The 115,343-nt window shown below is 38.8% G+C and carries 94 protein-coding genes and 1 tRNA gene (2 of these 95 cut by a window edge); 53 read left to right on the forward strand and 42 right to left on the reverse strand.

Annotation, left to right across the window (positions count from 1 at the left end; all coding sequences use genetic code 11):
- Positions 1-688 carry the 3' portion of a class I SAM-dependent methyltransferase gene (locus ACZ1GV_RS05540; RefSeq protein WP_472675595.1) on the forward strand. Its footprint begins 77 nt before the window's first position, so 688 of the gene's 765 nt are visible here — the last part of the coding sequence; the start codon falls outside the window, past its left edge; it ends in the stop codon at positions 686-688.
- 2 nt (positions 689-690) lie between these two features.
- Here ACZ1GV_RS05540 and ACZ1GV_RS05545 read toward each other — a convergent pair whose 3' ends face one another.
- Complete coding sequence (locus ACZ1GV_RS05545; RefSeq protein WP_472675596.1) at positions 691-1,161, reverse strand: acyl-CoA thioesterase; 471 nt, start codon at positions 1,159-1,161, stop codon at positions 691-693.
- A 237-nt stretch (positions 1,162-1,398) separates the two neighbouring features.
- Here ACZ1GV_RS05545 and ACZ1GV_RS05550 point away from each other — a divergent pair, with 237 nt between their 5' ends.
- Both ACZ1GV_RS05550 and ACZ1GV_RS05555 read left to right on the forward strand, forming a co-directional pair.
- Positions 1,399-2,151, forward strand: a complete 753-nt coding sequence (locus tag ACZ1GV_RS05550; protein WP_210559613.1) for an electron transfer flavoprotein subunit beta/FixA family protein — start codon at positions 1,399-1,401, stop codon at positions 2,149-2,151.
- Entirely contained in the window at positions 2,148-3,074 is a 927-nt protein-coding gene (locus ACZ1GV_RS05555; RefSeq protein ID WP_210559612.1) for an electron transfer flavoprotein subunit alpha/FixB family protein, read from the forward strand. Before ACZ1GV_RS05550 ends, ACZ1GV_RS05555 begins: the two co-directional genes overlap by 4 nt.
- 25 nt (positions 3,075-3,099) lie before the next feature.
- Here ACZ1GV_RS05555 and ACZ1GV_RS05560 read toward each other — a convergent pair whose 3' ends face one another.
- Together ACZ1GV_RS05560 and ACZ1GV_RS05565 are read right to left on the reverse strand one after the other, a co-directional pair.
- Complete coding sequence (locus tag ACZ1GV_RS05560) at positions 3,100-3,540, reverse strand: GNAT family N-acetyltransferase (protein WP_472675597.1); 441 nt, start codon at positions 3,538-3,540, stop codon at positions 3,100-3,102.
- Positions 3,534-4,295, reverse strand: a complete 762-nt coding sequence (locus ACZ1GV_RS05565; protein WP_472675598.1) for a hypothetical protein — start codon at positions 4,293-4,295, stop codon at positions 3,534-3,536. Before ACZ1GV_RS05565 ends, ACZ1GV_RS05560 begins: the two co-directional genes overlap by 7 nt.
- 209 nt (positions 4,296-4,504) lie before the next feature.
- On the opposite strand from ACZ1GV_RS05565, the gene cysB reads away from it, so the two are divergent.
- Positions 4,505-5,479, forward strand: coding sequence for an HTH-type transcriptional regulator CysB (gene cysB / locus ACZ1GV_RS05570; protein ID WP_210559609.1), 975 nt, complete (start codon positions 4,505-4,507; stop codon positions 5,477-5,479).
- Positions 5,480-5,563: 84 nt separating this feature from the next.
- Here the strand turns inward: cysB and ACZ1GV_RS05575 are convergent, their stop codons facing one another.
- The gene (locus tag ACZ1GV_RS05575; RefSeq protein ID WP_472675870.1) at positions 5,564-6,787 is read right to left on the reverse strand and encodes a NupC/NupG family nucleoside CNT transporter; all 1,224 of its coding nucleotides are present in this window, start codon (positions 6,785-6,787) and stop codon (positions 5,564-5,566) included.
- A 294-nt stretch (positions 6,788-7,081) separates the two neighbouring features.
- On the opposite strand from ACZ1GV_RS05575, the gene ACZ1GV_RS05580 reads away from it, so the two are divergent.
- Positions 7,082-9,349 (forward strand): TonB-dependent receptor, encoded by a 2,268-nt coding sequence (locus ACZ1GV_RS05580; protein ID WP_472675599.1) that lies wholly within the window; start codon positions 7,082-7,084, stop codon positions 9,347-9,349.
- 109 nt (positions 9,350-9,458) lie between these two features.
- On the opposite strand, the gene pyk is transcribed toward ACZ1GV_RS05580, so the two are convergent.
- Together pyk and ACZ1GV_RS05590 are read right to left on the reverse strand one after the other, a co-directional pair.
- Positions 9,459-10,895, reverse strand: a complete 1,437-nt coding sequence (gene pyk, locus ACZ1GV_RS05585) for a pyruvate kinase (RefSeq protein WP_472675600.1) — start codon at positions 10,893-10,895, stop codon at positions 9,459-9,461.
- A 281-nt stretch (positions 10,896-11,176) separates the two neighbouring features.
- On the reverse strand, positions 11,177-12,025 hold the full coding sequence (locus ACZ1GV_RS05590) for a MurR/RpiR family transcriptional regulator (protein WP_155693520.1): 849 nt from the start codon (positions 12,023-12,025) through the stop codon (positions 11,177-11,179).
- Between the two features lie 290 nt (positions 12,026-12,315).
- Here ACZ1GV_RS05590 and zwf point away from each other — a divergent pair, with 290 nt between their 5' ends.
- Genes zwf through ACZ1GV_RS05615 form a run of 5 tightly spaced genes read left to right on the forward strand, consistent with a single transcriptional unit; the run spans position 12,316 to position 17,966 of the window.
- The gene (zwf, locus tag ACZ1GV_RS05595; RefSeq protein ID WP_472675601.1) at positions 12,316-13,785 is read left to right on the forward strand and encodes a glucose-6-phosphate dehydrogenase; all 1,470 of its coding nucleotides are present in this window, start codon (positions 12,316-12,318) and stop codon (positions 13,783-13,785) included.
- Complete coding sequence (gene pgl / locus ACZ1GV_RS05600; protein ID WP_472675602.1) at positions 13,786-14,484, forward strand: 6-phosphogluconolactonase; 699 nt, start codon at positions 13,786-13,788, stop codon at positions 14,482-14,484. It begins immediately after the preceding gene.
- An 18-nt stretch (positions 14,485-14,502) separates the two neighbouring features.
- Entirely contained in the window at positions 14,503-16,320 is a 1,818-nt protein-coding gene (gene edd / locus ACZ1GV_RS05605) for a phosphogluconate dehydratase (RefSeq protein WP_472675603.1), read from the forward strand.
- Between the two features lie 7 nt (positions 16,321-16,327).
- Positions 16,328-17,281: a glucokinase gene (locus ACZ1GV_RS05610; RefSeq protein WP_472675604.1), complete on the forward strand. Its 954-nt coding sequence runs from the start codon at positions 16,328-16,330 to the stop codon at positions 17,279-17,281.
- A gap of 37 nt (positions 17,282-17,318) precedes the next feature.
- On the forward strand, positions 17,319-17,966 hold the full coding sequence (locus ACZ1GV_RS05615) for a bifunctional 4-hydroxy-2-oxoglutarate aldolase/2-dehydro-3-deoxy-phosphogluconate aldolase (RefSeq protein ID WP_472675605.1): 648 nt from the start codon (positions 17,319-17,321) through the stop codon (positions 17,964-17,966).
- Positions 17,967-18,035: 69 nt separating this feature from the next.
- Here the strand turns inward: ACZ1GV_RS05615 and ACZ1GV_RS05620 are convergent, their stop codons facing one another.
- Positions 18,036-18,881, reverse strand: a complete 846-nt coding sequence (locus tag ACZ1GV_RS05620) for a D-hexose-6-phosphate mutarotase (protein ID WP_472675606.1) — start codon at positions 18,879-18,881, stop codon at positions 18,036-18,038.
- A gap of 91 nt (positions 18,882-18,972) precedes the next feature.
- On the reverse strand, positions 18,973-19,986 hold the full coding sequence (gene gap / locus ACZ1GV_RS05625) for a type I glyceraldehyde-3-phosphate dehydrogenase (protein ID WP_472675607.1): 1,014 nt from the start codon (positions 19,984-19,986) through the stop codon (positions 18,973-18,975).
- 222 nt (positions 19,987-20,208) lie between these two features.
- Here gap and malQ point away from each other — a divergent pair, with 222 nt between their 5' ends.
- From malQ to gndA, 4 genes are all read left to right on the forward strand, one after another.
- A complete protein-coding gene (gene malQ / locus ACZ1GV_RS05630) occupies positions 20,209-22,416 on the forward strand; it encodes a 4-alpha-glucanotransferase (RefSeq protein ID WP_472675608.1) in 2,208 nt (735 codons plus the stop codon).
- 91 nt (positions 22,417-22,507) lie between these two features.
- On the forward strand, positions 22,508-24,736 hold the full coding sequence (gene glgB, locus ACZ1GV_RS05635) for a 1,4-alpha-glucan branching protein GlgB (protein ID WP_472675609.1): 2,229 nt from the start codon (positions 22,508-22,510) through the stop codon (positions 24,734-24,736).
- A complete protein-coding gene (glgX, locus tag ACZ1GV_RS05640) occupies positions 24,733-26,781 on the forward strand; it encodes a glycogen debranching protein GlgX (RefSeq protein ID WP_472675610.1) in 2,049 nt (682 codons plus the stop codon). Before glgB ends, glgX begins: the two co-directional genes overlap by 4 nt.
- Positions 26,782-26,880: 99 nt before the next feature.
- Positions 26,881-28,407 carry an NADP-dependent phosphogluconate dehydrogenase gene (gene gndA / locus ACZ1GV_RS05645; RefSeq protein ID WP_472675611.1) on the forward strand — a complete coding sequence of 509 codons (1,527 nt, stop codon included), beginning with the start codon at positions 26,881-26,883 and terminating at the stop codon, positions 28,405-28,407.
- A gap of 71 nt (positions 28,408-28,478) precedes the next feature.
- On the opposite strand, the gene ACZ1GV_RS05650 is transcribed toward gndA, so the two are convergent.
- Genes ACZ1GV_RS05650 through ACZ1GV_RS05660 form a run of 3 tightly spaced genes read right to left on the reverse strand, consistent with a single transcriptional unit; the run spans position 28,479 to position 33,839 of the window.
- Positions 28,479-29,507: a zinc-binding dehydrogenase gene (locus ACZ1GV_RS05650; protein ID WP_472675612.1), complete on the reverse strand. Its 1,029-nt coding sequence runs from the start codon at positions 29,505-29,507 to the stop codon at positions 28,479-28,481.
- Between the two features lie 5 nt (positions 29,508-29,512).
- Positions 29,513-32,656, reverse strand: coding sequence for an efflux RND transporter permease subunit (locus tag ACZ1GV_RS05655; RefSeq protein WP_472675613.1), 3,144 nt, complete (start codon positions 32,654-32,656; stop codon positions 29,513-29,515).
- 1 nt (position 32,657) lies between these two features.
- Complete coding sequence (locus ACZ1GV_RS05660) at positions 32,658-33,839, reverse strand: efflux RND transporter periplasmic adaptor subunit (protein WP_472675614.1); 1,182 nt, start codon at positions 33,837-33,839, stop codon at positions 32,658-32,660.
- A 102-nt stretch (positions 33,840-33,941) separates the two neighbouring features.
- On the opposite strand from ACZ1GV_RS05660, the gene ACZ1GV_RS05665 reads away from it, so the two are divergent.
- The 4 genes from ACZ1GV_RS05665 to ACZ1GV_RS05680 all read left to right on the forward strand — a co-directional run bounded on the left by ACZ1GV_RS05665 (position 33,942) and on the right by ACZ1GV_RS05680 (position 39,200).
- Positions 33,942-34,913, forward strand: coding sequence for a LysR family transcriptional regulator (locus ACZ1GV_RS05665; protein WP_472675615.1), 972 nt, complete (start codon positions 33,942-33,944; stop codon positions 34,911-34,913).
- Between the two features lie 21 nt (positions 34,914-34,934).
- Complete coding sequence (msrB, locus tag ACZ1GV_RS05670; protein WP_472675616.1) at positions 34,935-35,336, forward strand: peptide-methionine (R)-S-oxide reductase MsrB; 402 nt, start codon at positions 34,935-34,937, stop codon at positions 35,334-35,336.
- A gap of 203 nt (positions 35,337-35,539) precedes the next feature.
- Positions 35,540-36,982, forward strand: a complete 1,443-nt coding sequence (locus ACZ1GV_RS05675; RefSeq protein ID WP_472675617.1) for a glyceraldehyde-3-phosphate dehydrogenase — start codon at positions 35,540-35,542, stop codon at positions 36,980-36,982.
- 163 nt (positions 36,983-37,145) lie between these two features.
- Positions 37,146-39,200, forward strand: a complete 2,055-nt coding sequence (locus ACZ1GV_RS05680) for an EAL domain-containing protein (RefSeq protein WP_472675618.1) — start codon at positions 37,146-37,148, stop codon at positions 39,198-39,200.
- Here the strand turns inward: ACZ1GV_RS05680 and ACZ1GV_RS05685 are convergent.
- The 4 genes from ACZ1GV_RS05685 to ACZ1GV_RS05700 all read right to left on the reverse strand — a co-directional run bounded on the left by ACZ1GV_RS05685 (position 39,197) and on the right by ACZ1GV_RS05700 (position 43,173).
- Positions 39,197-39,637 (reverse strand): type 2 periplasmic-binding domain-containing protein, encoded by a 441-nt coding sequence (locus ACZ1GV_RS05685; RefSeq protein ID WP_472675619.1) that lies wholly within the window; start codon positions 39,635-39,637, stop codon positions 39,197-39,199. The two genes, ACZ1GV_RS05680 and ACZ1GV_RS05685, sit on opposite strands and share 4 nt — an antisense overlap.
- Positions 39,638-39,639: 2 nt before the next feature.
- The gene (locus ACZ1GV_RS05690) at positions 39,640-40,857 is read right to left on the reverse strand and encodes a hypothetical protein (protein ID WP_472675620.1); all 1,218 of its coding nucleotides are present in this window, start codon (positions 40,855-40,857) and stop codon (positions 39,640-39,642) included.
- Positions 40,858-40,987: 130 nt separating this feature from the next.
- Complete coding sequence (locus ACZ1GV_RS05695; RefSeq protein WP_472675621.1) at positions 40,988-42,163, reverse strand: RNA polymerase sigma factor; 1,176 nt, start codon at positions 42,161-42,163, stop codon at positions 40,988-40,990.
- A gap of 2 nt (positions 42,164-42,165) precedes the next feature.
- Positions 42,166-43,173: an alpha/beta fold hydrolase gene (locus ACZ1GV_RS05700; RefSeq protein ID WP_472675622.1), complete on the reverse strand. Its 1,008-nt coding sequence runs from the start codon at positions 43,171-43,173 to the stop codon at positions 42,166-42,168.
- Between the two features lie 148 nt (positions 43,174-43,321).
- Between ACZ1GV_RS05700 and ACZ1GV_RS05705 the strand changes: the two genes are divergently transcribed.
- The 6 genes from ACZ1GV_RS05705 (at position 43,322) to ACZ1GV_RS05730 (ending at position 50,311) form a co-directional block, all read left to right on the forward strand.
- Positions 43,322-43,813: a TlpA family protein disulfide reductase gene (locus tag ACZ1GV_RS05705; RefSeq protein WP_472675623.1), complete on the forward strand. Its 492-nt coding sequence runs from the start codon at positions 43,322-43,324 to the stop codon at positions 43,811-43,813.
- Positions 43,814-43,905: 92 nt separating this feature from the next.
- A complete protein-coding gene (locus ACZ1GV_RS05710) occupies positions 43,906-45,033 on the forward strand; it encodes a M14 family metallopeptidase (protein ID WP_472675624.1) in 1,128 nt (375 codons plus the stop codon).
- 114 nt (positions 45,034-45,147) lie between these two features.
- Complete coding sequence (locus ACZ1GV_RS05715; protein WP_472675625.1) at positions 45,148-46,821, forward strand: alanine/glycine:cation symporter family protein; 1,674 nt, start codon at positions 45,148-45,150, stop codon at positions 46,819-46,821.
- Between the two features lie 112 nt (positions 46,822-46,933).
- Positions 46,934-47,263 carry a zinc ribbon domain-containing protein gene (locus tag ACZ1GV_RS05720; RefSeq protein WP_210559583.1) on the forward strand — a complete coding sequence of 110 codons (330 nt, stop codon included), beginning with the start codon at positions 46,934-46,936 and terminating at the stop codon, positions 47,261-47,263.
- A gap of 11 nt (positions 47,264-47,274) precedes the next feature.
- Positions 47,275-47,556 carry a YeaC family protein gene (locus ACZ1GV_RS05725; protein ID WP_210559582.1) on the forward strand — a complete coding sequence of 94 codons (282 nt, stop codon included), beginning with the start codon at positions 47,275-47,277 and terminating at the stop codon, positions 47,554-47,556.
- Positions 47,546-50,311, forward strand: a complete 2,766-nt coding sequence (locus tag ACZ1GV_RS05730) for a DUF349 domain-containing protein (protein ID WP_472675626.1) — start codon at positions 47,546-47,548, stop codon at positions 50,309-50,311. The genes ACZ1GV_RS05725 and ACZ1GV_RS05730 overlap by 11 nt, the downstream gene beginning before the upstream one ends.
- Positions 50,312-50,445: 134 nt before the next feature.
- Here the strand turns inward: ACZ1GV_RS05730 and ansA are convergent, their stop codons facing one another.
- Entirely contained in the window at positions 50,446-51,459 is a 1,014-nt protein-coding gene (gene ansA, locus ACZ1GV_RS05735) for an asparaginase (protein WP_472675627.1), read from the reverse strand.
- The gene (gene sppA, locus ACZ1GV_RS05740) at positions 51,459-53,336 is read right to left on the reverse strand and encodes a signal peptide peptidase SppA (protein ID WP_472675628.1); all 1,878 of its coding nucleotides are present in this window, start codon (positions 53,334-53,336) and stop codon (positions 51,459-51,461) included. Before sppA ends, ansA begins: the two co-directional genes overlap by 1 nt.
- A gap of 155 nt (positions 53,337-53,491) precedes the next feature.
- Here sppA and ACZ1GV_RS05745 point away from each other — a divergent pair, with 155 nt between their 5' ends.
- Both ACZ1GV_RS05745 and ACZ1GV_RS05750 read left to right on the forward strand, forming a co-directional pair.
- On the forward strand, positions 53,492-55,507 hold the full coding sequence (locus tag ACZ1GV_RS05745) for an oxidoreductase (protein WP_472675629.1): 2,016 nt from the start codon (positions 53,492-53,494) through the stop codon (positions 55,505-55,507).
- A gap of 1 nt (position 55,508) precedes the next feature.
- Positions 55,509-56,015, forward strand: a complete 507-nt coding sequence (locus tag ACZ1GV_RS05750; RefSeq protein ID WP_472675630.1) for an RNA methyltransferase — start codon at positions 55,509-55,511, stop codon at positions 56,013-56,015.
- Here ACZ1GV_RS05750 and pssA read toward each other — a convergent pair whose 3' ends face one another.
- The 5 genes from pssA to asnS are packed head-to-tail and all read right to left on the reverse strand — an operon-like array spanning position 56,016 to position 60,328.
- Positions 56,016-57,353 (reverse strand): CDP-diacylglycerol--serine O-phosphatidyltransferase, encoded by a 1,338-nt coding sequence (gene pssA / locus ACZ1GV_RS05755; RefSeq protein WP_472675631.1) that lies wholly within the window; start codon positions 57,351-57,353, stop codon positions 56,016-56,018.
- The gene (gene pepE / locus ACZ1GV_RS05760; RefSeq protein WP_472675632.1) at positions 57,350-58,078 is read right to left on the reverse strand and encodes a dipeptidase PepE; all 729 of its coding nucleotides are present in this window, start codon (positions 58,076-58,078) and stop codon (positions 57,350-57,352) included. The genes pssA and pepE overlap by 4 nt, the downstream gene beginning before the upstream one ends.
- A complete protein-coding gene (locus tag ACZ1GV_RS05765; protein ID WP_472675633.1) occupies positions 58,075-58,443 on the reverse strand; it encodes a response regulator in 369 nt (122 codons plus the stop codon). The genes pepE and ACZ1GV_RS05765 overlap by 4 nt, the downstream gene beginning before the upstream one ends.
- 9 nt (positions 58,444-58,452) lie before the next feature.
- Complete coding sequence (locus tag ACZ1GV_RS05770) at positions 58,453-58,881, reverse strand: DUF3010 family protein (protein WP_210559573.1); 429 nt, start codon at positions 58,879-58,881, stop codon at positions 58,453-58,455.
- A 49-nt stretch (positions 58,882-58,930) separates the two neighbouring features.
- Positions 58,931-60,328 carry an asparagine--tRNA ligase gene (asnS, locus tag ACZ1GV_RS05775; protein WP_472675634.1) on the reverse strand — a complete coding sequence of 466 codons (1,398 nt, stop codon included), beginning with the start codon at positions 60,326-60,328 and terminating at the stop codon, positions 58,931-58,933.
- A gap of 157 nt (positions 60,329-60,485) precedes the next feature.
- On the opposite strand from asnS, the gene ACZ1GV_RS05780 reads away from it, so the two are divergent.
- Entirely contained in the window at positions 60,486-60,836 is a 351-nt protein-coding gene (locus ACZ1GV_RS05780) for a hypothetical protein (RefSeq protein ID WP_210559571.1), read from the forward strand.
- Complete coding sequence (locus ACZ1GV_RS05785) at positions 60,829-61,278, forward strand: AAA family ATPase (RefSeq protein ID WP_472675635.1); 450 nt, start codon at positions 60,829-60,831, stop codon at positions 61,276-61,278. Before ACZ1GV_RS05780 ends, ACZ1GV_RS05785 begins: the two co-directional genes overlap by 8 nt.
- Here the strand turns inward: ACZ1GV_RS05785 and bioA are convergent.
- Positions 61,243-62,541 (reverse strand): adenosylmethionine--8-amino-7-oxononanoate transaminase, encoded by a 1,299-nt coding sequence (gene bioA, locus ACZ1GV_RS05790; RefSeq protein ID WP_472675636.1) that lies wholly within the window; start codon positions 62,539-62,541, stop codon positions 61,243-61,245. The genes ACZ1GV_RS05785 and bioA overlap by 36 nt on opposite strands.
- Before the next feature lie 118 nt (positions 62,542-62,659).
- On the opposite strand from bioA, the gene bioB reads away from it, so the two are divergent.
- From bioB to bioD, 4 genes are read left to right on the forward strand one after another with little or no spacing between them, the layout of a single operon-like run.
- The gene (bioB, locus tag ACZ1GV_RS05795) at positions 62,660-63,706 is read left to right on the forward strand and encodes a biotin synthase BioB (RefSeq protein ID WP_472675637.1); all 1,047 of its coding nucleotides are present in this window, start codon (positions 62,660-62,662) and stop codon (positions 63,704-63,706) included.
- Positions 63,707-63,709: 3 nt separating this feature from the next.
- Positions 63,710-64,954, forward strand: a complete 1,245-nt coding sequence (locus ACZ1GV_RS05800) for an aminotransferase class I/II-fold pyridoxal phosphate-dependent enzyme (protein ID WP_472675638.1) — start codon at positions 63,710-63,712, stop codon at positions 64,952-64,954.
- The gene (locus ACZ1GV_RS05805) at positions 64,947-65,774 is read left to right on the forward strand and encodes a methyltransferase domain-containing protein (protein WP_472675639.1); all 828 of its coding nucleotides are present in this window, start codon (positions 64,947-64,949) and stop codon (positions 65,772-65,774) included. The genes ACZ1GV_RS05800 and ACZ1GV_RS05805 overlap by 8 nt, the downstream gene beginning before the upstream one ends.
- Before the next feature lie 24 nt (positions 65,775-65,798).
- A complete protein-coding gene (gene bioD, locus ACZ1GV_RS05810) occupies positions 65,799-66,497 on the forward strand; it encodes a dethiobiotin synthase (protein ID WP_472675640.1) in 699 nt (232 codons plus the stop codon).
- Here bioD and ACZ1GV_RS05815 read toward each other — a convergent pair.
- The 8 genes from ACZ1GV_RS05815 to ACZ1GV_RS05850 all read right to left on the reverse strand — a co-directional run bounded on the left by ACZ1GV_RS05815 (position 66,489) and on the right by ACZ1GV_RS05850 (position 73,356).
- Positions 66,489-66,665, reverse strand: a complete 177-nt coding sequence (locus ACZ1GV_RS05815) for a DUF2897 family protein (protein ID WP_472675641.1) — start codon at positions 66,663-66,665, stop codon at positions 66,489-66,491. The two genes, bioD and ACZ1GV_RS05815, sit on opposite strands and share 9 nt — an antisense overlap.
- Complete coding sequence (locus tag ACZ1GV_RS05820) at positions 66,665-67,357, reverse strand: M15 family metallopeptidase (protein WP_472675642.1); 693 nt, start codon at positions 67,355-67,357, stop codon at positions 66,665-66,667. The genes ACZ1GV_RS05815 and ACZ1GV_RS05820 overlap by 1 nt, the downstream gene beginning before the upstream one ends.
- Positions 67,354-68,490, reverse strand: coding sequence for a succinyl-diaminopimelate desuccinylase (gene dapE, locus ACZ1GV_RS05825; protein WP_472675643.1), 1,137 nt, complete (start codon positions 68,488-68,490; stop codon positions 67,354-67,356). Before dapE ends, ACZ1GV_RS05820 begins: the two co-directional genes overlap by 4 nt.
- 4 nt (positions 68,491-68,494) lie before the next feature.
- Positions 68,495-68,851 carry an ArsC family reductase gene (locus ACZ1GV_RS05830; protein ID WP_472675644.1) on the reverse strand — a complete coding sequence of 119 codons (357 nt, stop codon included), beginning with the start codon at positions 68,849-68,851 and terminating at the stop codon, positions 68,495-68,497.
- 8 nt (positions 68,852-68,859) lie between these two features.
- Complete coding sequence (locus ACZ1GV_RS05835) at positions 68,860-69,372, reverse strand: PTS glucose transporter subunit IIA (protein ID WP_472675645.1); 513 nt, start codon at positions 69,370-69,372, stop codon at positions 68,860-68,862.
- Between the two features lie 23 nt (positions 69,373-69,395).
- Entirely contained in the window at positions 69,396-69,782 is a 387-nt protein-coding gene (locus ACZ1GV_RS05840) for an ACT domain-containing protein (RefSeq protein ID WP_472675646.1), read from the reverse strand.
- 218 nt (positions 69,783-70,000) lie between these two features.
- Positions 70,001-72,139: a phosphate acetyltransferase gene (gene pta, locus ACZ1GV_RS05845; RefSeq protein WP_472675647.1), complete on the reverse strand. Its 2,139-nt coding sequence runs from the start codon at positions 72,137-72,139 to the stop codon at positions 70,001-70,003.
- A complete protein-coding gene (locus tag ACZ1GV_RS05850) occupies positions 72,139-73,356 on the reverse strand; it encodes an acetate kinase (RefSeq protein ID WP_472675648.1) in 1,218 nt (405 codons plus the stop codon). Before ACZ1GV_RS05850 ends, pta begins: the two co-directional genes overlap by 1 nt.
- Positions 73,357-73,500: 144 nt before the next feature.
- On the opposite strand from ACZ1GV_RS05850, the gene ACZ1GV_RS05855 reads away from it, so the two are divergent.
- Positions 73,501-73,959, forward strand: a complete 459-nt coding sequence (locus ACZ1GV_RS05855; protein WP_472675649.1) for a DUF412 family protein — start codon at positions 73,501-73,503, stop codon at positions 73,957-73,959.
- A 54-nt stretch (positions 73,960-74,013) separates the two neighbouring features.
- Here ACZ1GV_RS05855 and xthA read toward each other — a convergent pair whose 3' ends face one another.
- Complete coding sequence (xthA, locus tag ACZ1GV_RS05860; RefSeq protein ID WP_472675650.1) at positions 74,014-74,832, reverse strand: exodeoxyribonuclease III; 819 nt, start codon at positions 74,830-74,832, stop codon at positions 74,014-74,016.
- Positions 74,833-74,941: 109 nt separating this feature from the next.
- Here xthA and ACZ1GV_RS05865 point away from each other — a divergent pair, with 109 nt between their 5' ends.
- The 5 genes from ACZ1GV_RS05865 (at position 74,942) to recD (ending at position 84,967) form a co-directional block, all read left to right on the forward strand.
- Positions 74,942-75,322 (forward strand): DUF6122 family protein, encoded by a 381-nt coding sequence (locus tag ACZ1GV_RS05865; RefSeq protein WP_472675651.1) that lies wholly within the window; start codon positions 74,942-74,944, stop codon positions 75,320-75,322.
- Between the two features lie 131 nt (positions 75,323-75,453).
- Positions 75,454-75,780: a hypothetical protein gene (locus ACZ1GV_RS05870; protein ID WP_472675652.1), complete on the forward strand. Its 327-nt coding sequence runs from the start codon at positions 75,454-75,456 to the stop codon at positions 75,778-75,780.
- 22 nt (positions 75,781-75,802) lie between these two features.
- Complete coding sequence (gene recC / locus ACZ1GV_RS05875) at positions 75,803-79,315, forward strand: exodeoxyribonuclease V subunit gamma (RefSeq protein ID WP_472675871.1); 3,513 nt, start codon at positions 75,803-75,805, stop codon at positions 79,313-79,315.
- Positions 79,312-83,007 carry an exodeoxyribonuclease V subunit beta gene (gene recB / locus ACZ1GV_RS05880; RefSeq protein ID WP_472675653.1) on the forward strand — a complete coding sequence of 1,232 codons (3,696 nt, stop codon included), beginning with the start codon at positions 79,312-79,314 and terminating at the stop codon, positions 83,005-83,007. Before recC ends, recB begins: the two co-directional genes overlap by 4 nt.
- A complete protein-coding gene (gene recD / locus ACZ1GV_RS05885) occupies positions 83,000-84,967 on the forward strand; it encodes an exodeoxyribonuclease V subunit alpha (protein WP_472675654.1) in 1,968 nt (655 codons plus the stop codon). The genes recB and recD overlap by 8 nt, the downstream gene beginning before the upstream one ends.
- Positions 84,968-85,136: 169 nt before the next feature.
- On the opposite strand, the gene ACZ1GV_RS05890 is transcribed toward recD, so the two are convergent.
- Entirely contained in the window at positions 85,137-86,117 is a 981-nt protein-coding gene (locus ACZ1GV_RS05890) for an ion channel (protein WP_472675655.1), read from the reverse strand.
- Between the two features lie 176 nt (positions 86,118-86,293).
- Between ACZ1GV_RS05890 and ACZ1GV_RS05895 the strand changes: the two genes are divergently transcribed.
- The gene (locus ACZ1GV_RS05895) at positions 86,294-87,136 is read left to right on the forward strand and encodes a pirin family protein (protein WP_472675656.1); all 843 of its coding nucleotides are present in this window, start codon (positions 86,294-86,296) and stop codon (positions 87,134-87,136) included.
- A 104-nt stretch (positions 87,137-87,240) separates the two neighbouring features.
- Positions 87,241-89,091 carry a metallophosphoesterase family protein gene (locus tag ACZ1GV_RS05900; RefSeq protein WP_472675657.1) on the forward strand — a complete coding sequence of 617 codons (1,851 nt, stop codon included), beginning with the start codon at positions 87,241-87,243 and terminating at the stop codon, positions 89,089-89,091.
- Positions 89,092-89,261: 170 nt separating this feature from the next.
- Here ACZ1GV_RS05900 and ACZ1GV_RS05905 read toward each other — a convergent pair whose 3' ends face one another.
- Positions 89,262-90,446, reverse strand: coding sequence for a class I SAM-dependent methyltransferase (locus ACZ1GV_RS05905; RefSeq protein WP_472675658.1), 1,185 nt, complete (start codon positions 90,444-90,446; stop codon positions 89,262-89,264).
- Between the two features lie 442 nt (positions 90,447-90,888).
- On the opposite strand from ACZ1GV_RS05905, the gene ACZ1GV_RS05910 reads away from it, so the two are divergent.
- From ACZ1GV_RS05910 to putA, 4 genes are all read left to right on the forward strand, one after another.
- Positions 90,889-91,509: an HvfX family Cu-binding RiPP maturation protein gene (locus ACZ1GV_RS05910; RefSeq protein WP_472675659.1), complete on the forward strand. Its 621-nt coding sequence runs from the start codon at positions 90,889-90,891 to the stop codon at positions 91,507-91,509.
- Positions 91,510-91,587: 78 nt separating this feature from the next.
- On the forward strand, positions 91,588-92,139 hold the full coding sequence (locus tag ACZ1GV_RS05915; RefSeq protein ID WP_472675660.1) for an NAD(P)H nitroreductase: 552 nt from the start codon (positions 91,588-91,590) through the stop codon (positions 92,137-92,139).
- 62 nt (positions 92,140-92,201) lie between these two features.
- A complete protein-coding gene (locus ACZ1GV_RS05920; protein WP_472675661.1) occupies positions 92,202-93,173 on the forward strand; it encodes an aldo/keto reductase in 972 nt (323 codons plus the stop codon).
- Positions 93,174-93,359: 186 nt separating this feature from the next.
- Positions 93,360-97,160: a bifunctional proline dehydrogenase/L-glutamate gamma-semialdehyde dehydrogenase PutA gene (gene putA / locus ACZ1GV_RS05925; protein ID WP_472675662.1), complete on the forward strand. Its 3,801-nt coding sequence runs from the start codon at positions 93,360-93,362 to the stop codon at positions 97,158-97,160.
- A 71-nt stretch (positions 97,161-97,231) separates the two neighbouring features.
- On the opposite strand, the gene ACZ1GV_RS05930 is transcribed toward putA, so the two are convergent.
- Positions 97,232-98,620, reverse strand: a complete 1,389-nt coding sequence (locus ACZ1GV_RS05930; protein WP_472675663.1) for an MATE family efflux transporter — start codon at positions 98,618-98,620, stop codon at positions 97,232-97,234.
- A gap of 287 nt (positions 98,621-98,907) precedes the next feature.
- On the opposite strand from ACZ1GV_RS05930, the gene ACZ1GV_RS05935 reads away from it, so the two are divergent.
- The 3 genes from ACZ1GV_RS05935 to ACZ1GV_RS05945 are packed head-to-tail and all read left to right on the forward strand — an operon-like array spanning position 98,908 to position 101,479.
- Positions 98,908-99,384, forward strand: coding sequence for a low molecular weight protein-tyrosine-phosphatase (locus tag ACZ1GV_RS05935; protein ID WP_472675664.1), 477 nt, complete (start codon positions 98,908-98,910; stop codon positions 99,382-99,384).
- 24 nt (positions 99,385-99,408) lie between these two features.
- A complete protein-coding gene (locus tag ACZ1GV_RS05940; RefSeq protein WP_472675665.1) occupies positions 99,409-100,755 on the forward strand; it encodes a class II 3-deoxy-7-phosphoheptulonate synthase in 1,347 nt (448 codons plus the stop codon).
- Positions 100,733-101,479, forward strand: a complete 747-nt coding sequence (locus ACZ1GV_RS05945; protein WP_472675666.1) for a heparan-alpha-glucosaminide N-acetyltransferase — start codon at positions 100,733-100,735, stop codon at positions 101,477-101,479. Before ACZ1GV_RS05940 ends, ACZ1GV_RS05945 begins: the two co-directional genes overlap by 23 nt.
- Here ACZ1GV_RS05945 and ppsR read toward each other — a convergent pair.
- Positions 101,476-102,288 carry a posphoenolpyruvate synthetase regulatory kinase/phosphorylase PpsR gene (ppsR, locus tag ACZ1GV_RS05950; protein WP_472675667.1) on the reverse strand — a complete coding sequence of 271 codons (813 nt, stop codon included), beginning with the start codon at positions 102,286-102,288 and terminating at the stop codon, positions 101,476-101,478. The genes ACZ1GV_RS05945 and ppsR overlap by 4 nt on opposite strands.
- A 177-nt stretch (positions 102,289-102,465) precedes the next feature.
- On the opposite strand from ppsR, the gene ppsA reads away from it, so the two are divergent.
- Positions 102,466-104,847 (forward strand): phosphoenolpyruvate synthase, encoded by a 2,382-nt coding sequence (ppsA, locus tag ACZ1GV_RS05955; RefSeq protein WP_472675668.1) that lies wholly within the window; start codon positions 102,466-102,468, stop codon positions 104,845-104,847.
- A 54-nt stretch (positions 104,848-104,901) separates the two neighbouring features.
- On the opposite strand, the gene ACZ1GV_RS05960 is transcribed toward ppsA, so the two are convergent.
- A complete protein-coding gene (locus tag ACZ1GV_RS05960) occupies positions 104,902-105,354 on the reverse strand; it encodes a YchJ family protein (protein ID WP_472675669.1) in 453 nt (150 codons plus the stop codon).
- A gap of 19 nt (positions 105,355-105,373) precedes the next feature.
- Positions 105,374-105,775, reverse strand: a complete 402-nt coding sequence (locus tag ACZ1GV_RS05965; RefSeq protein WP_472675670.1) for a hypothetical protein — start codon at positions 105,773-105,775, stop codon at positions 105,374-105,376.
- Between the two features lie 96 nt (positions 105,776-105,871).
- Here ACZ1GV_RS05965 and ACZ1GV_RS05970 point away from each other — a divergent pair, with 96 nt between their 5' ends.
- Both ACZ1GV_RS05970 and ACZ1GV_RS05975 read left to right on the forward strand, forming a co-directional pair.
- Positions 105,872-108,397: a 7TM diverse intracellular signaling domain-containing protein gene (locus ACZ1GV_RS05970; protein ID WP_472675671.1), complete on the forward strand. Its 2,526-nt coding sequence runs from the start codon at positions 105,872-105,874 to the stop codon at positions 108,395-108,397.
- Complete coding sequence (locus ACZ1GV_RS05975; protein WP_472675672.1) at positions 108,390-110,780, forward strand: 7TM diverse intracellular signaling domain-containing protein; 2,391 nt, start codon at positions 108,390-108,392, stop codon at positions 110,778-110,780. Before ACZ1GV_RS05970 ends, ACZ1GV_RS05975 begins: the two co-directional genes overlap by 8 nt.
- 15 nt (positions 110,781-110,795) lie before the next feature.
- On the opposite strand, the gene ACZ1GV_RS05980 is transcribed toward ACZ1GV_RS05975, so the two are convergent.
- Complete coding sequence (locus tag ACZ1GV_RS05980) at positions 110,796-111,524, reverse strand: substrate-binding periplasmic protein (protein ID WP_472675673.1); 729 nt, start codon at positions 111,522-111,524, stop codon at positions 110,796-110,798.
- A gap of 93 nt (positions 111,525-111,617) precedes the next feature.
- Between ACZ1GV_RS05980 and ACZ1GV_RS05985 the strand changes: the two genes are divergently transcribed.
- Both ACZ1GV_RS05985 and ACZ1GV_RS05990 read left to right on the forward strand, forming a co-directional pair.
- Positions 111,618-112,505, forward strand: a complete 888-nt coding sequence (locus tag ACZ1GV_RS05985; protein WP_472675674.1) for a DMT family transporter — start codon at positions 111,618-111,620, stop codon at positions 112,503-112,505.
- Between the two features lie 168 nt (positions 112,506-112,673).
- The gene (locus tag ACZ1GV_RS05990) at positions 112,674-113,447 is read left to right on the forward strand and encodes a PEP-CTERM sorting domain-containing protein (RefSeq protein ID WP_472675675.1); all 774 of its coding nucleotides are present in this window, start codon (positions 112,674-112,676) and stop codon (positions 113,445-113,447) included.
- A 166-nt stretch (positions 113,448-113,613) separates the two neighbouring features.
- Here ACZ1GV_RS05990 and ACZ1GV_RS05995 read toward each other — a convergent pair.
- A tRNA-Val gene (locus tag ACZ1GV_RS05995) sits at positions 113,614-113,690 on the reverse strand.
- 204 nt (positions 113,691-113,894) lie between these two features.
- On the opposite strand from ACZ1GV_RS05995, the gene ACZ1GV_RS06000 reads away from it, so the two are divergent.
- Complete coding sequence (locus ACZ1GV_RS06000) at positions 113,895-114,533, forward strand: riboflavin synthase subunit alpha (protein ID WP_472675676.1); 639 nt, start codon at positions 113,895-113,897, stop codon at positions 114,531-114,533.
- Between the two features lie 31 nt (positions 114,534-114,564).
- Here ACZ1GV_RS06000 and ACZ1GV_RS06005 read toward each other — a convergent pair whose 3' ends face one another.
- Entirely contained in the window at positions 114,565-114,765 is a 201-nt protein-coding gene (locus ACZ1GV_RS06005) for a CPXCG motif-containing cysteine-rich protein (RefSeq protein WP_210559530.1), read from the reverse strand.
- A gap of 13 nt (positions 114,766-114,778) precedes the next feature.
- Positions 114,779-115,343, reverse strand: the 3' portion of a protein-coding gene (locus ACZ1GV_RS06010; RefSeq protein ID WP_472675677.1) for a pteridine reductase. It continues 185 nt past the right edge of the window; only the last 565 of its 750 coding nucleotides appear in the window; its start codon lies beyond the right edge, outside the window; the stop codon is at positions 114,779-114,781.

Consider the following 115,343-nt stretch of genomic DNA (forward strand, 5'->3'; position numbering starts at 1 on the left):
CGAAGCGGAACAAGCCATCATATCTGAACAGTTAAAATATTGTTTTGGTCAATATTTATTGAAAATTGGTCAGTTAAGTAATGTTTTAGAGAGTCACGAAAGTACCATATCTACGCAAGTTAATTTAACGACGTTGAATAATAAAACACCTCTTACTGGCGTAGTTGCAGAGTTTGATGAGTTACCATTTCTGGAGAATTCAATTGACGCTATTGTAATGAATCATGTTTTAGAGTTTGGTTCTGATCCGCATCAAATACTGCGCGAAGCTCATCGAGTTCTATTACCAAATGGTAATCTTATTCTAGCTGTTTTTAACCCTTGGTCGTCATTAGCGCTGCAAAAACTTGTTCCAAGCCAGAAGTTTCAACTTTTTAAAAAAGGTCGATTTTTTAGTGTCGCAAGAGTTAAGGATTGGCTTCATTTATTGGGCTTTGAAGTTACAAAAGAAGACTACCTTTGTTACTCAGTTTTGGCACAAAATGAGCAAGAGCTGGATAGCAGTTTTGTCCCCAGTTTACTCAAACGCTTTTGTCCGTCGCTTGGCGGGGTTTGTATTTTAGTTGCGAAAAAACGAGAATGGCCGTTAACACCCGTGCGACCAAGAGTTCGTTATCGGACTATGTTCAATCCAGCGGTGCGCAGTAGCTCACTTAATAGAACAACTAGGCGTGCTACAAAACAATAAGCTTAGCTTTCACGTAATTTGTTTTCGGCTTGAATACTCAAGTCTTTCATATTTATTGCATATTGCTGTAATTTTTTATCTAGTTTAGTTTTAGGTTTCCAAGGTTCTACAAGGACTTTGTCGCCGTCGGCGTCCACTGCAATAAATGTAATAATACAATGGTTTGTTTCAAGTGGATTACTTAATTTAGGGTCCGTTGCTTTGACGCTGACATATATATGCATGCTTGAATTACCTGTATGGACGACGGTAGCCTCAACAGTAACTAGGTTACCAACTAGAACAGGGCGAACAAATCTTATCGCGCCCACAGAAACCGTTATACAATACTTGCCGCTCCAACCAACTGCACAGGCGTACGCAGCCTGATCAATCCATTTCATTACAATGCCACCATGTACTTTTCCACCAAAATTTACATCGGTAGGCTCTGCTAGGAAACGAAACTCAACACTTCGACTTGGATTATGCATTTAAAGACCTCTTAAGTTATCCGTTAAGTGTGGTACCAATTTAGAATATTGCTACATTTTTATACAAAATGATCACTTATAACGAAAGATAACACTTATCTTTACAAATATTTGCGGGTTGCATCGTGTATAAAGTTGACGTTTACGTAAACTGATATTAAATTGTCTGCCATAAATTTGATAATCAAACCTATACTGAATAGCAAAGCTAGTTTGGTGTAAATTTTGGGAGAGAATATGAAAATCCTAGTACCTATTAAAAGGGTTATCGACTACAACGTGAAGGCACGTGTTAAGCCGGATAATTCAGACGTAGATTTAGCCAATGTAAAAATGGCGATGAATCCATTCTGTGAAATCGCAGTTGAAGAAGCCGTTCGTTTAAAAGAGCAGGGTAAAGCAGAAGAAGTTATTGTGGTTTCTATTGGCGATAAAGCTTGCCAAGAACAACTTCGTACGGCTTTAGCGTTAGGCGCAGATCGTGCTATTCAAGTTGAAGCTGATGTTAAGCTAGGCTCATTGCAAGTGGCAAAACTACTCACTAAGCTAGTTGAAAAAGAACAGCCTAATTTAGTGATTTTAGGCAAGCAGTCCATTGATTCTGATAATAATCAGACAGGTCAAATGTTAGCGGCGCTAACAAATATGCCACAAGGTACATTTGCATCTAAAGTTGAACTTGAGTCTGACAAAGTGTCTGTTACTCGTGAAGTTGATGGTGGCTTACAAACTGTTGCTCTATCACTTCCTGCGATAGTTACAACAGACCTTCGCTTGAATGAACCTCGTTATGCTTCATTACCGAATATTATGAAAGCAAAACGCAAACCACTAGAAGTTATTTCAGCGGCAGACTTAGGTGTTGAACTAACAAGCAAAATGACAGTTTTAAAGGTAGAAGAGCCTTCTCAACGAGCTGGTGGTGTTATCGTTGAATCTGTTGCAGAGCTTGTAGAAAAGTTAAAAAATGAAGCAAAGGTGATCGCATGAGTATTTTATTAGTCGCAGAGCACGACAATAGCGAATTAAAAGTAGACACATTAAAAGCTGTTAATGCAGCTTCTAAAATTGGTAGTGACATCACTCTTTTAGTTGCCGGTTCAAACTGCCAAGCAGTGGCTGATGAAGCTTGTAAGATTGACGGTGTTGCTAAAGTACTACTTGCTGATAATGCCATTTATGAACATGCTCTAGCTGAAAACTTATCGGCTCTAGTTGTTGAGCTAGCTGATAATTACACACATATTCTAGCAGCAGCGACAACAACAGGTAAAAACTTTATGCCTCGTGTTGCTGCTCTACTAGATGTAGAGCAAATATCAGACATTATTTCGGTTGAAGGCTCGGATACATTTACGCGCCCAATCTATGCTGGTAATGCTATAGCAACTGTACAATCAGAATATTCGAAAAAAGTTATTACTATTCGTACGGCGGCGTTTGATAAAGCGGGCTTGGGTGGCAGTGCTGAATTAGTCTCAATTGATTCATTGAGTGACTCTGGTTTGTCATCATTTGTTTCACAAGAGCTTACTGAGTCTGAACGACCAGAATTAACAGCGGCAAGTGTTGTGATCTCTGGTGGTCGTGGTATGCAAAATGGTGATAACTTCAAATTACTAGACGGTATCGCCGATAAGCTTGGCGCAGCTGTTGGTGCGTCTCGTGCCGCTGTTGATGCTGGTTTTGTTCCAAATGACATGCAAGTAGGTCAAACGGGTAAAATAGTGGCTCCAGATCTTTATATTGCGGTTGGCATTTCTGGCGCAATTCAACACTTAGCAGGCATGAAAGACTCTAAGGTGATTGTTGCAATCAACAAAGATGCTGAAGCGCCGATTTTCCAAGTTGCAGACTACGGTCTAGTTGCAGACTTATTCGAAGCACTTCCAGAACTGGAATCTTCAATCTAACTAAACAGACTGACTGTTTTGGAAACTATGAAAGCCTAACCATAACGGTTGGGCTTTTTTTTGTCTTTAAATTAGCAATGGAGTCTGGTGGCGTATTACAAACAGTAAAGCCAAATTGAGAGTAAAAATCAATCAAGCTTTTATCAGTTACTGTGTAAATGGCTTTGCTAGGGAAGTGCTGAAGCGTTAGATGAATAATTTTTGATGCAATACCGTTATTGCGGTGTGATGGTGCGACAAACAGACTTCTAAACAATAATTCGGGCGGTTGTAGCCCTGGTATTCTTCTAATAAAAGCCACACCACGAATTTTATTTTCTCTATCATTTTTACTTTGCTCAACGGCGACGACAACAAAGTCTTCACGGTTAACACTAACATTTCGCTTGTATTGTTTATAAAAGACGTTAACGAGTCGTTGATTATTTCTGTTAAAGACTTCTATTTTAATAGAAGCTGTTACCATTTTTTCTTCGGTGCAAATAAGGCGTCTAAATCGTCTTTTTCTTCAGCTTGCTTTTTCTTAACGTCATCAAGATTGGCTGACTTGAGATCTTGAGTAATTTGCTCAAGTAGTTGTTCAATCTCAGCTTTTCGCGAAATAATATATTCGTCTGCGTAGTTTTGCTTATCAAGTGTGATAATTGCTTTTTCAAAATATTGGCGAGCTGACCCAGTCATATTTTTACTCATAGCCATTTTGCCGCGCTTTAATTGAGTTTCGATATTTATACGAAGTTGTAACTTTTCAAATTTTTTATCCTCACGAACGAAGGCCTCACTAGAAATTCTACCTTTGCCATGCTCTGAACGAAGAATGAGTCTAAACTTTTTAATACCTTGCACTATGCCGATTAACTGTTTTTCATTTTCTGGTAATGTCATCAATTCAGCATCGCCAGTTATAAAGTCATTATTTTCTAGTTTAGTTTGAACTTGTTGAATGCGGTTTTTGACGTCTTTGTTGCCTGGCGTTAATTCAAGCATGCTCTTTAACGCATACAATTCACGATTTAGAAGTATGCCAAAACCTTCTTGCGATAATGGAATACCAGCCGTATTCTGAATAGCTTCTTCTGTCTCGTCTAAAATTGCTCGAAACTTAATAATCTCTCGACGACGTTCGTCTTCTTGTTTTTTCTTTTGTTGTTGCATTGTGTTAGTTACAACTACAATTACTACTAAACCAAGAATCAAGCCAACGATAATGGCGAAAAGCATAAAAAATCCTTAAAAGTAGGCTAGTCACAGACTTAAAAATAATTAACAGTTACAAGTAACTAGCTTAGACTAAATGTCTCTATCTTTGCATAGTAAACAAATTTTAAACATTAGGGTAGTGATAACACTTTTATAACATATAAAAAATTATGGAATAAATGTTGGATTATGTATATATTTTTAGAATAAGCAAATTGGGAAATATTTACATGAAGCTACAGCAACTCCGTTATATTGTAGAAGTCGAAAACCATAATTTGAATGTATCTGCAACCGCTGAGAGTTTATTTACGTCACAGCCTGGTATAAGTAAGCAAGTTCGAATGTTAGAAGATGAGCTAGGCGTGCAAGTATTTGGTCGCAGCGGTAAACATCTTACTCACGTTACACCGTCGGGGCGTGACATTATAGAATTATCACGCGACATACTGAGCAAAGTTGACAGCATTAAACAGGTCGCAAAAGAGCATACTCTTCCTGATCAAGGTAAGCTAAATATTGCAACCACGCATACACAAGCACGATATGCATTGCCGAGTGTTATCCAAGGTTTCATGTCAAAATATTCAAAGGTTTCTTTGCATATGCATCAAGGAACGCCTTCGCAAATTAGTGAAGCAGCAGCAAAAGGTGATGCAGATTTTGCAATAGCAACAGAAGCATTACATCTTTATAACGACTTAGTTATGCTTCCTTGCTATCACTGGAACAGGTCTATCGTTGTTCAAAAAGATCATCCGTTAGCTAAGCTCAAGACTAAGATCCAGCTCGATGACATAGCAAAGTATTCGTTGGTAACTTATGTATTTGGTTTTACAGGTAGATCCGAATTAGATAAAGCGTTTGCAGAGCAGGGGCTACAGCCTAAAATAGTGTTTACCGCCACTGATGCTGACGTTATTAAAACTTACGTAAGGTTAGGTGTCGGCGTTGGTGTTATTGCGACGATGGCCATGGATGACTCCGATACTGATCTCGTTACTATTGATGCGTCTCATATATTCGAGGCGTCAACTACAAAAATTGGGTTTAGAAAAGGCAGCTTCTTAAGGGGTTATATGTATGACTTTATTGAACGTTTTGCGCCGCACTTAACCAAAGACAGAGTAGAGAAAGCTTGTTTACTGAAGAATCAAGAAGAGGTTGATAAAATGTTTGAAACAATAACCTTGCCAAATAAATAACATATAAAAAAACCGGAGAATCTACTCCGGTTTTTTTTGGCTAAATACGCATCCTATAAGATACATACTTTAGTTATATGAACGTTAGGCGAGTGAGACAAACAGGCCAGCAATTGCAGCACTCATAAGGTTCGCTAGGGTAGCTGCCATAACGGCCTTTAAACCAAGCTCAGCCAACTCATGTCTTCGAGTTGGAGCCATGCTACCAACACCACCAATTAGTATTGCAATTGATGACAAGTTTGCAAATCCACAGAGTCCAAAAGTAACTATGACTTGAGTCATTTCACTTAGCTCACCTTTATAATTTAGGAAATCTAAGTAAGCAACAAATTCATTCAGGATTAACTTTTGGCCTAAGAATGAACCAGCAAGCTGTGCCTCTGACCAAGGTACGCCAACTATAAATGCCACCGGGCTAAATAAATAACCAAGAATTAATTGTAAAGTTAGCTCAGGGTAGCCAATCCAGGCACCGATACCGCCTAAAATACCATTTACTAAACCAATCAAAGCAATAAAGGCAATAAGCATAGCTGCGATTGATATTGCGAATTTCACACCTTCACCCGCACCGTCTGCAGCTGCATCAATGACGTTCACGTGACCAGAACTTTCTAATTTTAATTCTGACAGTTCATTTTTTGGCTCTTCTGTTTCTGGTAAAATCATTTTAGCCATTAAAAGGCCACCAGGGGCTGCCATAAAGCTCGCCGCGATTAAGTATTTTAGCTCAATACCTATACTCGCTAGACCCGCGATAATAGCACCTGCTACCGTCGCCATACCACCAACCATAACCGCAAATAATTCAGAGCGTGTCATTGTTTTAAGAAAAGGCTTAACTACAAGTGGCGCTTCTGCTTGACCAACAACAATGTTCGCCGCAGCACACATTGACTCAGGTTTACTTGTTCCAGTTATCTTTCTAAGTGCACCACCAAAAATGCTAACCAATTTACCCATAACACCAAGGTAATATAAAACAGCAATTAAAGAGGAGAAAAATACGATAACAGGTAAAATATGAACCGCGAAAATAAAGCCAAGTTCTTTGCCGCCTATCTTGTCACCAAACATAAATACAATGCCATCGGTTGCATAATCAAACACAGTGGATAGTGTTTGAGATACATTAAGCAAGATATCTTTACCAGGTTCCCAGTATAAAACCATCGCCCCTAAGAAAAACTGCAATAAAAATGCGCTAATTACCGTTCGTTTATTTATTGCACGACGATTTGTGGATAAAGCAAACGCTAATATCAACAGAACAGTGATCCCTAATAAACTTCTTATCCAATCAATATCCACAAACACTTGCTCCTAACAATTTAGATATTATTTTTTTCACGGTGACGGATCATAGGGAGATTATGAAATGATTCAAGCGTTTTATTAAATTTTAGCTAAAATTATCACTATCTATGTGCCAGATATGAAATTAATGTGACAAAAAGTCTGAATTAAAACTAAACAAAAATTTCTATTTCGCATACAATGCACATGCTTAAGTTTCTCTGTCAATCTTCTCATCCGATGAGTTGTGTAAGTAATTGATTGATATAAAAAGACTTCTAACTAAATCTTCAGGATAAATTTATGAAAAAGGCTGCATTAGCACTTAGCATCCAAGCTGCATTACTAGCTTCACTATCTTTAAACGTGAACGCTCAAGAAAATGCCCAAGAGCAAGACGATGCAAAACTTGAAAAAATTACTGTTACCGCATTAAAACGTACACAGTCTATTCAAGAAGTTCCCGTTTCAATTGCAACGATGTCGGGAGAGCGTTTTGAAAACACGTTTTCTTCAGGCGACGATATTTTGTCTTTAGCGGCTCGCGTACCAGGTTTATACGCTGAGTCTTCGAACGGACGAGTAGCACCAAGATTCTACATGCGTGGTCTAGGTAACTCAGATTTCGATTTAGCAGCATCACAACCTGTTTCTATTATTATGGATGACGTAGTAATGGAAAACGTTGTATTAAAGAGTTTCCCGCTTTTTGATATAGACCAAGTTGAAGTTATTCGTGGTCCACAAGGCTCACTGTTTGGCCGAAACACGACCGCAGGTATCATTAAGTTTACAAGTCGTAAACCAACCTCAGACTTTGACGCTTATGTTAAAGCTGGTGCTGGCAGTTTTGGACTGGTTAACCTTGAGGGTGCTGTTGGTGGCGCGTTAGCAAGCGACTTAAATGCTCGCTTATCTATGTTGAATCAGTCTAAAGATGATTGGATTGATAATGGCTTCACAGGTGAAAATGACGCATTAGGCGGCCATGATGAAAAAGCTGTGCGATTACAACTGGCTTACAATCCTTCTGAAGATTTAGATATTCTCTTTAACTTCCACAAGCGCTCATTAGAAGGTACATCTTCTGTGATGCGTGCAAATATCCTTACTACTGGAAGTAATGAACTAAATGAAAATTATGATCGTGATACGGTTTGGTATGACGATGGCGACAACAACCCTCAAGAGTATGACCAAGACGGTTTGAGCTTAAATATTAATTACGATTTAGGCGCTTTCACTTTAACCTCGATCACTGCGTTAGAAAATGCAGATGGGCGCTCAAAAGGTGATATCGACGGTGGTTATGTTTGTCAAGATGGCGTTATAAACGAATACTGTACTACTGAAAATCGTAACGGCCCTGGGTTTATTCCTTTTGGTGCAGTTACAGAAGATCGTCTTAATGACTTAAAACAGTTTACTCAAGAGCTTCGCATTTCTAGTAACGGAAATGACCAGTTAACATGGCAAACAGGTTTATTCTATTTTGATTCATCTTTTGGTGTTGAAAGTATAGATGGCTTCTTCGGCGCAACAGAGGTATTTCATGATAACTCTACGTGGGCTATTTTCGGTCAGTCAACCTACGCGGTTAATGATGACTTAACTATCATCGGTGGTCTTCGTTACACGTACGACGAAAAGTCAATTAGCGTGGGTAAGCAGAATGAAGACGGATTTGCAGTTGTTATCGGTGCTGCTTCGATTCAAGAGTACACGCCATTTACTGTTGACGACGGGCAGTGGTCTTGGGAAGCAATGGCTAACTATACTATTGACAATAATATGAGTGTTTATGCTCGTTTATCTAATGGTTTCCGTGCTCAATCAATACAAGGCCGTGATGTCGCTTTTGAAGGTTTTCCGTCAGTTGCTGACGCTGAAACGATTATGTCATATGAAGCAGGTTTTAAAACTGACTTATTTGACAATACACTTCGATTAAACGGTGCTGTTTTCCATTATGTAATCGATGATATTCAATTAACTGCAGTTGGTGGTAATGGTAACAACATTGGACTTACCAATGCAGGTAAAGGTGTAGGCACAGGCTTTGAAATTGATTCAGAAATTCGAGTTAACGAAAACCTAACGTTAACAGCTGGTTTCTCATACAACGACACTGAACTTCAAGATGAAAATTTACTAATTGCAACTTGTGGTTCGGGTGCTTGTACTCCTACAGATCGTTTAAACGAAGATGGGTTTGCGTACGTTGATGGCAATCCTTTCCCTAACGCACCAAAAACGATTTTCACAGCAACTGCTCGTTATGCGATGCCAATTGCTGATGAAGGTGAATTATTTATTTACACAGATTATTCGCATCAAGGTGATACAAACTTATTCATCTATGAAACGAAAGAATACAAAACAGACGGTCAGTTTGAGTTAGGTTTACGTATCGGATACGTTCACTATGATTTAGACCTAGAAGTTGCTGTATTTGGTCGTAACATCACTGATGAAGATAACCTTAAAGCTGGTATCGACTTTAACAACAATACAGGTATTGTTAATGAGCCGATGAGCTGGGGTATCGAAGTTAAGAAGAACTTTTTCTAAACGTTATTCTTAATAAAAAAAAGCCCAAACATTGTTTGGGCTTTTTTGTTTTAATATTGGCGCTTTCTATAAGTTGTTCAACGTTTAAAACTCTTTTAAGATAACTGAATTAAACCGTCATTATTTTCATCGTATTTGTAGCACCAATAGTTTCCATTTTATCGCCATGAGTTAATAAGATTAAATCACCTTTTTTAAGGCGACCCTCTGCTAATAATTCTTTTAGTGCTTCTCTTGCGTCGTCTTCAAATTTTGTTGAGTCAAACATACAAGGGTAAACACCACGGAATAGAGCACAACGATTTAGCGTTTTTTCGTGGCGCGACATTGCATAAATTGGTAATCCCGAACTAATACGAGAGAGTAGGCGAGCCATGCCTCCCGACTCCGTTAGTGCAACAATCGCTTTGATACCTTTCATATGATTAGCTGCATACATAGTTGCCATTGCAACCGTTTCAGATATGTTATCAAACTGAACATCCATACGATGTTTTGAACTTAATACGCTTGGGTGTTTTTCAGCACCAAGACAAACATTCGCCATTGCTTTCACTGTTTCAACAGGAAAATCACCCGCCGCTGTTTCGGCTGATAACATGACGGCGTCAGTACCATCTAATACAGCGTTTGATACATCCATTACCTCTGCACGAGTTGGCATTGGACTAGAAATCATCGACTCCATCATTTGCGTTGCTGTTATCACCGCTTTATTAAGCTGTCTGGAACGTGCAATTAGTTTCTTTTGGACGCCAACAAGCTCTGCATCACCAATCTCCACGCCTAAGTCACCACGAGCAACCATGATTACATCTGAAGCGGATATGATATCGTCAATAGCTTCGTCGGTTGCTACCGTCTCTGCGCGTTCTACTTTTGCAACTATTTTAGGAGAGAAACCGGCTTCTTTAGCAAGCTTACGGGCATATTCCAAATCGGCGCCGTTACGAGGAAACGATACAGCAAGGTACTCAACTCCGATTTTTGCGGCTGTAACTATGTCAGCTTTGTCTTTTTCAGTTAACGCTGGAGCCGTTAGGCCGCCACCTTTTCGGTTAATACCTTTGTTATTCGACAATGGTCCAGCAACGGTTACTTCGGTAAATACCTTTGAGCCTTCTACTGATTCAACTAAAAGTTGCACTCTACCATCGTCTAGCAACAACAAATCTCCCTTCGATACGTCTTTAGGTAAATCTTTGTAATCGATACATACCTGACGTTCGTCACCGGCGTCTTTGTCCATTTCAGCGTCTAAAACAAATTTGTCACCTACGTTGAGGTAAATTTTTGAGTTTTTAAAACGCGAAACTCGAATTTTTGGTCCTTGTAAATCACCTAAAATAGCCACATATGTATTAAGTTTTTTGGCTACTTCCCTTACTCGTAATGCTCTGTCTATATGGTCTTGAGCGCTACCGTGAGAAAAGTTAAGGCGAACTGTATTTACGCCGCTAGCAATAATTTGCTCTAAAACATTATCTCTGTCAGTAGCAGGACCCAAAGTTGAAACGATTTTCGTTCTTCTCAGTACGTTGGACATGTAAGGGAAACTCCATAGGTTGAAATACAATCAAACTGTAATTTAATTACATTTTGAAAGAATAAAATAAAATTACAAGGCTTTATACAGAACTTTGTGAATAAATATTACAGAATGAACTACTAAGAAGTATAGAACAGTAAACAAAAATTAACGGTTTATATCATAAACATGCTAAGTGAAATCGGCATTAAGCAATTGTTAAGGTGAAAAAAAACAGGCATATCAAATATCAATGCCTGCTTTTATAAGTAGTCCTAATGTAACAGTAACTTAGGCTATTAATCTCGCTTGTCAAAACGAGAAGGGCGCAGTGAGTCTTTTACTTTTTTCAGGTTGTCTCTGAATTTTGGCCCGCGTCTCAAGGTAAATCCAGTTGCGAGTACATCAATAATCACCAATTGTGCAATTCTTGATGCCATCGGCATGTAAAGATCTGTGTCTTCAGGAACATCTGGACTTAAACAAATATTACATTCTTTTGCTAATGGAGAGTCTTTAGAAGTTACGCCTATAACCGTTGCATCGTTTTGACGAGCAATCTCAGCTATTTCAACTAATTGTTTAGTTCTACCTGTATGAGAAAAAAGCATTACGACATCGCCTTCGCTACTATTCATGCAATTCATACGTTGCATTACAATATCTTCGAAACAGTTCACTGGTACGTTAAATCTAAAGAACTTATTTAATGCGTCTTGGGCGACAGATGCTGATGCCCCAAGACCAAAAAAAGAAATCTTTTTAGCTTGAGTTAAAATATCAACAGCTCGGTTTACTTGTGAAATATCAATGCTTTTCCGAGCGCTGTTTAAAGAGGCCATTGTTGATTCAAAAATTTTCGCTGTATATTCTTCAGGGCCATCACTTTCATCAACATGACGGTTAACATAGGGCGTACCATTTGCTAACCCTTGTGCAAGGTGCAGTTTAAAATCTGGAAAGCCTTTAGTGTCTAACCGACGACAAAACCTGTTTACGGTTGGTTCACTAACGTCAGCTATTTTTGCCAACGTTGCTATACTAGAGTGTATTGCCTGCTCTGGGTTGTCTATAATAACTTCTGCAACTTTACGCTCAGATTTACTGAATGTTGTAATTTGTAAGTTTATTTTCTCAAGAATATTCATTCTAATTCCTTAAATCCTAACAAGCCTTAATTTACGCTATTATTAGAAACTAATTAAATCCTGCCACTATTTGTGAATTACAGGTTAAAATTAGACTGATATTTATAACAATTCGACTTTATGTAATGCATTAGAAATTAATTACTAATGAAAAACAACAAAATTAGTTAAAAGTTTACTTTTATGTAAAAAAATTACATAAATCGGGTTTACATTGCCTACATTTGTTCGATAGCATTAGAGCTATGTAGTTTAATTACAATAAACTGACCATCTTAGTGGAGTCATCAATGGCCAAAAAATTAAGCCATAAACCTTGCGATTTAGTTCTGTTCGGTACCAAGGGCGACCTTGCGCGCCGCAAATTAATCCCGGCGCTTTATCAACTTGAAAGGTCGCAGCTACTTGCAGAGGATACTAAAATAGTAGGCGTTGCTCGTGACGAACATGACTTGGAAGGTTATAAAAATATTGTATCTGAGAGCCTAGAGCGATTTTTAAAAGAACCGGTTGATAATGATATTAAATCTCGGTTTTTAGCTAGATTAGAGTATTGCCAAGTAGATATGACTCAAGCTGAAGATTATAAACGTATATCTAGCGTTGTTGATCAATCTACAAGAACAATGGTGAATTACTTTTCAACGCCACCTTCTGTATTTGGTGCAATTTGTGACGGTTTAAAATTTGCTGGTTTAGTAAATGAAGAAACTCGAGTTGTCGTAGAAAAACCAATTGGACATTGTTTAGCTTCCTCTAAAGTAATTAACGACAAAATAGCCGAACATTTTACCGAAGAACAAATTTACCGAATCGATCATTATCTTGGCAAAGAGACCGTGTTAAATCTACTTGTTCTTCGTTTTGCAAATGCGATATTTACTAACAATTGGGACCACGAATGTATAGATCACGTTCAAATCTCAGTTGCAGAGTCAGTAGGCGTAGAAGGGCGTTGGGGATATTATGATGACGCAGGTCAAATGCGTGACATGGTCCAAAACCATTTATTACAAATACTATCTTTATTAGCCATGGAACCGCCCGTTGACGTAAGCGCTGACAGTATCCGAAACGAAAAATTAAAAGTATTAAAAGCGCTTAGGCCAATTACAGTCGACAACGCATCTGATAAAACCGTACGCGGTCAATACACGTCTGGATTTGTTAACGGCCAAGCTGTACCTGGTTACCTAGAGGAAGAAGGAGCCAATACAGAAAGCTCCACAGAAACCTTTGTTTCATTGCGAGTTGATATCGATAACTGGCGATGGGCGGGTGTACCGTTTTATCTAAGGACAGGAAAGCGACTGCCAATTAAGGGCACTGAAATCGTTATTCATTTTAAAGAGTTACCGCACAACATATTTAAAGAAACATACAAAACACTGCCAGCAAATAAATTGACAATTCGACTGCAACCTGACGAGGGCGTTGAAATTCATTTAATGAATAAGGTTCCTGGGCTTGGTGAAAAAATGGAACTTCAACAAACAAAACTAGATTTAAGCTTTTCAGATACTTTTAAAAATGACCGTATCGCGGATGCTTATGAACGTTTGATGTTAGAAGCTATGTTGGGTAACCAATCGCTATTTGTTCGTAGGGATGAGGTTGAAGCCGCGTGGACTTGGGTTGACGGTATTTTAGATGCTTGGGATAAATCCAATGAGTCTCCTAAATCATACTCAGCGGGATCTTGGGGGCCTGTAGCGTCAATTGCTATGTTGGCAAAAGACGACAGAGAGTGGGACGAATAAATGAACGCGACAATTAAAAAGTTTTCGACATCTTCAGAATTGAATAATCAATTTGTTAAAGAAATCGTCGAAAAATTATCAGTAGGTATCGCACAAGATGGCCGAGCAAGTTTATTAGTGTCAGGTGGCAATACGCCAAAACCTTTATTTGAAGCACTAAAAGACGCTGAGCTGGACTGGTCAAAAGTAGATATTGCTTTAGTTGATGACCGCTGGGTTCCTCTTACCGATCCTGCATCTAATGAAAGCATGGTTAAAGAGCACTTATTAATCAATAAGGCAGCTGACGCTAATTTTGTTGGTATGAAAACAACGCACACCGATGCGTTTGATGCAGTTGAAGATGTTACCGCTAATTTATCAAAAATTAAAACCCCCTTTGATATTGTGATTTTAGGTATGGGAGAAGATGGTCACACAGCCTCTATTTTTCCATGCTGTTTACAACTAGACGATGGTTTAACGACAGAAAAGCCAATATTAGCAACTCAGCCTACAACAGCACCACACCAACGAATGACATTTAGTCGAACGGCGTTAATGAATTCAAAGCAGCTATATTTACATCTTGTTGGCGAGAGCAAAGAAGCAGTATTAAATCGAGTTGGATCGGAGACTGATGTTCGCAAAGCACCCATCAGTGCATTTTTAAACCAATCTGACGTTCCGATGACAGTTATGTTAGCAACGACTAAATAGTCATTGTTAGGAGATAAAATGAATAAAATTATACAAGAAGTTACTGATCGAATTATTGAGCGTAGTAAAGCGACACGTAAAGCCTATCTTGAAAAAATAGAGCGAGCACGCGAAAAGGGGCCTCATCGTGGCGTTTTATCTTGTGGCAATTTAGCGCATGGATTTGCAGCTTGTAGCACGCAGCAAAAACAAGACTTAACAGCCTTAACTAAAGCCAATGTAGGTATGATATCTGCCTATAATGATATGTTGTCAGCACATCAACCTTACGAAGTGTATCCAGACAAAATTCGTGCAGCAGTTGAAAAAGTAGGATCAGTCGCTCAATTTGCCGGCGGCGTTCCGGCTATGTGTGACGGGGTTACTCAAGGCCAGCCAGGTATGGATCTCAGCTTAATGAGTCGAGATGTAATTGCAATGAGTGCAGCGGTAGGTCTATCACACAATATGTTTGATAGTGCGGTGATGATGGGGATTTGTGACAAGATTGTACCAGGTCTGGTTATGTCGGCGTTGTCCTTTGGCCATTTGCCATTCGTATTTATTCCAGCTGGTCCGATGGAATCCGGTATTCCAAATAAAGAAAAAGCGCGAGTACGTCAGCTTTATGCTCAGGGTAAAGTAGGCCGCGACGAATTATTAGAATCTGAGTCTAAGTCTTATCACTCAGCCGGCACGTGTACGTTTTACGGCACTGCAAACTCAAATCAATTAGTTGTTGAAGTTATGGGTCTGCATTTGCCAGGGTCATCTTTTGTAAATCCAGGTACAGAATTACGTGAAGCGCTTACAGAAGCTGCCGCGATTCAAGCAACACGTATTACTGATTTAGGCACGGATTATATGCCAATTGGTCATATCGTTGATGAAAAGTCAGTAGTAAACGGCATAGTTGCATTGCTTGCAACTGGCGGTTCAACAAACCATACAATGCATTTAGTTGCCATGGCAAAGTCTGCTGGCATTATCGTTAACTGGGATGACTTTGATGCATTGTCATCAGCGACGCCATTACTTACAAAAATATACCCAAATGGTCAGGCTGACATTAATCACTTCCAAGCGGCAGGCGGTATGGCATTGCTAATAAAAGAATTGTTGCGCGGTGGCCTAGTTCATAACGATGTTAATACTATATGCGGTAAAGGGTTAGATAAATATACCAAAGAGCCTGTTATTCGTGACGGTAAGTTAGAGTGGGTAGAGGCGCCAGAGAAATCTCTTGATCCTGAAGTTTTGGCAACTATTGAAACGCCATTTAAAGCGGACGGCGGTTTAAGCGTATTAGACGGCAACTTAGGTCGCGCCGTAATTAAGACATCATCTTTACGTGAAGGTCGAACGCATGTAAAAGCGCCAGCGGTTGTTTTTGAAAGCCAACATGATTTAGATGGTGCTTTCCAAGCGGGTGATTTAGATAAAGACTGTGTTGTTGTAGTGCGTTATCAAGGTCCGCGAGCTGTTGGCATGCCAGAGCTTCACAAACTGACACCACCGTTAGGAGTATTACAAGATAAAGGTTTTAAAGTTGCTCTAGTTACTGATGGCCGAATGTCCGGAGCCTCCGGCAAGGTACCAGCCGCTATTCATTTATATCCGGAGGCGTTAGATGGCGGTTTAATTGCTAAGGTACAAAATGGTGATCTGATTGAAATTGATGCAGAGAACAATTTAGTAAAACTTCATGTTTCTGATGAAGAGTTAGCAAAACGAACGGTGACTCCAAAAGACCTTAGCGCAGAACGTGAAGGTATGGGCCGTGAGATGTTTAATGGCTTGAGGCAGATGTTAACAACATCTGAAGAAGGTGCTAGTTGTGTTTTTCACGAGGCGTAAGGAAAAAATGTCATTACAAGCTTTAGTCGCAGATGTAGGCGGCACTAATATTCGACTGGCAATTGCAAATCTTACTGATTTATCAATGGAGCATGTGCAAACTTATAGGTGTGCAGACTTCGCGAAAATCGATGATGCAATTGAACAATACTTATCTTTTATCGATGCTGACATTCATTACGCATGTATCGATGTTGCATGTCCAGTTACTGGCGATAAAGTCGATTTGACCAATAACCATTGGTGCTTTTCACAAAGCAAAATTGCTCAGAAATTTGGTTTTGATAAGTTGTATGTTATCAATGATTTCACAGCAATTGCAATGGCGATACCTTCACTAAAAGACGAACAAAAGACCCAAGTTGGTGGCGGAGAAGCTCAAGAGCACAAGCCCATTGCGATATACGGTGCAGGTACTGGTTTAGGTGTAGCTCATTTAGTTCATAGTGGACAAAAGTGGATAGCTTTAGGTGGCGAGGGCGGACATGCTGATTTTGCTCCTACCGATGCTGAACAAGTCGCTATTTTGGAGCATTTGCAGCATAAATATACGACCGTGTCTGCGGAACAGTTACTATCTGGCCTGGGCTTAGTTCAAATTTATCAAGCATTATGCGCTATTAATAAACAACCTGAGCAAAACTTTCAACCAGCAGATATTACTACTCATGGTATTAATAATACTGATGAAATGGCTGCAAGTGCGATGCGGGTGTTTTGTAGGATTTTAGGCAGTTTTGGCGGTAATTTAGCGTTAACAATGGCGACTTTTGGTGGTGTATATATTGCTGGCGGCATAGTTCCTCGTTTTATTGACTATCTAAAAACAAGTGAGTTTAGAGCTGGTTTTGAGGCTAAAGGCCGATTTAAACCATACGTTTCTGGTATTCCTGTTTATGTTGTAACCGAACCTCAACCAGGTTTACTGGGTTGCGCAGCTTATATAAAACAAGAATTATAACTACAGCAAACTACAGAGATTTATTTAAGGATTCAAAATGACAGATCGTAAATGGTTAATTGACTCAGCGGAAGTATTTGCTGCTGGACCTGTAGTGCCTGTTTTGGTCATCGACAACGTTGAAGATGCGGTGCCTATTGCAAACGCGTTAGTAGCTGGCGGTATACGTGTACTTGAAGTTACACTTCGAACTCCTGCAGCCATTGATGTAATTAAAGAAATAGCGACACATTGCCCGCAAGCAATTATTGGCGCAGGAACGGTAACTAATGCTAAGCAACTTCAACAAGTTACCGAAGCGGGTGCTAAATTTGCTATAAGTCCCGGCTTAACACCAGAGTTGCTAGATGCCGGCAATGGTGGTTCTATTGCGTTAATCCCTGGCGTATCGTCTATTTCAGAGTTGATGGTAGGACTAGATAAGGGCTATACCCATTTTAAGTTCTTTCCTGCAGAGGCATCTGGTGGCGTACAATCACTAAAATCTATTGGTGGTCCGTTCCCAAATGTTAAGTTTTGTCCAACAGGAGGAATTAACCCCTCTAATTATCAAGATTACTTAGCATTAGACAACGTATTGTGTTGTGGTGGTTCTTGGTTGTGTCCAGATGTAGTGGTTAAAGAGAAACGCTGGGAAGAAATAACTCGTTTGGCTCGCGCAGCTGTCGAGGGACAAATTAAATAGTTATTGATAGCAATAATTGTTTATAAAAGGTAAGCGTCGTGCTTACCTTTTTAATATTGCACTACCTAATTAGCTTTTCGGTATACTTATAATTTGAGTTAGTGTGTGCGATTGTCGCGGTGCTAACGTTTTTGTGGCTGTGTTAGCCATCTCAATACATATCATGTTTTGATAACCCAAATCGTCAAAGTCAGATAGTAGCCGAGCGCCATCTTGCCACGGGTTCCATATCACGACCGAGTCGTGGCCGTTGCCATCGATGATCTTAGAAGTTTTACCATTATGGGCTAAGGTAAGAGGGTTTTGTACGTTTGAATATATGGAGTCAGTCCATTGGCTGAGCACTAAGTCATTTTCCTGATGACTGATTTTATTTTTTAGCTGATCTAAATACACACAGCCATTTAGGCCGCTTATACTGCATTCTTTTATATCATCTACCGCCAAATAGGTATGGATAGCTTGGCTGAAGCTGACTGAAAAATTGGAGATATTTTCGGTATGAAGCTGAATCGATAACGACGTTCCCAGATCTATTTTCATAAACAACGAAAGGTTGTAGATTTCGTATTTGGAATTTACAAAGTCTGGCTGAAGTGTTAGTCGTACGCCAAATTCATCCTCTTCTACTGAAACAAGTGCCCAATTTACTAATCGAGCGTAACCATGTTGCGGAAGAGTTTTATCATCATTAGGTCCAAACCAAGGCCAGCAAATAGGTACTCCACCACGAATAGCTTTGCTGCCGTCTTTTATAGCAGACTTAGATAACCACAACCACTCTTGCCCTTGGTGGTCTTGAAAAGATAAAAGCTGACCGCCAAATTCACTTATTGTTGCAGTGCAACAAGGGTGATCTACCTGATAAATCTTTTGTCCGTTTGATAACTTGGTGGTTACGTACTTTGTTCTCATTATATTCCATCGTTTAAGCACAAAAAAAGCGGTTAAATAACCGCTTTTTATTATAGCTAACTAAAAGCTATTTAGCTTACTTAGAACTTGTTTATTTTGCGTTCATAAATAAAACAGCGTTATCTAACATGCGGTTAGAAAAGCCCCATTCGTTATCATACCAACTCATTACTTTTACGAGGCGACCTGTAACGCGGGTTTCAGTTGCGTCAAAGTTTGATGAGTAAGGGATATGATTAAAATCAACAGAAACTAAAGGCTCTTCGTTAACAGCAAGCACCTCAGCTAAAGATCCGCCTTTGGCGACAGCGTCCTTTATAACTTGATTGATCTCTTCTACTGTCGTGTCACGCTTGGCAATAAACGTTAAGTCTACCAATGATACATTAATAGTAGGGACGCGCACGGCTAAGCCATCAACTTTACCAGCCAACTCTGGAACTACTAGGCCAACGGCCGCCGCAGCGCCGGTTTTTGTCGGAATCATTGACATTGCTGCAGCACGAGCTCGACGCAAATCAGTGTGATAAACATCACTTAAACGCTGATCGTTTGTGTAAGCGTGAATAGTGTTCATTAAACCAGACTCAATGCCTACTGTATCATTTAGAACTTTAGCCATTGGCGCTAAACAGTTGGTTGTACATGACGCATTAGATATTACAGTCATATCGCTAGTTAATATGTCTTCGTTAACGCCGTAAACAATGGTTGCGTCCACGTTCTTACCAGGAGCAGAAATAATCACTTTTTTAGCACCAGCTTCTATGTGAGCACTGGCTTCTTCTTTTGATGCAAAAATACCGGTACATTCAAAAACAACATCTATATCTAACTGTTTCCAAGGTAAATTAGCTGGATTACGTTCTGATGTTACTGCAATTGTGTCTCCGTTAACGGTAATACTATCTTCAGTATTTTGTACTTTAGCGTTAAATCGGCCATGTGCAGTGTCATACTTTAAAAGGTGCGCATTAATACTAGCATCACCTAAGTCATTAATAGCGACAATTTTAAGGTCATAGTCTTTTTCTGATTCATACAAAGCTCTAAGAATATTACGGCCGATGCGGCCAAAACCATTAATTGCAACACGAATTGTCATATGTAACCCTGTAAAAGTGAACTGTAATTTCAAAAGTGTAATAAAATTACATCCAATTGCGTTAAAAGTAAAGCCATGTGCAGTAGTATTTCGAAGCGACTAATACTAAAATACTGTTTTGCAAACGTATGTAGTAGTCAAACTTACGTAAACGACATTATAGTAAGCGCCCATAATTCTGATTGCTTATCTAATCAAAGCTTTTCCCAGCAAGGAATAACAATGAACCAATCGTTGATCGAACAACTGGCGGACGCCCGCGGTATCGAATCTGAGTATACGGATGCTTGGGGAAACCAAGCCATCATTGAGCACACTTCTAAAACAAAAATTCTCGCGGCTATGGGTTATCCAGTTGATGATGAAATTGCGCTATTAAACGTGATTGAAGAGGAAACGAAACAACAATGGTTAACCGTACTAGAGCCAGTAACCGTCTCTCGAGTTGATCAGCCTGTTCCTGTATTTATAAAGCTACCAATTGACTTTGTGAATGACGAGTTAACGTTAAAAGTGTACCAGCAAGGTGCTTTAATTAAAGAAATTAAAGTCGTACCAATCGATAATCAATTAATTGCTAACGTGGAAATCAATGATATTGAAATACAGCAATATTTAATCGAAATAGATTTTCAATTAGATATGGGGTATTTCGACCTTACACTATTAGAGGATGGAAACGATGAACCGCTAGGGGAAGGTCGTTTAATCGTCGCTCCGCAACAATGTTATAAGCAACCAGATATTGTAGATGGCAAAAAGCTATGGGGCCCGAGTGTTCAATTATATTGTGTAAAAAGCGAAAAAAACTGGGGCGTAGGTGACTTTTCTGACTTAGCATATTTAATTGAAAAAGTTGCTGATAGAGGTGCCGATTTTGTTGGTTTAAATCCTATTCATGCCTTATATCCAAACAACGGAAACGCCTGTAGCCCATACAGCCCATCATCTCGTCGTTGGTTAAATGTGATATACATTGATGTGGAACAGGTAGTCGGATTTAGCAACGATCAAAATACTCAAGCGTTAGTTAATAGCGACGCCTTTAAGCAACAACTTCTTCGTGCGAAACAAAGTGAACTGGTTGATTATGAGTCAGTGATGGATTTAAAAATTCGAGCACTCAAACCACTTTATAATTATTTTTTAGAAAATGAACTAAAACAAAAAACCTCTTACGCTGAAGCATTTGCAGCTTTCAAAAAAGACGGTGGCGATAGTCTTTTGCAATTAGCAACGTTTGATGCGATTCAAGACCACTTCAAATCTGAAGGCCGTTATATTGGTGACAACTGGGGTTGGCCTGTGTGGCCAGAAGAGTTTAAAGATTATAATTCAGCTGCGGTAAAGAATTTTGTGACGGAACATGCTGAATTAGTTGATTTTTATGCCTATATTCAATTTGTTGCTTTAACGCAACTGGAAAAAGCTAATGCCGTAAGTGCTGAAAAAGGCATGGCAATGGGAACGTATCGTGATTTAGCGGTTGGTGTAAGTGAGGGTAGTACTGAAATCTGGGCAAATAAAGATTTGTATTGTACTGACGCTTCTGTAGGCGCTCCGCCTGACGTGCTAGGTCCGCTTGGACAAAATTGGGGTCTTCCGCCGATGGATCCAGTTAAACTTTATCAGCAGGCATATCAGCCGATTATTGATTTGTTTCGGTCAAACATGCATGCGTGTGGCGCGTTGCGCATCGATCATGTTATGGCATTACTTCGTCTTTGGTGGGTACCTAAAGGTGAGTCATCTAAGGCGGGTACGTATGTGTATTACCCGGTTGATGATTTGTTAGCTATTTTAGCGTTAGAAAGCCATTTAAATGAGTGTGCCATTATTGGTGAAGACTTAGGTACAGTGCCTGATGATATCGTTGGTAAATTGCAAGAAAATGGCATTCATTCTTATAAAGTGTTTTTCTTCGAACAGGCTGAAGACGGTGGGTTTTTCTCACCTTCACATTATCCAGAACAAGCTATGGCGACTTTAACGACTCATGATATGCCGACGTTAATTGGATATTGGCATTGTAAAGATTTAGAGCTTGGCCAACAAATAGGGTTGTATACCGGTGATGAATTAATGAAATCGTTATATGACGATCGAATTAAGGCCAAACAAGCAATACTAGACAGTCTGCATGGGCATAACAGCGTTTCTGATAATGTAGGACGTGACGCCAACTATGTCGGCATGTCTCAAGAGTTAAACTATGGGCTGCAGTTACACATGGCTAAAGGAGCTACGGCGTTACTTAGTTTGCAGTTAGAAGATTGGTTGCAAATGGATATGCCAGTTAATATTCCGGGCACTAGTGAGGAATATCCAAATTGGCGCCGTAAGTTAAGCGTTAATTTAGAGGATATTTTTAATAAACCTGAAATTAATCAACTAACACATGATTTAACAAAAGCACGATCGCAAGCTTAACTCGTTATAAAACAGCACCATGAGGTGCTGTTTTTGATTAAAACCCGTTTCAATTTATATTAAAACACTAGCTTTATAATGGGTGGTAAAAGTGAATTTAGAAAATAAGCCTAACAATAGCTCAGTACTAGCAAATAGCCTCAATAGTGCAGTTGTTAACCATCCGTTTGACGAATTAGGTTTATTCAAAAATGAGCAAAAGCCAGGCTATGTAATTAAATCGTGGTTTCCTGGAGCGGTTAAAGTTGAACTACTTGAAGCTAAGCGTAATCGCAGGTTAGCGACCTTCGACATTGCAGATGATTTGGGTTTATTCATCTGTGAGTTACCAAAACGACGTAAGGCGTTTCGATATCGCTTAAGAGTCACTAAAAGCCATGCCGGCGGCGTAAAACAAACAATTGTTGATGATCCCTACCAATATAAACAAGAAGCCTATTACGCAGTACATCATGTAAGAGAACGCGCATCGAATATTTACAATCAGTTAGGTGCACAGCTTATTACGCTAGAAAATAGTATGTCAGCGACACGATTTGCTGTTTACGCGCCTCACGCTCAAAGTTGCAGTGTTATAGGTGATTTTAATCACTGGGACGGCCGTGAATTACCAATGGAAAAAACGGATTGCGGTCATTTTGTATTAGTAGTGCCTGGCGTAACGGCTGGTTCAAAGTATAAATTTGAACTTAAAGATCAACATTTACAGCAATTACCTCATAAAGCGGATCCTATTGGCTTTTATCACGACCAATATCCTTCATTTGCCAGCGTTGTTTACGATCATAATCAATACCAATGGCAAGATACAAAATGGCAGAACCGACCAGAACTGAATCATTACCAAGCGCCTATGTCTATTTATGAAGTCCATTTAGGATCTTGGAAAAACAAAACAGCCAGTAATAATAACAACCAGGTACTAAGTTATAATGAGTTAATTGAGGAACTCATACCTTATGTTGTAGAAATGGGCTTTACGCATATAGAAGTATTACCAATAGCGGAACATCCGTTTACCGGTTCTTGGGGATATCAACCAACAGGTATGTTTGCTGCAACATCTAGATTTGGTGATCCTGATGGTTTTAAAGCCTTCGTAGATGCTTGTCATCAAGCTAATATTGGAGTTATCGTTGATTGGGTTCCTGCTCATTTCCCTGAAGACGCGCATGGATTAGCGAACTTTGATGGCACACATTTATACGATTATGAAGATCCTAAAAAGGGTTGGCATCCAGATTGGCAGTCTTGTATTTACGATTTTGGTAAAGATGAGGTTCGTCAGTTTTTAGTAGCAAGTGCCGTTTATTGGTGCGATAAATTTCACGTCGATGGCATTAGAGTTGATGCGGTAGCATCTATGTTATATCTAGATTACTCTAGAAATGAGGGTGAATGGTTACCTAATGTCGATGGTGGAAATCATAACTACGAAGCGATTAGTCTTTTAAAGTGGATGAATCATGAGGTTAAATCATGTTTTCCAAAGTCCATAACAATTGCAGAAGAGTCAACGTCTTATCAAGGTGTTTCTCATTCAATTGAGAAAGGCGGTTTAGGTTTTGATTATAAATGGAATATGGGTTGGATGCATGACAGCTTAGTCTTTATGAACAAAGATCCTATGTACCGTCGCTATCACCACAGAGACATCACTTTTTCAACTGTGTACCAATATGATGAAAATTTTGTGCTACCTCTTTCTCACGATGAAGTCGTTCATGGCAAAGGATCGTTAATCAGAAAAATGCCTGGTGATGAGTGGCAACAGGCCGCAAACCAGAGAGTTTATGCGGGGTATATGTTTGCGCACCCCGGTAAAAAACTTAACTTCATGGGTAATGAATTTGCTCAATTTGAAGAGTGGAACCACAACACCGGCTTATCTTGGGATGCGTTACAAAATGAAAAGAACCTAGGAATGCAAACCCTATATCGTGACTTAAATAATTTATATAAAACGAACAAGGCTTTACATCAGCTTGACTATGATACAAACGGATTTGAGTGGCTTGACCACCAAGATGAGGAAAGGAGCATTTTAGCGTTTATTCGTCGAGACGAGAATGGTAATGAAATTATTGTTATCTGTAATTTTACGCCTATTCCGAGAGACGATTATCGAGTCGGTGTGAGTAACACTGGCACGTATCAGGTGCTGTTAAATACGGACAGTAAGTATTATTGGGGTAGCAATTACAATGTCGGTTATCAACTTGATACAAATTCAATTCCTTGGCAAGGAAAGCAAAATAGTATTGTTATTAACTTGCCTCCACTTAGTGCGCTCTACCTTAGCAAATCGAACATTTCATGAATACTTCTGAAGCAAATAAGCAGTTAACAATTGTTGGTCCCGGAAGTGCCACCGAACTTGGACTGAAGTTTAACAACAGGACAATTAATGTTGCGGTTTATGGCCCTGATGCGGCTCAAATATTTGTACACTTTTTCAAACCAGATACCGAAGAGTTCATTGCTAAAGTTGAACTAACAAGTCGAACGGGAAAAGTATTTCACAGTGAAATACTAGGAGTTGATGACAGTTGGCTGTACGCATTACAGGCAATTCAAAAAGTACCTCAAAAAGGGCATGATATTGATCAACGTTTATTAATCGACCCTTACGCCAAATCCTTGAATAAGGCCTTGGTATGGCAACACACTCAATACGTTCAGAAAAATCCATTTATGTTGCCGAAAGCTAAGATTAAATTAGATGAATTTGACTGGCAAGGCGTGACTAAGCCAAATATACGTCGTCATGAAACGATACTTTACGAACTGCACGTGAAAGGCTTTTCAATTAACAACATGGAAGTAGCGGAAGCTAATAGAGGTAGATACTTAGGTCTTATCGACCCTGCGAGTATTGAGTATATTAAATCGCTTGGCATCACAAGTATTCAATTAATGCCAATTTTCAGTTTTATGTCGGAGCCTAGGCTCCAAACCCTAGGGTTGACAAATTTTTGGGGCTATAACCCGATAAGCTTTTTTGCGCCAGATCATCGATATGCAAATGAGGATGCGGTTGTAGAAATCAAAACCATGATTCGTGAGTTACACCGCAACGGTATCGAAGTTATTCTTGATGTGGTTTACAACCATACAGCCGAGAGTGGTACTGAAGGCCCTGTGTTAAGTTTTAAAGGTTTAGTTGAAGCAGAATTATATTTACGTGATGAAGGCGACTACAACTTTAACTATGTTAATTATTCCGGATGTGGAAATTCCATTAACGCTGATAGTGACTTTGGTATAAAAATTATCATGGACTCATTGCGTTATTGGTTAACGGAAATGCAAGTGGACGGTTTTCGGTTTGATCTTGCCGCAACGCTAGGGCGCAACGGCGACCGCTATAACCGAAAAGCCGCTTTATTTAGAGCCATGGCACAAGATCCTGTAATTAGTGCTGCTAAATTAATTGCTGAACCTTGGGATATTGGGCCAGAAGGCTATCAATTGGGCAATTTTCCTTCGCAATGGTTCGAATGTAATGACCGGTATAGAGATACCGCCAGGCGATTTTGGAAAGGAGACCTTGGTTTAGTGCCAGAGCTAGCAAGTCGTTTGTTAGGATCTCGTGATATTTTTAAAAAAGGTCGACGAAGCCATACCTCTAGCGTTAACTATATTACTTATCATGATGGCTTTACATTGCATGATTTGGTGACCTATCAACACCGAAGAAATGAAGCGAACCTAGAACAAAATAGAGACGGCCATAACGGTAACTTTTCTGAAAACTATGGTGTCGAAGGGGAGACAGATGACATATCGATCAACTCACTGCGACAACAACAAAAACGAAACTTATTAGCTACGTTACTGTTTTCCCAAGGTGTTCCGCACCTTCTTGCCGGGGATGAAGTAAGTCGCACACAAAAAGGAAATAACAACGCGTATTGCCAAGATAATGAAATTAGTTGGTTAAATTGGAATTTAGATATAAGTCAGCAATCGCTTTTGAGTTTTACGCAGTATGTGATCCAAATAAGAAAACGTTTTCCATTGCTTCAACGTTGTTTTTTACATGATGACGACTTTGAACATAGCGATTATCACCACCATGTAAACTGGTTAAAACCTAATGGTGAAAGTAAGCAGATAGACGATTGGCAAAATAATGAAAATCAGTGTTTAGGTTTAGTCGTTGCCGATGACGATCTTGGCTATCAGTTATTGTTAATCCTTAACGCGTCAGAACATCATGTAGACTATAATTTGTGTGATTTTATGTCAGCGCAGAGAATATTGGATACAAGTCTAGTCAACGAATTAAAGGAAGTTACAGTTACTCAGGCTCATTATAACCAATCACCTCGTTCATTGAGCTTATGGCGATTGCCTTTATGACGTTGATATTTAATTTCCAAGCCTTATATAAACTTAGCCATGACTTCTGTATAATTCGGCAAATTTTGAAAGTAACGCTCACTCTAAAGAGAAGTTTATATGACAGATAAATCATCGTTATGTGATATTGGGTTTATTGGATTAGGTGTCATGGGTAAGAATTTAGCCCTGAACTTAGCCGATAATGGTTATAAAATTGCCGCGTTCGACTTAGATACCGAAAAAGTAGAATCCGCTATTCGTCAGGATGAACTTGAACGTAAAAACGGCGACCAACGAATATTCCCTTGCACTTCTTATACTGAACTTCTCTCCAAACTTTCTTCCCCTCATTTAATTATAATTTCTGTCCCTGCTGGAAACCCTGTTGATGATGTGTGTCATAAATTAATTGATGCCGGTATTCAGGCCGACGATATTATTGTTGATACGGGTAATAGTTTATGGACTGATACTGTAGAACGTGAAAAGCGTTACGAAGGTAAGTTTTTATTCTTTACAACTGCAGTCTCCGGTGGCGAAGTAGGTGCTAGGTTTGGAGCATCACTAATGCCAAGCGGCGATCGATATGCTTGGACTCGTATAGAGCCAATGTTTAAAGCGATTGCAGCAAAAGTAGATCCAGCAACAGGAAAACCAATCGAGCGTCACGAGCCTGGTAATCCGGTGCTAGAGGGTGAGCCTTGTGCCACTTATATTGGAGAAGCGGGCTCGGGCCATTATGTAAAAATGGTTCATAACGGTATTGAATACGCCGATATGCAGCTGATTTGTGAAGCTTATAACATCATGCGCACTGGCTTATCGATGGCGCCATTAGAAATCGCGAAAGTATTTCGTGAGTGGAATGAAGGTGAATTAAACAGTTACCTGATTGAAATTAGCGCTGAAGTACTAGAACAAGTTGACCCAGAAACAAATAAGCCATTAGTCGATGTGATTTTAGATAAAGCCGGTCAAAAAGGAACTGGTTTGTGGACCGCAGTAAGTAGTTTACAAGTAGGGGCTCCTTCACCAACTATTACGTCTGCGGTATATGCGAGAGCGTTATCGACGCTAAAAGACGATAGGGTAGCTGCATCTTCCATATTAAAAGGTCCAGAGATTAGTGAATTAGGGCTAAAAAAAGACGAGGTGATAGCGCAACTGCATGATGCCTTATATTGTTCTAAAATTTGTGCTTATGCTCAAGGTTTTCAATTGATGAGCATGGCGGCTAAAGAGCAAGGTTGGAATTTAGATTTTGCCGGGATAGCAAAAATTTGGCGAGCGGGTTGCATCATTCGTGCGGTATTTTTACAGTCGATTACAGAAGCGTACGAGCGAGATGAAGAGTTAGCAAACTTGTTAATTGATCCATTTTTTGCAGACCAAATCGCCAAATATCAAGCAAATTGGCGTCGTACCGTTGCCAACTCATCTATGATGGGTATTCCAATTGGCGCGTTTTCATCAGCGCTAGCTTATTACGACTCTTATCGAAGTGCCGTGTTACCAGCTAATTTACTTCAGGGACAAAGAGACTATTTTGGCGCTCATACATTTGCTCGTGTTGATCAACCTAGCGGTAAGATGTATCACGTTGAATGGAGTGTTGCTGGTAGACCTATCGTTAAGGTTAAATAATAACTTAACGTCTGATCAAAAGGTCACAGGTAATAAAAAGCCGCTTAATTATTTAAAGCGGCTTTTTGCGTTTATGAGCATAACATTACAACTTGTTTGCCCTTAACTTTTCTCTGCAATTGCTGCTTTAATGCATATTCAATAGCACTCGCTTCAAACTTTACATCGATGACTTCGGGCGTTTTTAGCTTGCCTTTACCAACACATTCAAACAACTTTTTACCAATGAAAGCGAGTTTCAATTGAGCACACATATCATCAGATAACCAGGCTCCATTTAATGAAATCGCAATTAAAGTAGGTGCTTTAGTAAACAACTGTTCTTTTTCTATGGGCTCAAAAGGAGTCAAGCAGGCAATAGAACCTGTAAACTTAAGTGCTCCTAGATCTTGTGATGTTGTCTCTCCGCCAATAGTATCAACGATAGCGTCGACACCTCGTTGGCAAGTGATTTCTAAAATACTACTTTGTATGTCTTTATTCGAATAATCAATGACATGCTCAGCACCAAGCTGGCGCAGAAACGGCGCATTTTCAGCTCTTGCTGTGGTTATAACTCTATAGCCAATATTGTGTGCTAACTGAATTGCAAATTGACCGACAGAGCCTGCACCACCCTTTATCAAGACGGTTTGCTCTTCGTGCAAACCTAACCTTTCTAAAGCCATGTAAGCTGTAATACCAGAACTAGGAATAGTTGCCGCTATTTGTGTGGGCACTGATTCGGGGACCTCAATCAACGCATGACTTGGTACAATTACGTATTCAGATAGAACACCTTGCACCTTAACATTATGGTGCCATGCAACACGAGTTCCAATAGCTGGAGCTGCGCCATTACTATTTTGGACAACTGTGCCTACTGCATCTAAACCTATTACATGGGGATAACTCCAACGAGAAAATCCACACTCTGCCAATTTACCGTCAACAGGGTTTAATCCCACCGCGTTAACTTTGATTAAGTGATGACCGTCTTGAAGCGACGGGATTGGTAACGAAATATCAACAACTTTAAAATCGTCACTGGCCTCGTTTATCGCAATCGCTTTCATCATCGGCAAATTTTTATGTTGCTTAGTAGGTTTAGATGCATTCATTAAAATTACTGCTCAGTCGCTTTTTTATCAGTTTTACTTACCAACATGTAAAACACCGGTGTAAACAATAAGCCAAATACTGTTACACCTATCATGCCGGAAAATACTGCAATACCCATAGTTTCTCGCATTTCAGCGCCGGCACCAGTTGCTAGTACAAGTGGGACTACACCTGCTGTAAACGCAATTGAGGTCATCAAAATAGGGCGCAAACGTAAACGACATGCATCAACAATGGCATTAAACGTAGTTGCTCCGGCATCTGCTTTTTCTTTGGCAAACTCCACCATTAAAATTGCATTTTTACAGGCTAATGCCACCAAAACAATAAGTGCAATTTGGGTAAAGATGTTGTTATCACCGGATACAAACCAAACTCCAATTAATGCTGACAATATGGTCATTGGTACAATTAATATTATTGCCAAAGGTAACCTTAAGCTTTCGTATTGTGAAGCAAGAACCATAAATACCAGTAAAACAACGAGCGGAAATACATAAACCATTGTATTGCCTGCCAATATTTGTTGAAAGGTAACTTCAGTCCACTCAAACGCCATACCATCATCCAAGGTCGCTGCAAGAACTCGTTCAATAGCTTGTTGGGCTTGAGCCGATGAGTACCCAGGTGCAGGTGAACCATTAAGTTCTGCTGAAGGGTAACCATTATAATGCATAACTCGGTCTGGTCCCGTTGTAGGTGTAACCTTTAGGATACTTCCTAGAGGGATCATATGACCTTGAGCGTTACGAACTTTATATTGCAAAATTTGCTCTGGATCGGCACGAAACTCAGCTTCCGCCTGCGCGTTTACTTGGTATGTTCTGCCAAACAAATTAAAGTCGTTAACATATACCGAACCCAAGTAGATTTGCAGCGCATCAAAAACATCATTAAGCGGTATGCCTTGCAGTAACGCCTGCTCTCGATCTATTTCAATATCCATCTGTGGAACCTGAATACGGAAGGTTGAGTAGATCCCTGTTAGAGCCGGCTCTTTATACGCTGCTTGGATTACCGTTTGAAGATTATTAAATAAGGCTTCATAACCCAAGTTTGCTCTATCTTCTATTTGTAACTTAAAGCCACCTGTTGTACCTAAACCTAATATTGGTGGAGGAGGGAACACAGCGACAAAAGCTTCATCAATGCCGTAAAACGCGCCGTTTAACCGACCGGCAACAGCCATCGCTGACAAGTCCGGAGTTGTTCGGTTTTCAAAGTTATCTAGTGTAACGAATACAATACCGCTGTTTGAGCTGTTAGAAAATCCATTTACTGATAAACCAGGAAATGAAACCGTATGAATTACGCCTGGTGTTGCTAAAGCAATTTTTTCCATTTCTTTCACAACAGCTTCTGTTCTATCTAAACTAGCTGCATCTGGAAGTTGCGCAATAGCCACTAAATACTGCTTGTCTTGAGCAGGTATAAACCCTCCTGGAATAGAGGTGAACACCTTGCCAGTTAAGCCTAACAAGCCGACATAAAGGACTAATACGATTGTTGAATAGCGAATTAGTTTTTTGACAAGTGCAACGTATCCGTCAGAAGCTTTATCAAACATCCTATTAAACGGAGCGAATAACCACTTACCAAACGCTTTATCTAGAACACGAGTCAACCAATCAGGTTTAGCACCGTGAGGCTTCAATAGAATAGCCGATAATGCTGGTGATAAAGTAAGTGAATTAAACGCGGAAATTAACGTCGAAATAGTAATAGTTAAGGCAAACTGCTTATAAAATTGACCAGTTAAACCAGTAATAAACGCAGTTGGAATAAATACAGCACATAATACTAACGCTATAGCAATTATTGGCCCCGTTACTTCCGTCATTGCTTTTTTGGTCGCTTCGAATGGGGAAAGTCCATCACCAATATTACGCTCAACGTTCTCTACCACCACGATAGCGTCGTCAACAACAATACCAATGGCTAATACTAAGCCAAATAATGACAAGGTATTAATCGAAACACCAAGCCACTGCATAGCAGCAAAGGTTCCGACTAACGAAACTGGCACAGCAATAAGTGGGATGATAGATGCACGCCATGTTTGCAGGAATAGTATTACAACAATAACAACCAATAAAACAGCTTCAAATAACGTTGTTATCACGGCATCAATTGAACCACGAACAAAAATAGTTGGGTCATAAACAATGTCGTACTCTACGCCTTGCGGGAACCTTGTAGAAAGTTCTTTCATAACTTCACGAACACTGTCAGACAGGTCAATAGCGTTAGAGCCTGGACGTTGAAAAATAGGTAACGCAACTGCTGGCTGACTGTCTAACATTGCACGAAGCGTGTAATTATTTTGACCAAGCTCAATACGAGCAATGTCGCTCAATCGAGTTACAGCACCGTTATCGCCAACTTTTATAACTATGTCGTTAAATTCATCAACGCTACCCATTCGGCCTTTAACGTTTAATAAAATTTGGAACTGCGTGTCTGACGAAGTTGGTTGTGCTCCCAGTGTACCAGCCGCTACTTGTCTGTTCTGTGCGCGCACGGCATTCACAACATCAGAGGCGGTGAGTTTGCGCTCAGCAAGTTGTTCTGGGTTTAACCAAATTCTTAAGGCGTACTGACCGCCACCAAAGACTCGAACGTCACCAACCGATTCTAGTCGGGTGATCTGGTCTTTGACGTAAATATCCGCGTAGTTTGATAAATAACTTATATCGTGGCTACGTTCAGGGGAGTATAAATGGACAACCATAGCCAAGTCAGGTGATGACTTTTCGGCAATAACGCCAAGTCTTTGAACTTCTTCTGGTAAACGAGGTACCGCACTGTTAACACGGCTTTGAACTTGTTGCTGAGCTTTATCTAAGTCCGTTCCAAGCGCAAAAGTAATAGTTAACGATAAACGTCCATCGCTGGTTGCTTGTGAAAACATGTATAACATGTTCTCAACACCGTTAATTTGTTGCTCAAGAGGCGTAGCAACTGTTTCAGCAATGACCTTTGGATTTGCGCCAGGGTAACTTGCGTTTACAACAACCGTTGGAGGAACAACCTCTGGGTATTCACTAACCGGTAACTGCATTAGTGAAATAGCACCAGCAATAAAAATTATCAGCGATAACATGACCGCAAAGATGGGCCGGCTTATAAAAAAGTGTGAAAATTTCATATTACTTGGCACCCATTACACTAGTAGTGGACTTTAAATGTGTTAAGAAATCACTCACTAATAAGCTTTTTGGTAATTCAAGCTCAACCTGTTTAGGGTTAATTGGCATACCAGGTCCTACTTTCGCAGGGCCATTTGCCGCAATTTTTTCACCTGCTTTTAAGCCACTAGTAACAATTCTAAAATCACCTAAACGTTTACCTACTTGAATTGGGCGATAGGTAAGGGTGTTTTCATCGTTAACAACAAGAATAAATTTATTTTTTAAGTCGGTACCGATAGCACGTTCAGGAACAATAATTTGTTGTGAAAAGTCTGTAGGAGCGATACTAACACGAGCAAAAGCACCTGGTAGTAATGCACCAGACTCATTATCGAAAACAGCGCGCACTTTAATAGTACCTGTGCTTGAATTAATCATATTATCGATAAAATCTAGGTTACCAAAGATGGCTTTTTTAGAACCGGTCAATTCCATACGCACAGGCAGACCAATTAAGTTGTTCAGCGAGGCAAACTTATTGTTCCAAGTACGCTCGTCAATTTCAAAATAGGTCTCAATAGTATCGCTAGCGACAATATTAGTAAGAACGGTTTCTGTCGCGCGTACTGTGTTTCCTTTAGTATGGTAAGCCAAAGATATCTTTCCAGATATAGGCGCTTTTATATCACTAAAGTCTAAATTCAAGCGGGCTATATTTAACGAAGACTCAATTGAATCAACGTCAGCACTACGTTGATCAAAAAGAGCGCGGCGTGCATCAACTTGTTCTACAGAAATTGCTTTAGATTCAGCCAGCGACATTCCTCGCTCATATTCGCTCTTCGCTTGACGAAGTGCAGCTTTACTTCGTTTTAGTTGCGCTTCTAAGTTTTTAAGCTCTGCTTGATACGCTCGTTTATCAAGTGAAAATAAAATATCACCTTCTTTAACATAGGATCCTTCTGTAAAGCGGACGGATTCAATAATGCCAGTAACGCGCGGTCGAAGTTGCACTTCTTCTGGAGCAACGGTGCGAGTTGTAAAAGTATGCCAATCAGTAATTTCAATGGATGAGACTGTAGCAACGTCGATCATCGGTGGTGGTGGTGCACCATTTCCTTGTTGTGTTTTAACCTCAGCGCAACCAATTACGCTGGCAAGTGCTAAACTAAGCATTCCAAATTTTAAAGTTCTTGTCATAGTATTCTCCTAAGTTGCCAAGAATTATAAACTTGTATTTCTTTGATAATAATGCTCGAATTAGCACTTTATTAATGCTTGCAAAGCACCAATGGTGAAATTATGGATTTGGCGAGTAAGTTGCTTCTATTATTAGAAGTAACCGAATTAGGCACTTTTGCCAAGGCATCGGAGCACAGACATGTCGACCGATCAGTTATCTCTAAACAAATAGCAAAACTAGAGCAAGAATTAGGAGTTCGAGTTTTAAATCGAACAACACGCTCTCTTTCGCTAACCGCAGCAGGCACAGAGATCGTAGAACAAGCAAAGTTACTTCGAGAGTTATTAAACGAAACCAAAAGACGCGCTCAAAATTATCATTCAGAACCACAAGGTCGACTAAAAATTACAAGTTCGACACATTTTGGACGTAGGTACGTGCAGCAAGCAATTATAGAGTTTCAACGACGTTTTCCGCAGATAGATGTAGAACTTAGGCTTGAAGATCGGTTAGTTGACTTAGTGGGTGAGGGTTACGATATTGGCTTTCGTTTTGGAGAGCCAAAAGACTCAACTCTTATCGCGAGAAAATTAGCACGAAACCGGCTGGCTATTGTTGCTTCTGATGAGTTTTTCAAACGATTTAAAAAACCAGAAACACTAGATGATCTAAAAACCTTACCTTGCGCTATATACTCTTCATCGGGTATGGAAGTTGATCGGCTAAACTTTATAAACGAAAAAGGACTTGAAGACTCGATAAAATTGAACGCAGCTTATCGAGTAAATGACGTGGAAATGTTAGTCAGAACGGCAGAGTCAGGCAACATGTTTGCAGTGGTATCTGCGCAAATGTTAAACCAAGAGGTTATAACTGGAAAATTAATGCCAATTATGACTCATTTAAAATTAATAGACTTTGGTTCACTTTATGCTGTATATCCACATCGTGATTCACCAGTAAAGACACGGTTATTTATTGATACTATTAGAGAATTAATTGGTGATAAAGTCCCAAACTGGGAGTCAAACATTCCTAATTTTGAGTCTATGTATGGAAATGAGCCGCAAGATGGCTTGTTAAATATTTAATTACCATAAGGCGAGTACATTATGAGTAAAGTTGAAAAGAGCGACGCACAGTGGCGCGCGGAGCTAACGCCGGAACAATATGAGGTGACACGGAACCATGGTACTGAGCGACCGTACTCTGGTGCGCTGTTAAATGAAGCCCGAAAAGGGGTATACCACTGTGTTTGCTGCGAACAGCCTCTCTTTTATTCGGATCAAAAGTTTGAGTCACACTGTGGTTGGCCTTCATTTGACGCCTGTTCGGATGATGCAATTAAGTATGTGAAAGACAGTAGTCATGGCATGATTAGAACGGAAATATTATGTTCACAATGTGATGCGCATCTAGGACACATATTTGATGATGGACCAACTAACACCGGTAAGCGTTACTGTGTTAATTCATTATCACTTACATTTCGTAGTATGGAAAATACAGATTAAACCTTTTGGATTGGTGTTTTTACCCCGATAACGCCCATTTAAGGCGCTTATTGTACAGGATAGTTAACGACCCTTTATTTAAAATGAAAGTGTTTTTGTAATATTACATTTAAACTTTCACAATATTAATTTACAATGCCGGCAGTTTTGATTGAAGGGCCTTCAATCGCGTTTTAATTTGATTAAGTTAAAGGGTAGATGTAATGACACTAACTCCAGAACAGCAATACCAACAAAGTTGGTTAGAAAGACAAGATTACGCCGATCGTATGCAGCCAATTATTGGTAGCCTATATCGTAACCACGGTATCGAAATTTGCATATACGGTCGTCCGCTAGTGTCGGCATCTGCGATTGATATTATCAAAGCTCACAAAACAGTAACTAAATATGAAGGTCAAAAACTTCGTCTTCGTGAAAGCTTTGAATTCCTTGAAATTATTTCAAAAATGGATCTTAAGCCTGCAAAAATTGACCTAGGCAAATTAGCGTTCAGAAATCTTTATAAGTTTGCAGGTGAAGGTGCAACTAAAGAAGATTACCTTAAAGAAGAGCTTGCGAGCATTTTAGGTGGCGAAGGCCAAGAACCACAAGACGTTGTATTATACGGTTTTGGTCGAATTGGTCGTTTACTTGCTCGTTTGCTAATTGAACGTAATGGTCCTAACGCTAACTTACGTTTACGAGCAATTGTTGTTCGTGGTGGTAAAGACGGCGACTTAGAAAAGCGTGCAAGCTTATTACGTCGTGATTCAGTTCATGGTCCTTTTAATGGCAGCATTACTGTAGACAATGAAACAAACGTAATAAAAGCAAATGGTACTTATATTCAAGTTATCTATGCAAACTCTCCAGATAGCATTGATTACACAGATTACGGTATTAAAGATGCGTTAATCGTTGATAATACAGGCATCTGGAAAGATGAAGACGGCTTAGGTTTGCACCTTAAATCTAAAGGTACTTCTAAAGTCCTTCTTACCGCTCCAGCGGGTGGTCAAATCAAAAACATCGTTTACGGTGTAAACGAAAAAGATATTAAACCGGAAGATACTATTGTGTGTGCGGCTAGCTGTACAACTAACGCAATAACGCCGGTTCTTAAGGCGATGAACGATAAGTTTGGTATTAAGAATGGTCATGTTGAAACTGTTCATTCTTATACAAACGATCAAAACCTAATTGATAACTTCCATAAAGCCGAGCGTCGTGGCCGTTCAGCCGCATTAAACATGGTATTAACGTCTACAGGTGCTGCTAAAGCTGTATCTAAAGCATTACCTGAATTACACGGTAAGTTAACCGGTAACGCGATTCGTGTACCAACACCAAACGTGTCTATGGCCATCATGAACCTGAATCTTGAAAAGAGCACGTCTCGTGAAGAGTTGAATGATTACTTGCTAGATGTAGCACTGCATTCTGATTTAAAAGATCAAGTAGACTTTACAAGTTCAACTGAAATTGTATCTACTGACTTAGTTGGTAGCCGTTACGCCGGTGTTGTAGATTCTCAAGCAACAATCGTTGATGGTGACAGAGCTGTTCTTTACGTATGGTACGACAACGAGTTTGGTTATAGCTGTCAGGTTGTTCGTGTTATGCAGGAAATGGCAGGCATCGAATACCCTACATTACCTAAGTAAATTATAGAATAGAGCACCGCTTCTATTAAAAGCTGGTGTTATATTTAATCAACCGAGCATTAGCTCGGTTTTTTTTTGCGTAAAATAAGGTTCTCGCTCAAGGTTTAAATGAATATAAGCTATTATGTTATCTAAAATAATGGTTTAAACAGGGTTGTGTTTTTTGCGAAGTATTAAAGGTACATTAACCTCAATCACAGTGCTCGCCTTTATAGCTTTGACAGTTACAATATTACTAATGTCAATGTTAGAGCACGAAAGGCTATATAAAAAATCGGTTATTAATGATTTAGATTCGTTGTCAGAAAACATGTCTAATGATTTGATCCCGATTATAGCGCTCGAGTCTAACGAAATTGAATTAACAACTATGTTGCTGAGGTTAGACGCCTATAAAAATATAAAAGTAGCCGCTATATATGACAGCGAATGGAATTCAAAGCAGGTGTACATAGGCCAGTCGTTATCGCAGCAAAATTCAGATATTACATCCTACTTACCCAGTGACATACAAAGCTTATCTCTTGGTGTATACAGCAATAAAGACAACTTAATTGCCCTGAAACAAGTCGGCGATCCGAGCTTTCCGCAAGGCTATCTATTAATTGTAAAAGATGCACGTAAACCACTAAATGATAGTAACTTATCTCTGATTGTTAATGTCACGCCGATAGTTATTGTGTTGTTAATCATTGTTTTATATTTTGTTTTAAAAATCCAAGGTGACTTATTGTTGCCACTCAATAAACTTTCTAAGTTAGCTAACCTAGTTACAAAAACCCAAGACTACAGCGTACGATTTGACTTCACTGGAAAGTCAGAAGTAAAAAGTCTTGGTGATAATTTTAACAATATGATGGCAACAATAGAGACTGAAACCGATAAAAATGAAAAATATACGCGCCGTCTAAAAGAACAGCAAAAAACCATGCAACGTTTGGCTAATTTTGACTCATTAACGGGCCTGCCGAACCGTTCATTTTTTATGGAAACACTTCGTTTAGAGCTCGCTAAAGCTGAGCGCGAAGGAATAAACGTTACCTTAATGTATTTAGATTTAGATGGTTTTAAGGAGATCAACGACAACTATGGTCATGATGTAGGCGATGGTTTGTTGATTGAAATAGCAAAATTATTACCAAGCTTCTTAAGAACGAGTGATGTTATTGCAAGGTTGGGCGGCGATGAATTTTTAATTCTAATGCACAAAGAGCCAAACGATTATGAACTCGAAGAAATTGCCAATAGAATCGTAAATGGACTCAATAAGCCGATATTAGTATCTGGCTGGGAATTAAATATTTCAGTGAGCATAGGGGTAGCTAAAGCTCAAGACTCGCACTTTAACTTAAGCGACTTCATAACCAATGCTGACATTGCCATGTATCGCTCAAAAATGGCGGGGAAAAATACTCATACTGAGTTTTTACCTGAAATGATGGAAGATAAAAAACGTAAATTACAAATTGCTAATTCTTTTATACCTGCAATTAAAAATAACGAATTTAACGTTTACTACCAGCCAAAGGTTAATACGGACAAAGTAATAGTTGGATATGAGGCGTTAATTCGTTGGACAAGTGAGGAGTTAGGCTTTGTATCGCCGGCTGAATTCATTCCAATATCAGAAAAATCTGGAAAAATAAAACAATTAACTGAGTGGGTAATTCAACAAGTTTGCAAAGACACTCCAACTTTGATCTCACTTCATGAATCAGGGTTAAAGATCGCCATTAATTTATCAGCGCATGATATTAAACGGTCTTCGTTACTAGACTTCATCAAACACCATGTTAGTAGTAACAGTATTTTACCAGAAGCGATTGAATTTGAAGTCACAGAGTCGGCCTATCTTGAAAACTTCGAAGAAGCTGACTCTTTTCTTACTAGCTTAAAAAACTTCGGCTGTAGCATTGCGTTAGATGACTTTGGAACTGGTTATTCATCCCTAGGCTACCTGACAAAAATGCCAATTGACACATTGAAAATCGATAAACAATTTGTTGATGAGTTAGAGGTCTCGGTGCAAAGCACATTAATTACAACAACGATAATTAAATTAGCGAAACAACTAAATCTAACTATATGTGCTGAAGGTGTAGAGACGAATAATCAAATGGACTTTTTAATAAAGCACGACTGCCAGCAACTACAAGGTTACTTATTTGGAAAACCAGAGCCTTTGAGCGCTATTCTTAGCAAACGCCAAAATAACTAACGTGTACTATTTTTTTCCGTCGAAAATAGAACTTTAAGTTTATCCGGTAACGCTTGCTCAGCTGATATGTAGCCAATGCTATTAGGTGAGCTCGTTAGTTGTTTTATGATATCCATCTCGGATGCAAGAGTTTGTGGAGGTTTTTTACGGCCCGTAAATCTCATTTGTGCCCAATATGATTGAATTCTAGACTCAGTCAAACCCAGAACTTTCGTATTAAAAACTACCCTTGCAGAATTATTTGGTGCTAACGCTAATGGTGTTACTTCATAAGTTAATGCTGCACCCATATAAAGGTTTTTTACTTCTCGTTGAGTAAGAGACTCTATTTTTGTATCAACATGTGTAACCAATAAAATGTCATTTGCATAGAGTAGGGTCGAACTAAATAACGCACAGATGCCAAAAACGGTTTTAGTTATGCTTAAGTGACTCATAATTAAAACACCCAAGTAATTGCAACTTGAAAAAGGGTAGATTTTCGATCAAACGATTCATCTTTTATCGTGTAAAAGCTTCTATTATTAGGCTGTCCTTTTAACCAAGTGACGTCTGTTTTTATCGCGATATTTGTTTGCCAATCCCAACGTAATCCAAGACTAGTACTATCTAAAGTGTCCTTAGGCAAGCTGTCATACGTAAAGTTATAGATATTGCTCAACGCATCTAGTTCTTGCGATACACCAAGCGGAATATCAGACGCGCGCCCTGAGTAACTAATATTTGAAGCGCTACGAGTAAGTGAGACGGTAAATGGAAAATGATTGTATCCAATTGTAAGATATGATGATTCTACAATAGGTATCGCTATTTTATTAGGTGATATTTTTGACCACTCGGAACGAATAAAATAGTCTAAAGTGTCATAGTTTATACTGGCTTGATAAAAGCTAACGTCGCCTTTTAACGATAAAGATTCTGCACTTTCGCTAAAACCTATTTGACGAAGTTGATTTGAAAATTCAAGAATTCTGCGGTCACCTGAATTATTGTGGGCTTGGTGAACAGAGGCTCTGAGGCTTAGGTTGTTTGCACTTATATTTGCGATTAAACCTTTCAGATCATCAACATCTACTTCAATTAAATCATCCCCGATGTAATAGGTTCCTTTTTTTGAACCCCAATAGCCTTCAAGGTTAAACGCAAATATACTCACCGGTACGTCGTATCTAAAAAAGATACCATCTACTTCGTCGAACATGTAGTCGTTATAAACTTGTTCTGGCAAGGTTATCCAAGGGTACGAAAACCCGACATTAGAAATATCACTGTAATTAAAAAAAGGGACTTTAAGTTTTCCAATCTTGACCAAAACGTTTTTGTTTGGTTGATAATTGAGTGTTAACCAGCTAATGCCACTGTTACTTTTTGAATTGCTATAAGCGATTACTTGCGAAGATAATGACAGTTGTTCAGTAAATTTATAATCAAATTGTAAACCAAGAAGCGACTCTGATTTGAAACTGAAAGAGTCATCATAGTCGTTATAATTTGCTTTATCAGTATTTAGCTTTCCAATAACAAGCTGACCAAATCCAGAAAAAGAAAATTTATCTTTAGGCGTATTGTCACTGTAAGCATCATCAAATTTGGCGTCTGACGAATACGAAACAAACAGTGTTAGCAAAATCAGCCAAAAAAAAGCAAAAAAGCGCATGGATATAAATACTTAATTAGGGTTTGTATTAAAAGTATAAACCAATTATGTGCGTATGCGAGTTTAACTATTAAGAATCAATGTTGGGCGGTTAATAAACACCCAACATGCTTATGTTTTGATGGAGTAGCTACAAAAGTGAGCTTAGGCGACCTGAGTTAAGAAGGCCCAGAACCAGTCCAGCTCCACCACCAAACAATCCAAGGTAAAGTCCAAGGTAACAACCAATTGCATTTACATTAAACTCTAGGCTTCTAATTTTGATGATAGTTGGGGTTACGTTTAGCTTTGTAAGCTGGTTAATCGTTAATGTGGAACGATATAAACCAAGCCAAAAAAGAACGAATCCCAAGGATGGAATCAACCAACCGTTGGTGAAGCCATAGCCAAAAGCCATAATAATTGCAGTGACAATCATCCATATTGAAGTTTGAAATCTGAGTTTTCGAAGTGCACGTTGCACGCCTAAATCATCAACTCGCTTTATGACCTGTTCCATGGACAGATGGTTTGCGCCTAATGCCAATAATAAAGGCAACAGTATACTTGTAAAAGCCGCCAGAACCTTGGTTCCTAACGAAGTCACTACGCCACTGTTTGTTGATACACTGGCTTTTAAAGATGCCAAACCAAACCCTGATGAAATACCTAAAGACGTTGGGCTTATTGCGGTTAAAATAACCGTGGCTATACCTGCTGGAGCCGAACTATAAACAACATTACCGTATTTATTTAAAATTTGTGGTTTGAGTTGGGTTCTTGCTCTTTCTAGTTTTTTACGGACAAGGCTAGGGCTAATATTGAGCAACTGTGCAACTGCGGTACTGTTTTGTTGCTCTCGATAATACAAAAGAACAATTTCACGAACATCAGGATCCAGTATGTCCAATAGATGCCATATAAGTTGTGATTGCTGTTGTTTTATTAATGCTACATCTTGTTCATCACTACTGTCACAAACTAAGCTAAGTAGATCGTCGTAATTTGGGTGTTGGTTATTCTTTTCGATTTTATTTGAACGAATATAATTTAACGCAGCATATCGTGTTATTTGTCTAATCCAAGGTAAAAAGCTTTGTGGATTTTTAAGTTGGCCAATATCTTGCCAAGCTTTTATGTAGGTCTGTTGAGTGACATCTTCACTTGCCTGAATATCTTTTGTAATAGCAAGGGCGATACTGCTAATTGCATTTTGAGAGTAGTGGATTAATTTTTCAAAAGCCGCCGTTTGACCTTGTTGCGCTTTTTCAACATAAGAGCTCAATTCAAAAGAAGTAGCAATAACGCTATGATCGATATTTTCCATTGCTAGTCTCCTTTTTTGCTAGTGATTGAATGACTCGACTTATTAAAATTAATATTACTATTTTTTACAGAAATGAAGTCAATTATTCTGTCTGTCAGCCAATTGCTATCGTCATACATCACAAAATGTTTGGCGTTGGTATTCATGACTAACTGCGCATCAACTTTATCAAATAACTGCGCCTGGTATAACGCTTTTATATATTGATGTTCGGCTTCAGATGAGAAACCGCCAGATGCGCCAATCACCAATAATCTTGATGTGATTTTATGTAAATCTGGTCTAAGGTCAGTACTCATAACGTCAAAAATACTGTCTCCTAGTGTGGCTGAATCAGACGTTTTTGCCATGTCTAAAATCTCTTTTTGTCCGGTAAGACTATTTGTTTGAACAGTCATACCTTGTTGAGTCATGAATTCAATTTGACTCGGGGAAGCTTGTTTATACATTGTTTTTATTTGCTTCGCTTGATATGCGATGTCATTTATCTCAGTATTATTGTCGCGGGTAAAGATTGGTCCTATAAATGGCAGACCATCAACAGATATTATGTGCGAAAATAAATTAGGTTTCTCAATTGCGGTTTTCATTGACAGTAAACCACCAAGGCTATGTCCCACTACGGCGACTTGTTGAAGCTTGTTGTCTTCTATATATTCAATTAATTGCTCAGAGACGGTTGATAAAAATCCATCTTTATATAGACATGGCGTTTTTCCCGCATTGCCGGCAAGTGAAATTGAGTGAACTTGATGTGTTTTAGATAGTGCTTTTGTTTGAGCCTTCCATACTCTTTGATCGTTGGAAAAGCCTGGAATTAATATGATGGGTTTACCTTGTCCTGTTACTTCACTGTTAATGCAAGATACGGCAAGACCTTCTTTTGTATGCAGTGACTGTTGAGTTGTGTTGTTTTTATTATCTGCTGGTTTCTGGGTTAAGCTCGGCTCTGCATTCGCACAGAGTGGTTTTATAAGTAATGCGGCCATTAATAGCGTCATTTTTTTCATGATGGTTTCCTAGTAAGTAGTCTGTTCACTTACAAAGGCACGACTAAACGGAAAAGTGTGACAATGTTTTGTAATGTTTTGTAATTTTTTTCACAAGACCTTGGTCTTTTAAGCACCACAACGCTCAAACTGTTTTTAAAGGAGTATCATGTTAAAGAACATTACTGTACAAGCTCTTGCGTTTTTTTTGTTATTTCAACTTATCAGCTGGATAAGAGAGTTACCTTTATTATCGTCTGACGACATTGCACCAAATTACACATTAACTTCGTTAGAGGGACCTCAATTTAACAGTCAAGTATTTAATGGAAAACCGACGATCGTATTTTTTTGGGCGCCATGGTGTTCTGTTTGTAAAGTCAGTATGCCTAATTTACAGAGTTTTTATGAAGAGAACGGCAACGAAATCAATGTAGTGAGCATAGCGCTGAGTTATACAAGTAAACAGGAGGTTGTGGATATTGTCGAAAAACAATCACTTACTTTTACTACGTTATTGGGAAATGAGAAAACCGCAACGGACTATAAAATAAAGGGCTTTCCTACTTACTATATCCTTGATGCTAAAGGCAAGGTACATGCAAAGTCGATGGGGTATTCTTCCGAGCTTGGAATAAAAGCCAGAACGCTTACTTTGTGAACATAGATCATTGATCCTAACTATAAATAGTGGCTACAGCTACTTTTTATGTGTTAACCTTTGAAGGATTTTAAAGTTAACGGATCTAAATAATGAGAATAACCAGTAACTTCGATAGCGGTAACATCAAGGTTCTTGATATTACTGATGCAAATAACATTCAATTGTCGATTAACAATGATCACAATTCAGACTTTTATCAATGGTTTCACTTTAAGTTAGAAACAACGGCCGGTGAAGAACATACGCTACGAATTACCAACGCTAAAGATGCCGCGTATCCAGAAGGGTGGCAGAACTATCAAGCAATGGCCTCTTATGACCGTGAAACCTGGTTTCGAGTAAACACTGATTACAATAATGGCGAACTTGTTATCAATCACATTCCCGATTTTGATAATGTTTTTTACGCCTATTTTGTTCCTTATTCTTATGAACGTCATTTAGATTTAATTCACCAATCTCAATTAAATCCTGATACCCAATTAATTACACTCGGCGAGACAATTGACGGGCGAGACATGTCGTTGCTACAAATTGGGGTTCCTGAAGAAGGCAAAAAATCAATCTGGATAACGGCTCGACAGCACCCAGGTGAGTCTATGGCAGAATGGTATGTTGAAGGGTTACTTGACCGATTATTCGATGGAGACGATGCAACTTCACGTTTGTTATTAGATAAAGCGGTTTTTTATGTAGTACCAAACATGAATCCAGACGGCTCAGCGCGAGGTCACCTCAGAACAAATGCGGTTGGTACAAACTTGAACCGCGAATGGTTAGAGCCGAGCATGGACAAAAGTCCTGAAGTCTTTTTAGTTACACAAAAAATGAAAGAAACAGGTGTCGATTTATTTTTAGATATTCATGGCGACGAAGCAATTCCATATAACTTTGTTGCGGGCTGCGAAGGTATTAAGAGCTATGATGATCGTCATAAAGACTTAGAAGAGCGCTTCAAAGCTGCTTACGCTGCAGCCACACCTGAATTCCAGGATGTACATGGTTATGATAAAGATAAGCCAGGCCAAGCGAATCCTACCGTTGGTGCAGCGTGGGTTGGGGAACAATTCAAATGCTTGTCTTACACGGTAGAAATGCCATTCAAAGACCATAATGATGCACCTGACGCAATTTATGGCTGGAACGATGTTCGATCTGCTAAATTTGGTGCAGATGCTTTGACAGCGATTTTTGCAGTCATCGATCAATTACGATAAATAAAATCAGGGCTTTAACGCCCTGTTTTGATATAAAGCAGTAATAACGTAAAACGATAAAAACATAAAAATAACAACTATAAAAATTTATATAACTTTAAAAAGGAATAACCAGTGAACGCATTTAACGATTTACTCTTGTTTCTTGATGGCATTTTAGGGAGCTCACCATGGTTTCCTTACGTGCTGTTAGGCGTGGGTATATTTTTCACCATCTATCTTAAGTTTCCACAAATTCGTTACTTCAAACATGCTTGGAAAGTAGTGACCGGAAAATACGACAAAAAAGGTGCGGAAGGTGATACTAACCATTTCCAAGCATTGTCTACAGCACTATCTGGTACGGTAGGTACAGGTAACATCGGTGGTGTTGCACTAGCATTATCAATCGGTGGCCCAGCTGCTTTATTCTGGATGTGGATGACGGCGTTCTTCGGTATGACAACAAAGTTTGTTGAAGTTACCTTGTCACATAAATACCGAGTAAAAACAGAAGATGGCACTATGGCTGGTGGTCCAATGTACTACATGGATCGTCGCTTAAACATGAAGTGGTTAGCGGTTTTATTCGCTATCGCGACGGTTGTAAGCTCATTTGGTACAGGTAGTTTACCTCAAATCAACAACATCGCTCAGTCAATGAATGATTCATTTGGTTTTGACCACATGTTAACTGGTGGTGTGTTAGCTATTTTGTTAGCGCTGGTTATTTTAGGTGGTATTAAACGTATTGCTTATATTACGTCTCGTGTCGTGCCAATCATGGCAACACTTTACGTAATTGGCGCGCTTAGCGTTATTTTATATAACCTTGAAAATGTAGGTCCTTCGTTTATTTCGGTATTTCAAGATGCCTTTACTGGATCTGCTGCTACCGGTGGTTTTGTTGGCGCTGCATTTGCGTATGCGTTTACAAAAGGTGTTAACCGTGGTTTGTTTTCTAACGAAGCGGGTCAAGGTTCTGCGCCGATTGCGCATGCTGCAGCTAAAGCTGACGAGCCAGTATCTGAAGGTATGGTTTCAATTTTAGAACCGTTTATCGATACGATTATCATTTGTACATTAACTGGCATGGTAATTCTATCTTCAGGCGCTTGGCACGAAAAGCATGAAAATGACTTCCAACGTTCAGATATGCTTATTTTGGCAGGTGAATATAGCCAAAAGAATGACACTGACTTAACGTCGATATCTGCATACTTAAATGAACTTGGTTCAGATGTTAAGCCGTATCAAGGCGAAATTATCGTTAAAGAAGGTAAAGCCGTTAGTGATGGTTTCACTATTTTGAATTCACGTTCATTTGCCGAAAACGTTGTGTTCTTGTTACCTGGAGAACATGTTTATAACGGTAAATTAAACGTGATAGATGGTTTGTTAAAGAATAAAGAAATTATCGTCAGAGGCGACTCGTTGATACATTCTGCGTCTTTAACTACCGAAGCCTTTACTAGAGGTTTTTTTGGAGAGTCTGGTAAATATATAGTAACCATTGGTCTATTACTATTTGCGTTCTCAACGGCAATTGCTTGGTCTTACTACGGTGACCGTGCAATGACTTACTTGTTGGGTGCCCGTTCAGTAATGCCATATCGTGTTATTTATGTTGCTGGCTTCTTCTGGGCTTCATTTGCAGATACGTCATTAATCTGGAACTTGGCCGCAGTAGCTATCGTTGTAATGACGCTACCTAACTTATTAGGTATTTTCTTACTACGTAAAGAAATGAAAGAAACAGTAGATGACTATTGGGTTAAGTTTAACGACGAGCATAAGAAAGATAATTAATGCCTTTGGTTGTTAAACTTAACACGTAAAAATCGAGTAAAAGCATCTTAGGTAACTAAGGTGCTTTTGTTTGTTTAATACACCTAAGTTTTATTATTTACAGGATTTAAAAATGGCAATTATTAAATGTCCACAGTGTGGTAAGTCAATTTCAGATAAACAGAAGGTATGTCCGCATTGTGAATTGGATATGACCAATTTGACTGAGGAAAAAATCCATAGCCTCAGTAAAATTCGTTCGATTAAGTACAATCAGTCATTACAAACTCATCAGTTTATTGCAATGTTATTGTTCTTAGCTGGATGTTTTTCGTATTACAACATTGAAGATAATACCTCGCCGCAATTTGTAGCGGCACAAGCAAGTATTTTAATTGGCTTTATTTGGTATATTGTAAATAGATTTAGAATAATTTGGGCTAAGCGAAGCCGCAAAAAGTAGTAGAGCAGAATATGAACCTTGATCAAATGTTAGCGGCGGTTACGCCAGAAGTTTATGAAAACCTTAAGTATGCGGTAGAAACAGGTAAATGGCAGAATGGCCAAAAACTCACGGATAAACAGCGCGAAGATTCACTGCAGTTAGTCTTGGCGTATCAAAGTAAAGTGGCTAAATCAAAAGAACATTTTACCGTTGGTGAGAACGGTGAAATGGTTATGAAATCAAAACGCGAACTTAAAAAAGAGTTTCTTTCTGAAATGGATATAGCAAGGTTTGATCAAGATGATATTTAAGCGTTTATTTGCAAAAAAGAAATGGCAAAGCACTAAAATTAGTGATCGTATTAGTGCTGTCAGTGAGTTGGACCGCCTGAATGGCGAACAAAAAAGTATTCTTCATGAGTTAGCATTTAACGACGCTGAAAAATCCGTTCGACGAGCCGCACTTGAAAAACTCAATGACTTTTCTTTATTTTGGCAAGCCGCCAAAAAAGATCCTAATGAAGACGTAAGCCGATTTGCCCTTAAACACATTCGAGATGCACTCGTTGCACCGCAGTCGGAGATCATTGAACAAAAAGAAAAAGTCACCTTCATCAAAGAGTGTAGTAATGCAAAGTTCATAGACGAAATAAAGTTTTTATTGCCGAGTGAAGACTTAGTGGAAGTTGCGTTACAGCGTTTAGATAAACAAGACTTATACATTGAGGCTCTGTTGCAAGGGCGCTTGTCTGCTGAGACTGCAACAGCTGTTGTCGAGTCAGTTAACGATTTGCAAACGTTAAAAAAGCTTCAGAAGAAATTATCTGGTCAATCGCAGATAAAAATAACCAATAAAATTAGTGAAGTAGAGCAACACACAATTGCACTGTCTCAAGCAGAGAAAAAATCTCGATTAGTACTTGCGCAACTTAATGCTTTGAAAGATAAACAAGACTTTGAAGACATATCTCTACAATATCAAAAGTTAAACCAGGATTGGCAAGCGCAGTTACCTTTAGTAAACGAACTAGATAAACATGTAAGTAATGAGCTTAACGCTAAATATGATGCCATTAATAGCAGCCTTAAAGATAAGCTTAGTTTTTTAGAGGTTGCGCATTTAGAGCAAAAAGAGCAACTCGAACAGTTAGAGCAGCAAAAGCAATTAACAGCTGAAATTGAGTCTGAATTAACTCAATTTGAAAATGAACTGAATGACCTAGTTAGTGAAGGCGGAGAGATTAAGCTTGGAATGACTGAAACGTTAGCAGTGCTAGCGGATAAGATAGATAGTGCCAATCTAACCGATAACGAAAATAACAAATTAAGTCAACGTATTGATAAATTACAGCGTGGCTTTATCGATTTGCCTAAAATTAAGTTATTACAAAAAGAGGCAATAGATACAATCGAAAAGATTGAAAGCATTGATCTACCATCGTCACTAGAAACGTTAAATACTATAAAGCCAACCTTTAAAGAGCTAAAAAAGAGCTGGTCCGAATTAGAGCAGTCAATTTCAATAAGTCATGCCGTTACCGAACGATATAACATTGCATCAGCGGCACTCGATAAATCGATAAAAAAACTTGAAGCTGAGCAGAATAAACGTTTTTCTAGTTTTAAACGCAAGCAGTCGGAGTTAATGCAGCTTATTACTGATGGACGTTTTAGAGAGGCTTTTGGATTATTTAATAAATTACAAAAGTGGCATGGTGAGCTCAACGTATATCAACAGACTCAAATTGAAAAACAATGGACTGACAGCAACGTTCAAATAGAACAGTTACGCGACTTAGAGCAGTCAATTGCTGAGCCTAAACGTCAAGAATTACTAGAGCAAATTGAAAAATTAGCGAAACAACCGTTAGTTGACGCTTCAGAACAAGCTCATCGAGTAAAAGTATTGCGAAGTGATTGGTTATCTCTTGGGCGAATAGACCGAGAAGACCCATTAAATCTTCAATTTAACGAATTTTCTGAACAAGCCTTTGCAGTTTGCCGTGCATTTTACTCTGAGTTAGAACAAGAACGTGAACAAGCGTATCAAGCAAAGTTACTTGTTTTGGAGCAATTGGAAACGTTAGCGAACAACCTTGCAAATGAAGAGGTGAGTAGCTGGAAAGAGGTAGAGCTATTAAATGGTAAATTGACAAAGCACTGGTTTGACATAGGGCTTGTTGATAAGTCAAAAGTATCTGAGATAAACGAGCGCTTCACAGTCGCAAGTAAATCCATAAAAGCGAAAATAATCGAACAGCAAAAAATCAATCAAGCTGATAAACAGGCGCTGTTAGATAAGGCAAAACAAATTTCAGATTCTGACACGCCACTTCCAGATAAAGCAAACAAATTGAAACAGTTGCAGTCGGACTGGAAAAAGATTGGTTTTTGTGGCCGTAAAGTTGATGATAAATTGTGGGGTGAGTTTCGTTTAGTTAACAATGCCGTGTTTGACGCACTAGGGGAGCTTCGTAATGCAAACCGAACTCGTTCTACAGAGATTAAAAATGATTTGATAACACAGCTGAATGCCTTCACTGAACAGCTCAAATCATTATCCCAAAATAATGAAGCTAAAGCGCTTGGGCAACAAGTTAAAGAATTGGTTATATCCAAGTTTGAACTTGAAAAAAGTGATTATGAGCGTGTTTTAAAGGTTAAAAACACATTACTAGAAAAGATTGAAGAGACAGAGCAGTCTTTAAGAAAGAACATGCGTTTAAATCAATACGTCATGCTTTTTAATGCATTGGAAGATTTAGCAAGCGGTAAAACGATAGATACTAGTGTATTAAAGCCTTCATGGTCTAATGCGTTAAACGCGAATAGCAAGGTTGACCGCTTAGAAGCAACACTAAAAATGGAAATCATTGCTGAATTAGAAAGCCCTGAATCTGAACTACCTCAACGCCAAGCTGTACAAATGTCTATGATGACAGAAAAGTTAGAGTCAGGAACATCTTATAGTAAAGATGAATTACTTGAAGATTGGTTATCTGCCGGCGCAATATCGAGTGATGATGTAGCCCTGATATCAAGAGTACGTCAAGTATTCTCTATCTAACCCAATCGCTATCAGCGACGAATTGCTTTAAATAACAAGTAGAACAAAGCCGACATAAATGTCGGCTTTTTATTTTGATCTTAAGTTAATAACAACTAGGGTTTGCACGTTACGACAGTCTATTTTGAAGGGGGCTAATTACTACGCTCACCTTTTAAATTAGAGACAAATAACTCCCGCCTTTGCTTGTAACTAAGGTCTTGGCTTAAAAGGTAGTGTAACTTAGTTAAACATGCCTCTAACGTCATATCACCGGCAGAAAGCGCTCCTGCATCTTTTAAAACATGACCAGTTGCATAACCATCCATATTAACTTGTCCTCTAAAACATTGAGTTCTATTAACAATTAATATTTCTCGTTGATGAGCTTGCTTTAATTCATTTATTAAGGCGTTGTCTTGTGGCGCGTTACCTACGCCGTAACTTTGAACAATAAGCGCATTAACAGGTTGTGCTAATACATTTGCAATGACAGTGTGACTTATTCCGGGGTAAAGAGTGACAACACCAATAGGTTGGCCACTAATATTAATCACCTTTAATTGATCTGTTTTATGATGTTCTAATACTTTGCCAGCGCCTAATTGAATTTGAATACCAGCGGTAGCAAGGGCATCAAAATTTGGGCTGTCAAAGGCATTAAAACCGGTAGAGTTTGCTTTAGTTGAGCGGTTACCGCGAAATAACTTATTGTTAAAAAATAAACTTACTTCTGGAATAGGAAAGTGTGCGGCTAGGTACAGAGCATTAAGTAAATTGGTTTGCCCATCGGAGCGAATTTCCGAAAGTGGAATTTGGCTACCTGTAACAATAACGGGCTTACTCAAGTTATCTAACATAAAAGACAAGGCTGACGCGGTATACGCCATGGTGTCAGTACCATGCAAAACAACAAAACCATCGAACTCAGCATAGTGCTCTGCAATATCCTCAGCAATGACTTGCCAATCACTAGGAGACATATTGCTCGAGTCTATAACAGGGCAGTATTCGTTGATCACAAACTCTGGCATCTCGTCGCGAAATAATTCAGGTAATGAATTAACGACATCAGTGATATAGCCTTCTACAGGGATATAACCCTGAGAAGACTTTTTCATACCAATGGTGCCACCAGTGTAGGCAATATAGATTTTCTTTTTCTGCATTATTTTGTTAACGCTTCACACTCTATGCAATAGATATACATATGTTTAGGATCATTAAATTTAAGCCATCCTGTGGCTTCATTCCACATTTGATTTACCAGTGACGAGAATGGATTAGGGCGATTATCATTAACTTGCAGCGTTGGAGTTGGAAGAACGACTTTAGCCATCCCTAAAAACTCCTGAATGATCTTATCAAAGCCAACCACAGGCTCTTGAATTGTGATTACAGAATAGTCTTCGATTCCCGCTAGTTCTGCTGCACCCTTAATAGCATCGTCAAAATAACCAAGCTCATCAACTAAACCTAATTCTTTTGCGGTTTGACCAGACCAAACACGACCTTGGGCAATTTTGTCTACTTCTTTAACTGTCATATCACGCTCTTGCGAAACCAAGTTAAGAAATTGACGATAGCCATTTTCAATGGACAATTGAATGATGTTTTTCATTTCAGACGGTAACTTACGGGCAGAGGAAAGCCCGGCTAACTCAGTGGTACCTACACCGTCGGTGTAGACGCCCAATTTAGCGAGTGTTTCTTCATAGGTAAGAAACATACCAAATATGCCAATAGAGCCTGTGATAGTGCTAGGAGACGCCCATATCTTATCGGTAGACGCTGCAATCCAATAACCACCAGATGCCGCTAGCGTGCTCATTGACGTAACAATAGGTTTACCGGAAGCTTTTATTGCTTCAATTTCATTTCGTATTATTTCAGAAGCAAATGCGCTACCACCAGGGCTGTCAACACGCAACACAATGGCTTTGACAGAGTCATCTAAACGCGCATCTTTTAATAACTTTGCGGTAGAGTGACCACCAATTTCGCCAGGTTTTGCGTTGCCATCGTAAATAGTGCCGCTCGCGACAACAATAGCGACTTTATCTGCGTTAAGGACAGGGAATGTTTGATCTACAAAGTCTAAGTATTTATTTAACGTAATAACATTTACTTTACTCGCATTCAGTTCCTGCTTCATATAAGCATCAAACTCTTGATGCGTCATCACCATATCAATCCATTTATTGGTGAGTGCTAAATCAGAAAAGTCTCCGTCGACAGATTTGAACTTATCGTAAAAAATAGAAAGTTTCTCATCAAAGTGACTTTCATTTAAGTCTCGTTGACTAGCAACGTCTGCTTTATACATGTCCCAAAGTTCATTTAGCCACTGTGAGTTTGCTTCTTTAGCCGCCTCAGACATATCGTCACGAATATAAGGTTCGATGGCTGACTTAAATGTACCGACTCTAAAAATATGAGAATTAACGTTTAGCTTTTCTAACGCTGATTTGTAATAAGTATTGTAACGGCCAAATCCGTCCAAAATAATTGAGCCCATTGGGTGAAGTATTACGGTATCTGCGTGTGAGGCCAAATAATATTGACTTTGAGTAAAGAAGTCCCCGTAAGCAACAACCGGTTTTCCGCTTGTTTCTTTAAAACGTTTAATGGCATTTGCCACTTCTTGTAGCTTGCTTAGACCAGCGTTTTGTAAACCGTGCAAGTCAAGTTTAAGCATAGTTATTTTTTTATCGTTTGCTGCAAAGTCAATGGCGTTTAATATATCTGTTAACAACAGCTCTTTACGTGTGTTTGTCGCACCTAAAGCATCATTCATAAGCTCGGCGTAGGGATCTACTACTGCTTTTTCTTCTACAATATCGCCAACAAGTTTTAACTCTAATACTGAATTATCGGAAAATATAATGGGTTGATCTTTTTTTGAGGAAATGGCGCCAAAGATAATTACGGCTAAAATTATAAATATAATATTAAGAATAGCTTTGCGGGTAAAATTCAAAACGCCCCAGCATGCGCGTATCAAATCGAAAAACCAATTTTTATTGGTAGTAATTTCACTAGACATAAAGTGTCCCAAAGAGAGTTAAAATTCATCTGTTATTGTTGATTAATTATCAAACCTTTACCAGAATTCGAATGTAACAAAATTAAACTATTGATGTCAGACCAGTAGTCAGTTAAAGTTTTGCTTAGTTTAAACAGCTTACGTTGGTTTGCAACATGTCATATCCTCATTTATTTCAACCATTAGACTTAGGTTTCACGCAGTTAAAGAACAGAGTTTTAATGGGCTCAATGCATATTGGTCTTGAAGAAGAAAAAAACGGCTTCAATCGTTTAGCGCAATTTTATAAAGAACGTGCTGAAGGTGGTGTTGGTCTAATCGTTACAGGCGGTATTGCGCCTAACTTTGCGGGCAGAGTAGAGCCAAGAGGTGCTCAGTTAAGTCATTTTTGGCATGTTGGTAAACACAAAAAAATAACCAACGCAGTTCATGAAGCCGACGGCAAAATATGTTTACAAATATTGCACACTGGTCGATATGCATACCATCCGTTTAGCGTCTCTGCTTCTGCTATTAAAGCGCCAATTTCGCCATTTAAGCCAAAAGCACTCAGTGCGCGTGGTATTCGTAAAACAATTAACGATTTTGCTAATTGTGCAAAGTTAGCCCGAAAAGCCGGGTATGACGGCGTCGAGGTGATGGGTTCAGAAGGTTATTTAATTAATCAGTTTATCGCGCCAAAAACTAATAAAAGAACAGACCAATACGGTGGTAGCTTTGAGAACAGAACTCGTATTGCAATTGATATTGTTCGTGCGATAAGAGAACAAGTAGGTGACGACTTTATTATCATTTTCCGTTTATCTATGCTTGATTTGGTTGATAACGGATCGACATTTGAAGAAGTCGTTGCGCTTGCAAAAATGCTAGAAAAAGCAGGTGTTACGTTATTAAACACTGGTATTGGTTGGCATGAGGCTCGAATACCTACCATCGTTACGTCAGTACCTCGTAAAGCTTTTACTTGGATTAGTGAAAAAATCAAAAAAGAAGTATCGATACCGGTAATTACAACAAACCGTATTAACACGCCAGAAATCGCTGAGTCTATTCTAGCAGACGGGCAGGCCGACATGGTGTCAATGGCACGACCTTTATTGGCTGATGAAAACTTTGTTAATAAAGCAAAAGCCGGCCAAGCAGATCGAATAAACACTTGCATAGCCTGTAACCAGGCTTGTTTAGATCATGTATTTAAACGTCAACAAGCAAGTTGTTTAGTTAACCCAAGAGCTGGTTACGAAACCGAGTTGGTTTTCAAAACCGTAGTAAATAAGAAAAAGCTAGCGGTTGTCGGTGCAGGTCCAGCGGGTATGGCATTTTCTTGTTATGCCGCCGAACGAGGCCACGAAGTCCATTTATTTGACCAGGCTAACGAAATTGGTGGCCAGTTCAATATCGCCAAAACGATCCCAGGTAAAGAAGAGTTTTACGAGACGATTCGCTATTTTGAAAATAGAGTAAAAGATACTGGAGTTCATTTACATTTAGGTGAACGTCAATCAGCAGAAGCGTTAGCAAGTCAAGGTTTCGACCAAGTGATTGTTGCGACAGGTATTATTCCTCGTGAATTAGATTTACCGGGTTTTGATGACGAACGTGTTATGAGTTACCTTGACGTACTTCGTGACAAAAAAGAAGTAGGCCATAAAGTTGCGGTAATTGGTGCCGGTGGTATAGGTTTTGATGTTTCGGCCGCATTAACACAGCCTAAATCTCATTCATTAGACTTAGAAGCTTGGTTAGCGTACTGGGGCGTCGACACTGATTATAAAAACCGTGGCGCAATAAAACCAATGAAGGACGATCCACCTGCACGTGAAGTGACTTTAATGCAGCGTAAAACGACAAAGGTTGGTGCAGGACTTGGTAAAACCTCTGGTTGGGTTCATCGTGCCGAATTAAAACGTGCGGGCGTAACTATGTTAAACGGCGTTGAATACCGTTCGTTTTCAGAAAAAGGATTGGAAATAGCCATCGATGGTCAAGTTCAATACCTAGACGTTGATAATGTTATAGTCTGTGCAGGACAATTATCAAACAGTAAGCTAGCGGATGAGTTAAAAGCGTTAGGCCAAAAAGTTGAAATTATTGGTGGTGCATATATAGCTGCAGAACTTGATGCTAAGCGTGCTATACGTCAAGGTGCAGAGCTGGCTTCAAAAATTTAATATGAATAATCAAGATGTTACTATTTGTTTAACAAACCCGAAAAGCCCCAGTAATGTTGGGGCGATTCTTAGAGCAGCAGGCTGTTATAATATTCCTGCTTTGCTTTACACGGGAAATCGTTATAACAAAGCAAAAAAACACGCGACAGATACTCAAAATGTTGGCAATGAAATTTCTGTCACTCATGTCGAGTCATTTTTAGAATCAAAACCCGATGATGTAAAGTTAGTTTGTATTGATTTTGTAGAAGGTGCAGTACCGCTGCCAGTTTTTGAGCATCCAGAAAAAGCGTTCTACGTCTTTGGGCCAGAAGATGGGTCATTAAAACAGGACATTGTCGATCAGGCTGATTTTGTTGTTTACATGCCTACTAACGGAAGCTTAAATCTGGCTGCAGCTGCAAATGTTGTGCTTTATGATAGGGCCGCAAAAGCGTTTTCAGGGCATGATGATGACTTGATCAGAAAAAGTCGTGATGTGAATAACCGCTTAAAAGTGCCTGCTTAATTAAAGCAGGCGTTTTAATATCCGGTCTATTTGCGTCATACGTATTTTATTGAGTAATTTTTGTGGCTTTATTGGATAGTCTTTTATGCTATCTAACTGTTTATAATTTTCAACAACGTTAGTATGTTGATAAATCATATCTATCTCTTTTTGAACCATAGGCATTAGCTTTTTGTTCGGATCATCAATTAATAAGCCGTTTTCCAAGTCTAACGTCCATGCTCTTGGGTTTATATTGCTGCCTGTAATGAGATGATAACGAGAGTCGATTATCATGCCTTTTAAGTGGTAGCTATTTTGTTCATGTTTCCATAGCCGAACAACAAGTTGGCCATTATCAATATACTTTTTCCAACGTTTCGCAAACCGCACTAATAAAATTTCATAGACGTAAGGCACGATACCAATAGTCGTAAACTTTTCTGGGTCATGAATAAAAAAGTCGTTTGCAGTTTTGTCACCTACGGTAATCTCTATTTTAACGCCTCGTTTTAGGGCTTTTGCTACATCACGAGTTAAAACTTTAGGTAAGTTAAAGTAGGGCGTAAACATCACAACGGTTTGTTCACTTTTTTGAATTAACTTTCGAATTTTGTTGTTAAGATTATTATGCTTTTTACCAAAGCCAACAAGTGGCTCAACGAGCAGTTCACTCGCGTTTGTTGTCGGTGAAGATATTTTATATTCACTATTTGTAAGATAATGTCTTAACTGCAGAATAAGTTTTTTTAAATCCGGCAGTATTGGGAATTCACCTTTATTTAAGCGAGGTGCTAAGTCTGAATGAACAAAAACTTGATTTAAATACTTAACAAAACTATCGGCTAATACTGTGCTATTAAATAAGTAATATCGGTCTAAGCGATACTTATCCTTTTGGTGCAAGTAAATATCATTGATACTTGCACCGGTAAAAAATAAACAGTCGTCAAAGACCATGCCTTTGAGGTGCAAAACGCCAAATAGCTCTTTATTTTTAACTGCAACACCAAAGATCTTAACTTCACAACCAAATTCTTTTGCTTTATTTAAATAAAAAGCTCTATTGCCTTCTTGATCTTTTGCACCAATTAACCCTCGACGAGCTCGGTGTGCATCAACAAAAATTTTAATATCAAGTTCAGGAGAAATTTGTTTGGCATGATAAAGCGCATCAAGTATTTCTCTTCCAGCCTCATCGTCCTGTAAATATAAAGCCGTAATATATATACGGTTTTTAGCTAACTTAATATATTCAACTAAGCGCGTTTTATATTCTTTTGCTGAGTATAATATCTCCAACTCATTGGCATTCATTGCCACGGAGTTATTCAAATCAATCAGTTCTGAGTATGTCATATAGAAGTACCGAGCAAATAACTAAAGTCGTGATTTGACTCAACAGTTACTTTATTACCTGCTTTAAATTCATAAGCTTGTTTGTCACCAAGTAAGGTTAATTTGCCATTTGCTAACAGCAAAGCGCTACCTTCTTGAATACCAACAACCGTAGTTTTAGGGTTGAGCACCATAAATTCTTGTAAACGCATTTCGCGGGTTTCGCCATTGTGGCCTGGAGCTTGATAATCGGTGTAGTGCGGATTTATTTGAAACGGTAAAATATTAAGCGCATCAAAAGATTTAGGCTCAACAATTGGCATATCGTTAGTTGTTCTGATACTTGCACCGGCAATATTCGAGCCTGCACTCCAACCGATATAGGCAGTGCCGCTATCTATTTGTTGTTGTAGCTCCAAGATCAAATCGCGCTGGTATAAACGGTCAAGTAACGCAAAAGTATTGCCTCCACCAACTAGAACAATGTCGCTATTTCTAATTGCAGCTTTCTCGTCGTTATATTGATGTATCGAAGTCAATTCAATGGATAAGCTAGTTAACGCTCTCTTTACCATTTCAAAGTAGTCATCATAAGAAACAGATACGCCGGCATAAGGAATAAATAGAATTTTTGGCGTTGAAGAGCACGGCAAGTGAGATAAAAACTGTTCAATTAACGGGATAGCATGTTCGAGGTAACCCGTATTACCTTCTCGAGAGGCACTTAAGAGCAGGGCGTTTGTCATTGTAAAATTCCAATTCGCTGCAGCAGATTTTTTAACTTTGTGGGATCGATAGGTTTCGACAAAAAGCCTTTGGCCCCCATTTCCCAGGTAACTTGTACATTATCTACTGAGTTATAAGATGAACACATAACGACAGGAACGTCGATGTTTTCTACATTAATTCTGTCTAATACTTTTTTGCCATTAATATCGGGCAGTTCAATATCTAAAATAACTAGGTCGAATGTTTGTTCTTTAAGTACGTCAATGGCTGCGCCACCGGTTGAAACGCAAATAACAGAGCTAAAGCCTAAATCGGACAATAGCTCTTTAAACAAGACCAAAATATCATCGGCATCATCAATGACTAAGATACTTTTCGACATAGGTTTCTATTAATCGTTCGCCAGTGCGAAAGTATATGCGGTGTGAAAAGCGCTTTCTTGAAATTGACGAAGCTCTAAGTCTTTCATTGTATATTCAAGAGGATTACGCTTTAACGTTTCTTTAATATCTTTGTTGTTAACCATTGCAACTTTTACGTCATCAATTAACTGGATTGCAGCTTCCATTTTGAAGCTATTCGCACTGCCAGAAAATTTACCACGCATAGGACGCTGTTTAATAGCAATAGTGTCGACTTTGTAATCTTCTACCATCTTTTTAAAAATGGAATAAAACGCACGAATGCCGTCAGCGTTTTCGGCATCACGCAGTTCAATACCTCTAGTACGAGTTTCTTTTACGTTAAACATGCCGCCTTCACTGTTCATTAATACAAAAACAGCTTCTTTATTATTAAGTTCTACGCCTAATAAGTTCATTTTTACCCTTTATAAATCTTAAATTCGCATCAAAAGATGCGAATATGGATTAGTAATTTGCGGTGCCTGGTGCACGTGGGAAAGCAATAACGTCACGAACGTTTTGCATACCAGTTACATAAGCGACTAAACGCTCGAATCCTAGACCAAATCCAGCATGAGGAACGGTGCCGTAACGACGTAAATCGCGATACCAGCTATAGTCTTCTTTGCTTAAGCCCATTTCTTCTAATCGAGCATCAAATACATCTAAACGCTCTTCACGTTGAGAACCACCAATAATTTCGCCAATTCCTGGTGCCAATACGTCCATTGCCGCTACTGTTTTACCGTCGTCATTTTGACGCATATAAAACGCTTTAATATCGCGCGGATAGTTTTGCATAATAATTGGTGCACCTACATGCTCTTCAGCTAAGTAGCGCTCATGTTCAGAAGATAAGTCGATACCCCATTTAACTGGGAATTCAAACTTCTTACCAGAGTTAAGTAGAATATCGATTGCATCTGTGTAATCCATGCGTACAAAGCTAGAATCAACCACTTGCTGAAGTCGAGTAATTGCTGTTTTTTCAACGCGCTGCTCAAAAAACTTCATGTCGTCTGGTAATTCTTTTAATACCGCGTTAAATACGTATTTTAGTAGATCTTCTGATAATTGTGCGATGTCATTTAAATCGGCAAACGCGACTTCTGGTTCAATCATCCAAAATTCAGCCAAATGGCGGCTAGTATTTGAATTTTCAGCACGGAAGGTTGGGCCAAACGTATATATTTTGCTTAGCGCACAAGCGTAAGTTTCACCGTTTAGCTGACCAGATACAGTTAAGTATGCTTCTTTACCAAAAAAGTCTTGGCTGTAGTCTACTTTTCCTTCATCCGTCATTGGCGTATTAACCATGTCTAGCGTCGAAACGCGGAACATTTCTCCTGCGCCTTCGCAGTCTGATGCCGTTATAATTGGAGTACTAACCCAGTAATAACCTTGTTCGTGGAAAAAGCGATGAATTGCCTGTGATAAACAGTTACGAACACGGGCTACAGCACCAATAATGTTAGTACGAGGGCGAAGGTGAGCATGCTCTCTAAGATATTCAATTGAATGACGTTTAGCAGCCATTGGGTATGTATCTGGATTTTCTACCCAGCCAATTATCTCTACTGAGTCTGCTTGAATTTCAACAGCTTGGCCTTGACCTTCAGACTGAACCAACTTGCCCGTTACAGAAACAGAGCAACTAGTTGTTAATTTAGTGATATCATCGTAATTCGCTAAATCACTTGGCACTACAGCTTGAATCGGATCAAAACAAGAACCGTCGTGAACGGCTAAAAATGAAATGCCAGCTTTAGAGTCACGTTTCGTGCGTATCCAGCCTTTTACTGTTACGATTTCACCAGCGCTTAGTTCGCCAGCTAATAAAGATTTTACTGAGTTATGTGCCATGTTTATTCGGTCTTTTCTTTAAATCGGGTTAAAAATAAATAGGGTGTAATCTTACTTAGTTGTCATTCAGATACAAGTGATATTAGAGTATGGTTTACAGTTAATTAGTTAATTGTTTTATAATGGTTGTTATTTCGTCAATTTGGAGCAGTACGAAATGTGGAATGGGATCGAAAGGCGAAAAGGACCAGACCTTTTTAGTCAAATTATAAATGCGCTAAATGTGTTGTCTTGGCTCGTATTTGTCATCGCATTAGCGTTATTTCATTATGCGCGCCCAGAACTAAATAATATAATTTTAGAGTTCCACAAAATTCCAATTCGAGAGTATTGGTTGGGAACGTTAAAAGACTATTTATATTTGAGTCTATATATTAGTGTGACATTCAGTGCCGTATCTTTAATCGGCAATCAAATTCGCAACAAACGTAAAACCGATTATCAAAAGTATAACCTAATGTTTCTAATGGTCGTTCTATTGGCGTTTATCGGAGTGATTAGTGTCTAATAAAGTATTTATTATTAGGGGGTTACCAGGCGCCGGGAAGTCTAATTACGTGACACTGTTGACGGCTAATTTATCACCAAGTGACTACGCAATTCATAGTACCGATCATTATTTTTACAGCGAAGGTACCTATGTGTTTAATCCTCGCCAATTAGATCAGTTTCACCAACAAAACCAAGCTGCGTTTGGTAAGTCCTTACAAAAAAAGGTACCACTGGTGATTTGTGACAATACCAACATTGAGGCTTGGCAAATCGACAATTACGTAACATTAGCTAAAAAATATAACTACGAAATAGAAGTTGTATCGATTGGCTTTTTTAAAAGCCCGCAACATCAAACATTATACGCTAGTCGAAATAATCATAATGTAGAGTTAGGTGTCATTCAATCAATGGCGAAGAAGTCACAGCGATTTCACTATCAACAGCATCTTTTGTAGCAATTCGGTTAGCTCTAGTTCAGATATGATATACGGCGGCATTACATAAATTAGTTTGCCAAACGGTCTTACCCAAATACCTTTATCTACAAACTGTTTCTGTATGCTTGCAACATCAACCGCTTCCTTCATTTCAATAACTCCAATGGCTCCAAAAACACGAACCTCAGTAACGCGTTCCAGTTTATTTGCCGAGTTAAGTTCCTGATTTAATATTCTATTTATGTTTTTTACTTGGTTTTCCCATGATCCAGCTTTTAATAATTCCATACTGGCATTTGCCGCTGCACAAGCTAGTGGATTACCCATAAAAGTAGGGCCATGCATTAGCACACCAGCACGACTATTACTGAGTGTGATGGCAACTTCATCAGTACAAATTGCGGCCGCCAATGTCATATACCCACCTGTGATGGCCTTGCCGACACATAATATATCTGGCGTAATGTTAGCATGCTCACATGCAAACATTTTTCCCGTCCTTCCAAAACCAGTGGCAATTTCATCTGCGATAAGTAATACGCCGTACTTCTCACATAGCTTTTTTGCGCCGCTTAAATAGTCAGGGTGGTAAAATCGCATTCCGCCTGCACCTTGCACGATGGGCTCTAGAATTAGCGCTGCAACCGTGTCGCTACGACACTCTAAGACGTCAGCCAATTCAGCAAGTTCATTATGCTGAAATGGATCGGTAGGCTTACTTGTAGGAGAGTCAATAAAGTAGTTTTGTGGCATCATGCCAGAATATAAGCTGTGCATTGAATTAAGTGGATCGCAGACTGACATAGCGCCAAAAGTATCGCCATGATAGCCATGTTTTAAAGCAATAAATCGATTTCTGCCAATATGACCTTTGCCCAACTGATATTGAATGGCCATTTTTAATGCCACTTCGATAGATACTGAGCCACTATCCGCTAAAAAAACTTTATTTAGACCATCCGGTGTAAGCTCAACCAAATGCTTTGCTAAATTCACAGCAGGTTCATGCGTCAACCCACCGAACATAACATGGCTCATTTGATTTAGTTGACTCGATATCGCTTCATTTATGTGTTGATTATTATAACCATGAATTACAGACCACCATGAAGACATGCCATCAATAAGCCTAGTGCCATCCTCTAACTCAATATAAACACCATCTGCAGATTTTACTGGATAGCAGGGTAACGGGTTTGTCATCGATGTATATGGATGCCAAATGTGTTTTTTATCGAAATCAATATCTATAGTGGTATGAGTAGTTGTCTTTTTGTTCATAAAGTGTTCACTAGTAAACTTTTGGTGAAGGGCTAAATTGACAAGGTGTGGCGGCAGGATAGACTATCGAGCATATTAAAAACAATAAAAATATTACTTACCTTAGTAAAGGCGCACTATGACTACGCAAATTCGACACGATTGGACCCATCAAGAAGTAAAAGCACTTTTTGATATGCCATTTAACGACCTAATGTTCAAAGCTCAACTGGTCCATCGCGAGCACTTCGATCCTAATTACGTGCAAGTAAGTACCTTGTTATCGATAAAAACAGGTGCTTGTCCTGAAGATTGTAAGTACTGCCCGCAAAGCGCTAGATACTCTACAGGCCTTGAAAAAGAACGCTTGATGGAAGTCGAAAAAGTACTTCAACGAGCCAAGGAAGCAAAAGAAATTGGCTCTACGCGTTTCTGTATGGGCGCAGCATGGCGTAATCCTAAAGATAGAGATATGCCTTACGTTATAGAAATGATCAAGGGTGTAAAAGAGCTTGGTTTAGAAACCTGTATGACGTTGGGAATGTTAAGCAAAGAGCAGGCATTAGCATTAAAAGAAGCTGGTTTAGATTACTACAACCATAACTTAGATACGTCTCCAGAATACTACGGGGACATTATTACTACACGAACTTATGAGGACAGACTTAGTACGTTAGATAACGTACGTTCAGCGGGCATGAATGTTTGTTCTGGTGGCATAGTAGGGTTAGGTGAAAGTGCGAAAGACAGGCATGGCTTGTTAATTGCCTTAGCAAACTTACCGCATCATCCTGAAAGTGTGCCTATTAATATGTTAGTTAAAGTAAAAGGGACTCCGCTTGATAATGTGGACGACTTGGATTCCTTTGAATTTATAAGAACTATCGCGGTTGCGCGAATATTGATGCCGAAGTCATTTGTACGTCTATCGGCTGGACGCGAAGGCATGAATGAGCAGATGCAGGCTATGTGTTTTATGGCGGGTGCTAATTCAATCTTTTATGGATGTAAGCTACTAACTACTTCAAATCCAGATGAACACTTTGATAAAAAACTGTTCGCTAAATTAGGTGTGAACTCTGAACAGACTAAAGATTACTCTGATGACACAAAAGAAGCAGCATTACTTGAGCAACTAAAAGAACAAAATGCACCCGAAAAAGAGCTGTTTTTTGAAGCGCAGTAAGTCATGACTGCGTTTAGTAATTTTATAGCTGAAGAGTTAAAGAAGCGCGATGAACATAGTTTGTTGCGTTCTCGTCGTGCGTTTGAATATGTATCGTCAACAGAGTTAGTTTACAACGGAAATCATTACCGCAATTACTCAAGCAATGATTATCTAGGTTTAGCTTCATCGTTTTGCTTAACTGAATTTAATAAGTGGCAAGACACTAGACTTGGGATAACCGGCAACAATTGCAGTAGCGGTTCAATGGCAAGTCCACTTGTAACCGGTTTTTCTTATCAACATAAAGCGTTGATTGACGACTTACTGAACTATGTTGACGCACCGGATGACTATAGTGCGGTTTTATTTAGCTCTGGTTATGCAGCAAATAATGGTGTTATTAATGCGCTATTTAAAGATAAAGATAACTCAAGCCAATTGTTTCAAGACAAGTTAAATCATGCCTCGTTGATCGATGCAGGCACTAAACTTCAAGCGGCCGGGCATTTAACGCAAAAACGTTTTAATCATAATAATGTTGAACATCTAACAAAATTATTAAACACAAAAAGTGGTCCACTACAAAAGCGACTGTTAGCAACGGAAGGCGTATTTAGTATGGATGGCGATAGGTCGCCACTTATTGAAATTTCAAAAATTGCTCGTCAAACCAATACGCTACTAATGGTCGATGATGCACATGGCTTTGGTATTAGTAGACATTCATTACATACGTCCGGTATTACCTTGTCTGACGTTGACATTTATGTTGTCACTTTTGGTAAAAGTTTGGGGGCACAAGGGGCTGCGGTTATTGCTAAAAATGATATTTGCCAATATCTAGAGAACTTTTGTAAGGACTATATTTATTCCACGCATTTGTCACCTCTGCAATGTGCCGCAGTACAGTTTAATCTCCATAAGTTAAATGATGCAGACCGGCAACAAAAGCTACAACAAAATATTAAACTATTTAAAAACCTAGCGGCAAAATATGGCTTGCCAGTGCTCGATTCTGACACCGCAATTCAACCTATAGTTGTTGGTGATGAAGAGCATGCACTGAAAATGACTGAGCAACTGAAACAGCATGGTATTTGGTTAACGGCGATACGAACACCAACGGTTGCTAAAGGAAAATCAAGGTTACGCGTGACCATAACGTCTGATCATAAGTCTAATGATATTAGTGGTTTAGTTGATTGTTTGGTTAAGGTGTTTAGTTTACCAAAAACAAGCACTGGTGAGGTTGGGCATAGTGATTAGTACAAATATCGAAAGTAAATTTTCTACAATATCAACACAAAAAGTTGCATTTCACTTTGGCAATTCAGCGTTAACATATAGAAACAAAGCGCAGCTGCAACTTGAAACAGGTAAGCTATTAATTAACGCATTGCAGGAAAAATTGTGCGCAAATATTGACACTAAAAGCGATGCTGACGGAATGAAATGGGGACTTGATCTTGGTTGCGGTCCAGGGTTATTTCAGCCCCAATTAGATGTTTTACCTGGTGAGTTAATTAGCCTAGATTTGAGTAACTCTATGTTAAATACTAACCCAGCGGTAAATAATAAGGTTTGTGGCGACAGCCACTCTTTACCGCTTCAAACAAGCAGTATTGACTGGGTATTCTCGAATTTGATGGTGCAATGGTGTGATTTTAATACGGTAATTACTGAAGTTGATAGAGTATTGAAGCCTGGTGGTACCGCCGTCATTAGTACTTTATTGCCGGGTAGTCTTTATGAGCTAGAAGCAGCATGGGCGCTTGTGGATAGTGACAGGCATATTCACCAATATCAGAATTCGAACGCTATTGAACAATCCCTATCAGATTTGGATTCTTCTAGTATTCAATGTAGCCAACATAAATTGGTTTATTGGTATTCAGATGCTTTGTCTTTAGCAAAGGAATTAAAGTCTTTGGGCGCGAACCTAGTAAATAATCGCAACCAGAAAGGTCTAATTGGTAAAAGAAAATGGCAGCTAATGGAACATCATTACAGAGACCTATTTGCCAATAAAGATACAAATTTGGTGCCAGCCACATACCGCGTAAAGACGGTTGTTATAAATAAGTGATCAACTTATTGCGAGAGGGTTTAGATGAGTCAATTAGATAAGAAAGTCCAAAACTTAACAGAATATCCGGCAATTTTTATAACGGGTACCGATACAGAAATAGGTAAAACGTATTGCACCTCTTTACTACTTAGACACATGAATTCGCTTGGTATTGATGTAAATCCATTTAAACCGATATCTGCAGGCGTTGAGAGTCATTTGTTAGATGGAGATGGAACTGAGTTAAATGAAGATGCCTATAGATTATGGCAGGCGAGCAATAAGCGATATTCGTTAAATGAAATTAATCCTATTGTATTTAAACAGCCAATAGCACCGCATATTGCAGCCGAGATCGAACAACGACCATTATCGTTTCAACAATTAGATGAACTGTTACCTAAAGCATTATCTTTGGCTGAATTAACCTTAATTGAAGGTGCGGGCGGGTGGCATTTACCGTTAAATAATCAACAACTATTGTCCGATTGGGTAGCGGCCAAACGACTCCCTGTAATTTTAGTCGTGGGAATTCGATTAGGGTGCCTTAATCACGCACTTTTAACCGCACAAGCTATTAAAGCATCGGGATGCCAGTTAGTTGGTTGGATTGCTAATTTTGTAGAAGGGAAAGGTGATGTGCATCTTAAAAATACACAATACCTGACCCAAAAACTTAATGACGTGTATGGCATAGAATGCTTGTTCGAGGTAGATAAAAACCAAACAAAGCTAATCTGAATCATTTGGTTTGTGTTCTTCGCGTTCTTTGAGCTTAGCCTTTGCTTGATCAATTGGATCTTGATTAATATTTTTCATCGACATTTTAGCAGAGTATTTTAGTAGCATAATATTACTAACAATGACGCCAAGCACAACGATGATAATAAAGAAGGCTGTCCAGTTCATTAACTTGGCTCCACTATGTTAAATACGTATTGTTGTAATATGGTGTCAAAGTGTTCAGAGATAATATCAGTGCCTTGGACCTTGTGATCATTCAAAATTTTGAAAAACTCATCTTTTGTAAGATTTTTGATTGTTGATTCGTACTGTGAAGCAATTTTAATGTGAGATAAATGCCAAGGCTCTGATGCAACTCCGCCTTGGTATACGGCATAAGGTTTAAAAAAACCAAATCTCTTTGCGTTGTTATCAAGCCAATCAGATAACCCTGAAAACGGTCCACCCGATTGATACTCATGTGATTCAAGTTGCAACTGGTACTCTGGTGCTATTGTTGACGCATCATAATAGTCAAAATCACTGCCCCAATGATGTCGACTAAGCCCAGGTAATGCCGAGAATGTAAGTATAGACGCAAGTTTATCAAAGCCGAACTTACTTTCTATATCAATGACCTTTCCATTTAAAGCTTGGACAGGGCGCTGACCGGTAAATTTATTATTCCATATCATAGACTGGCGGTTAAAATCGCGATAACCAGATGCGACTTGTAAATTATAACCGGCCTCATTAGCACTAGCGATTAATGCTCGGTAATCGGCCTCAATCGCTTTGTGAAGACGCTGATTGTTGTCCAAATTGTTTTTTAAAACAAATAGGTGGCTATCATCTAAGCCAAGCGCCTGCTTAATCACAACAAACAGCCAACCAAGGTGTTGTAATACATATCAGTAAGTAACTCTAAGTCAGTGATCTTAACGCATTCATTTACTTTATGGATGGTAGCGTTGCATGGCCCAAGTTCAATCACTTGCGCACCCGTTGGTGCAATAAAGCGACCATCTGATGTTCCACCTGAAGTTGATAACACAGCGGGCTTTCCGACAACTTTAGTTATAGCGGTATTAACACTATCTAAAAGTGTACCTTCATCAGTTAAAAATGGTTGGCCATTGTGAATCCAATCCAACTGATATTCAAAGTTATGCTTTGAAAGTATTTGTTCTACTTGTTCAATTAACTGGTGGTCAGTAACTTCCGTTGAATATCTGAAGTTAAACTGTAATGTCATTTCGCCTGGAATAACATTACCGGCGCCAGTGCCGCCATTAATGTTAGATATTTGCATCGATGTTGGAGGGAAAAACTCGTTTCCGGCGTCCCAAGTTGCTGCACTCAACTCAGCGACAAACGCTGCTGAGGTATGAATAGGATTTTCAGCCAAGTGTGGATAGGCCACATGACCTTGTGTTCCTTTAACGGTTAACGTACCTGTTAATGAGCCACGACGGCCATTTTTCACAATATCGCCAACTTCATTGGTACTCGATGGCTCACCAACAATGCAATAATTTATTTTTTCATTACGCGCTTCAAGTACGTCAATAACCCGAGTTGTACCGTTGATAAAAGGGCCTTCTTCATCACTAGTAATTAAAAATGCAATACTGCCTTTGTGGTTTGGGTAATCATTAATAAAGCGCTTAGTGGCAATGACCATAGCAGCCAAACTGCCTTTCATGTCAGCAGCGCCTCGACCATGCAGATAGCCATTTAATTCTGTTGGTTCGAACGGTGGAGTTTGCCAGTGCTTTACATCTCCAGTTGGCACCACATCTGTGTGTCCAGCAAAACAAAATACGGGTGACTCTGAGCCTTTACGTGCCCACATATTTTCTGTATCAACGAAAAACATCGATTCAATATCAAATCCTAATGGCGCTAAATAACTAGCCATAAGTGCCTGACAACCTTCATCATGCGGGGTTACTGACGGTCGTGAAATTAATTCCTTTGCCAATGTAATAGTTTCATGTTCATGACTCATTAGTCTACTTCCCAAACACTTTTTGGTATTGCTGTTCTTTAAAGCCGATATGATATGAACCGTCGCTAGCAATTAGAATAGGGCGTTTGATCATCGCTGGTTGCAATAACATTTGTTCAACAGCCACTTCCTTTGACAAGTTGTTTTTTAAAGCATCATCCAATTGGCGATAGGTAGTGCCTCGTTTGTTTAAGACGACTTCCCAATCTAAATGCTCCACCACCTCTTTTAACCAAGCTTCGTCAATGCCATCAACCCGATAATCATGAAAAACATAGTCAATATCGTTTGTGTCTAACCATTTCTTGGCTTTTTTTATCGTGTCGCAGTTTTTTATACCGTATAACGTAATTGAATTCATATTTTTGACTACTTAATATGTTTTGGAAGTGCAACCAAACTAAAAATGGTGTCTTGATTCACTTCGACCGTTTTATGAGGAACTTGAATGCGTCCAAAAGGCGCGCTATCAAGGATTAGAAATTGCAATGTAATTGGTTTTAGGTGTTGCTGTATTTTGTATAAATCCAAATTTAAAATCGGCTGACCTGACGCTACACTGTCGCCTTTTTTAACGATACAACCAATGCCTAATCCCATTTGTGCTGTATAGCTTGATGGTAACTGTATTAAAAATTTCAATTTATTTTTGGCTTGAATGATGACTCTCGCATGGCTAGGTTGAATATCAACTACAGTTCCATTTACCGGAGACACAACATGATGGCTAGTTAAATAAATATCCACTCCTTCACCCAAGGCTAATAGCGCTGGATCGGAGATTATCTCTACTTTGCCAGAGGCCGGTGCAAGGATTTTTATGCCTTTTACCTTTTCAGGACTGGCGTTGCGCGTAATTGAGTTGAACCTACTATGTGACATAAGTATTCCGTGTAATGACGATATTAGTCGGTTAATACTTTATAACCATTTTTACGCAGAGCGGTAACGGCATCGCCCATATGTAACGCCTTTACTAGAATATAGTCAGTTTCAAAGGTAGAGACTGCAAAAATACTAATATTGGCGCTAGCTAATACACCGGAAATGTTGGATAAAATTCCCGTTAATGAAAATCCCAGTGGACCTAACACTTCTAATGCTTGCCAGCCGGGCTCAGTTTCTTCGCTTTCTAATTCAATATCTGAAAGGCATACAATAGAAACTTCATCGGTTGTTTTGCCAATAAAAAACAATTCTGATTGCAATACTTCCGATGGTATAGCCTGCTCTGGGGGGAGGCTATGAATGGAGAGTTGCGAGTCGAGTAGTTGAAGCGTTTGTTTTGGCATGGTAAGTCAAATCTCTTTATACAAATTAGCTAACAAGTTTTCAATTATGATACTACTACGAAATTTTCTAAAGATCAGTTACTTAAACATATGTTACTCACAATATCTGTGGATAAGTATGTTGGTTACTCGGTGTAACTCTCTTTAGCCCTTGAATTATAAGCACTTCATCAAATGGTTTAAAAAAGAATCAGTGCTTAATAATTAGTAAAGTGATCCTAAACTTGCGACGCCTGGATCGCAGTTAAAGCAATTGTATAGACGATATCATCAACTAAAGCGCCCCTTGAAAGATCATTAACGGGTTTTCTCATCCCTTGTAACATAGGCCCAATACTGACTACATCGGCACTTCGCTGGACAGCTTTATAAGTCGTATTACCGGTATTTAAATCTGGAAATATAAATACCGTCGCTTGACCTGCTACAGGACTGTTGGGGGCTTTTTTCCGAGCAACATTTTCCATAACCGCGGCGTCGTATTGCAAAGGACCATCAATGATCAAATCTGGACGTTTTTGCTTAGCTATTTGAGTAGCCTGTCTAACTTTATCAACATCTGCACCAGTGCCAGACGTGCCAGTGGAATAACTGATCATCGCCACTTTAGGCTCAATGCCAAACGCTTGTGCTGAGTCAGCAGATTGAATTGCAATATCCGCTAATTGCTCGGCGTTTGGATCTGGATTAATTGCGCAATCACCGTAAACCAAAACTTGGTCAGGCAAAAGCATAAAAAACACTGAAGAAACCAAGCTAGCGCCTTCTGCAGTTTTGATTAATTGCAGTGGTGGCCGGATTGTATTAGCTGTGGTATTTACCGCTCCAGAAACAAGGCCATCTACTTCATCTTGTGCCAACATTATGGTGCCAAGAACGACATTATCTTCAAGTTGCTCTTCAGCAACAACTTCAGTAAGTCCCTTGTGTTTTCTAAGCTCAACCATAGGAGCTATATAACGATGACGAATTTTTTCAGGATTCTTTATGATGACATTATCGTTTAGCTCAACCCCTTGTTGTTCTGCCACCAGCATTATTTCTTCTGGGTCGCCAAGCAATACACATTTTGCTATTCCGCGTTTACCGCAAATGGCTGCAGCTTTAATAGTTCGCGGCTCATTGCCTTCAGGCAGTACAATAGTCTTGTTTGCTTTTCTCGCTTTATCGGTAAGGTTATAACGAAAAGCAGCGGGGGATAGTTTTCTTACCTTTGCGACGTTTTTCGTTAAACTTGTTATCCATTCATCGCTAATGTGACTTGCGGTGTGGTCTTTAACTCGTTCTATGCGTTGCTCGTCATCAACAGGAACCTCCATGTTGAATCGTTGTAGCAATAATGCCGTATCCCACGTATCACTCTTAGTTGATAACACAGGCAAACCTTTCTCGAAGGCCTGTTTACACAACTCTAATATAGAAGGTTCTGGTTGAAACCCACCAGTGAGCAGGATGGCGCCTAGTTTTGTACCATTCATTGCGGAGAGGGAAGCGGCAACAAGTACATCAGATCGGTCACCTGGAGTAACTAGCAGCACACCAGGTCGAACTCGACCAAGAATGTTTCCTACTGTTCTTGCACACACAGTAATTGATCTAAGGCGGCGGAACTCTAGGTCACCTTCATTAATTACTTTAGCTTCTAAATATTCGGCTAGGTCTTTAACTCTAGGTGCTATTAAGTCTGAATTCCAAGGTACGCAACCAAGTAGGCTAAAATTTTTATTGAAAATAGATAGCTTTCGGTAACTGGTAGACTCATCAATAAACTCACTTTCAACTAATACTTCAGAAAAGTCGTTTGCTAAGTTTCCTTTCAGGTCGCGAGGTGCATTTATCTTGTTAAAAATGGCGCCAATGACATGTTCGTTTTTAAATCCACCATAATTATTGGCTGCAATTTCGAGTTGATCTTCGAGTGCGGTAATTGATGTATTGCCCGGTGCAATAACAAACACAACATCAGCACCGAGTGCAGTAGCAATTTGTCGATTTATTTTATTGACATAGGCTTGATCTTTAGTCGGTACCAAACCTTCTATAATTACTGCTTCATCTTCTTTTATATGAGACTCAAAACGTTCGACAATTTCTTCTAGTAAGATATCGACATTATCGTCGCCAATGAGCGTTTCAGCGTAGTGCAGTGAAAAAGGCTCTGGGGGATCAATGTGGCTTAAGTTTCGAAGTATTTGCGTTGTTTTTTCAGGACCTTTATCGCCACTTATTGGCTGTGATATTGGCTTGAAAAAATTCATTTTTACCGCTTTGTTCTCAAGAGCTCTAAATAAACCTAAAGTTACTGAAGTAAGTCCAACCCCGGAGCCGACCGGCACTAACATAATTCTATGAGCCATTATTTTTCCTCCTTTGTTAAGCGCGCAGCGTCCTGTGCAATTACCCATTCTTCATTCGTTGGTATAACAATAATAGGAGTTCTGGATGTAGAGTCGTGGATAGCACCAGCCTGTCCAAATCGAGCTTGTTGGTTTTTACTTTCATCGATAGTTAAACCTAGTAGAGATAGATGCTTAACGATTCTATTTCGAATGTAACTTGAGTTTTCACCGATACCACCTGTGAAAACAACGGCATCTAAATGAGTGAGAGCACAAGTGTAGCTTGCAATATACTTGGCAACACGATAACTAAAAACCTCAAGAGTTAACTGTGCCGCTTGTCGTTTGTCGTTGTCAGCATCGTTTAACGCGTCTTCAAGAGTTCGACAGTCGTTGGACAACTGGCTTAAACCTAACATACCACTTTGCTTATTTAATAAATCATCAATTTGAGAAGCGTCGTAATTGTATTGCTTCATAAGGTGAATAATCACACCGGGATCGATATCACCACTTCGGGTACCCATCATTAAACCTTCTAATGGTGTCATTCCCAGCGATGTGTCCATGCTTTTACCGTCGTTAACTGCGCAGACTGAACAACCATTGCCTAGGTGTACGGTAATTACAGACGTATCTTTTGTTGATTTATCTAACCATTCTGCCGCTTTTTGACTAACAAAATAGTGGCTAGTGCCATGAAAGCCATAACGGCGAATACCTTTGTCTTTGTAGAGGTTTTTGTCTATACCGTACATGAATGCCTTAGCTGGCATAGTTTGGTGAAATGCAGTGTCAAACACAGCTACTTGCGGTACACCTGGAAACGCCACTTGGGCAGCCTTAATACCAATTAAATTGGCGGGATTATGTAATGGTGCAAGGGCAGATACGGCTTCTATAGCGAAAATAACGTCATCATCGATAATAGCAGACTCGGTAAATGCTTCACCACCATGCACAACACGGTGTCCAATCGCACTAATACCATCGTCTAGTCCTAATTGTTTTAAAGTGCCAACCAGGACCTTAATAGCATCAACATGTTGATTATGTTCGCCAAGCGCTAAACTATTTTTTTCACCATTACGTTTAATCGTTATAATGGCATCAGTATGGCCAAGTTTTTCGGCTAAGCCCGAAAGCAGTTGGTTTCCAGATTGGCTGTCGATTAAGGCAAACTTAAACGAAGAACTACCACAATTGAGAACAAGAACATGGGTATTAGAGCTCATATTATCCTTACGCTACATAGCAAGTTGGTTTGGATTTCTAAAGCATATGACCTTTTGGTGCTGCCGATAGATGCCTTAGAAAGTTTTCAAAATTCGTTGTTTAGGTTATCTTTATCAGTATAACGTTTAATTAGATTTGGGGGCATGACTATTTTAAAAAATACCTTTTACTTAGGTTACAAATTCAGTCAAACATGGCCAAAAAAAGAGCCTTATTTACTGATGTTTGAACAAACCAAGGCGATTCGTTTAACAGATCTATCTATGACTGCTGCCCCGGCGATTGCGTTAGTCACGGTGTGGTTACAAATATACTATTTGGGGATTGAATCATTGCAAACGGCTTTGTCGATGTCATTATTGATCTTGTCAATTCCAGCCCATGGTTATTATCAATTAGGACAACAAGCAAATAGGCGTTTGCCCATTAGTTTACAAAACTGGTACAGAGAGATTGAACATAAAATAATTGCTCAACAACAAGTTCAGGCAAGTTTTGAAGAATCGAAACCGGTAAATAGTTATGTAATAAGCAGGAAACCGAATAGTCGATTAACCTTTATGGACTTAGCTTTATTATTAAACCAGCTGTTTAAGCAATAACCCAACGTGACTCAAGTTATTGCTTAACAATTTAAACAATTATGAAATGTTTATTTATATGTCAAAAGTGGACCAAATAGGCGCATGATCAGATGGTTTTTCAATTCCACGAAGTTCATAATCTATACCAGCGTCAATTACCTTATCATTCAGTAACGGCGTCGCTAATATTACATCAATGCGTAAGCCTCTATTGTCATCAAAACCACGAGAGCGATAATCGAACCAAGAGTATTGTTCACCTTTAGTAGGGTGTAAGCTTCTAAATGTGTCGTGTAACCCCCAGTTTAATAGTCGAGACAACCATTCACGCTCTTCTGGTTGAAACGAGCATTTACCGGTTTTAAGCCAACGTTTTCTATTCGGCTCACCAATACCAATGTCTAGGTCTGTCGGAGAGATATTAATATCACCCATCACAATAACCGCCTCATCAGCGTTTCTATATTCGTTTAAATAAGTCATTAAATCGTTATAAAAAGCACGTTTGTAGGGAAATTTTACTTCGTGATCTATGCTTTCGCCTTGAGGGAAGTAACCGTTTAAAACGGTAACCGGCTTACCGTTATAGTCAAAAGTAACCATGACCATGCGCTTTTGATGGTCTTCGTTATCCGTTGGAAATCCTTTTTGAACATTAGATATGTGCTCTGCGATATCATTTCTGACTAACATGGCGACACCGTAGTGTGCTTTTTGACCGTGATAAAATACTTTGTAACCCATCGCAGTGACGGCTTCCTCTGGAAATGCCTCATCATGTACTTTTGTTTCTTGAAGACCAATGACATCTGGATTGTGCTTAGTTATAAGCGCTTCTAGTTGGTGTAGGCGTGCTCTTAGTCCATTAATATTAAAAGAAATAATTTTCATAAAATTCGCTTATTGAAGGTTCGTTATCATACTTATTTTGAGATCATGCCTCAGCACTTGAAATTAGGCAACGTTTTGCAACAGCGAATATTTATGTGAAATATTAAATATGACTAGCGAAACAGCGGAAGGATTCGTAATATTCCGAGATAGCTTATATTCGAGGAAACGTATTATTTTTCACATATTTCTACACTTTTTAGTGCCGTTATTGGTAGCATTTATTTTCTTTCGTAAAAGTTGGCAAAAAGCATTCATAATAATGATGATGACTATGGTCATTGACATCGATCATCTGCTCGCAACACCAATTTACGATCCGATGCGTTGTAGTATGGGGTTTCATCCTTTACATACTTGGCCATTTGTTTGTCTTTATAGTGCGTTATTGCTATGGCCAAAAACACGTATCATAGGTGCCGGTCTTATCATACATATGGTGTTAGATAGTATTGATTGCAAAATAAATTTGGGCGTATGGATGATGTAGCAACTACAATCCTATCTAAGTATTTTTACATTGCCATTTCTTTTTTTACTCAGTAGTATTTTTAAATATCTTTTGTAAGTGTATTAAAAAAAAGAAATTATTAGCAGTGTTACGACTGAAGAGGCCTGCGTATGCCAAGCGATACAAAATTATGTGTACTGTTAAGAGTGGAACCAGGGTCGTTAGGGCCACAAGGCCTTGATCATGTAGAAGACTATTGTGTTGTAGCCAACCGATATTTTCAAAAAATTCATAATCATCTGATAACCTGGAATGTTGTGCCAAGATACGACAAAACACTGCCTGAAATTGACTTTTTCATAAATGGCAAACACCTCAGTTCAGAACAAGCAAATAAAATGCTGCTGTTAATTAATAAAGATGAAGAATCTATAGAGACAGAAGCCATGGAGCATGTTTCAAACTTAATTGATAAATATTTAGGACATCAATATTAACAATCAACAATTATCCCCAAATATTACTGTTTATCAGTCCAACCGTTTAGAAGCTCTTGTTACCTTGTTGTCAGAGCAAATAAAATTAAATCCAGAGAGTCATGTATTTAGTGGAGATACCATTTGGGTGCAGAGCCCTGGGATGTCGGAATGGCTGAAAATACAAATAGCACAACAACTTGGTATTGCCGCAAATTTAAAGTTCCCGCTACCTAGCAGTTTTATATGGTCGTTGTATCAATCTTTGATCCCTGATGTCCCTAAGACAAGCGCATTTAACAAAGATCGATTACGTTGGAAAATCTATCAGTTATTACCAAATTATTCAGACAATCCAGAATTTTTAGCAATCACAGAATATCTTGCGCAAAACAATACCCAGCTGTCATCGTTCGCTAACTTAAGAAGGTTCCAGTTAAGTGAAAAAATTGCTGACGCCTACGACAATTATTTAGTCTATCGACCAGAGTGGTTAAGCTATTGGCAACAAGGCAATGACGACTTGCCAGGCACCGATGATATTGGTTTACAAAAATGGCAGGCCATTCTATGGCGTGGTGTTTGTGGTGACATTGAACAGTCAGGCCAAAATGCGCACCATCGAGCATCATTGCACTTAGACCTATTGGACAAGATTAACAACAGTGATCCAGCCAAAATAAAAGATGCATTACCAAGTCGTTTGTTTGTGTTTGGTATCTCAAGCCTACCTTCTCATCAGGTTGAAGTGCTTAGTGCGCTTAGCCAACATATTGAAGTTAATATATTGTGGTTTAACCCCTGTAGCATATATTGGGGTGACATTATAAGTGAAAAAACGTTAGCAAGACTTAGCCAGGCGCAAAGCAAAGTGGTTACTACAAACAACCAACATAAACTGGATTATTTCGTAACTGGGAATCCGCTATTAGCTAGTTGGGGCAAAGTAGGGCGAGATTATCTAGATAGCCTAGCTCAGCAAGATATAGGTTTCGAGGATATTTTTGTTGGTCATCAGGCAAATACCATATTGACTAAAGTTCAAAATGATATTTTAAATTTAGAGTACCGAAACAGTAACGCACCATTAAGCATAGAGGCGTTAAATGCTGACACTGGTAAAGAACAGCTGCCAGTAGGTGACGATAGTATTCAAATACATAACTGTCATAGTCGATATCGTGAATTGGAAGTACTAAAAGATAAGCTCTTACATTGGCTAGATAACGAAGAATTAATGCCAAAAGACATCATAGTTATGGTGCCTGATATTAATGACTACGCGCCTTTTATCGACGCTGTTTTTGCTAAAAACCTAAAGTCGCCAGAACAAACAATTCCTTATAGTATTTCAGATAGAAGCTCGCTTATTGAAAATCCGCTGTTAAATACGTTTATTTCATTATTAGGTTTACCGACATCGCGCTTTACCGTTAGTGAAGTCCTGGACTGGTTGGAAGTGCCACTTGTAATGGATGCATTTAATGTTGAGGCAAGCGAACTTGAACTAATAAAGACTTGGGTGGTTGAATGTGAAATAAAGTGGGCTGTTGATGGTCAGCATAAAAGTCAATGGTCAATGCCAGCAGAAGACATCAATACCTGGCTATATGGCTTAAAAAGAATGGTATTAGGTTTTGCCCTCGACCAAGAATCGGTTTGGCACGGTACTGCCAGTTATACCAGCATAGAAGGGCTCAATGTAAACATTCTTGGCAAACTCATATCGTTTATGAGTTATCTGGCGCAACTAAAAGCACGATTTAGTGACGATGCCAGTGTCATCCAATGGCACCAACGCATTGACGAACTAATAACAGACTTGTTTGCCACGGATGACGCCAATGACAAAGACTTTATTTCAACTAAAAAACTACGCGAAGCCAACCAGCAACTGATTGAATATGAGCATAATAATGACATTAGTGGCACGATTAATAACTTAATCGTCCAACACTTTTTCAAACAAGGCTTAAATGAATCGGGCGTATCCCAGCGATTTCTAGCGGGGCGAGTTAACTTTTGTACATTAATGCCTATGCGTTCGGTTCCGTTCAACATTGTTTGTGTTTTAGGCTTAAATGATGGTGAATTTCCTCGTCACGTTGAACCACTGAGTTTTGACTTAGTTGGCCTGAATAAACCACGAAAAGGGGATAGGGCGAGAAAGTTAGACGAGCGTTATCTATTTTTAGAAGCCTTATGCTCTGCGCGACAAAAATTGCATTTAAGTTACCTTGGCCAGTCGAATAAAAATAATCAAGAACTAATGCCATCGGTATTACTAAGTGAGCTGATTGACTATTTAGAGGAAAGTTATATTGTCGACAATCCATTTGGTGGCAAGAGGTCTAAAAAGGTGAAGGATCACGTTATGATCCGTCATGCATTGCAACCTTTTAACTCCTCATATTTTGTCGACAATAGTGGCTCAGGGTGGAGTTTAAGTTATAATAATCAATGGTTTGAGTCTTCACGATTGTTGAGTGGAAAGGCTGGTGATGTTCAGATTGATAACGTTAAAAGCACTTGGGATAGCACAAATAATCCTTTTTTAACATCAACGAAAAGTACTGATTTAACACCCGTCGACAATGCGATAAATGTAAATTTGGATGAGTTAATTACGTTTGCGAAAAACCCGTTAAAGCATTTTTACCGACAACAGCTCGGGCTATCGCTTAATTTAAATGATCACAGTTTTAGCGATGTTGAATCTTTTGAGCATGATGGACTTCAGCGTTACAAGCATGTGGCGAATTTAATAGATTTAAATGCGGATATTGAATCGCAAACGGAACAGGCTTGGTTAACTTCAGGCGCGTTTCCTCCACGAAAATGGGGCGAAGATTTACTCAATGATTATCAAAATACCGTAAGCTTAATGGACGAGAACCTAAAACAGTTGCGAAGTGAGTATATGGCGCACGCTAAATCAAGCTCGTCTCGCAATATTAAATTATCGATGGAATTAGAAGTTGACTCTTTGTCGGTACTATTAAACGCGGACTTTAAAATTGATCACGGCTTAACCTTAGTAAAAAGGCTATCAAAAGACGTGCGAGCAGACGATCGAATTGAAGCTTGGTTAATCCATTTATGTCGAAGTTTATCAGACAAGCCTGGCCCGACCTTTTTGGTGTCGCACAATACTGGAGATTTCATTTCATTTAATAATATTGAACCAGAGCAAGCTTCTACATTTTTGAAAGACTGGCTAAGGGCATATTTAACGAGTAGCGAATATGCAAAGCCTATCCAATGGTATGGTCGCTTTGCTTACAATTCGGCGATATCTATGCTTAAAGGTGTGCCTCAGCACAAAATAATAGAATCGGTTAGACAAAAAATTAACAATGATATTGATGATCATCGAACATTAGTGGATGAGCACATTATCCGTCATTTTGGTCCTAAACATATTTTGCAAGATGCCTTTTTTACTATTACCGAAAGGTTACTTTGTCCACTTGTTGAGCATCAAGTTGAAGGTAAAATGAAAAAGCTAGAGAGCTTTATGGAAGAGTATGTAACTCAAGGAGGGTTGTCACAGTGAATGAACTAAATCCATTAACCCTGCCATTAACAAGTAACGCGCTGATTGAAGCCAGTGCCGGTACGGGTAAAACCTATACAATTACCACGTTGTATCTTAGGGCTATTCTAGGTTTGCGCGATAGTCAGCTTGAACAGTTACAGCCCTTATCTATAGATCAAATATTGGTGGTGACCTTCACTGAAGCGGCAACACAAGAGCTAAGAGATCGTATAAGAAGTAAACTTAAAGACGCTCAAAACGCGCTGCTTGAGTTTATGGCAGACGATTCGACAACGAATATAGATTTTTCATTAAAGTTGATTATAGAGCAGTACAGTTCGTTATATATGCGTTTATATGCCGATTCGAGCAGAGAGATCGCTGTATTGTCTGCATATCATAAAATTCAAGATGCCATTACGTTAATTGACGAGGCATCCATTTTTACGATTCATGGGTTTTGCCAACGATGCCTAAATCAGTTTGCTTTTGAAACAAAGATGGCGTTTGAGCAAAGCTTCGAAATGGATAATCGGCCTTATGTAAAACAAGCGTTATATGACTTTTGGCGACAACACGCAGTGCCACTATCAGGCATAGAATATCAACTTTTTCGAGCGCGCTGGCCAAATCCAAGTAAACTCTTGTCTGATATTGCTGAGTTACTAAATAAACAAGTCATTATCGAGCCATCGCTGGCGCCTATTGACTATCAAAATACCTTATCTAAATTCATAGAGTTAACCACGGCTTTGCATAATGAACTGCAAACGTCTGATTTTTTTGCTGTGCTTAAAGATGCAGGAGTGAATGGTAGAAAACAACTGATCACAAAATTACCCGTACTTGAAGATTTTGCGCAAAGACCAGTAGGTAGTGTTGCGCTGAGTCTTGATTTGTTAACTATCTGGTGTAGTGAAAATGTCGCGGATGCTAGCAATTATAAAAAGGGACATTCGCCTATTGGCCATTCGGTTACTGGATTATTTGACCAACTTGCAATGGTAGGTAATAAGTTATTAGATAGCCAATTTGATGGTTATTGGTTAACGCAGGCAAAACAATTTATTGAAGTTAGTGCGTTAGGCATCAAGGCTGAACAACAGCTACTCACGCCGGACGACTTACTGTTGCAATTGCAACAAGCCTTTTCGGACGATAAAAACTCTGAAGCGCTCATTAGAAGCATTAAGTTAAGATACCCGTTGGCATTCATTGACGAATTTCAAGACACAGATCCTGTGCAATACGATATTTTTAATTGTCTTTATCAACCGTCTGAAGACCAAGATGTTACTGGCAATATGATAATGATTGGCGATCCTAAACAAGCTATATATCGTTTTCGCGGCGCCGATATTTTTACTTATATTAAGGCCAAGAACAATTTATCAGACCAACAACATTTCACGTTATCGACCAACTGGCGTTCGCACCGTGACTTGATTAAAGCGATTAATCATTTTTTTGAAACGAGTCCAAATAAGTTTGAAGATGACTCGATACCCTTTATCCCGGTAGGTTCAGGGAAGGATGACAGCGTTCAATTAATAGAAGATGGCGCCGTATCGCCAAAATTAGAGATCATGCACTTTTCTGCTTTAGATGCAGAGAAGGAAACCGACACAGATGCTATTGGATATTCACTTAGCGAAATTCAGAGTTCAATAGCACAACAATGTGCGCTTGATATTGCGACTTTGTTAAAAACCTCTGAACTTAACACCTCTTATTTTGAGGCACCTAGTGGCAACAAAACAGCGGTCCAGGCTAATGACATCGCCGTTTTAGTGCGTAACAGGCGTCAAGCAAAGTTAATTAAAAACACGCTTAATGAACTAGGTGTGCGTTCGGTTTATATAAGTCGAGATAGTGTTTTTGACAATCCGTTAGCAAAAGACTTACTCCGTCTTTTAGAGGCAATACATACTCCAATCAATGAAAGAAAAGTCAAAGCCGCCGTAGCTACTGATTTCTTTTGTTATTCGCTAGAGCAATTGTATTCATTACAACACGATAGTAAAAGTTGGCATCAGCACTTAGTGTGTTTTCATCAAGCACACGAGTTCTGGTCTCAAGGTAAAATATCAACGGCGTTAAATTATATAATAGATTTTGCAGACACCTACGCATGTTGGCAAAGAGACAATTATGATTTTGAAAGGCAGGTTACGGACTACAGACATTTGCTAGAGCTTGTTCAACAAGAATCAATAGTTCAAAACGGGCCCGAAAAGTTGATGGCGTGGTTACGTCAAACCGTGATTGAAAATGCTAAAGAAGCCAATGAAGAAGTATCAATGCGATTAGAATCTGATAACAACTTGGTTCAAATCATTACGATGCATGGTTCAAAAGGGCTTGAATATCCAATTGTATATATTCCTTTTGCGACTGAGTTTAAAGCGCAATTAACGGCGCTTCATCACTCTAAGCGTCTAGGTGGGTTAAGTTTAAGAGTTGATAAGCGTAAAATAGAGATGCAACTCGCAGAACAAGAACGGTTATCTGAGGATATTCGATTATTGTATGTTGCAATGACCCGCGCTAAACAACGTTTAGTATTAGGCTGTTTTAATCTAAAGGCCAAGTCAAATAGTAAAACGAGTAGCGTTGAGAAGTCAGCATTTGGACGATTAATTTTAGGCCGAGATACAAATAAACCCTCGGAGCTTAACTGGCAGCAAGCACTAAAAAATCACTTTGTATCCTTGGATTCCAAGGTGGCAAAATTACGCTTTATTGAACCCAATCATGTAAAAACTGCATTTGATGATGTTGGTAAACATAGCGAAAATGCGCAATCGGTATCGGACGTTGAGCTTAGTTGCAATCAATTCCACGGTGAAATAGATCAGAACTGGAGAATACTGAGTTATTCGGCTTTAGTGGGCAGTGGTGAGCATTTTATTGCCGGCGCTACTGATGAGCAGTCGTCGCAATCTGATAATGAGCCAAACTCGACGTTTGATATCAATAATCAGACACGATTTACTTTCCCAAAAGGTGCTAATCCGGGTTCGTGTTTGCATCACATGTTTGAGCATTTGGATTTTACGGTACCCGTAATTGAGCAAACTAAGGTTATTGAAGACGCACTGCAGCTTTTTGGCTTAGATGACGAGCTAGTTAATGGCACATCACAATGGCTTCAATCCGTACTTGAGACTAATATTGATGATTGGTCGCTATCGCACCTGAATAAACAAGCTCGATTAGACGAAATGGAGTTTTATTTTGATGTTCAATCACTTAATGGTGATATCATTGGTAACGCGTTGCGAATGTGTGGTTTCGATAGCAACAATATCAATACCAATGTACTGAGGCAGAGTAACCTTAAAGGCCTGATAAAAGGCTTTATAGATTTAACAGCGGTAGTGGATAACCAGTATTATGTTATCGATTACAAATCAAACTTTTTAGGCGATAACTTTGATGCTTATGATCAAGGCAATTTGAAATTAGCGATGACCGATCACAACTATCATTTGCAGTTAATAATTTATAGCTATGCATTACATAAATGGCTTTCGTTAAAAATAGTAGATTATGACTACGATAAGCATGTAGCTGGTGGTATCTATTTATTTGTTCGAGGAATGTCAGATATGTCAATAAATACAGGTGTTTATAGGTATAAGGTGCCTTTTGAAGTAATCCAATTTTTAGGTAACGCGTTACAAGGCGGAGCTAATAAACATGGATGAGACTAAGCTAAATACGCAAGTCATTTCTAGTTTAAACCATGCAAACTCATTATTTATTGATGATGAACGCGCAGCATTGCCAGTTATGCATTTATTGAAAAAGCTCAGGTTAGATGGCGTAATTTCTGACGCTGATTACCATGTTGGTTGTTATTTTAGTAGAGAATTGTGCTTATCTAAAATCGAAGTGTTTAATTTAATCGTTCTAGTCGCTACTAGGCTGAGTGTTGAAATAAACAGGCAAAATACTTGTTTTGCCCTTAACCAATTAATGTCATTAGATTGGATTATGAATGCAAATCTACCTTTGCCACCTCAAGAGTCGTGGTTAGCGCACTTAACCGAATCCGATGTTTGTGGTGAGCATTGTCCATTGGTAGTAGCTAACGGTTTTGTGTACTTCAATCGTTATTATCAAAAAGAGTTGCTGGTGGCCGCGTTTATTATTGCAGGTCAGTCTTGTCAACCTGCCCATCATTGGTTACCAAAGTCAGTATTAACGGGCAACTCTAGCTTAGTTGATAACTTGTTTAAGGATAACAATGACGAATCGTCGCAAAGCATTGATTGGCAACACCGCGCCGTATATAACAGCCTTTGTCACCGCTTTTCTGTTATTACTGGTGGGCCAGGAACCGGTAAGACCACAACGGTAATCAAGTTATTAACCGCGTTAATCGAGATGTATTTACCACAACCTGAACTTATAAAACGCCAAATCGGTTCATTTACTATTAAATTAGCAGCGCCAACTGGTAAAGCAGCACTTAGATTGACGGAATCGATAGCTAAAGGAATCGAAAAATTAAATATTAGCGATGAGGTCAAAAACCTGATCCCTCTACAAGCCTCAACAATTCATCGATTATTAAAGCCATTAGGACAAAACGAGTTTTACTACAACGCAAATAATAAACTGCCGATTGATGTTTTAGTTTTAGATGAAGCGTCTATGGTTGATTTAAGTCTTATGGCTAAGTTGATGGCTGCGTTACCTAATCATTGTCAACTGGTTATGATTGGTGATAAACAACAGTTAGCCTCAGTAGAAGCGGGTAACTTATTAGCTGAGGTGTGCTCACCGTTGACCACTATGTCTGACGAACAGCAAAATCAGCTCTTTTATGTCACTGAACTAAAAAGGTCGTATCGCTTTGATGCATTAGGTGGAATAGGTCTTTTAGCCAAAGCTGTTAATGAAGGGCGAACAACCGCCGTTGATCATTTGTTGGTGGAAAACTCAATAAATACAGATAAGCAAAGTGTGCAAGCATTTCTAGAAAATTCTGCTGTTCTTAGTTGGTTAAACCAGCAAATCCATTCTGTAGGAATTGTTGTTAATTTAATGGTTAACCATCATTTAACTATGTTTGAGCAGATAATGTGTTTAACACCGGAAAGTGAGGAGTCGCAAGTCAAATCGCTATTTGAACATTTGTTTAAGTTACAAATATTATGTTGTGTAAAACAAAGTCAATTTGGTGTGGAAGCAATTAATAAGTTAGTAAAACAGCGACTATCGCAATTGGGACATGTTGATTGGCATCATGAGCATTATGTAGGTAAACCGATATTAGTAACAGAGAATGCTTATCACCTGGGGTTATTTAATGGCGATATAGGCTTGCAGTTACCTGATCCTGTTTCCGGAATATTGATGACCTACTTTGTTGACGGCAGTGGTAAGTTAGTTAAGTTGTTTAACCAACGTTTACCAGCTCATGAAATGGTTTACGCGATGACAGTCCATAAGAGTCAAGGCTCTGAATTTGATCACACTGTTTTATTAATGCCAGGCGAAGAAACTGGCAATAAGTTATTGAGTCGAGAGCTAGTTTATACCGCAATCACTAGAGCTAAAAAAAGGTTTACCATTTTTGGTGATAAGCGCCAAATACTTAATTCTGTAGGGCAGCACACACAACGGCAGTCGGGGTTGAGTAAATTATTGTTTGATTAATGTTTGATTAAAAAAAGGCCAGCGGGAGCTGGCCTTGTCCAACAGGATTGGAACTTAATAATGAAGAAATAGCACAAACACGGTCTCAAGATGCCTGGGCTATTCATTAAATAAGACCAGACTTATTTGAATAAGTTTCACCAAAATAGAAAAAAAATACTCGTTATTATTATCTGCTTGTTTTCTTTACAAATACCACAACGTATAAGGCGAGGGCGAAACTACCTATAAAGGCCTCGAAAGTCGCCACTGCTCTGGCAAATCCAATTGGATGAATATCGCCATAACCAAGGGTTGTAAAGGTAACGACACTAAAATAAATAGCTGAACCAAAATGATTTAAATTTTCAGCAAAGCTATAGTTTGAGTTATATCCTATTGGGCCATAATTCGACTCTACCCCTAGCGTAAAGTACATGCTTGCGCATAACAGAATAAACCACAGTGAGAAGGCAATGACATTGCGCGGCTTTTCACCATAACCACAAAACAAATCAACCATTTTTGAACCTATACGTTCTGCGGAGTATTTGGGCTTTTGTTTTCTGTTCATTGTTAATTCTTTGTATGCAAACTCTCCAACTAAATTCATTAAACCATTATCTTGTGCCGCTTTTCTAAAGGAACGGTAAATCTCCTCAGATTGCTCATAAAAGTCGATCGCCTTTCCATTTTTGCCTTCCTTATCTGCTGACTTTGCAATTCCTTCTTGGTAGACGTGAGAGCCAAGACTGATGTTATCTAATCGAGCACCTTTGAGCTTTACACCAAGTAAATTACAGTTATGAAGTTTGGCACAGTGCAAGTCTGCATCGTGCAGTTGCGCCTTCATCAATGAAGAGCTTTCTAAGTTAGCGTTAAAAAGGTGAGCGTTACGTAAATTAGCACGATAAAAATCTGAATTTCTAAAGTCGTATCCCGTTTCGGACCCATAATTAACTAACCTTACGTTTTCTAGATTTGCTTTCTTTAATCGCAGTCCTTGTGTTACGCCACCAGCCGCAATAAACTCCTCTAACTTCATTGCAAGCTTCATGTTCGTCTTATCTAAATGCGCGTCATGCCAAAAGCAGAAACCATTTCCTATATCCAATTCATTACAGCAGGCCCCATCTGTCGATACAAAGGTACAAGTCGTTACTTTCTGCATAGTCTCTCAACGCGTCTTATTAGTCCTATGTTATTAACCATAGACAAGTTTTTAATATAGGGGCAAGGTTTCAAAAACGTTCTAAAAAATAGAAAGGATGGGTCAATTAAACGCGATATACATTTTTTAATATCTAACTATCATGATGAGTATATTGAATTAATGAGAAACGCATTATGAAAAAACAAATAACAAGAGTATTAAACGGTATGCCGACGCAAGACGGCGCCGGCGTAAATTTAACTCGCGCAATTGGTCAGCCGGCATTACGGAACTTAGACCCATTTTTAATGTTAGACGAAATAAGGTCGGACAATCCCGATGATTATATTGCTGGTTTTCCAGCTCACCCACACAAAGGTTTTGAGACGTTATCCTATATGATCCAGGGTAGTATGGAACACAATGACTCCACTGGTGGACACGGGCTTATAACATCCGGCGGTGTGCAATACATGACGGCAGGCAAAGGCATTATTCATTCAGAAACGCCTAAGCAGGATTCAGGCATGTTGTTTGGCTTTCAACTTTGGCTAAACTTGCCAGCAAAAGACAAGCTACAGCAACCCAAATACATTGATATACCAAAAAAAGACATACCGGTTTTAAACGGAACTGAAGATATAGGCGCAGACGCGACGATAAAAGTGATTGCAGGTAAATTTAATGGTATGGGTGCCGAAGGTCCCGTTGTTCGCTCTGATATCGAAGCAGAAATTTACGACGTTACGCTTAATAAAGGTTCATTAAGTACCAATATACATAACGACAAACGAGGCTTTATCTATGTTTACCATGGCAAGCTTGAAATAAACGGTCAGGTTGTTACGGCGAAACAAATAGCAACGTTAGGCGAGGGTGAAGCCATTGATTTAGTTGCATTAGAAGAGTCTGGGTTTTTATTGTTAGCCGGATTGCCTATTAACGAGCCTATTATTCAGTACGGCCCATTTGTCATGAACTCAATGAGTGAGATAGATACAGCGCTACGTGATTATCAGTCGGGTAACTTTGTATAACATTTTGTTACTTAGAGTTTATGGTTAAACAGTTGAATATTTGATGAAAGCTAGCCATAGTAGCTAGCTTTATCTTTTAACATGTTTAAAAAGAAGACTTATTTGTGTCGATAACTTCTCCGTCAATTTTATGTGGGCCTTTTTTACGACTCGTTGATAAAGAGCAGGCTAATATTTGGTTTGTCACGAATCAGCAACAGGATTACCAAATAAAAGTCAGTACTGCCGCGGGTGAATTATCTGTTCAGCAAGCTCTTGATACAGTGCAAATCGGTGAGCGTTGTTTTGTTAATATGGTTAACGTTCGACCAATGGATGAAGTTTGGTCTTATGCGATAGAGCACAATTACGTTGTCACCGATAACACCCAAACGATAATTTCACCATCGGGTAATGACGTATTTTCATTTAAGGTAAACGAACAAATATCTTCGGTTATTCAGGGTTCTTGCCGCAAACCTGATCATCCTTCAGTAGATGCGTTTAACGGCATAGCAGAGCAAGTAAAAAGCAATTTCACTACCCGCGCTGATTACCTCCTAATGACAGGCGATCAAATTTACGCTGATGACGTATCTGCCCCCATGCTGGTGGCCGCACAAACACTATCGAAAAAATTAGGGCTTTACTCCGCTGAACATGAATTAGGTAATGTATCAAAACAGCAGTTAGATTGGCGTTATTCGCTTAATACCCGTAGTCAGCTTTTTCCAAAAAAAGAAAAGCAGAGTCGTTGGTCGAACTTTTGGCATGGTGACGAAATTATATCGTCACGTTTTCATGACAATCATTTAATAGGGCTTGACGAGTTTTTTGCCGTGTACTTATTAACTTGGTCTTCCACTGTATGGGCGATGGTAAAAGAAGAAGTGACGTTAGCGGAGAAAAAAGTTCACGGCGAATTAAAGTCTGCTTATCGGAAGGATTGGATTGCCTTACAGGGTTTTATTGAGACACTTCCTGATTTTGAATACACGCTAGGAAATGTCCCAACCTTAATGATATTTGATGATCATGACGTAACGGATGATTGGAACTTAAGTGTTGATTGGGAAGAGCATGTTTACGGACATTTAATTACTCGTCAAATGATTCGAGATGCGTTGCTGTCTTACGCTGTTTTTCAAGGTTGGGGAAATAACCCTGATAATCACCAACCTTTGATTAGTCAAATTAAACTGCTATCAATGACAGAAGATTTTGCAGACAATAATTTTACCGAAACACTTTACGATTTTAATGAGTGGCATTATCAAGTAAATAGCACCCCTAAAATCGTTGTGCTCGATACACGAACACATAGGTGGCGTTCAGAAACGTCCGCTAAAAACCCGAGTGGCTTAATGGACTTTAAACACTTGGAAGAGCTCGAACGACAACTTTTTGAACCTCAAGTTGCCATGTTGATCGTTTCTCCCGCGCCTGTTTTTGGCGTTAAAGCTATAGAGGTGGTTCAAAAGATATGTGCACTATTAGGAAAAGAGTTGCTGGTGGATGTAGAAAACTGGATGGCGCATCAAGGGTCAGCTAAAAAGCTAATGAATATGCTTCGCCATGACAGCGCACCGGATGAAGTAATCATAATGTCTGGCGACGTTCACTACTCTTTTTGTTTTTCAGCCCAACGACGTTTTAGCTCCGACACTGATCGTATATGGCAATTAACCTGCAGTGGTTTTAAGAATCAATTTCCACCAGGTTTGTTAAAGTTTTTTGACTATATAGACAGGTTCTTATATTCGCCACATAGTTTGTTAAATGTATTCACTAAAAGGCGTAAGTTAGAAATTGAACATCATCCGTTAAAAGCTGAAGCAACGAGATTTAAACAACGCAATTTACATACGCAGTCAGCTGCGGGCTTAGTGGAACTTGACAGCGAAGGGAAACTTAAAGGCTATAGTTTGATCACTTCGGACAACCATCAGTTATTTTTTGACTTAGAAGAAAGTTAATTTTGAAGAAGTTGGCTTTAAAAAAGTTAATTTGAACAAAGTTAATTTGAACAAAGTTGATTAGGTCGAATAAGCAATCAGTAATTCCCGCCAAAAAATTAGTTCGGTAGGGCTAAAGCGCTACGTCATTAAGACGCAGCGCGTGTTTATCAGAAAGCCTGGTAAACAGATCAGAATACTTGGCAAACAAAACCTTTTAGATAGAAACCTTCTGGGTAAGCGCTAGAGATAATATGGTCATGCGCTTGGCTTAATTTTTCTTTAAAGAATACATCCCGATTGGCATCTAGTGCCGCATCAGCAACGACTTTTTGGAATAAGTTTGTTTCCATTAAGCCAGAACAGGAGAAGGTTAATAGGTGACCACCTGGGTTCAATAGCTCCATCGCAATACGGTTAATGTCTTTATAGCCACGACATGCACCGTTTAATTGTGCTTTTGATTCAGCAAATTTTGGTGGATCCATAACGATAACGTCAAACTTCTTACCGTCTTCTTTATATTTACGAAGTAACTTAAATACATCATGCTTTACGTATTCAACTTTCTGATTATCAAAACCATTTAACTCGACGTTGCGCTCAGCAATAGCAAGTGCGTCTGCAGATAGATCGACCTGAGTTACGCTTGTTGCACCACCACGCAGCGCGTATAAGCCAAAGGTACCTGTGTAACTAAAACAATTAAGTACAGACTTGTCTTTTACATATGTTTCTAAAGTAGCTCGGTTATCGCGTTGGTCTAAATAAAATCCTGTCTTATGACCTTGCTCTACATCAACGTAGGCCTTGATGCCATTTTCTGAAATAACTATTTCGTCCGCTAATTCGCCATGCACTAAACCACGCGCTTTTTTAATGCCTTCTTTACCTCGTACGTCTGCGTCTGAGCGTTCGTATATAGTAAAACCTGGAAATATTTCTTTTAATGCTGAAATGATATTCTCACGTTGAAACTCTGCTCCTGCGCTGACTAGTTGTATTACAATCGTCGTATCAAAAACGTCTACAGTAACGCCCGGTAATCCATCGTTTTCAGCTGCTAACAAGCGATAGCCTGTCAGCTGTCCTTTAGCAATAATGTCTTGGCGAATGGCTTGCGCGCGTTGTATACGACGAACGAAGAACCCCTGGTCGATGGCTTCACCTTGTTCAAAGCTCCATATTCTTGCTCTTATTTGAGAATGAGGAGAGTAAGAGCCTGTTGCTAACCAGTTGCCATCTTCATCTTTAATTTCTATCGTTTCACCTAATGCAGGGTTATCGATAATTTTTTTGATGGCTTTGGAGAAGATCCAAGGATGCTTTCGGGTGATGGCTTTGACTCGTTCATTTCTAATAATAATTGCAGGCATAGAAGGCTCAGTTTTGTTGTTGCGATAAATAGGTCGCGGATTTTAGTCTAAATGGCAATTATAGCAACAAAAGCACTATTATTAATTTGTTAACAGTGATTGTTAAAGGTCTATTCTTGTAGGAAAAGTGCGTTATTTTAATGATGAATTAAGCCATGCTTTAATTATTTTGGTAGTAATCTCTGGCCGTTGACTAACATAAACTTGAACTAAGTTTTTTAATTTCAACTGGCGTTGCTCGGCCTCGCTAATTTTGCGCCGCATCAACTTAATTTTATTCCTCGCTCGTTCCATCCTTTCTTGTTTTGTTAATTCACTAATAGACCACCCACCTAAAAACTATGTATATAAACCAATAATTATTAAAGGCTATTGCAATTTTAAAACTAAAAACACTGTCCTATACATTATGTTTATATCAAAGCTGCAAATAGGGCAACGAATGAAGAAAATATTTAATTATTACGAACGGATATTGGCAAAATTAACGCATCTAGATGGCGTTCCCAGTTTATTGATTCGATTGTATTTATCGCCAATTTTTATTCAAGCTGGCTGGAATAAATTGATTAACTTTGATAGCACGGTTGCTTGGTTTGCAAACCCGGACTGGGGTTTGGGATTACCGTTTCCAGAGTTACTTGCCGGAATGGCCGCTGGAACAGAATTTATAGGAGGTTGGTTAATACTTATAGGTCTAGCGACACGCATTATTGCAATTCCGTTAGCTTTCACAATGGCCGTTGCCGCATTTACAGTGCATTGGGACAATGGCTGGTTAGCAATAGCCGACGCATCTAGCTGGATGGCCGATGGTACCATCATTCTAAACGAAAGTGTGTTAGCCGCGACAGCTAAAAAAGAAGCTGCGATCGCTATTTTGCAAGAGCACGGAAACTACGAATGGCTTACTAGTTCTGGTTCTTTTACTATTTTGAACAATGGTATCGAGTTCGCAGCAACTTACTTTGTAATGGTTTTGGTATTGTTATTTTCAGGCGCTGGCAGATATGCAAGTATTGATTATTATATTCACAAGTCGGTGGCTCAACAAATTAGCTAGACCATTGTTATAAAAGGGGATGGGAACGAGTTTATAAAAGCGTTAAACTGTTTGCATTGTATTAAGTAGGAAAACATTATGCAGGCGCTAGATTTATTATTAACTCGATCATCCTTTTCAAAACTAATAGCTCCAGCACCAAGTGGGGAACAGCTAGATAAAATTCTTCAAGCTGGGCTTCGCGCGCCTGATCATGCTCACCTTTCACCTTATGAAATTATAGTTTGCGAGGGTGAGGGTTTAACTAAGTTAACTAACATTTTGGTAGAAGCAGCAATCCGGTCAAATTATCCAGAAGCAAAAATTGAAAAAGCAAAAACCATGGTATATCGCGCACCTATGGTTATTGTCACAATTATGCGCTTTAAAGAGCATGAAAAAGTACCACGTGTTGAGCAAGTTGCAACAGTAGGCTGTGCGACGCAAAATATGCAGATGGCGGCTCAGGCTATGGGCTTTAACGGTATTTGGCGTACCGGCTCATTTGCAACGGATAGCAATGTTAGAAAGTCATTTGGTCTTGATGAACAGGATGAAATCATTGGTTTCTTATATTTAGGAACACCTGAGTCTGAGCCACCAATAAAACGCGATCGAGATCCTGAGAAGCTCGTTACTTATTGGCGATAATACAAGCTGGCAACAGCTTTAAATCCTCTTTGTTTAACGTACCATTTAAAATCTGGACACATATGAAAATTACCAAAACGTTACAAAATTTAGGTGTATCTAACCGACTAGTATATGGGTGTATGGGCCTGGGTGGTGGCTGGAATGAGCAAGCCATCTCTGCTCAAGATATAAAACAAGCCCATGACGTAGTTGATGTGGCGTTAGAAGCCGGGATACAGTTATTTGATCATGCCGATATTTATACTTTTACTAAAGCAGAGCAGGTTTTTGGTAGAGTCATTCAGCAACGCCCGGAGTTGTTAGAACAAATTGTGTTGCAGTCAAAGTGTGGCATTCGTTTTGAAGATGAGGCTGGCCCGAAAAGATATGATTTTTCTAAACAATGGATAGAGTCAAGCGTAACAGGCATTCTAAAGCGTTTGAATATAGAGCATTTACCGATATTGCTTTTACACCGTCCTGACCCTTTGATGGATTCAATAGAATTGGCGGATACGTTAAACACGTTGCAACAAAAAGGTTTGGTTGGTCATTTTGGTGTATCTAATATGTCGTCTCATCAAATGAAGTCTTTACAACGAAATTTGAATTCACCGTTAGTTATAAATCAGCTAGAGCTAAGTTTAAGTAAACTAGACTGGTTGGAACAATGTGTAACCAGTAATGTCGGTAGTAAGGCGGAACATTCATTTCCCAATGGTACACTCGAATATTGTCAAGACAACGAAGTACAGTTGCAGTCTTGGGGAAGTTTAAGCCAAGGTATGTTTACTGGAAACTCAGTGGCAAATGATAATGAAGATATACAGAATACTGCTAACCTTGTAACACAGATGGCGAGCGAACAGGGTGTATCGGCTGAAGCAATAATATTAGCGTGGGTAATGAAACATTCTGCTAATGTAATGCCAATTATAGGTACAACTAATTTGCAACGAATAAAAGCCTGTCAACAATCGTTACAAGTAGAGCTTAGCCGTGAGCAGTGGTACCAGCTTTATGTCAGTTCGCGCGGTCAAGAGTTGCCATAATAGGGACTAAGGTTGCACTTGCTGACTATTTATTGCACGGTGTACTTAATGATTGATTGATAAGTAAAACTAGGTGTAGATATATAATAAATTTTATTAGTCACTTAGTGAATGTTTCTATTAGAATGCGCGCCATTCTTAGCTGCTATTTAAAGTGGCTCACTTTTGTTTATGAGGATTTTGCCTATGTTGTTTAACGACAACCTAATTACAGATTGCCCAATTCGTCAAAAGATTCGAGACTTCTATCGCATTGATGAAGAAGAAGCAATGAAGTTTATCCTTCCTGAGGCAGAGATCAGTCTTGCGGCTCGCAGCCGTGCATGGGAAAGAGCTCGTAAAATGGTTGTTCGTATTCGTAAAGAAAATACGGAAAACAGCGGTATTGACGCACTTTTGAATGAATATTCATTATCTTCTGAAGAAGGCGTAGTTCTAATGTGTTTGGCAGAAGCTTTGCTTCGCGTTCCAGATAAAGCAACACAAGATAAATTGATTCAAGACAAAATAGGCCAAGGTGCTTGGAGTCGTCATATTGGTGGTAGCGAATCCATGTTCGTTAATGCATCAAGTTGGGGATTATTACTGACCGGCAGTATGGTGAAGTATTCAAGTGATAGCACCAAAGCTCAATACGGTATTTTAAAACGCACTGTGGGCAAATTTGGCGAACCGGTTATCCGAAAAGCAATGAAAATTGCAATGAAGATAATGGGTCAACAATTTGTCATGGGCGAAGACATCGAAGATGCCACCGAACGCGCCATGAAAAAAGAGACTAAAGGTTACGTATACTCCTACGACATGTTAGGTGAAGGTGCGCGTAACATGGAAGATGCTGATAAGTATTACAAAGCATACGTTGATGCCATAAAAGTGATTGGCAAAAAAGCCAAAGGTCGCGGACCGAGAACAAGCCCGGGAATTTCAGTAAAGTTGTCAGCTATTCACCCAAGATATGAGTTTGGTAATCGACATCGTGTTTTAGAGGAGATTGTTCCTAAGCTAAAAGCGTTAGCGTTAATGGCCAAAGATTGGGATATCGGACTTACTGTAGATGCAGAAGAGTCTGAGCGATTAGACATTTCTTTAGACATAATCGAAGCGGTTTTCCTAGATGATGACTTAGGTGATTGGAACGGGTTCGGGTTGGCCGTGCAGGCTTATCAAAAACGAGCTATTTTTGTTATTGATTGGTTACGTAGCCTCACATTAAAAACTCACCGAAAGCTAATGGTACGTTTGGTCAAAGGGGCGTATTGGGATTCTGAAATTAAAAACGCGCAACGAGATGGAGAACCACATTTTCCAGTATTTACTCGTAAATCCTCTACAGACGTTTCATACCATGCCTGTGCTAATAAATTATTAGAGTATCGCGATACTATTTATCCGCAGTTTGCGACACATAATGGCTATACAGCTTCGACAATATTAGAACTTGCTGGCGATGATAAAGAAGGTTTTGAGTTTCAATGTTTGCATGGCATGGGCGATAGCTTATATGACCAAATTGTTAGTGAGCAGAAAATTCAATGTCGCATTTATGCGCCTGTAGGTGTTCATGAAGACCTGTTAGCTTACTTGGTTCGTCGTTTACTAGAAAATGGCGCTAACTCCTCGTTTGTGAACGCGATTGTAGATGTTGAAAAACCAGTTGAAGATTTGTTGTTTGATCCAATGGAAAGAACTCAACGACTTGCGTCTGTTTACAACGATCAAATTAACTTGCCGCATCAAATATTTGGCAAAGAACGAGATAATTCAAAAGGTTTAGATTTAACCGATATTAATGAGCTAGTACCTCTTAAAAAGTCTTTAGAATCTTGGTTTGAAACGAATCAAGCTTCGGTTAAAGAGTTTGAAAAAGAATTGCCAGATAATGCACATGCCGTTCGAAATCCAGCAAATCATTCAGAAGTGGTAGGCTATCATAAGTTTACTAGTACCGATGAAATGACAGAAATGCTTGAGCGCGCGGATAACGCTTTTGCAGAATGGTCCACTACGCCTATTTCAGTTCGAGCCGAATTACTGCGCAAAACAGCCGATATTCTTGAAGCTAACACTGAAGAGCTAATTGGCTTATGTATTAAAGAAGCCGGCAAAATAGCCAAAGATGGTGTAGACGAAATTCGTGAAGCAGTCGACTTCTGTCGTTACTATGCGGCTAGAGCAGAAGAACTAGCAAATGATGACAGGCTAGAACCTCGAGGCGTAATTTTATGTATTAGTCCGTGGAACTTCCCATTAGCGATATTTTTAGGCCAAGTTGTTGCTGCCGTAGTTACTGGTAATACTGTGCTAGCAAAGCCAGCGGAGCAAACCAGCTTAATTGCAATTCGAGCGGTAGAGTTGATGAAGCAAGTTGGTCTACCAGAAAATATTGTTCAACTTGTTATTGCCAGAGGACCTGATGTAGGTAACACCTTATTACCAGATGAAAGGGTAAAGGCAGTAATGTTTACCGGCTCTACTCAAACCGGTACCTTAATATCGCAGATATTAGCAGAGCGAGGTGGTGAGCAGGTACCACTTATTGCAGAAACGGGTGGTCAAAATTGCATGATTGTTGACTCAACGGCGTTACCTGAGCAAGTGGTTGATGACGTAATTGCATCTGGTTTCCAAAGTGCCGGTCAACGTTGTTCGGCATTAAGGGTGCTATATATCCAAGAGGATATTGCTGATAACGTAATCCGTATGATTAAAGGTGCGTTAGAGGAATTATCTATTGGTGATCCGGCCTTGTTATCTACAGATGTTGGTCCTGTGATTGATGATAAAGCATTGTCTGCACTAAATGCGCACGCTGAATTCATGCAGTCAAAAGGGAAGTTGCTATTTGAAGGCACGCTTTCAAGCGACTGTGAAAACGGGACTTACTTTGCTCCTCGACTTTATGAAATAGAGAATATTAATCAGCTTGAAAAAGAAGTTTTCGGACCATGTGTTCACGTAATTCGTTTTAAAGCAGATCAAATAATTGAAGTTGTTGACCAAGTTAATTCAACAGGCTTTGGTTTAACCATGGGTATTCACTCTCGTATTGAAGAACGTGCAGTTCAACTCGCTAAGTTGTCTAGAGCAGGTAATGTGTACGTTAATAGAAACATGATTGGTGCTGTGGTTGGTGTACAACCATTTGGTGGTCGTGGCTTATCAGGAACGGGTCCTAAAGCGGGTGGTCCAAACTACTTGCCTCGTTTGATGATTGAAAAAGCAACGCCAGATGAATTTGATTATCCTGAAGAAGATCCGGCATTAGAAACAGATGACCTGTCGATTGACGCTGCTAAAGAGATGATGGAAACCGCTAAGTTTACCCGCGAGTCTTGGCGTTTAACTGATTTGGTAAGCCGCTTATCTTATGTACGACAGTTATTAGCAAGTATTGCGACGGTTGATATTGTTGATGATTTAGCGGACAACTTAGAGAAGACACTAAAAGCATCTCGTAATCAGTTGATTAATATTGAACGTAAAATGAAAAAGCCGGTTCAATTGCCTGGACCAACAGGCGAATCAAATACTCTATTTTATGAGCCACGTGGCACATTAGTATGTTTTGCTGATAAAAATGTATCGTTTCACTATTGGACATTATCTGTTGTAACGGCATTGGCAACAGGTAACGTTGTAATAGCTGTTGTTTCTGACTTGTTTTATGAGGAAGCTCAGGCATTCCGTGAGAAGCTACTTGCGACGGGCGTAGAAAAAGGCGTACTACAAGTCGCAAGACTTCGTCATTTAGAACCATTATTAGGTCATGAAGACTTAGCAGGGGTTGTAATCGAGTCTCGATCTAAACGAACAGCCTATGTTGCTGAGCAATTGGCACGCAGAAATGGTGCAATACTTCCAGTTATAGAAGCTGAGTACGATGATAATCTTATTTCACGTATGTTAACGGAAAAGACAGTAAGTATTGATACTACCGCATCAGGTGGCAATACATCGTTAATGACGTTAACAGAAGAAGATTAACGGTCGGCATTAGGTAAATCGTGTAAATATATAAAAAAGCCAGCTTAATAAAGCTGGCTTTTTGATTTCAATTAATTGGGCAGAAAAGTGTCTGGATTTTTCAGCGTTCTTCTCAGCCAATAAAAGAACATGATAGACGCTGCGGTTAAACCCAAAACAATTCCCCACCAAAAACCGGCAGGCCCCATTGCTGGAACTATAACGTCGGTTCGCCCGAGCAAATAGCCTAAACCAAAACCAAGCGGCCAATATGCAATAAATGTGATGTATAGAAGAGGTTTAGTGATTTTCAAACCTTTAAATATACCCGCACACATGACCTGTACAGCATCTGGAAGCTGATAAATAGCAGTAATAATCAAGATACTAGAGGCGAGGGCAACAACTTCTGGTTGCTCTGTATACATGGCAATAATAACGTCTCTGAATAAAAACGTAATTGCCATTACAAACGTGCCAAAGGCGGCTGCTAATACAAAACAAGTTTTAATAGCTTGTTTTAACATTGCGATATCGCCAAATCCCTTTAAATAGCCGATGCGAATTGTAGCAGCCATAGATAAACTTAGCGGCATCATAAAGACAACACTACTGTAACTAAACGCCACTTGATGACCTGCTACGGCAATAGACCCAAGTGGTGCGATCGCCAACGCTGAAAACGCAAATAAAGTGGTTTCAAAAAGTAACGATATAAAGATCGGCAATCCGATCTTAGACAAGCTCTTAATTTTTATAGTATCGGGCTTTTCAAAGCGGCTGAATACTTTCATTGGCTTTAGACGTTTACCTTTATGTAAATAAATCAATAGTACGAAAAAGCTTATCCATTGGATAATTGCGGTCGCTAATCCACAACCAGCACCACCTAATTGCGGCATACCGAATTCACCGAATACAAAAATGTAGTTCAACGGAATGTTTAACACTAAGCCAATAATACCGGTTATCAGCGCAGGGGTGGTTAAACCAACACCTTCAAAAAAGCTTCTAAATACAAAAAACAAACAGGTTGGCAAAATGCCCCAAATTGCAAATTGTAAATAACCTAACGACTTGTCATGTAGCTCTTGCTCTAGATCTAAATTATCTAGCGGTATGTTTACAAATTGATAAAACAAAATAACAAACGCACAAACAATGAGCGCTAGATAAATGCCTTGATACAAAGTAGAAACAATCGGACGGGTATCGCTATTGTCGCCACCGCGACCTAATAGTTGCGCGACCACAGGCGTGACGGCAATAAGCAAACCTTGAATTGAGAATACAACTGGTCCCCATAAACTAGTGGCAACGGATACCGATGCCATATCCACATGGCTTAGTTGGGATGCTATTACTGTATCGGTAAACAGCATGAGTGCCGTTATTACCTGAGTGATAAGTAAAGGGATCGCGAGCTTTAATAAGTGCCTAGTCTCATTGAGGTCGAACAATTTTGCTTTTACTTGTGTCATTTATGCGCTTTGTTGTTATTTGTGGAGCGGTATTATCTATATATTTAAGTGTGATGGCTATAAATAATCAAATGGGATCCGCCCAATGACCGGTTTATTGATAAAAAGAGCAATATATTAGTATATAGACTCTATTTTAGTGTTGGTAATGGTTTAAAAATCACGAACAGTGTGGCTTAATGTAGTCATCGGTTTAGTGCATATGACATTTTCTGACACAATGTTTTTGTCCCCAAGTTATAGAGCACCACCACTTAGTTTAATTTTCAAACAAGGTTACCAAAAAAGTGACATTATCATCTATTAATTCAGTACTTTTTGTATGCTTGGGCAACATTTGTCGCTCACCTTCAGCTCATGCCGTATTTCGTCATAAGTCTGAAGTAGCTGGACTCGACCTAAAAATCGATAGTGCAGGTACAGCAGCATACCATCAAGGCGCAAAGCCTGATGGGCGTTCACAAAAAGTTGGCGAGAGTAGAGGATATAGCTTTTCTGGAATATCTGCCCGAAAGGTAGTAGAGAGTGATTTTGAAAACTTCGATATTATTCTAGCAATGGATGATTCGAATTTTTCAGACTTAATTTCTGCGTGCCCAGAACATCATCATCATAAAATAAGATTAATGACAGAATTCTCACAAGCTTATGCTGACCAAAGTGAAGTTCCTGATCCTTATTATGGTGGTGCGGCTGGATTTGAGTTTGTTTTGGACCTCATCGAAGACGCTAGTGATGGTCTTCTAAATCAAATAAAAAAGTGACTATATTTAAACTAAGGGTATTACGTGACAAATTGGACTCCTGAAAGTTGGAGAGCGTTGCCAATTCAGCAACAGCCAACATATAAAGATAAAGAATTATTAAAGAGTGTAGAGGCTCAAATACACTCATTCCCACCATTGGTTTTCGCAGAAGAAACGCGTGAACTACATCGCCAATTAGGTGAAGTCGCAAATGGTCGAGGTTTCTTGCTTCAAGGTGGCGACTGTGCTGAATCTTTTAATGATTTCAGTGCGACAAATATTCGCGATACGTTTAAGGTAATGCTGCAAATGGCAGTGGTACTAACGTTTGGTGGCAAAGTGCCAGTTACTAAAATTGCTCGAGTTGCGGGTCAATATGCGAAGCCACGATCTTCTGACTTTGAAGAAGTTAATGGTGTGCAGCTTCCTAGTTATCGTGGCGATATTGTAAATAGTTTTGAGTTTAATGAGTTAGCTAGAGAGCCAGACCCACAACGTTTGATTACGGCATATCATCATTCTGCTTCAACTCTTAATTTACTACGTGCATTTGCGCAAGGTGGCTTAGCTGATTTGCATCAGGTAAACCGTTGGAATATGAGTTTTGTAGAGTCGAATCCAAATAGAGAACGTTATCAACATCTAGCTGACCAGTTAAAGGAAACGTTAGACTTTATGCAGGTCATTGGACTAACGTCAGAAACAACGCCGATGATTAAAGAAACGCAATTGTTTACATCGCACGAAGCGCTTTTGTTGAACTATGAGCAAGCCTTAACCCGCAAAGATCATTTAACAGATAAATGGTACGATTGCTCTGCACATATGGTTTGGATTGGTGAGCGTACTCGTCAATTAGACCATGCTCACATTGAGTTTTTTAAAGGCATCCACAACCCAATTGGCGTTAAAGTTGGTCCAGGTATGACTCCGGATGAGCTTATTCAACTAATAGATGCGTTAAACCCGAATAACGTACCTGGGCGATTAACCTTGATTACTCGCATGGGTGCTGATGTTATCGGTAAAAAACTACCAGCTTTAGTTCAAAGAGTGAAACAAGAGGGACGCCATGTCGTTTGGAGTTCTGATCCAATGCATGGAAATACAATTAAAGCGAGCAACGGCTATAAAACTCGTAATTTTGATGCCGTGTTAAGAGAAATTCAAGACTTCTTTAGTGTGCATAAAGCGGAAGGCACTTGGGCTGGCGGTGTTCACTTTGAAATGACAGGTCAACACGTTACCGAGTGTACCGGTGGTGCTTATGGACTAAGTGAAGCTGATTTGAGTCAACGTTATGAAACACAATGCGATCCTCGCTTAAATGCTGATCAGGTATTGGAGCTTGCATTCTTGATTACTGATGCACTCAAAGACGCTCGATAGCAAATTATCTCAAGTTCGCTATCCCATAATCGATTGGTTTAGGGGTAGCGCAATTTTATTGATGGTGATTTATCACCTTTGTTACGATCTAGATGTATTTGGCTATATTGATACTCAATTTGGCGTTGGATATTGGATCCCGTTTCGGTATTTGATTGTCATAAGCTTTTTATTACTGGTTGGTATTAGTCTTCAATTTGTTCATGCAAATGGAATTAATTGGCTAAGTATTAAACGGCGAACAATACAGCTACTAGCTGCTGCACTAGCGGTTTCTATTTCTTCTTTTATTATTGCACCAGAAAAAACCACTTTATTTGGCATTCTTCATCTTATTTTATTCTCTAGTTGGTTAGCCTTGTTATTCATTAATAAACCTTGGGCGAGTCTAGCAATAGGTACAATTATTTTTTTAGCGGGCCATTTGATTACAAGCACAACACTAGAAATACCATGGTTACACTGGATAGGAATGGTAGTGAGTCAACGGCCTGCATTAGATTACGCTCCGGTATTTCCTTGGTTTGGCGTTGTTTTATGGGGCTGTGCAATTGGCTATGCCATTCAATACAGTAACAAGATAAAAATGTGCCTGCTTAATATTGAGGTAAAGAATAACGTGTTTAACCGTGGGTTAAACTGGGCTGGAAAACATAGTCTTATTATTTACTTGTTACATCAGCCCTTACTTTATGGTGTGTTTTTGTTTATTTCCCGTGCCTAGTGATTATGACGAACTAGTTTCATTGTAGAGGTAATTTTTGCTGATATTTCCTCTACTGAGAAATGCGTTGTATTAATAAAAGGGATTTTATTTGCTTTGTACATACGTTCAACTTCACGTAGCTCCATACGGCACTGGCGCAGTGAAGCATATTTGCTATTAGCGTAGCGTTCGTGTCGAATTGCGGCTAGTCTGTTTGGTTCTATGGTTAAGCCAAAGATCTTTCGTTTATTCGCTTTTAAAACGTCTGATAACTTAAAATCTTCCATATCGTCTTCGGTAAATGGATAGTTAGCGGCTTTGATTCCATACTGAAGTGCCAGATATATACTTGTAGGGGTTTTTCCACTTCGAGAAACGCCAACTAAAATCACATCCGCATCATCATAATTTTCTGTTGTTTGACCGTCATCATTGGCAAGCGCAAAGTTCATTGCCTCAATTCTGGCGTCATATTTATGTTCTTTGATCGAGTGTGTTCTGTGTTTAACTGGATTAGCCTGGATATTAAGTTTTTCACTGATGACATTTGAGAAGGGCTCAAGCACGTCAAAACAAATTGAATTTGAGTCGCAGACTTCACTAGCTAGTGATTTATCAACAAAGGTGTGAAACACAAAAGGGCGATGACCTGTAGTTTTAAAACGTCTATTTATTTGGTCTTTTAGCTGTTTTGCTTTTTCATCACTCTCTATAAAAGGCACCGTAATGTGTTCAATAATAAAGTCGTATTGCGATAATGTCGCGTGACCAATGGTTTCTGCTGTAATTGCAGTTCCATCAGATACATAAAATGCGCTGCGCGTCATAAATATCCTTTGTAGTAATAAATTTTCAAACGCATTTATATTTTACCAATAGCGGCAGGTTGTGTAGAATGCGCTCGCGTTTGTAAGTGTTTTTGTAATAATACAAATCATATAACAAAACCTATATCAAACTCTATTTTATCTCAAAACTTATTAATATTAGTGGAGAATGTCATCGTGCAGGAATATGTACTCTGGTATCAAGAATTAGGAATGAACGACGTCAATCAAGTTGGCGGTAAAAATGCGTCATTAGGCGAAATGATCAGTAATCTCGCCAATGCTGGAGTGAAAGTACCCGGTGGTTTCGCCACAACGTCTTTCGCCTTTAACGAATTTTTAGAGCAAAGTGGCTTAGAAGCACGAATCCATGAATCTCTGGATAAACTAGATGTTGATGATATAGCTGAATTAACTAAAACTGGGGAACAAATCCGTAATTGGATTATAGAAACTCCGTTTACTCCAGCATTAGAAGCCGCATTAGCAGAGTCTTATCAAAAATTAGCGGGTGAACTAGGTGAGCAAGCATCATTTGCAGTTCGCTCTTCTGCAACGGCCGAAGATATGCCTGATGCGTCTTTTGCAGGTCAACAAGAAACGTTCCTTAATGTAAAAGGTTTAGACGCCGTAAAGGTTGCAGTTAAACACGTATTTGCATCATTGTTTAATGACCGTGCCATCTCTTATCGTGTTCACCAAGGTTATGACCACAAGGGTGTCGCTTTATCTGCAGGTATTCAACGCATGGTGCGTTCTGACAAGTCATCGTCAGGTGTTATGTTCTCCATCGATACTGAGTCTGGCTTTGAAGACGTGGTATTTGTAACGTCTGCTTTTGGTTTAGGTGAAATGGTTGTTCAAGGCGCCGTAAACCCCGATGAATTTTATGTGCACAAGCCAACTTTAGCAGCAGGCCGTCCAGCTGTTGTTCGTAAAACAATGGGCAGTAAAGCAATTCAAATGATTTATGCCGATACACAAGAGCATGGCAAACAAGTTACTATTGAAGATGTTGATCCAGCTCGTGCGAATGAGTTCTCTCTTACTGATGATGAAGTCATGGAATTGGCAAAACAAGCCGTTACGATTGAAAAACATTACGGCCGTCCAATGGATATTGAGTGGGCTAAAGATGGTTTAGACAATCAACTTTATATTGTTCAAGCAAGACCTGAAACTGTTCGCAGTAATGAAGAAGCTAATGTTATTGAGACGTTCCAACTAGAACGCCGTGGTACGGTTAAATGTACAGGTCGTGCTATTGGTCATAAAGTAGGGTCAGGCACAGCAAAAGTATTAAAGTCAATTGCCGATATGGACCAGATCCAGCCTGGTGATGTATTAGTTACAGACATGACTGACCCTGATTGGGAACCAATCATGAAGCGTGCATCCGCGATTGTTACGAACCGCGGAGGTCGTACTTGTCATGCAGCGATTATTGCTCGTGAATTAGGTATACCAGCAGTTGTTGGTTGTGGTGATGCAACATCATTAATTGAAACAGGTGATGAAGTAACAGTGTCATGTGCTGAAGGTGATACTGGCTTTATCTATGGCGAAGTACTCCCATTTGAAGTAGTAACATCAAAAGTTGATGAAATGCCAGATTTACCGGTTAAGGTAATGATGAATGTTGGTAACCCCGACCGTGCTTTTGACTTTGCTCGTCTGCCACATGCAGGTATCGGTCTTGCGCGTTTAGAGTTTATTATTAACCGCATGATTGGTGTGCATCCAAAAGCATTATTAAATTATGATGCGCAATCAACAGATATTAAAGATGAAATCGATGAGCTGATCGCCGGTTACGAATCACCAGTTGAGTTTTACATCAACAAGCTTAAAGAGGGTATTGCAACTCTAGCCGCGGCGTTTTATCCGCAAAAAGTTATTGTTCGTATGTCTGATTTTAAATCAAATGAGTATGCAAACTTAGTGGGTGGTGAGCAATACGAGCCAGACGAAGAAAACCCGATGATAGGCTATCGCGGAGCATCTCGTTATATTTCTGATTCATTCCGTGACTGTTTTGCACTTGAATGTGAAGCGCTAAAACGTGTTAGAAATGATATGGGCTTAACAAATGTAGAAGTTATGATCCCGTTTGTAAGAACTGTATGTGAGGCTAAACAAGTATCGGAACTACTTGTAGAACACGGTTTAAAACGAGGGGAAAACGGACTGCGCGTAATTATGATGTGTGAATTACCATCAAACGCATTATTAGCCGATCAGTTTTTGGAGTATTTTGACGGGTTTTCGATAGGTTCAAATGACTTAACGCAACTTACTTTAGGGCTTGATAGAGACTCTGGTTTAATTGCACATTTATTTGATGAGCGAAATGAAGCGGTAAAAGCGCTATTGTCAATGGCAATAAAAGCTGCGAAGAAAGCTGGTAAATACGTTGGTATTTGTGGTCAAGGGCCTTCGGATCATGAAGACTTTGCAAATTGGTTAGTAGAAGAGGGTATTGACTCAGTTTCTTTAAACCCGGATACGGTATTAGAAACTTGGTTATATCTTGCAGAGCAAGAGCAGAAACGCTCTTAGTATTAACCTTTCGGTAACTTACACTCATTTAAAGCCAGCTTAATTGCTGGCTTTTTACTTTCCGTGACATTTTTTAAATTTTTGGTTTGATCCACATGGGCACTTGTCATTACGCTCTATCTTGATAATAGGAACATCAAACAACTCACCTGAATCATACTTCCATTCATCGTTTTCTTTTATGAATATCGACTTTTCATAAATCTGTTGTAAGTAACCATCGGCAATAAAGTCCGCTTTAAATTCCACCGTATCATTTTCAGCGTTAATAATTTCTAAGTTTGTAAAGTCACAATTTTGACAAGCAGTACGTAATTCTTTAACACTAAGTTCGGCTTTCAGTTTTTGTGAGCTTGTTTCGAATAGATACTCACACTCACCAGTAGCAAAAGCGACATAACGAGAACGCATTAAGTCTAAAGGTGTTTCTGCGACTAGAGACCCAGTTATAAGATCGTTACAAACACAATGTGCAGACTTTAAATTGCAGGGACAAGAAAAAGACATTTATTTTCTCTTATAAAATTTAATGAGCGTGAAGTATGCCATCAATGTTATCGACATTTAAAGAGTGAATTGCGATGGCTGCATCGGTTCCTTTTTCGAAAATTACTCTTTGCTGCGCTTCACTCATCGCATTATCCCAAAATATGACTGCTGAGCATGTATGGTGCTTAATAGCTTCGTTTGCAGTGTAGAATACATCTTGGCAATGCTTCTTTTGAAAAACAATAACTTTATTAACATCTATACTATTTTCAATTAGGTAGTCTTTTGTTGGACAGCCTTCCGGAGCGATTAATAATATCCAACCGGGTAAAGTGCTGTAAGCTTTTAAAAGACCAATTAGATCTAAGTCCCCTTTTTTAATACTATTCAAAGGGTTAAGTTGGTATTCTGTGTTTGCTGAAATTATATTGTTTAACATATTTATTAACTACTGGATAAATGAACAGTAGTTGTAATTTAGTCTGTTTTTTGTACCGCTGCAAGTGTTTTTTACAAATATATTACTGGAATTAAATTGAGAAATATTTATCAATACGGCCTTATAGCAATCGTTTTAATATTTGTGATGTCACTTGTTTATAGCAGTGTTTCTACGTTTTATGCGTTAGATGGGTTGAGAATAAGTGATAGTGAATTAACAACCCATATCGATAAGTCGTGGGCTGCCAGTGAAACAGACACTGATAAAACTCTAATTATTGAAAACTTGAATTTTGAAAGCTTCGGTAAAACAATAAACTGGGGCTTTGATGATAGAACATTCTATTATCGTTACATAATTTCTAATTTATCGTCGGTAGACCAACGTTATTCTGTTTATTTTGACAATCCTACAATCGATAGTATTTATATTTACAGTAAGGATAATGGTTCGGTTAATTTTGTGTCGCGGTTTGGTGATGCTTACGAAGAACAAGCAAGGTTAAATAATAGAAACACAAGTAGAGAGTTTTTAGTTCCTGCCAATAGTAGTAAAACAATATATTTTAAAACGCAAACCACGGGTTCTGCATTTTTGCCATTACTTGTTTTTAAGACTGAAGATTTTGCACGATATAAAACTGCTATTTTCATGGTTTGGGGAGCGTTTATTGGCTCAGCTATTGTAATGACGCTCTACAACATTATTTTGTATGCTGGGACAAGAGAGAGTATCTATTTATATTACATTGGATACGTTTGTGTGTTTTTGTTGCAACTTGGCACTTTACATGGATTTAATGTCTATCTAGTCCACGACTCCATATATTACTTTCTATCAAATAATATTAACGTCTTGAACTGTATTCTTTGTTTTTTTACCTTGTCTTTAGCTTTACATTTTTTGAAATTAAACAACTCAACTTATTCCGTTGTTCGATTTACACATACCTTCAAATACGTGTTACTTATTGCGTCGGTTATTTTCCTATTTTTAAAAGAGTCGACTGCTGCAATACCCTTTTTCTTTTTACAAGCGGTTACCTATGTGCTTGTACTTGCGTTATTGGCAAAAGGCTTCCGTGAGCATATACATTGGACAAAATTTTATATTATCTCGTGGTTTCCATTGTTCCTAGGAGCGGCTATTGGATCTCTTATGTTTGCAGGGCAATTAGATTACTCGTTTTGGAATAGACATGCGGCGTTACTTGGTGTTCTAGCAGAGATGTCATTAATTTCTATGGCGCTCGTACAACGATTAAGAGCAACTGAGCAGGTTCGATTATACGAGGCTACACATGATCAACTACTTGGAATTGCCAATAGAAGCCTTTTTCAAAAGCGTATAGACGAATTGAGACTAGACAAAACAGTTTATGACTTTTCAGTTTTAACCTTTTCGGTCCATAGATACTCTTTCATTAAAGCCTATTTACAAGACAACCTGCTGAAAGCAGTGGCGTTAGTGTTTTTAAAAAATATAGAAGAGCTTTTGAGCTTAGATCTGATGTTGATTGAGATAGATGCATCGTCTGAAATTAAATCTGCAGGGAATATACAGGAAGGGGTGTTTGCGTTCTTAGTCATAAGCAATGATGTTGTGTTATTGGATGCAGCATTAAAAAAACTCGTGGAGCAGCAACCAGTAACAGTTAAGTTAGATGAACTTGATATTGAAGTTAATATTAATTTTAATATCGTTGTTACCTCATATCTAAATAGCTCATGCAAAACGATTGACCTTATTGATGATACGCTCAAAGCGATAGAAATAGCTCACGCTAAAAATTTACCAATATGTATACTCGATGAGTCACTTAGAAAAGACATCGCAAAAGTCAAAAGCCAAAATCTTTATGTACAAGACACAGCATCTGTTTCAAAAATCGAATATTTATTTCAACCCCAAATTGATATCAACAAAAAAAAGTGTATAGGCGCAGAAATTATACCGTTTATTTGTAATAAACGGACCGGCGAGTCAGAGCCCGTTAGGACTACAGATTTTACAAATAGCCTAAGCTTATCAACCACAATAATTGAAAGTTTATTAGAACAAGCCTGTGAGCACTTAAAATCTACCCGGCGACACACAAATGGCTCAGAGTATACCTTAACGATTAAGCTGTGTTTAAACGAACTAGATTTAGATAGGTTTGTTAAAGTCATAAAACGGAAAATAAGTACTCATAAAGTCGATGCGAACCAATTTGTTTTGGAATTGACTTGCAATGATATAGACGTTAACGACGCTTTTCTTTTGCCTAACATCAAACAATTAGAGACGCATGGCTTTTTATTAAGCACAAATTTCAGCACGGTGTCTAGGATGATAAGTTATAAATTATTTCCAATGATGTATATTCGTTTCGGGGCTGGTTCTATAATGGAGACGAAAGAGGGTGAAATTAATCATAATAGAATTCTAGCTGTCACCGCGTTTATCAAAACACTCGCAAATAAAGCATTGCTTGAGTTATCAAAAGAAGACTTTTACTCGATAGACTTTATTGATAATGAAAACTTAGTGGTACAAAGTAGCGCGCTAGCTCAGCCAATGAAGCAGGAACATTTCCTGCTTTTTCTAGATAAATATAACAGGAAAGAAAGTGAATAAGAAAAGTAGTATAAAGCAATGGCTAATGGTGATATTGGTGCTGTTTCCTATTTTATTGATTTTGGTCAATTTGAGCTTGGTAATAAATGAGGTGACAGACTCTAAAATTAGCCGCGATAATTTTTTCTTAGATATTCAATTTAAACGCTATTTATCAAATAACGATAAGCCAATCGATGTTGTTACACATGAACTGCAACAGGCTCCGAATGAGACGCTTAATGCTAATAGCGGAGGTTTTGGATTAGACTATAGATGGCATTCATTATCTTTAAAAAATGTTGCTAAAGAAAACCTTGAATTAGTTCTTTTATTTGATAATCCAACGTTGGATGTCTTAGAGATTTATACTGAAAGTGAATACGAACAACCGTTATTTAGACTCAATAAATACTCCGAAAAAAGGTCAGCCTCGTTGGCTGCAATGCCCCGAATTGATTTAAATATAAATAGCGATGTTGTTAAAAGGCTAATAATAAAAACACAGACAGATGGTAGCCCTAATTTACCAATACTAATTTTTCATAAAAAAGATTTCGATCAGTATACAGAAGCGGTGTACCTCCTCTGGGGAGGCTTTATTGGTATAGTGTTATTGATGAGTATATATAATCTGATTTTGTACGTCGGAAATCGGGAAACTTTATACTTGATTTATATCGCATACATTACACTTTTTCTTGTTGTTCTTTCTGTTTTACACGGATTCGGAGTTTTCATATTTACACCGCCAATATATAAATTTATTAGCCAATATTTGATGTTTTTTTATTTTTGGCTTGGCATAAGTTTACTCGCGTTTACTATGTATTTTTTAAAGTTTAATAGTGCAACAGATTCAAATATAACTAAAGTCACTCGCTTTTGTATAATATTTTTAGGTTTATTATCTTTTATTTCGTTTTTTATACCAGAATACCAAACCGCCAATTTTTTCTTTCCAATACAAACACTTATTTATATCTTGTGTTTAGTTATGGTGATCAGAACATTTAAACATAATTCAAATTGGGCGAAATATTATGTCCTATCGTGGTTTCCCTTGTTAGCTGGCGCTGCAATTGGGACTATGTTTATGGTAGGCGCGATCGAGTACACTTTTTGGACGAGGCATGCAACTATGCTTAGCGTTATGTTTGAGATGGCGTTTATTTCAATGGCGTTAGCAGAGCGGGTCAGAATCAGTGAGTCTCAAAGACTATACGAAGCGACTCATGATGCTTTATTTGACTTGCCGAACTTCAGTGCATTAAAAACTCAGACAACTAAACTAAATAAACAAGAAGAGCTTGCAAATTATTCACTTATACTAGTAAAGGTTTGTAACTTTCCCTTTCTAAACAATACATTGTCCCGTGATGAGCTTGTCGAGCTAATGATCTCTTTCTCTTCTAACATCGAATTGAATTTATCGCAAAACCTTATGGTTTTGGAAACGGAGGAGGGTCATCTTAGCAATAAGGTATATGTTGTTGCTGAGGGAGTTTTCGCGTTTTTAATTTCCAGTAACGATCTTATTTTGATGTCTGGAGTGTTAAAACAATTACCGAATAAAATAATTAATAGATACCCTCAGGAACATAGCGACGTATTGATTGATTATAAAATAGGCGTCTCCGCCACGAGTAAAAATCACGCTACAATTGACGTTTTATATCAGCAAGCAAGTCTAGCGTTGGAGAAAAGCGAATATACGCAGGATATATGCTCATTTTTTACTGAAAATATGGCAAGTCAACAAATTGAGCTATTACGAAATATTGCAAAAACTCGAGATGCGTTGGGCAACGGTAGCAATTTCATTTCTGTTACACCACTAACAATATCTAGTCCTAGTGACTTTGTTTTTTATGAAATACAACTAGAAAATAGTGCTTTTGACGCTAATTATCAATCATTCAAATCTCTATATGACTTTTGCAAAGAGGCGGGCTTGTTGACTGTTTTATATACAAAGTTACTGTCCCAGTGCTCTGACATTATAGGGACTTATAATATGGGAAAGCTATCTAAAATGGCATTTATGATACCTATCAGTATTGATGTTCTGCGAGATCGTAATTTTGTAAAAGAGGTAATTAAAGTAAAGCGAGAATTGAGCCTTTACCCGAATCAAATTGTCTTGTGTTGTATAGATTTTCCATCTCTACGCGTTTCTCAAAATATATTAAATGTATTAGAAGAGTTAAATTTTTTAGAGCTAAGGCTAGCAGTAAATCTTAAGGAGCTTCCCTCATCTTGGCAACAAGAGGCCATAAGAAGCTATTTTGAATACTTATTCATAGATAAAATTGAAGAAACAGAAAATGTTTTATCAGTTAGTAACCAAGATGTAGTAAACGCTTTAACAACAAAACTAGAATTAAAAACTCTATTTAGATAAAAATATTAATAGGCATTAAAGAGGTAAATTTAGCATTAAAAATGCCTCTTTAAGCCTTTTAATGAGCATGGGATCAGTCCCTTTGCTTGCTGCTAAGTAAAACTCTTCGGATAGCTGTTTAAATACATATATAGTTTTAAAGTCGGTGGTATTACACCCTGTTGTTTGGCAATAATATTCGGTAATTAACCTATTAGAAGGAATTGCGGTTATGCGTTCTTTTTCTAACATTTTCATAGTAGAAAATGTATTCACAATTTCTACTAGCTGATCACCAAATAGAAAGCCTTCACTCGCTAAAAAGTCAGCCACGGCATCTTGCCTTTTGACTCCTATTTGGATATTCCGTAACTCACTTAAAGATTTAACAGGCTCAAGTGCATTGTCTTTTAATGTAATGAGCTCGGTTGAAACATCAGCCACTTTGCCTATCCAAATAAACTTGTCTTCTCGTTCAGGAGTTCTAACTATTGAAAATATAATTGTATTAGGTCTGTTTAAAGCGACCTTGTAAGCTCTAGCCCACGGCATAACTTCAATACTGTGATCGGGTAATACTATTCTAAGCAATTTATTTATTTCGTTACCAACGCTTCCACCAACTAAGCGGTTGTCCTTACCGATCTGAAAAGGAGGTAAATGCTCAGTAACTATCCTTATTTGACTAACTTGAGCGTGGACATTAAAGGTAAATAATAAAAGGATGATGGATATAAAAAGTGCTTGTCGTTTTGTTGTAAACAAAATGTAGATAACCCATTAAAAAAACTATCTTTAATTAATAGACGTTTATCTATAATCTCGCCAGTTACTAAGACATATTATCGTTAAATACACATGGAAAAAAACCAACACAGAGCAATTCAATACGCGTTAATCGCAGTTTTGCTGTGGTCAACTGTTGCTACAGCATTTAAGTTAGCATTATCCTCAATGTCACCAATGCAATTATTGACTATTGCCTCCGTGTCGTCATTTACGATTTTGTTTGTAGTTATACTGTTAACCAAACGACAGCAAGAGCTTTTAATTATTCTAAAAACCAAGTGGAAACGTTTTGCGTTGTTTTCTTTACTAAACCCTGTTGCTTATTACTTGGTTCTATTTAGTGCTTATGATCGTCTACCAGCCTCTCAAGCACAACCTTTAAACTATACATGGGCTATAGCACTAACTTTAATGAGCGCTATATTTTTAGGCCAAAAGATCAGAGTAAAAGATTGGTTAGCGTGTGGTTTAGGATACTTGGGTGTTTTAGTTATAGCGACAAAAGGGCAACTGCTTGACTTGACGTTCACTGACGGAATAGGGGTGGCGTTGGCATTAATTTCTACTTTTCTTTGGGCTAGTTATTGGATACTGAACACAAAAATAAAAACTGACCCAATAATATCGGTATGTCTATGTTTTTTGTTTGGCACCATTTGGTTAGTACCTCTGACTCAATACCTCTATGGTTTTAATGATATTACTAGCACCTCAATCCTAGCAGCAGTATACGTAGGTGTTTTTGAGATGGGGGTTACCTTTGTTTTTTGGTTAATGGCAATGAGATATGCAGAAAATACATCAATGATCAGCAACTTAATATTTATCTCACCTTTTATTTCATTATTGTTACTTCACTTTATAGTCGGTGAAGAGATATTTATATCAACAGTTTTGGGGTTACTTTTTATTGTCATTGGATTATTGATTCAAAACGTGAAAAAGAAACAGCATTAATGTTTAAGCACTCCGTGACGTAGTAATTAAAGGCGTATTCTGTCAGATAATTTTACAGATTAATTCCTAGCCAAGGTTTATTCTATTAAATTCAGTTTGTTATGAAATGGAGCGATAATTGCTTGATTTTACGTTAAATCATGAAATCGAGTTTAGGAGTGGCGTTTAGTGAATAACAGAATAGCTGTAATATTTGTCGGTGCTTTATTATCTTTGAGTATGTTTAACAAGGCTTATGCTGGTCCGATTGATATAGAATATGACAGTGTTGGTAATTTACCAGATGCAACTTTTGGTGGGTCTGGTATTAGTAACGATAATGTGGCAATTACCTCATACATAGAGCAAATATGTACTACGCGTTGTAGAGATTCTGGCGTAATAATTACGTTAGGCTTACAAGCTCACGGTCGCTACAATAGCAGTCTTGTGAGTACTGACGGTGCAGGCACATATTACGCACCAATTGGAGCTAGTATCCCAAATGGCTCGTCGTTAATGGGGAGCAGCTGGAATTTTGACTACTATATCAATGTCGAAGGTTCTGATTTTTCCATTTTTGATTTCCGTTTGTTATATGACTTTAATCCCTCGGTAGCAAATGAAGAATCAGATCATGGCATTTTAGATATTAATAGTGCACTGGCTACTTTCCCGGGATCTAATCTTGCGGATATATCTCGAAACCAATCTTCACAAAACTTAATGTTTAACTTTTTAAGCACTCCGTCACCGTTTATAACTGTACCAACGGACGTTAGCTCTTTTGATCCAAATGCTGTTGGCGAATATACGTTTGCGTTAGCTGCATACAGAGGGAATCAAGAGGTGTCTAGAACAGCAATACGTGTTGTTGCGCAAAGTGTTGATGTTCCAGAGCCTAGTTCGTTTGCTATTTTGATGCTAGGTCTTATCGCGATGGGACGTCGTATAAATAGCTAAACCGTTGTAAAAAATAAATAGTTAGATAGATAGAGGGTTACTTAGGTAGCCCTTTTTTTATGTTTAAAATACATAATAAAGCGAGTAGATATAAAACATCAGAATATGAAGAATCGTGAACTAATTGATTGTTTATGCTGAAAGAGAAGTAAGTGCTTGAAAATGATGGTACAACCGAGTGGATTCGAACCACCGACCCCCACCATGTCAAGGTGGTGCTCTAACCAACTGAGCTACGGTTGTATAAAGAAGTGTCTTGAAGACCGTTGTATGCTAAACAACGATGTTAATAAGTGCAAGCCGTTTTATTCTAAATTTAAATCAACTGCTTAATTTCCCAACAAATTAGTGAATTTAAAAGCGTTAACGACGTATACCTGTCAAACGAATTAGGATCATGGACAAATCTTTTATATAGTAGGGCCTCATCGATAAAGGGTATTAATAATGTTTACTGGTATTGTTCAAACAAAAGCGACAGTAATAGGAATTACTGGTCATGATACGTTTAAAAGCATCTGTCTATCTGTCGGCAATGAGTTTTTAGAGCGCTTAAATATAGGAGCGAGTATTGCCATCAATGGCGTTTGTTTAACGGTGACAAAATATGAAAATCAATTGTCAGATGTAGTTGGGCAAGTTTATTTTGATGTCATAGATGAAACACTAGAAAAAACTAACCTGCGCAGCTTAAAGCAAGGCGATAAGGTTAATTTTGAAAGAAGTGTTACATTTGGAACCGAGATTGGTGGACACATAGTGTCTGGACATATTCATACCACGGCACTGTTAACAAATATTGAAACAACGCAAGATAACGTTAAGTTGACACTAAGCCTCGATGAGCGCTGGATGAAGTACATTTTACATAAAGGTTTTGTCGGTGTGAATGGTTGTAGTTTAACCGTCGGTGATGTTAGCCGGAATAGTTTCGCGTTGCATTTAATTCCAGAGACACTATCCATAACAAATTTAGGTAACTATGAAATAGGCAGTGAAATCAACATCGAAGTTGATCAACAAACTTATACAACGGTACAAACAGTAGAGCGTTATCTTAAATCACAAAACCGATATAGTAACTAAAAGTCAAATTAGGTAATGTAAATTACTTTTTTTAATATATTTGTTCATCGTCAGCATCAACTTTTAGTTCTACTTTCTGGCGGATCTCATCTAGATGAGTATTTAAGTGAATTGCGTTACAGCATGCAGCACAATCTTCATAATAATCTTGATCGCCATTACTCATATCGAATTCAAAGCTAACATGATGCCCACAATGTGGGCATACTATAGTTTTTGTAAATGTGTCCATAAGCCTTCCTAAATTAGGCTTTACTTCCCCCATTTATACTGCGGCCGCCATCTACAGCCAAAATCTGTCCTGTAACGTATGAAGCTTTGCTCATATATAATATGGCTTCAGCGATATCCTCGGGAGAACCCAGCCTAGCTAAACCTATTTCGCTTAAGACTTGCTGCTTGTCTTGCTCAGATAGATCATTTTCATGCCAGAGTATCGCACCAGGTGCAATACCATTTACTCTAATATTAGGTGCTAATTCTCTAGAAAGCGATTTTGTCAGCATCACTAATCCGGCTTTTGCCATGCAATAAACCGGGTAATCTTTAAGCGGTCTATCAGCATGTATATCTACCATGTTGACAACGTTACCTTTATTTTTATTTAACTCGTCTTGTAGGTGTTTAATTAAAAAGAAGGGGGCTTTTAAATTCGTACCCATTAAGTCGTCCCAAACTGATTCAGTCACGTCATTAACTTTTGTTGGGTAAAAAGACGAAGCGTTGTTAACTAGCATATCTAATCGACCAAAAGCATCAATAGACTGTTGTGCTAATGACTCCAATTCTTCAAAGTTAGTAATATCAGCC

The organism is Psychrosphaera sp. HA2-10 (assembly GCF_055693745.1).

Bases quoted from the DNA above. Each gene is read 5' to 3' on its own strand.
- ACZ1GV_RS05745 (WP_472675629.1), top strand. From the start codon at position 53,492: ATGTCATATCCTCATTTATTTCAACCATTAGACTTAGGTTTCACGCAG.
- xthA (WP_472675650.1), bottom strand. From the start codon at position 74,832: ATGAAAATTATTTCTTTTAATATTAATGGACTAAGAGCACGCCTACAC.
- ACZ1GV_RS05565 (WP_472675598.1), bottom strand. From the start codon at position 4,295: ATGCTTTTCGCCATTATCGTTGGCTTGATTCTTGGTTTAGTAGTAATT.
- malQ (WP_472675608.1), top strand. From the start codon at position 20,209: ATGAACCAATCGTTGATCGAACAACTGGCGGACGCCCGCGGTATCGAA.
- ACZ1GV_RS05590 (WP_155693520.1), bottom strand. From the start codon at position 12,025: ATGAATATTCTTGAGAAAATAAACTTACAAATTACAACATTCAGTAAA.
- ACZ1GV_RS05865 (WP_472675651.1), top strand. From the start codon at position 74,942: ATGACTAGCGAAACAGCGGAAGGATTCGTAATATTCCGAGATAGCTTA.
- bioB (WP_472675637.1), top strand. From the start codon at position 62,660: ATGACTACGCAAATTCGACACGATTGGACCCATCAAGAAGTAAAAGCA.
- ACZ1GV_RS05765 (WP_472675633.1), bottom strand. From the start codon at position 58,443: ATGTCGAAAAGTATCTTAGTCATTGATGATGCCGATGATATTTTGGTC.
- ACZ1GV_RS05870 (WP_472675652.1), top strand. From the start codon at position 75,454: ATGCCAAGCGATACAAAATTATGTGTACTGTTAAGAGTGGAACCAGGG.
- bioD (WP_472675640.1), top strand. From the start codon at position 65,799: ATGAGTCAATTAGATAAGAAAGTCCAAAACTTAACAGAATATCCGGCA.
- ACZ1GV_RS05890 (WP_472675655.1), bottom strand. From the start codon at position 86,117: ATGCAGAAAGTAACGACTTGTACCTTTGTATCGACAGATGGGGCCTGC.
- glgX (WP_472675610.1), top strand. From the start codon at position 24,733: ATGAATACTTCTGAAGCAAATAAGCAGTTAACAATTGTTGGTCCCGGA.
- edd (WP_472675603.1), top strand. From the start codon at position 14,503: ATGAATAAAATTATACAAGAAGTTACTGATCGAATTATTGAGCGTAGT.
- ACZ1GV_RS05855 (WP_472675649.1), top strand. From the start codon at position 73,501: ATGACTATTTTAAAAAATACCTTTTACTTAGGTTACAAATTCAGTCAA.
- ACZ1GV_RS05675 (WP_472675617.1), top strand. From the start codon at position 35,540: ATGACACTAACTCCAGAACAGCAATACCAACAAAGTTGGTTAGAAAGA.
- ACZ1GV_RS05615 (WP_472675605.1), top strand. From the start codon at position 17,319: ATGACAGATCGTAAATGGTTAATTGACTCAGCGGAAGTATTTGCTGCT.
- bioA (WP_472675636.1), bottom strand. From the start codon at position 62,541: ATGAACAAAAAGACAACTACTCATACCACTATAGATATTGATTTCGAT.
- ACZ1GV_RS05665 (WP_472675615.1), top strand. From the start codon at position 33,942: ATGGATTTGGCGAGTAAGTTGCTTCTATTATTAGAAGTAACCGAATTA.
- ACZ1GV_RS05920 (WP_472675661.1), top strand. From the start codon at position 92,202: ATGAAAATTACCAAAACGTTACAAAATTTAGGTGTATCTAACCGACTA.
- ACZ1GV_RS05985 (WP_472675674.1), top strand. From the start codon at position 111,618: ATGGAAAAAAACCAACACAGAGCAATTCAATACGCGTTAATCGCAGTT.
- gap (WP_472675607.1), bottom strand. From the start codon at position 19,986: ATGACAATTCGTGTTGCAATTAATGGTTTTGGCCGCATCGGCCGTAAT.
- ACZ1GV_RS05750 (WP_472675630.1), top strand. From the start codon at position 55,509: ATGAATAATCAAGATGTTACTATTTGTTTAACAAACCCGAAAAGCCCC.
- pepE (WP_472675632.1), bottom strand. From the start codon at position 58,078: ATGACAAACGCCCTGCTCTTAAGTGCCTCTCGAGAAGGTAATACGGGT.
- ACZ1GV_RS05660 (WP_472675614.1), bottom strand. From the start codon at position 33,839: ATGACAAGAACTTTAAAATTTGGAATGCTTAGTTTAGCACTTGCCAGC.
- ppsR (WP_472675667.1), bottom strand. From the start codon at position 102,288: ATGACGCGCAGCGCATTTTATGTATCTGATGGAACTGCAATTACAGCA.
- ACZ1GV_RS06000 (WP_472675676.1), top strand. From the start codon at position 113,895: ATGTTTACTGGTATTGTTCAAACAAAAGCGACAGTAATAGGAATTACT.
- ACZ1GV_RS05800 (WP_472675638.1), top strand. From the start codon at position 63,710: ATGACTGCGTTTAGTAATTTTATAGCTGAAGAGTTAAAGAAGCGCGAT.
- ACZ1GV_RS05830 (WP_472675644.1), bottom strand. From the start codon at position 68,851: ATGAATTCAATTACGTTATACGGTATAAAAAACTGCGACACGATAAAA.
- zwf (WP_472675601.1), top strand. From the start codon at position 12,316: ATGGCCAAAAAATTAAGCCATAAACCTTGCGATTTAGTTCTGTTCGGT.
- ACZ1GV_RS05695 (WP_472675621.1), bottom strand. From the start codon at position 42,163: ATGGAAAATATCGATCATAGCGTTATTGCTACTTCTTTTGAATTGAGC.
- ACZ1GV_RS05915 (WP_472675660.1), top strand. From the start codon at position 91,588: ATGCAGGCGCTAGATTTATTATTAACTCGATCATCCTTTTCAAAACTA.
- ACZ1GV_RS05705 (WP_472675623.1), top strand. From the start codon at position 43,322: ATGTTAAAGAACATTACTGTACAAGCTCTTGCGTTTTTTTTGTTATTT.
- ACZ1GV_RS05850 (WP_472675648.1), bottom strand. From the start codon at position 73,356: ATGAGCTCTAATACCCATGTTCTTGTTCTCAATTGTGGTAGTTCTTCG.
- ACZ1GV_RS05545 (WP_472675596.1), bottom strand. From the start codon at position 1,161: ATGCATAATCCAAGTCGAAGTGTTGAGTTTCGTTTCCTAGCAGAGCCT.
- ACZ1GV_RS05710 (WP_472675624.1), top strand. From the start codon at position 43,906: ATGAGAATAACCAGTAACTTCGATAGCGGTAACATCAAGGTTCTTGAT.
- asnS (WP_472675634.1), bottom strand. From the start codon at position 60,328: ATGGCACATAACTCAGTAAAATCTTTATTAGCTGGCGAACTAAGCGCT.
- ACZ1GV_RS05560 (WP_472675597.1), bottom strand. From the start codon at position 3,540: ATGGTAACAGCTTCTATTAAAATAGAAGTCTTTAACAGAAATAATCAA.
- ACZ1GV_RS05700 (WP_472675622.1), bottom strand. From the start codon at position 43,173: ATGAAAAAAATGACGCTATTAATGGCCGCATTACTTATAAAACCACTC.
- sppA (WP_472675628.1), bottom strand. From the start codon at position 53,336: ATGTCTAGTGAAATTACTACCAATAAAAATTGGTTTTTCGATTTGATA.
- pgl (WP_472675602.1), top strand. From the start codon at position 13,786: ATGAACGCGACAATTAAAAAGTTTTCGACATCTTCAGAATTGAATAAT.
- ACZ1GV_RS05690 (WP_472675620.1), bottom strand. From the start codon at position 40,857: ATGCGCTTTTTTGCTTTTTTTTGGCTGATTTTGCTAACACTGTTTGTT.
- dapE (WP_472675643.1), bottom strand. From the start codon at position 68,490: ATGAGTCATGAACATGAAACTATTACATTGGCAAAGGAATTAATTTCA.
- ACZ1GV_RS06005 (WP_210559530.1), bottom strand. From the start codon at position 114,765: ATGGACACATTTACAAAAACTATAGTATGCCCACATTGTGGGCATCAT.
- ACZ1GV_RS05555 (WP_210559612.1), top strand. From the start codon at position 2,148: ATGAGTATTTTATTAGTCGCAGAGCACGACAATAGCGAATTAAAAGTA.
- ACZ1GV_RS05685 (WP_472675619.1), bottom strand. From the start codon at position 39,637: ATGAGTCACTTAAGCATAACTAAAACCGTTTTTGGCATCTGTGCGTTA.
- ACZ1GV_RS05895 (WP_472675656.1), top strand. From the start codon at position 86,294: ATGAAAAAACAAATAACAAGAGTATTAAACGGTATGCCGACGCAAGAC.
- ACZ1GV_RS05610 (WP_472675604.1), top strand. From the start codon at position 16,328: ATGTCATTACAAGCTTTAGTCGCAGATGTAGGCGGCACTAATATTCGA.
- pssA (WP_472675631.1), bottom strand. From the start codon at position 57,353: ATGACATACTCAGAACTGATTGATTTGAATAACTCCGTGGCAATGAAT.
- ACZ1GV_RS05730 (WP_472675626.1), top strand. From the start codon at position 47,546: ATGATATTTAAGCGTTTATTTGCAAAAAAGAAATGGCAAAGCACTAAA.
- cysB (WP_210559609.1), top strand. From the start codon at position 4,505: ATGAAGCTACAGCAACTCCGTTATATTGTAGAAGTCGAAAACCATAAT.
- ACZ1GV_RS05840 (WP_472675646.1), bottom strand. From the start codon at position 69,782: ATGCCAAAACAAACGCTTCAACTACTCGACTCGCAACTCTCCATTCAT.
- ACZ1GV_RS05550 (WP_210559613.1), top strand. From the start codon at position 1,399: ATGAAAATCCTAGTACCTATTAAAAGGGTTATCGACTACAACGTGAAG.
- ACZ1GV_RS05780 (WP_210559571.1), top strand. From the start codon at position 60,486: ATGTGGAATGGGATCGAAAGGCGAAAAGGACCAGACCTTTTTAGTCAA.
- ACZ1GV_RS05770 (WP_210559573.1), bottom strand. From the start codon at position 58,881: ATGAACTTATTAGGCGTAGAACTTAATAATAAAGAAGCTGTTTTTGTA.
- ansA (WP_472675627.1), bottom strand. From the start codon at position 51,459: ATGCAGAAAAAGAAAATCTATATTGCCTACACTGGTGGCACCATTGGT.
- ACZ1GV_RS05930 (WP_472675663.1), bottom strand. From the start codon at position 98,620: ATGACACAAGTAAAAGCAAAATTGTTCGACCTCAATGAGACTAGGCAC.
- ACZ1GV_RS05910 (WP_472675659.1), top strand. From the start codon at position 90,889: ATGAAGAAAATATTTAATTATTACGAACGGATATTGGCAAAATTAACG.
- ACZ1GV_RS05580 (WP_472675599.1), top strand. From the start codon at position 7,082: ATGAAAAAGGCTGCATTAGCACTTAGCATCCAAGCTGCATTACTAGCT.
- putA (WP_472675662.1), top strand. From the start codon at position 93,360: ATGTTGTTTAACGACAACCTAATTACAGATTGCCCAATTCGTCAAAAG.
- pta (WP_472675647.1), bottom strand. From the start codon at position 72,139: ATGGCTCATAGAATTATGTTAGTGCCGGTCGGCTCCGGGGTTGGACTT.
- pyk (WP_472675600.1), bottom strand. From the start codon at position 10,895: ATGTCCAACGTACTGAGAAGAACGAAAATCGTTTCAACTTTGGGTCCT.
- msrB (WP_472675616.1), top strand. From the start codon at position 34,935: ATGAGTAAAGTTGAAAAGAGCGACGCACAGTGGCGCGCGGAGCTAACG.
- ACZ1GV_RS05720 (WP_210559583.1), top strand. From the start codon at position 46,934: ATGGCAATTATTAAATGTCCACAGTGTGGTAAGTCAATTTCAGATAAA.
- ACZ1GV_RS05725 (WP_210559582.1), top strand. From the start codon at position 47,275: ATGAACCTTGATCAAATGTTAGCGGCGGTTACGCCAGAAGTTTATGAA.
- ACZ1GV_RS05620 (WP_472675606.1), bottom strand. From the start codon at position 18,881: ATGAGAACAAAGTACGTAACCACCAAGTTATCAAACGGACAAAAGATT.
- ACZ1GV_RS05960 (WP_472675669.1), bottom strand. From the start codon at position 105,354: ATGTCTTTTTCTTGTCCCTGCAATTTAAAGTCTGCACATTGTGTTTGT.
- ACZ1GV_RS05650 (WP_472675612.1), bottom strand. From the start codon at position 29,507: ATGAATGCATCTAAACCTACTAAGCAACATAAAAATTTGCCGATGATG.
- ACZ1GV_RS05835 (WP_472675645.1), bottom strand. From the start codon at position 69,372: ATGTCACATAGTAGGTTCAACTCAATTACGCGCAACGCCAGTCCTGAA.
- ACZ1GV_RS05945 (WP_472675666.1), top strand. From the start codon at position 100,733: ATGCACTCAAAGACGCTCGATAGCAAATTATCTCAAGTTCGCTATCCC.
- ACZ1GV_RS05815 (WP_472675641.1), bottom strand. From the start codon at position 66,665: ATGAACTGGACAGCCTTCTTTATTATCATCGTTGTGCTTGGCGTCATT.
- ACZ1GV_RS05965 (WP_472675670.1), bottom strand. From the start codon at position 105,775: ATGTTAAACAATATAATTTCAGCAAACACAGAATACCAACTTAACCCT.
- ACZ1GV_RS05905 (WP_472675658.1), bottom strand. From the start codon at position 90,446: ATGCCTGCAATTATTATTAGAAATGAACGAGTCAAAGCCATCACCCGA.
- ACZ1GV_RS05655 (WP_472675613.1), bottom strand. From the start codon at position 32,656: ATGAAATTTTCACACTTTTTTATAAGCCGGCCCATCTTTGCGGTCATG.
- gndA (WP_472675611.1), top strand. From the start codon at position 26,881: ATGACAGATAAATCATCGTTATGTGATATTGGGTTTATTGGATTAGGT.
- recD (WP_472675654.1), top strand. From the start codon at position 83,000: ATGGATGAGACTAAGCTAAATACGCAAGTCATTTCTAGTTTAAACCAT.